Origin of the sequence: Nocardioides sp. NPDC058538 (genome assembly GCF_042719275.1) — a bacterium.
Classification (GTDB): domain Bacteria; phylum Actinomycetota; class Actinomycetes; order Propionibacteriales; family Nocardioidaceae; genus Nocardioides.
The window spans coordinates 69,154-183,557 of record NZ_JBHXNY010000003.1; the positions used below are offsets into that span (position 1 = coordinate 69,154).

107 protein-coding genes are annotated in these 114,404 nt (G+C 69.7%); 22 read left to right on the forward strand and 85 right to left on the reverse strand.

The window, feature by feature from the left end:
- Nucleotides 1–134: 134 nt before the first annotated feature.
- From ACFWQC_RS03760 to rimP, 17 genes are all read right to left on the reverse strand, one after another.
- Complete coding sequence (locus ACFWQC_RS03760; RefSeq protein WP_378673273.1) at nt 135–1,496, reverse strand: M16 family metallopeptidase; 1,362 nt, start codon at nt 1,494–1,496, stop codon at nt 135–137.
- Nucleotides 1,497–1,501: 5 nt separating this feature from the next.
- On the reverse strand, nt 1,502–3,763 hold the full coding sequence (locus tag ACFWQC_RS03765) for a polyribonucleotide nucleotidyltransferase (RefSeq protein ID WP_378673275.1): 2,262 nt from the start codon (nt 3,761–3,763) through the stop codon (nt 1,502–1,504).
- 266 nt (nt 3,764–4,029) lie between these two features.
- Nucleotides 4,030–5,214, reverse strand: coding sequence for a sulfite oxidase (locus tag ACFWQC_RS03770; RefSeq protein WP_378673277.1), 1,185 nt, complete (start codon nt 5,212–5,214; stop codon nt 4,030–4,032).
- 23 nt (nt 5,215–5,237) lie between these two features.
- Nucleotides 5,238–7,325, reverse strand: coding sequence for an MMPL family transporter (locus ACFWQC_RS03775; RefSeq protein ID WP_378673279.1), 2,088 nt, complete (start codon nt 7,323–7,325; stop codon nt 5,238–5,240).
- Between the two features lie 134 nt (nt 7,326–7,459).
- On the reverse strand, nt 7,460–7,735 hold the full coding sequence (gene rpsO, locus ACFWQC_RS03780) for a 30S ribosomal protein S15 (RefSeq protein WP_008363208.1): 276 nt from the start codon (nt 7,733–7,735) through the stop codon (nt 7,460–7,462).
- Between the two features lie 300 nt (nt 7,736–8,035).
- Nucleotides 8,036–9,199 (reverse strand): HAAS signaling domain-containing protein, encoded by a 1,164-nt coding sequence (locus ACFWQC_RS03785; protein ID WP_378673282.1) that lies wholly within the window; start codon nt 9,197–9,199, stop codon nt 8,036–8,038.
- 79 nt (nt 9,200–9,278) lie between these two features.
- Nucleotides 9,279–9,605 carry a PadR family transcriptional regulator gene (locus tag ACFWQC_RS03790; RefSeq protein ID WP_045548854.1) on the reverse strand — a complete coding sequence of 109 codons (327 nt, stop codon included), beginning with the start codon at nt 9,603–9,605 and terminating at the stop codon, nt 9,279–9,281.
- Between the two features lie 89 nt (nt 9,606–9,694).
- Nucleotides 9,695–10,582 carry a hypothetical protein gene (locus ACFWQC_RS03795; RefSeq protein WP_378673286.1) on the reverse strand — a complete coding sequence of 296 codons (888 nt, stop codon included), beginning with the start codon at nt 10,580–10,582 and terminating at the stop codon, nt 9,695–9,697.
- 48 nt (nt 10,583–10,630) lie between these two features.
- Nucleotides 10,631–11,578 carry a bifunctional riboflavin kinase/FAD synthetase gene (locus ACFWQC_RS03800; protein WP_378673289.1) on the reverse strand — a complete coding sequence of 316 codons (948 nt, stop codon included), beginning with the start codon at nt 11,576–11,578 and terminating at the stop codon, nt 10,631–10,633.
- Nucleotides 11,579–11,601: 23 nt separating this feature from the next.
- A complete protein-coding gene (locus ACFWQC_RS03805) occupies nt 11,602–12,630 on the reverse strand; it encodes a hypothetical protein (RefSeq protein WP_378673291.1) in 1,029 nt (342 codons plus the stop codon).
- Nucleotides 12,631–12,652: 22 nt separating this feature from the next.
- The gene (gene truB / locus ACFWQC_RS03810; RefSeq protein ID WP_378673294.1) at nt 12,653–13,558 is read right to left on the reverse strand and encodes a tRNA pseudouridine(55) synthase TruB; all 906 of its coding nucleotides are present in this window, start codon (nt 13,556–13,558) and stop codon (nt 12,653–12,655) included.
- Complete coding sequence (gene rbfA / locus ACFWQC_RS03815) at nt 13,555–14,025, reverse strand: 30S ribosome-binding factor RbfA (protein ID WP_378673297.1); 471 nt, start codon at nt 14,023–14,025, stop codon at nt 13,555–13,557. The genes truB and rbfA overlap by 4 nt, the downstream gene beginning before the upstream one ends.
- Before the next feature lie 129 nt (nt 14,026–14,154).
- Nucleotides 14,155–17,091: a translation initiation factor IF-2 gene (gene infB / locus ACFWQC_RS03820; RefSeq protein ID WP_378673300.1), complete on the reverse strand. Its 2,937-nt coding sequence runs from the start codon at nt 17,089–17,091 to the stop codon at nt 14,155–14,157.
- Nucleotides 17,092–17,183: 92 nt separating this feature from the next.
- On the reverse strand, nt 17,184–17,546 hold the full coding sequence (locus ACFWQC_RS03825; RefSeq protein WP_378673303.1) for a YlxR family protein: 363 nt from the start codon (nt 17,544–17,546) through the stop codon (nt 17,184–17,186).
- Between the two features lie 94 nt (nt 17,547–17,640).
- Complete coding sequence (locus tag ACFWQC_RS03830) at nt 17,641–18,480, reverse strand: alpha/beta fold hydrolase (protein WP_378673306.1); 840 nt, start codon at nt 18,478–18,480, stop codon at nt 17,641–17,643.
- 2 nt (nt 18,481–18,482) lie between these two features.
- Complete coding sequence (nusA, locus tag ACFWQC_RS03835; protein ID WP_378673309.1) at nt 18,483–19,460, reverse strand: transcription termination factor NusA; 978 nt, start codon at nt 19,458–19,460, stop codon at nt 18,483–18,485.
- A 3-nt stretch (nt 19,461–19,463) separates the two neighbouring features.
- Complete coding sequence (rimP, locus tag ACFWQC_RS03840) at nt 19,464–19,946, reverse strand: ribosome maturation factor RimP (RefSeq protein ID WP_378673312.1); 483 nt, start codon at nt 19,944–19,946, stop codon at nt 19,464–19,466.
- Nucleotides 19,947–20,125: 179 nt separating this feature from the next.
- Here rimP and ACFWQC_RS03845 point away from each other — a divergent pair, with 179 nt between their 5' ends.
- Entirely contained in the window at nt 20,126–20,548 is a 423-nt protein-coding gene (locus ACFWQC_RS03845) for a hypothetical protein (protein WP_378673315.1), read from the forward strand.
- 76 nt (nt 20,549–20,624) lie between these two features.
- Nucleotides 20,625–21,056 (forward strand): DUF4439 domain-containing protein, encoded by a 432-nt coding sequence (locus ACFWQC_RS03850; RefSeq protein ID WP_378673318.1) that lies wholly within the window; start codon nt 20,625–20,627, stop codon nt 21,054–21,056.
- Nucleotides 21,057–21,271: 215 nt separating this feature from the next.
- Here ACFWQC_RS03850 and ACFWQC_RS03855 read toward each other — a convergent pair whose 3' ends face one another.
- From ACFWQC_RS03855 to ACFWQC_RS03870, 4 genes are all read right to left on the reverse strand, one after another.
- Nucleotides 21,272–21,976: an HAD family hydrolase gene (locus ACFWQC_RS03855; RefSeq protein ID WP_378673321.1), complete on the reverse strand. Its 705-nt coding sequence runs from the start codon at nt 21,974–21,976 to the stop codon at nt 21,272–21,274.
- A gap of 26 nt (nt 21,977–22,002) precedes the next feature.
- Nucleotides 22,003–23,514, reverse strand: coding sequence for an acetyl-CoA hydrolase/transferase family protein (locus tag ACFWQC_RS03860; RefSeq protein ID WP_378673324.1), 1,512 nt, complete (start codon nt 23,512–23,514; stop codon nt 22,003–22,005).
- Between the two features lie 97 nt (nt 23,515–23,611).
- A complete protein-coding gene (locus tag ACFWQC_RS03865) occupies nt 23,612–23,794 on the reverse strand; it encodes a hypothetical protein (RefSeq protein WP_378673327.1) in 183 nt (60 codons plus the stop codon).
- A gap of 89 nt (nt 23,795–23,883) precedes the next feature.
- Complete coding sequence (locus ACFWQC_RS03870) at nt 23,884–25,644, reverse strand: proline--tRNA ligase (protein WP_378673330.1); 1,761 nt, start codon at nt 25,642–25,644, stop codon at nt 23,884–23,886.
- Nucleotides 25,645–25,735: 91 nt separating this feature from the next.
- Between ACFWQC_RS03870 and ACFWQC_RS03875 the strand changes: the two genes are divergently transcribed.
- Together ACFWQC_RS03875 and ACFWQC_RS03880 are read left to right on the forward strand one after the other, a co-directional pair.
- Entirely contained in the window at nt 25,736–26,722 is a 987-nt protein-coding gene (locus ACFWQC_RS03875; RefSeq protein WP_378673333.1) for a hypothetical protein, read from the forward strand.
- Nucleotides 26,719–27,708 carry a hypothetical protein gene (locus tag ACFWQC_RS03880; RefSeq protein WP_378673336.1) on the forward strand — a complete coding sequence of 330 codons (990 nt, stop codon included), beginning with the start codon at nt 26,719–26,721 and terminating at the stop codon, nt 27,706–27,708. Before ACFWQC_RS03875 ends, ACFWQC_RS03880 begins: the two co-directional genes overlap by 4 nt.
- A 13-nt stretch (nt 27,709–27,721) precedes the next feature.
- Here ACFWQC_RS03880 and ACFWQC_RS03885 read toward each other — a convergent pair whose 3' ends face one another.
- From ACFWQC_RS03885 to ACFWQC_RS03900, 4 genes are all read right to left on the reverse strand, one after another.
- On the reverse strand, nt 27,722–28,567 hold the full coding sequence (locus ACFWQC_RS03885; RefSeq protein ID WP_378673339.1) for a GNAT family N-acetyltransferase: 846 nt from the start codon (nt 28,565–28,567) through the stop codon (nt 27,722–27,724).
- Between the two features lie 56 nt (nt 28,568–28,623).
- Nucleotides 28,624–29,283, reverse strand: coding sequence for a hypothetical protein (locus ACFWQC_RS03890; RefSeq protein ID WP_378673342.1), 660 nt, complete (start codon nt 29,281–29,283; stop codon nt 28,624–28,626).
- A 117-nt stretch (nt 29,284–29,400) separates the two neighbouring features.
- Nucleotides 29,401–30,180 carry an SDR family NAD(P)-dependent oxidoreductase gene (locus ACFWQC_RS03895; RefSeq protein WP_378673345.1) on the reverse strand — a complete coding sequence of 260 codons (780 nt, stop codon included), beginning with the start codon at nt 30,178–30,180 and terminating at the stop codon, nt 29,401–29,403.
- Nucleotides 30,164–32,104, reverse strand: a complete 1,941-nt coding sequence (locus ACFWQC_RS03900; protein WP_378673348.1) for a hypothetical protein — start codon at nt 32,102–32,104, stop codon at nt 30,164–30,166. The genes ACFWQC_RS03895 and ACFWQC_RS03900 overlap by 17 nt, the downstream gene beginning before the upstream one ends.
- A gap of 284 nt (nt 32,105–32,388) precedes the next feature.
- Between ACFWQC_RS03900 and ACFWQC_RS03905 the strand changes: the two genes are divergently transcribed.
- The 4 genes from ACFWQC_RS03905 to ACFWQC_RS03920 all read left to right on the forward strand — a co-directional run bounded on the left by ACFWQC_RS03905 (nt 32,389) and on the right by ACFWQC_RS03920 (nt 35,350).
- A complete protein-coding gene (locus ACFWQC_RS03905) occupies nt 32,389–32,544 on the forward strand; it encodes a hypothetical protein (RefSeq protein ID WP_160024439.1) in 156 nt (51 codons plus the stop codon).
- A complete protein-coding gene (locus ACFWQC_RS03910) occupies nt 32,541–32,954 on the forward strand; it encodes a hypothetical protein (protein WP_378673351.1) in 414 nt (137 codons plus the stop codon). Before ACFWQC_RS03905 ends, ACFWQC_RS03910 begins: the two co-directional genes overlap by 4 nt.
- A 224-nt stretch (nt 32,955–33,178) precedes the next feature.
- On the forward strand, nt 33,179–34,180 hold the full coding sequence (locus ACFWQC_RS03915) for a hypothetical protein (RefSeq protein WP_378673354.1): 1,002 nt from the start codon (nt 33,179–33,181) through the stop codon (nt 34,178–34,180).
- Nucleotides 34,181–34,312: 132 nt separating this feature from the next.
- On the forward strand, nt 34,313–35,350 hold the full coding sequence (locus tag ACFWQC_RS03920; RefSeq protein WP_378673357.1) for a viperin family antiviral radical SAM protein: 1,038 nt from the start codon (nt 34,313–34,315) through the stop codon (nt 35,348–35,350).
- 129 nt (nt 35,351–35,479) lie between these two features.
- On the opposite strand, the gene ispG is transcribed toward ACFWQC_RS03920, so the two are convergent.
- The 5 genes from ispG to ACFWQC_RS03945 all read right to left on the reverse strand — a co-directional run bounded on the left by ispG (nt 35,480) and on the right by ACFWQC_RS03945 (nt 43,003).
- Nucleotides 35,480–36,646, reverse strand: a complete 1,167-nt coding sequence (ispG, locus tag ACFWQC_RS03925) for a flavodoxin-dependent (E)-4-hydroxy-3-methylbut-2-enyl-diphosphate synthase (protein WP_378673360.1) — start codon at nt 36,644–36,646, stop codon at nt 35,480–35,482.
- A gap of 22 nt (nt 36,647–36,668) precedes the next feature.
- On the reverse strand, nt 36,669–38,027 hold the full coding sequence (locus tag ACFWQC_RS03930; protein ID WP_378673363.1) for a M50 family metallopeptidase: 1,359 nt from the start codon (nt 38,025–38,027) through the stop codon (nt 36,669–36,671).
- Nucleotides 38,024–39,163 (reverse strand): 1-deoxy-D-xylulose-5-phosphate reductoisomerase, encoded by a 1,140-nt coding sequence (gene dxr / locus ACFWQC_RS03935; protein ID WP_378673366.1) that lies wholly within the window; start codon nt 39,161–39,163, stop codon nt 38,024–38,026. The genes ACFWQC_RS03930 and dxr overlap by 4 nt, the downstream gene beginning before the upstream one ends.
- Nucleotides 39,164–39,367: 204 nt before the next feature.
- Nucleotides 39,368–41,419 (reverse strand): acyltransferase family protein, encoded by a 2,052-nt coding sequence (locus tag ACFWQC_RS03940; protein ID WP_378673369.1) that lies wholly within the window; start codon nt 41,417–41,419, stop codon nt 39,368–39,370.
- A gap of 141 nt (nt 41,420–41,560) precedes the next feature.
- Nucleotides 41,561–43,003, reverse strand: a complete 1,443-nt coding sequence (locus ACFWQC_RS03945; protein WP_378673372.1) for a gamma-aminobutyraldehyde dehydrogenase — start codon at nt 43,001–43,003, stop codon at nt 41,561–41,563.
- A gap of 117 nt (nt 43,004–43,120) precedes the next feature.
- Between ACFWQC_RS03945 and ACFWQC_RS03950 the strand changes: the two genes are divergently transcribed.
- Nucleotides 43,121–44,509, forward strand: a complete 1,389-nt coding sequence (locus tag ACFWQC_RS03950; protein WP_378673375.1) for an aspartate aminotransferase family protein — start codon at nt 43,121–43,123, stop codon at nt 44,507–44,509.
- A 6-nt stretch (nt 44,510–44,515) separates the two neighbouring features.
- Here the strand turns inward: ACFWQC_RS03950 and ACFWQC_RS03955 are convergent, their stop codons facing one another.
- Entirely contained in the window at nt 44,516–45,925 is a 1,410-nt protein-coding gene (locus tag ACFWQC_RS03955) for an amidase (protein ID WP_378673378.1), read from the reverse strand.
- An 82-nt stretch (nt 45,926–46,007) separates the two neighbouring features.
- On the opposite strand from ACFWQC_RS03955, the gene ACFWQC_RS03960 reads away from it, so the two are divergent.
- Nucleotides 46,008–46,652 (forward strand): TetR/AcrR family transcriptional regulator, encoded by a 645-nt coding sequence (locus ACFWQC_RS03960; RefSeq protein ID WP_378673380.1) that lies wholly within the window; start codon nt 46,008–46,010, stop codon nt 46,650–46,652.
- On the opposite strand, the gene ACFWQC_RS03965 is transcribed toward ACFWQC_RS03960, so the two are convergent.
- On the reverse strand, nt 46,623–47,237 hold the full coding sequence (locus ACFWQC_RS03965; RefSeq protein ID WP_091049772.1) for a hypothetical protein: 615 nt from the start codon (nt 47,235–47,237) through the stop codon (nt 46,623–46,625). The genes ACFWQC_RS03960 and ACFWQC_RS03965 overlap by 30 nt on opposite strands.
- Nucleotides 47,238–47,254: 17 nt before the next feature.
- Here ACFWQC_RS03965 and ACFWQC_RS03970 point away from each other — a divergent pair, with 17 nt between their 5' ends.
- Entirely contained in the window at nt 47,255–47,428 is a 174-nt protein-coding gene (locus ACFWQC_RS03970; protein ID WP_355018038.1) for a hypothetical protein, read from the forward strand.
- A gap of 18 nt (nt 47,429–47,446) precedes the next feature.
- Here the strand turns inward: ACFWQC_RS03970 and ACFWQC_RS03975 are convergent, their stop codons facing one another.
- Nucleotides 47,447–48,835, reverse strand: coding sequence for an NAD(P)/FAD-dependent oxidoreductase (locus ACFWQC_RS03975; protein WP_378673384.1), 1,389 nt, complete (start codon nt 48,833–48,835; stop codon nt 47,447–47,449).
- A 124-nt stretch (nt 48,836–48,959) separates the two neighbouring features.
- On the opposite strand from ACFWQC_RS03975, the gene ACFWQC_RS03980 reads away from it, so the two are divergent.
- From ACFWQC_RS03980 to ACFWQC_RS03990, 3 genes are all read left to right on the forward strand, one after another.
- Complete coding sequence (locus ACFWQC_RS03980) at nt 48,960–49,433, forward strand: Lrp/AsnC family transcriptional regulator (protein ID WP_008363265.1); 474 nt, start codon at nt 48,960–48,962, stop codon at nt 49,431–49,433.
- Nucleotides 49,430–50,812, forward strand: coding sequence for an NAD(P)/FAD-dependent oxidoreductase (locus tag ACFWQC_RS03985; RefSeq protein ID WP_378673387.1), 1,383 nt, complete (start codon nt 49,430–49,432; stop codon nt 50,810–50,812). The genes ACFWQC_RS03980 and ACFWQC_RS03985 overlap by 4 nt, the downstream gene beginning before the upstream one ends.
- 165 nt (nt 50,813–50,977) lie before the next feature.
- The gene (locus ACFWQC_RS03990; protein ID WP_378673390.1) at nt 50,978–51,850 is read left to right on the forward strand and encodes a serine protein kinase RIO; all 873 of its coding nucleotides are present in this window, start codon (nt 50,978–50,980) and stop codon (nt 51,848–51,850) included.
- Nucleotides 51,851–51,853: 3 nt separating this feature from the next.
- Here the strand turns inward: ACFWQC_RS03990 and ACFWQC_RS03995 are convergent, their stop codons facing one another.
- Entirely contained in the window at nt 51,854–52,447 is a 594-nt protein-coding gene (locus tag ACFWQC_RS03995; protein WP_378673393.1) for a TetR/AcrR family transcriptional regulator, read from the reverse strand.
- Nucleotides 52,448–52,519: 72 nt separating this feature from the next.
- Here ACFWQC_RS03995 and ACFWQC_RS04000 point away from each other — a divergent pair, with 72 nt between their 5' ends.
- Entirely contained in the window at nt 52,520–53,398 is an 879-nt protein-coding gene (locus tag ACFWQC_RS04000; protein WP_378673396.1) for an oxidoreductase, read from the forward strand.
- Between the two features lie 18 nt (nt 53,399–53,416).
- Nucleotides 53,417–54,529 carry an LOG family protein gene (locus tag ACFWQC_RS04005; RefSeq protein WP_378673399.1) on the forward strand — a complete coding sequence of 371 codons (1,113 nt, stop codon included), beginning with the start codon at nt 53,417–53,419 and terminating at the stop codon, nt 54,527–54,529.
- Here the strand turns inward: ACFWQC_RS04005 and ACFWQC_RS04010 are convergent.
- Nucleotides 54,504–55,664, reverse strand: a complete 1,161-nt coding sequence (locus tag ACFWQC_RS04010; protein WP_378673402.1) for a glycosyltransferase family 4 protein — start codon at nt 55,662–55,664, stop codon at nt 54,504–54,506. The two genes, ACFWQC_RS04005 and ACFWQC_RS04010, sit on opposite strands and share 26 nt — an antisense overlap.
- Before the next feature lie 187 nt (nt 55,665–55,851).
- On the opposite strand from ACFWQC_RS04010, the gene ACFWQC_RS04015 reads away from it, so the two are divergent.
- Complete coding sequence (locus ACFWQC_RS04015; protein ID WP_378673405.1) at nt 55,852–56,286, forward strand: hypothetical protein; 435 nt, start codon at nt 55,852–55,854, stop codon at nt 56,284–56,286.
- Between the two features lie 25 nt (nt 56,287–56,311).
- On the opposite strand, the gene rlmN is transcribed toward ACFWQC_RS04015, so the two are convergent.
- The 8 genes from rlmN to rpsB all read right to left on the reverse strand — a co-directional run bounded on the left by rlmN (nt 56,312) and on the right by rpsB (nt 62,942).
- Nucleotides 56,312–57,436, reverse strand: coding sequence for a 23S rRNA (adenine(2503)-C(2))-methyltransferase RlmN (gene rlmN, locus ACFWQC_RS04020; protein ID WP_378673764.1), 1,125 nt, complete (start codon nt 57,434–57,436; stop codon nt 56,312–56,314).
- Nucleotides 57,437–57,557: 121 nt separating this feature from the next.
- Nucleotides 57,558–57,956, reverse strand: coding sequence for a hypothetical protein (locus tag ACFWQC_RS04025; protein WP_378673408.1), 399 nt, complete (start codon nt 57,954–57,956; stop codon nt 57,558–57,560).
- Between the two features lie 80 nt (nt 57,957–58,036).
- Nucleotides 58,037–58,540, reverse strand: a complete 504-nt coding sequence (locus ACFWQC_RS04030; protein ID WP_378673410.1) for a histidine phosphatase family protein — start codon at nt 58,538–58,540, stop codon at nt 58,037–58,039.
- Nucleotides 58,540–59,448: a phosphatidate cytidylyltransferase gene (locus ACFWQC_RS04035; RefSeq protein WP_355018074.1), complete on the reverse strand. Its 909-nt coding sequence runs from the start codon at nt 59,446–59,448 to the stop codon at nt 58,540–58,542. The genes ACFWQC_RS04030 and ACFWQC_RS04035 overlap by 1 nt, the downstream gene beginning before the upstream one ends.
- 159 nt (nt 59,449–59,607) lie before the next feature.
- Nucleotides 59,608–60,162: a ribosome recycling factor gene (gene frr, locus ACFWQC_RS04040; protein ID WP_378673767.1), complete on the reverse strand. Its 555-nt coding sequence runs from the start codon at nt 60,160–60,162 to the stop codon at nt 59,608–59,610.
- Nucleotides 60,163–60,224: 62 nt separating this feature from the next.
- The gene (gene pyrH, locus ACFWQC_RS04045) at nt 60,225–60,938 is read right to left on the reverse strand and encodes a UMP kinase (protein ID WP_378673414.1); all 714 of its coding nucleotides are present in this window, start codon (nt 60,936–60,938) and stop codon (nt 60,225–60,227) included.
- A gap of 168 nt (nt 60,939–61,106) precedes the next feature.
- Complete coding sequence (gene tsf / locus ACFWQC_RS04050) at nt 61,107–61,916, reverse strand: translation elongation factor Ts (protein ID WP_378673417.1); 810 nt, start codon at nt 61,914–61,916, stop codon at nt 61,107–61,109.
- A gap of 48 nt (nt 61,917–61,964) precedes the next feature.
- On the reverse strand, nt 61,965–62,942 hold the full coding sequence (gene rpsB, locus ACFWQC_RS04055) for a 30S ribosomal protein S2 (protein ID WP_378673421.1): 978 nt from the start codon (nt 62,940–62,942) through the stop codon (nt 61,965–61,967).
- Nucleotides 62,943–63,364: 422 nt separating this feature from the next.
- On the opposite strand from rpsB, the gene ACFWQC_RS04060 reads away from it, so the two are divergent.
- Entirely contained in the window at nt 63,365–63,988 is a 624-nt protein-coding gene (locus ACFWQC_RS04060) for a murein hydrolase activator EnvC family protein (protein WP_378673424.1), read from the forward strand.
- 109 nt (nt 63,989–64,097) lie between these two features.
- Here ACFWQC_RS04060 and ACFWQC_RS04065 read toward each other — a convergent pair whose 3' ends face one another.
- From ACFWQC_RS04065 to rplS, 8 genes are all read right to left on the reverse strand, one after another.
- Nucleotides 64,098–65,060, reverse strand: coding sequence for a tyrosine recombinase XerC (locus tag ACFWQC_RS04065; protein WP_355018079.1), 963 nt, complete (start codon nt 65,058–65,060; stop codon nt 64,098–64,100).
- Nucleotides 65,061–65,124: 64 nt separating this feature from the next.
- A complete protein-coding gene (gene dprA / locus ACFWQC_RS04070; protein WP_378673429.1) occupies nt 65,125–66,297 on the reverse strand; it encodes a DNA-processing protein DprA in 1,173 nt (390 codons plus the stop codon).
- The gene (locus ACFWQC_RS04075; protein ID WP_378673432.1) at nt 66,294–67,877 is read right to left on the reverse strand and encodes a YifB family Mg chelatase-like AAA ATPase; all 1,584 of its coding nucleotides are present in this window, start codon (nt 67,875–67,877) and stop codon (nt 66,294–66,296) included. The genes dprA and ACFWQC_RS04075 overlap by 4 nt, the downstream gene beginning before the upstream one ends.
- Nucleotides 67,877–68,242, reverse strand: a complete 366-nt coding sequence (locus ACFWQC_RS04080; RefSeq protein ID WP_378673434.1) for a YraN family protein — start codon at nt 68,240–68,242, stop codon at nt 67,877–67,879. The genes ACFWQC_RS04075 and ACFWQC_RS04080 overlap by 1 nt, the downstream gene beginning before the upstream one ends.
- 139 nt (nt 68,243–68,381) lie before the next feature.
- Entirely contained in the window at nt 68,382–68,690 is a 309-nt protein-coding gene (locus tag ACFWQC_RS04085) for a DUF2469 domain-containing protein (RefSeq protein ID WP_045550889.1), read from the reverse strand.
- A gap of 3 nt (nt 68,691–68,693) precedes the next feature.
- Nucleotides 68,694–69,386: a ribonuclease HII gene (locus tag ACFWQC_RS04090; protein WP_378673438.1), complete on the reverse strand. Its 693-nt coding sequence runs from the start codon at nt 69,384–69,386 to the stop codon at nt 68,694–68,696.
- Nucleotides 69,383–70,285: a signal peptidase I gene (lepB, locus tag ACFWQC_RS04095; protein ID WP_378673441.1), complete on the reverse strand. Its 903-nt coding sequence runs from the start codon at nt 70,283–70,285 to the stop codon at nt 69,383–69,385. The genes ACFWQC_RS04090 and lepB overlap by 4 nt, the downstream gene beginning before the upstream one ends.
- A 74-nt stretch (nt 70,286–70,359) precedes the next feature.
- Complete coding sequence (gene rplS / locus ACFWQC_RS04100) at nt 70,360–70,710, reverse strand: 50S ribosomal protein L19 (protein WP_350661736.1); 351 nt, start codon at nt 70,708–70,710, stop codon at nt 70,360–70,362.
- A gap of 250 nt (nt 70,711–70,960) precedes the next feature.
- On the opposite strand from rplS, the gene ACFWQC_RS04105 reads away from it, so the two are divergent.
- Nucleotides 70,961–72,172 carry a Fic family protein gene (locus ACFWQC_RS04105; protein WP_378673445.1) on the forward strand — a complete coding sequence of 404 codons (1,212 nt, stop codon included), beginning with the start codon at nt 70,961–70,963 and terminating at the stop codon, nt 72,170–72,172.
- Between the two features lie 71 nt (nt 72,173–72,243).
- Here ACFWQC_RS04105 and ACFWQC_RS04110 read toward each other — a convergent pair whose 3' ends face one another.
- The 13 genes from ACFWQC_RS04110 to ACFWQC_RS04170 all read right to left on the reverse strand — a co-directional run bounded on the left by ACFWQC_RS04110 (nt 72,244) and on the right by ACFWQC_RS04170 (nt 86,644).
- Entirely contained in the window at nt 72,244–73,500 is a 1,257-nt protein-coding gene (locus ACFWQC_RS04110) for an ammonium transporter (RefSeq protein WP_378673448.1), read from the reverse strand.
- A 156-nt stretch (nt 73,501–73,656) separates the two neighbouring features.
- Complete coding sequence (trmD, locus tag ACFWQC_RS04115) at nt 73,657–74,814, reverse strand: tRNA (guanosine(37)-N1)-methyltransferase TrmD (protein WP_378673451.1); 1,158 nt, start codon at nt 74,812–74,814, stop codon at nt 73,657–73,659.
- Nucleotides 74,811–75,377: a ribosome maturation factor RimM gene (gene rimM / locus ACFWQC_RS04120; RefSeq protein WP_378673454.1), complete on the reverse strand. Its 567-nt coding sequence runs from the start codon at nt 75,375–75,377 to the stop codon at nt 74,811–74,813. The genes trmD and rimM overlap by 4 nt, the downstream gene beginning before the upstream one ends.
- A 211-nt stretch (nt 75,378–75,588) precedes the next feature.
- The gene (locus ACFWQC_RS04125; RefSeq protein WP_008363327.1) at nt 75,589–75,831 is read right to left on the reverse strand and encodes an RNA-binding protein; all 243 of its coding nucleotides are present in this window, start codon (nt 75,829–75,831) and stop codon (nt 75,589–75,591) included.
- Between the two features lie 5 nt (nt 75,832–75,836).
- Complete coding sequence (gene rpsP / locus ACFWQC_RS04130) at nt 75,837–76,304, reverse strand: 30S ribosomal protein S16 (RefSeq protein WP_378673457.1); 468 nt, start codon at nt 76,302–76,304, stop codon at nt 75,837–75,839.
- Nucleotides 76,305–76,468: 164 nt separating this feature from the next.
- Complete coding sequence (locus tag ACFWQC_RS04135) at nt 76,469–77,542, reverse strand: amidohydrolase family protein (RefSeq protein ID WP_378673460.1); 1,074 nt, start codon at nt 77,540–77,542, stop codon at nt 76,469–76,471.
- A gap of 14 nt (nt 77,543–77,556) precedes the next feature.
- Complete coding sequence (locus ACFWQC_RS04140) at nt 77,557–79,269, reverse strand: FHA domain-containing protein (RefSeq protein WP_378673462.1); 1,713 nt, start codon at nt 79,267–79,269, stop codon at nt 77,557–77,559.
- 183 nt (nt 79,270–79,452) lie between these two features.
- Nucleotides 79,453–81,465 (reverse strand): glycoside hydrolase family 3 protein, encoded by a 2,013-nt coding sequence (locus ACFWQC_RS04145; protein WP_378673465.1) that lies wholly within the window; start codon nt 81,463–81,465, stop codon nt 79,453–79,455.
- 140 nt (nt 81,466–81,605) lie between these two features.
- On the reverse strand, nt 81,606–81,971 hold the full coding sequence (locus tag ACFWQC_RS04150; RefSeq protein ID WP_378673468.1) for a hypothetical protein: 366 nt from the start codon (nt 81,969–81,971) through the stop codon (nt 81,606–81,608).
- Between the two features lie 12 nt (nt 81,972–81,983).
- Nucleotides 81,984–83,546 carry a signal recognition particle protein gene (ffh, locus tag ACFWQC_RS04155; RefSeq protein ID WP_378673471.1) on the reverse strand — a complete coding sequence of 521 codons (1,563 nt, stop codon included), beginning with the start codon at nt 83,544–83,546 and terminating at the stop codon, nt 81,984–81,986.
- Nucleotides 83,547–83,680: 134 nt separating this feature from the next.
- Nucleotides 83,681–85,894 carry a [protein-PII] uridylyltransferase gene (locus tag ACFWQC_RS04160; protein ID WP_378673474.1) on the reverse strand — a complete coding sequence of 738 codons (2,214 nt, stop codon included), beginning with the start codon at nt 85,892–85,894 and terminating at the stop codon, nt 83,681–83,683.
- Between the two features lie 23 nt (nt 85,895–85,917).
- Nucleotides 85,918–86,256, reverse strand: coding sequence for a P-II family nitrogen regulator (locus tag ACFWQC_RS04165; RefSeq protein ID WP_008363338.1), 339 nt, complete (start codon nt 86,254–86,256; stop codon nt 85,918–85,920).
- A gap of 49 nt (nt 86,257–86,305) precedes the next feature.
- Nucleotides 86,306–86,644: a P-II family nitrogen regulator gene (locus ACFWQC_RS04170; protein ID WP_141803747.1), complete on the reverse strand. Its 339-nt coding sequence runs from the start codon at nt 86,642–86,644 to the stop codon at nt 86,306–86,308.
- Between the two features lie 196 nt (nt 86,645–86,840).
- Here ACFWQC_RS04170 and ACFWQC_RS04175 point away from each other — a divergent pair, with 196 nt between their 5' ends.
- Nucleotides 86,841–87,887, forward strand: a complete 1,047-nt coding sequence (locus ACFWQC_RS04175) for a class I SAM-dependent methyltransferase (protein WP_378673479.1) — start codon at nt 86,841–86,843, stop codon at nt 87,885–87,887.
- A 24-nt stretch (nt 87,888–87,911) separates the two neighbouring features.
- On the opposite strand, the gene ACFWQC_RS04180 is transcribed toward ACFWQC_RS04175, so the two are convergent.
- The 20 genes from ACFWQC_RS04180 to ACFWQC_RS04275 form a co-directional block, all read right to left on the reverse strand.
- Entirely contained in the window at nt 87,912–89,480 is a 1,569-nt protein-coding gene (locus tag ACFWQC_RS04180) for a glycosyltransferase (protein ID WP_378673482.1), read from the reverse strand.
- Between the two features lie 176 nt (nt 89,481–89,656).
- The gene (locus ACFWQC_RS04185) at nt 89,657–90,619 is read right to left on the reverse strand and encodes a sugar phosphate isomerase/epimerase family protein (RefSeq protein WP_378673484.1); all 963 of its coding nucleotides are present in this window, start codon (nt 90,617–90,619) and stop codon (nt 89,657–89,659) included.
- Nucleotides 90,620–90,650: 31 nt separating this feature from the next.
- A complete protein-coding gene (locus tag ACFWQC_RS04190) occupies nt 90,651–91,658 on the reverse strand; it encodes a sugar phosphate isomerase/epimerase family protein (RefSeq protein ID WP_378673487.1) in 1,008 nt (335 codons plus the stop codon).
- Nucleotides 91,659–91,685: 27 nt separating this feature from the next.
- Entirely contained in the window at nt 91,686–93,071 is a 1,386-nt protein-coding gene (locus ACFWQC_RS04195; RefSeq protein WP_378673490.1) for an alkaline phosphatase family protein, read from the reverse strand.
- Nucleotides 93,068–94,252 carry a metabolite traffic protein EboE gene (eboE, locus tag ACFWQC_RS04200; RefSeq protein WP_378673492.1) on the reverse strand — a complete coding sequence of 395 codons (1,185 nt, stop codon included), beginning with the start codon at nt 94,250–94,252 and terminating at the stop codon, nt 93,068–93,070. Before eboE ends, ACFWQC_RS04195 begins: the two co-directional genes overlap by 4 nt.
- Nucleotides 94,249–95,103 (reverse strand): TatD family hydrolase, encoded by an 855-nt coding sequence (locus ACFWQC_RS04205; RefSeq protein WP_378673495.1) that lies wholly within the window; start codon nt 95,101–95,103, stop codon nt 94,249–94,251. The genes eboE and ACFWQC_RS04205 overlap by 4 nt, the downstream gene beginning before the upstream one ends.
- Entirely contained in the window at nt 95,103–95,711 is a 609-nt protein-coding gene (locus tag ACFWQC_RS04210) for an EboA domain-containing protein (RefSeq protein WP_378673498.1), read from the reverse strand. Before ACFWQC_RS04210 ends, ACFWQC_RS04205 begins: the two co-directional genes overlap by 1 nt.
- Entirely contained in the window at nt 95,708–96,583 is an 876-nt protein-coding gene (locus ACFWQC_RS04215; protein ID WP_378673500.1) for a sugar phosphate isomerase/epimerase family protein, read from the reverse strand. The genes ACFWQC_RS04210 and ACFWQC_RS04215 overlap by 4 nt, the downstream gene beginning before the upstream one ends.
- The gene (locus ACFWQC_RS04220) at nt 96,580–97,428 is read right to left on the reverse strand and encodes an SCO3242 family prenyltransferase (protein WP_378673503.1); all 849 of its coding nucleotides are present in this window, start codon (nt 97,426–97,428) and stop codon (nt 96,580–96,582) included. The genes ACFWQC_RS04215 and ACFWQC_RS04220 overlap by 4 nt, the downstream gene beginning before the upstream one ends.
- Nucleotides 97,425–98,579 carry an inositol-3-phosphate synthase gene (locus tag ACFWQC_RS04225; RefSeq protein ID WP_378673506.1) on the reverse strand — a complete coding sequence of 385 codons (1,155 nt, stop codon included), beginning with the start codon at nt 98,577–98,579 and terminating at the stop codon, nt 97,425–97,427. The genes ACFWQC_RS04220 and ACFWQC_RS04225 overlap by 4 nt, the downstream gene beginning before the upstream one ends.
- Entirely contained in the window at nt 98,576–99,397 is an 822-nt protein-coding gene (locus ACFWQC_RS04230) for a ThuA domain-containing protein (protein ID WP_378673509.1), read from the reverse strand. The genes ACFWQC_RS04225 and ACFWQC_RS04230 overlap by 4 nt, the downstream gene beginning before the upstream one ends.
- Nucleotides 99,398–99,462: 65 nt before the next feature.
- Entirely contained in the window at nt 99,463–100,638 is a 1,176-nt protein-coding gene (locus ACFWQC_RS04235; RefSeq protein ID WP_378673512.1) for a Gfo/Idh/MocA family protein, read from the reverse strand.
- Nucleotides 100,639–100,720: 82 nt separating this feature from the next.
- Entirely contained in the window at nt 100,721–101,758 is a 1,038-nt protein-coding gene (locus ACFWQC_RS04240; protein WP_355020077.1) for a substrate-binding domain-containing protein, read from the reverse strand.
- Between the two features lie 80 nt (nt 101,759–101,838).
- Nucleotides 101,839–102,888: an ABC transporter permease gene (locus ACFWQC_RS04245; protein WP_378673516.1), complete on the reverse strand. Its 1,050-nt coding sequence runs from the start codon at nt 102,886–102,888 to the stop codon at nt 101,839–101,841.
- Nucleotides 102,889–102,964: 76 nt separating this feature from the next.
- Nucleotides 102,965–104,524 (reverse strand): sugar ABC transporter ATP-binding protein, encoded by a 1,560-nt coding sequence (locus tag ACFWQC_RS04250; protein WP_378673519.1) that lies wholly within the window; start codon nt 104,522–104,524, stop codon nt 102,965–102,967.
- The gene (locus tag ACFWQC_RS04255; protein ID WP_378673522.1) at nt 104,521–105,783 is read right to left on the reverse strand and encodes an ROK family protein; all 1,263 of its coding nucleotides are present in this window, start codon (nt 105,781–105,783) and stop codon (nt 104,521–104,523) included. Before ACFWQC_RS04255 ends, ACFWQC_RS04250 begins: the two co-directional genes overlap by 4 nt.
- Before the next feature lie 229 nt (nt 105,784–106,012).
- Nucleotides 106,013–108,142: a PQQ-dependent sugar dehydrogenase gene (locus ACFWQC_RS04260; RefSeq protein ID WP_378673524.1), complete on the reverse strand. Its 2,130-nt coding sequence runs from the start codon at nt 108,140–108,142 to the stop codon at nt 106,013–106,015.
- Between the two features lie 156 nt (nt 108,143–108,298).
- A complete protein-coding gene (locus ACFWQC_RS04265; protein WP_378673527.1) occupies nt 108,299–109,504 on the reverse strand; it encodes an ROK family transcriptional regulator in 1,206 nt (401 codons plus the stop codon).
- A 30-nt stretch (nt 109,505–109,534) separates the two neighbouring features.
- Nucleotides 109,535–110,683, reverse strand: coding sequence for a signal recognition particle-docking protein FtsY (gene ftsY, locus ACFWQC_RS04270; protein WP_378673768.1), 1,149 nt, complete (start codon nt 110,681–110,683; stop codon nt 109,535–109,537).
- A gap of 18 nt (nt 110,684–110,701) precedes the next feature.
- Nucleotides 110,702–110,956 (reverse strand): hypothetical protein, encoded by a 255-nt coding sequence (locus ACFWQC_RS04275; protein ID WP_378673529.1) that lies wholly within the window; start codon nt 110,954–110,956, stop codon nt 110,702–110,704.
- Between the two features lie 133 nt (nt 110,957–111,089).
- Between ACFWQC_RS04275 and ACFWQC_RS04280 the strand changes: the two genes are divergently transcribed.
- Together ACFWQC_RS04280 and ACFWQC_RS04285 are read left to right on the forward strand one after the other, a co-directional pair.
- Nucleotides 111,090–112,082: a glycosyltransferase family 2 protein gene (locus ACFWQC_RS04280; protein WP_378673531.1), complete on the forward strand. Its 993-nt coding sequence runs from the start codon at nt 111,090–111,092 to the stop codon at nt 112,080–112,082.
- 25 nt (nt 112,083–112,107) lie between these two features.
- Nucleotides 112,108–113,154 (forward strand): methyltransferase domain-containing protein, encoded by a 1,047-nt coding sequence (locus ACFWQC_RS04285; RefSeq protein ID WP_378673534.1) that lies wholly within the window; start codon nt 112,108–112,110, stop codon nt 113,152–113,154.
- A 155-nt stretch (nt 113,155–113,309) separates the two neighbouring features.
- Here ACFWQC_RS04285 and ACFWQC_RS04290 read toward each other — a convergent pair whose 3' ends face one another.
- The gene (locus ACFWQC_RS04290) at nt 113,310–114,287 is read right to left on the reverse strand and encodes an FUSC family protein (RefSeq protein WP_378673537.1); all 978 of its coding nucleotides are present in this window, start codon (nt 114,285–114,287) and stop codon (nt 113,310–113,312) included.
- Nucleotides 114,288–114,404 lie beyond the last annotated feature (117 nt).

Below are 114,404 nucleotides of genomic sequence, written 5' to 3' on the forward strand. Positions count from 1 at the left end.
GCCACCCCCTCCCCCACACCCCCCCCACCCTCCTGTTTCTCAGGCCTCCGCGCCTTTTTCGTTTGCCGTATGCTCACTCCGCAAACCTAACCCCACGTCTCGGGCTCGAAAATCGACGTCTCGGCGGGTGTGGGTCAGGCGGGACCCACGACTGCCAGGATCTCTGGTCGAGCGAGGATCTCGGCGGCCACCTCTCGACACTCCTCCAGGGTGACCCCGTCGATGCGGGCCAGCACCTCGTCGATCGAGTAGAGCTCGCGGTGAACCAGCTCGGCACGGCCGATGCGGGACATCCGGGAGGCAGAGTCCTCCAGGCCCAGCACGAGGCCGCCACGCAGCTGGCCCTTGCCGAGCTCGAGCTCCTCGGCGGTGATGCCGTCGCGGGCGACGGCGGCCAGCTCGGAGCGTACGACCTCGAGGACCTCGTCGAGCTTGGCCGGCAGGCAGCCGACCTGGACCCCGAAGAGACCCGTCTCGGCGTGGCTGTAGGCGTAGGAGAAGACCGAATAGGCCAAGCCCCGGTGCTCGCGGACCTCCTGGAAGAGCCGTGAGGAGGTGGCGCCGCCGACGGCGGTGTTGACCACCTCGAAGGCGAAGCGGCGGTCGTCGCCACGCTGCAGACCCTCACGGGCCAGGATGACGTTGACCTGCTCCAGCGGCCGCTGGGCGCTGATCTCGCCGGGTGCGACCTCGAGCGGCGACCCCTCACGCGGGGGCACCGGCGCGGCCGATCCCCGCAGGAAGCCCGAGCCGGAGAACGCCTTCTCCACCATCGCCACGACCTCGTCGTGCTCGAGGTTGCCCGCGACCGAGACGACCATCCTGGGCGCCACGTAGTGGGCCCGGTAGAAGTCGTCGATCTCCTCGCGGGTCAGCGCGGCGATCGAGGCCTCCGTGCCGGCGATGCCCCGCCCGAGCGGGGTCTCGGCACCCCAAGCCTGCGCGGAGACGAGGTTGTGGATCACGTCGTCGGGGTCGTCGTCGTGCATCGCGATCTCGTCGAGGATCACGTCACGCTCGGCCTCCACGTCCTCCCCCGTGATCAGCGAGGAAGTCAGCATGTCGCCCACGACGTCGATCGCCAGCGGCAGGTCGACGTCGAGCACCCGCGCGTGGAAGCACGTGTACTCCTTGGCGGTGTAGGCGTTGAACTCCCCGCCGACGCGGTCCATCGAGGAGGAGATCTCCAAGGCCGTACGCGACGGGGTGCCCTTGAACAGCAGGTGCTCGAGGAAGTGGGAGCAGCCGTGCTGACGCGCGGTCTCGTCGCGGGACCCGACGCCGATGAAGACGCCGATGGCGGCCGAACGGACCCCGGCCATCTGCTCGGTCACGATCCGCAGGCCCGAGGGATGGACCGTGCGGCGTACGAGCGACGTCACCGCGCCGTTGACCTCGGTCTGCTCGAGCGTGACGGTGGTCCCGGGCTCCTGGTTATAGCCGGAGGACCGGCCGACACCTGCGTGTCGACCGGTCCCCCGGGTGGTGCGTGACACCAAGGTCACTCCTCGTCTGCGGCCTCGGTGGCGGTCTCCGCAGGAGCTTCCTCGGAAGGAGCCTCCTCCTCGAGCACCGGGGCCAGCGAGAGCTTGCCGCGGTCGTCGATCTCGGCGATCTCGACCTGGATCTTCTGGCCGACCTCGACGACGTCCTCCACCGACTCGACCCGCTTGCCGCCGTTGAGGGCGCGCAGCTTGGTGATGTGGAGCAGGCCGTCCTTGCCCGGGAGCAGGGCGACGAACGCGCCGAAGTTGGTCGTCTTCACGACCGTGCCGAGGTAGCGCTCGCCGACCTCGGGCATGGTCGGGTTGGCGATCGCGTTGACCGCCGCACGGGCGGCCTCGGCGGCGTCGCCGTCGGTCGCGCCGATGAGCACCGTGCCGTCGTCCTCGATGGAGATCTGGGCGCCGGTGTCGTCCTGGATCTGGTTGATGACCTTGCCCTTGGGCCCGATCAGCTCGCCGATCTTGTCGACGGGGACCTTCACGGTGATGATCCGCGGAGCGGTCGGAGCCATCTCCTCGACACCGCCGATGGCCTCGTGCATGACGTCCAGGATGGTCGTACGCGCGTCCTTGGCCTGGTTGAGGGCCTGGGCGAGGACCTCGGCCGGGATGCCGTCGAGCTTGGTGTCGAGCTGCAGCGCGGTCACGAACTCCGCGGTGCCGGCGACCTTGAAGTCCATGTCGCCGAAGGCGTCCTCGGCACCGAGGATGTCGGTCAGAGCGACGTACTTCGTCTCGCCGTCGATCTCACCGGAGATCAGGCCCATCGCGATGCCGGCGACCGGAGCCTTGAGCGGGACACCGGCGTTGAGCAGCGACATCGTCGAGGCGCAGACCGAGCCCATCGAGGTGGAGCCGTTGGAGCCCATCGCCTCGGAGAGCTGACGGATCGCGTAGGGGAACTCCTCGCGGCTCGGGAGCACCGGCAGGAGCGCGCGACGAGCGAGCGCACCGTGGCCGACCTCGCGGCGCTTGGGCGAGCCCACGCGACCGGTCTCGCCGGTGGAGAACGGCGGGAAGACGTACTTGTGCATGTAGCGACGGTGCTTCTCCGGGGAGAGCGTGTCGAGCTGCTGCTCCATCTTGAGCATGTCGAGGGTGGTCACACCCAGGATCTGGGTCTCGCCGCGCTCGAAGAGCGCAGAGCCGTGGACCCGCGGGATCACGCCGACCTCGGAGTGCAGCGGACGGATGTCGGCCAGTCCACGACCGTCGATGCGGACCTTGTCGCGCAGGACCTGGGTGCGGATGGCCTGCTTGGTGATGGCCTTGAACGCCGCACCGATCTCGCCCTCGCGGCCCTCGAACTGGTCGCCGAGCTTCTCCAGCAGGGCGGACTTGATCTTGTCGCCCTCTTCGTCGCGCTCCTGCTTGGTCAGGACGCGCTCGCGCGAGCCCTTGACGCTGTAGAGGTCGGTGACGTCGGCGCCGACGATGGCCTCGACGGCCTCGTAGACGTCGTCCTGGAAGTCCAGGAAGACCGGGTAGTCCTGGACCGGCTTGGCGGCCTGCTTGGCCAGCTCGGCCTGGGCCTCGACCAGCTGCTTGATGAACGGCTTGGCGGCGTCGATACCACCGGCCACGATGGCCTCGTTCGGGGCCTGGGTGCCGGACTGGACGAGCTCCCAGGCGGCCTCGGTGGCCTCGGCCTCGACCATCATGATGGCGACGTCCCCGGTGTCGGTGACGCGGCCGGCGACGACCATGTCGAAGACGGCGTTCTCGAGCTGGCTGTGGGTCGGGAAAGCGACCCACTGGCCCTCGATCAGAGCGACGCGCACGCCGCCGACCGGGCCGGAGAACGGCAGGCCGGAGAGCTGGGTCGACATCGACGCGGCGTTGATCGCGAGCACGTCGTAGGGCTGGTCGGGGTCGAGCGCCATGACGGTGATGACGACCTGGACCTCGTTGCGCAGACCCTTCTTGAAGGTCGGGCGCAGCGGGCGGTCGATCAGGCGGCAGGTGAGGATCGCGTCCTCGCCCGGGCGACCCTCGGAACGGAAGAACGAGCCGGGGATCTTGCCCGCGGCGTACATCCGCTCCTCGACGTCGATGGTGAGCGGGAAGAAGTCGAAGTGGTCCTTCGGCTGCTTGGAGGCGGTGGTCGCCGAGAGCAGCATCGTCTCGTCGTCGAGGTAGGCGGTCACGGAACCCGCGGCCTGCCGGGCGAGCAGCCCGGTCTCGAACTTGACGGTGCGGGTGCCGAACTTGCCGTTGTCGATGGTCGTCTCGACGGCGGTGATGACTGGTTCAGTCAAGGATTCGTCCTTGTCTAGGTCTCGGAGCGCCCCCGCGCCGGGCGTGTGCACTCGTTGTGCACGGGGCCGGTCTTCGATCGAGACCCTCAGGTCCGCGACGGACCTGGGAATCACTACCGAGGACCGAGCCGGACGGGCGGGCCGCTCCTGGTGATGTGTTCCATTTTCCGAGTGCCTGCGCGGCTGGCGCTAGCACTCATCGCTCAGCCTATCCGTCCCCTGCCCGAAATGCGGAACGGAGGCACGCGCGTGCCTCCGCGAGGACATCACACGACGGTGACGGGGTGGCGTACGACGGCGTCGAAGAGGTAGCCGCCGGGGTTGTGGGCGGCGACGTCGGGCTGGGTGCGGCCGGCCCGGTCGGTGGCCCGGACGAGGATCTCGTACGCCCCCGGCTCGGGGTTGCGCCAGGTGTGGTCCCACTGCGCCCAACCGAGGCCGTGGCCGCCGGTCGGGCGGCCCGGCGCGTGCGGAACCGCCCGCGCCCAGGTCTCTCCCCCGTCGGTGCTGATCTCGACGCGCGCGATCGGCGCGGCGCCGGACCAGGAGCGACCGCTCAGCACGATCCGCTCGCCGGCCGGGATCTCGGCGTTCCACTCGAGCTCGAGGGCCGAGCGGACCGGGTTGACGGTGAGCGGGCCGTCGACGTTGTACCACTTCGTGTCCCACGGCGAGGTCAGCACGCTCGTGGACACCTCCAGCGAGCCGAGCCACTTGATGCTCGCGATACCGATCCAGCCGGGCAGCAGCAGCCGTAGCGGGAAGCCGTGATCGGGCAGCAGGTCCTCACCGTTGGCGCCCCAGACGAGCAGGGCGTCGTCGACGGCCTTCTCGATCGGGAACGGGCGCCGCACCCGGCCGTAGTCGACACCCTTGTCCACATAGCCGGCGTCGAGCCCGCTCGCCTGCACCGAGACCGCGTCCTGACGGATGCCGGCGGCGGCCAGGACGTCCGCCAGGCGTACGCCCTTCCAGCGGACCGCACCCACCGCGCCGAGCGTCCACCTGGTGCCGCTGACCTCCTGGCCCTGCTGGGTGGTGAAGAAGCTGCGGCCGTTGCCGGTGCACTCGTGCACCGAGGTCGTCTCGACGTGCCGGAAGGCCTTGAGATCGTCGAGGGTGAGCTTGAGACCGGCGGGCCCGCGCAGCCCGTCGCCGAAGATCTCCAGCTCGTACGTCTCCGGGTCGATCTGCGGGGTCGCGGTGTGATTGCGCACGAACAGGTCGGCCTGCGGGGTCAGGTAGCGGCGCGGGTCGACCGAGTCCCAGCGGGTCTCGGCGTTGGTGCCGTAGTCGATGAACCGCTCGACGGGCAGCGGTTTGAGGATCGCGGGAGCCCCCGCGGCGGCGCCGGCCGTCACCGAGTCAGTGACCTGCGCGGTGCCCACCGCTGCCGCCCCGAGTGCCGCGGTGGTGAGGAAGGTGCGTCGGTTCAGACCTGGGGACGTCATGTCTAAACATTAACATGATTCACTTACTCTTGTTTGGGTTTCGCCAGTCGGCTCGGCCACCAGATCCGGTCGCCGGCATCGAGGTTGATGGCGGTGACCAGGATCGACCGGACGATCATCGTGTCGAGCATGACCCCCAGCGCGACGGTCACCCCGATCTCGGCCAGGAAGACCATCGGCAGCGAGCCGAGCACCAGGAACGTCGCCGCGAGCACGACGCCCGCCGAGGTGATCACGCCACCGGTCGAGGTCAGGCCGACGAGCGACCCCGCCCGGGTGCCGAGGACCTCCGCCTCCTCACGCACCCTGGTCATCAGGAAGATGTTGTAGTCGATGCCCAGCGCGACCAGGAACACGAAGGCGAACAGCGGGAACCCCGGGTCCGTGCCCGCGAAGCCGAAGACGAACTCGAAGAGCAGCACCGAGATGCCGAGTGCCGCCCCGAACGACAGGATCACCGTGCCGAGCAGGATCAGCGGGGCGAGCAGCGCCCGCAGGAGCACCATCAACACCAGCAGCACGACCAGCAGGACGATCGGGATGATCACCAGGTTGTCGCGCTGACTGGCGTCGAGGGTGTCGAGCATCATCGCCGAGGTTCCGGTGACCAGCGCGCCCGAGCCGTCCACCTCCTGCACCGCCGAGCGTGCGGCGGCCACGATGTCGTACGCCTCGGGCGAGGTCACGTCCGCATCGACCACCGCCGCGATCGCGACGACGCCGTCCTGCGGCGGGCCGAGCGGGAAGCTCACCATCTCCCCCGCCGGGGTCTCGGTGGGCACCAGCCCGTCGACGCCGTCGAGCGCCTGCTGCACCTGCGCTTGCGCCGCCTCGTCGGCGACCACGAGCAGCTGGTTGGACTGGTCGGCCATCTCGTGGTCGACCAGCACCTGCTGGCCGGTGATCGAGTCGAACTCCTTGGTGTAGGTCTCGTCCGATGCCAGTCCGTTGGCGTCGAGCCGGAACAGGCCGAGGCAGGCGAGGAGCAGAAGGCCGGTCGTCACCACCCAGACCCGGCGCGGCCGGACCGAGACCATCCGGCCGACTCTCGCCCACAGTCCGGTCTCGGTCGGGTCCTCCGACCCGAACGCCGGACGCTTCGGCCAGAAGACCCAGCGGCCGCAGATGACCAGCAGGGCAGGCAGCAGGGTGACCATCGCCAGATAGGTCACCCCGATACCGACGGCCACGACCGGCCCCATCCCGGAGGTCGAGTTCATCTCCGCGAAGGTCAGGCAGAGCATGGCCAGGGCGACCGTCACGGCGCTGGCGAGGATCGCCGGGGCGGCACGATGCAGGGCATGCGCCATCGCGTCGTGACGGTCCTCGAAGTTGCGCAGCTCCTCGCGGTAGCGGGAGACCAGCAGCAGGGCGTAGTCGGTGCCGGCACCGATCGCCAGGATGCTCAAGATGGCCTGGCTCTGGCCGTTGACGGTCAGACCTGCCTCCTTCGCCAGGAAGTAGACCAGGCCCATCGTCACGCCCAGGCCGACCACCACCGAGACGATCGGGAAGATCCAGAGCACCGGGCTGCGATAGACGAACAGCAAGATGACCACGACCACCGCGAGCGCGGCCAGCAGGAGCGTCGTGTCGATACCGCCGAACGCCTCCGCCGCATCGGCCGCGGAGCCACCCTGGCCGGTGACATGGAGTCGTACGCCGTCGTGGTCGGCGATCCCGCGCACCTCGTCGACGAGGTCGGGCATCTTGTTCCAGCCGTCGGAGCCGAGGTCGAAGGTCACCGTGAGCTGGGCGACCTCGCCGTCCTCGGACAACCGCGGCGGCTCGATCTCGCCCTCGACCCCGTCGAGACCGCCGAGCTCGGCGATGTCACCCGAGGCGACCGCAGCGAGGTCGGCTCCGGTGGTGGTGGTCGAGGTGTAGACGAGCGTGGTCGGGATCGCGTTGGGGTTCTGGAAAGGGCTCATCTTGTCGAACCCGCGGGTCGACTCCGCCGACTCCGGCAGCCAGGAGCTGGCCTCGTTGTTCTGCACCTCGGTCAGCTTCCCGGCGAACCCGCCGAGGGCGACCACGGCGAGCAGCCAGAACACGACCACGACGTACTTGGTCCTCGGCCCGGTCAGCTTGCCCGCAATCTGTCGATGCACGGTCTCCACACTGCGCCTGATTCACCCGAGAACGGGCAGGAATGCCCCCTCAGGCCCAACCTTCCCTAAAACAGGCGAACGGGCCGCCCCCGATGTGGGGAGCGGCCCGCCGCTGCGAAGCGAAGATCAGGAGATCAACGACGAAGGCCGAGCTTCTCGATGATCGAGCGGTAGCGCTCGATGTCCTTCTTCTGAAGGTAGTTGAGAAGGCGGCGGCGCTGGCCGACGAGCAGCAGCAGACCACGACGGCTGTGGTGGTCGTGCTTGTGCTCCTTGAGGTGGTCGGTCAGGTGGGAGATGCGGTGCGACAGCAGCGCGATCTGCACCTCCGGCGAGCCGGTGTCACCCTCGGTCGTGGCGTACTCGGCGATGATCTTCTTCTTGGTCTCCGCGTCAGTTCCAACTGCCATGCGAAGGCTCCCTTCCGGCCCGTGGGCCTACTCGTTGCGCGGCGCGCCCGGGCCTGTTCACCGGGGCACTCTTGGTCCGCGGCCGATTTCACGGCTTGAGCCGCCGACCCCCATGGGTCGACAACCCGAGAAGATTAACAGCGAGCCGGCGTACGCCCCGAATCGCCGCCGGATCACGCCACGATCACGAGACGCGCCACCATCCGGCGCAACCTCCACCAGAACCTCATCGCTCTCCCCCTCGTCTCTCCCGCCACTGTGTTCGACGCTGTGGAGCCGGGTTCGGTTGCATCGGTCAGCTCATGGTTTCCCAGCGGCGCTCGGCGAGGCGCTGGGCGAGGCGCTCGGCGAGCTCGTCGTGACCCCGGGAAGCGAGGCCTTCGGTACGGTCGCCAGCGGCGGCTCCTGGATCGCCGGTGCGTCCTTGCTCCCCTCAGCGAACGGGTTCGGGTCGAGCGCGGTGCCCGGCTGGACCCGGCTGGGCAGCGGGAAGACGTTGTAGAGCTGCGCGGCACCGTTGGACCACGGGTAGTAGATCCGTGGCTGCAGCGGCTCACCGGTCATCTCGTCGGTGCAGACGACCTCGGCCATGTCGAGCTCGTCGCCGGTGACCGGCGGGAGCGGAGCGGCGCTCGTCGAGGTGCAATCGGGCTGGGTGACGACGTCGATCGGCTTCCCCTCCTGGTCGAAGAGCTGGACGCCGGTCAGCGGCTTGCCCGAGGCGTCGTACGGGTAGATGTTGCTGACCCAATTCCCGTTGGAGTAGATCCCGGCCTGCTCGTCCATCGGCGCGGCGTACCCGCCGCCGGCGCCGGCCTCGTTGAAGCCGTCGCTCCAGCCACGGTCGTAGTCGGTGCTGCCGCCGCCCCCGCTCGCCCAGGTCATGAAGAGCACGAACGCGGCGAACGTGTTCAGGCCCAGGAGCACGACCCTTGCGGCAGTCCCCCGCTCACCGCCGGGCCACACACGGCCGGCGCCGATGAACATGCTGACCGCCACCGCGACGATGAGCAGCAGCACGGCCGGGGCGCTCGACATGCTCCACCCGAACATCGCCGAGACCAGCCAGGCCGCGGCCCAGGCACGCACGATCCACCACAGCGGCCGCAGCCAGGCGACCACGGGCCCCAGGTCCGTACGCAGCAGCTCACCGCCCTTGGCGACCGCCGCGTCGAAGCGGTCGTGGCCGGCGTCCAGGAGCCCGTCGACCCGCTCCGCGAACCCCCGAGGCGCCTTCACACCCACGGGGATGCCAGCAGCGGCCCGCAGCTCCTTGGCGTACTCGACCGGGTCCCCGAGCGCGTCGGGACCGCGCTCCTCGACCAGCTCGGCGAAGTCGGCCTCGAGCCCGTCGGTGATGTCGCTGAGCACCTCCGGGTCGAGGTCGTCGAGCTCGCGGCGTACGCGAGCCAGGAAGAGCCGCACCTCCGGCGCGACGTTCGGCTCGGCATCTGTGGTCGTCATGCCGCCACCTCCGTAGCGCAAGCGCCAGAATACGGACGCGACGGCATGATGTTCTTGTTGTTCGCTCGCTGACGCTCGCTCATGCGCTTGCCCCTCGGAGGATCTCGGTGACGGTGGTGGAGAAGTGGGACCAGTCCTCGCTCTGCTGCTTGAGCTGGCCTTGCCCGGCAGGTGTGATGCCGTAGTACTTGCGGTGCGGACCGGACTCCGACGGGACGACGTAGGAGGTCAGGGCGCCGGCGGCGTAGAGCCGCCGCAGGGTGCCGTAGACCGATGCGTCGCCGACGTCCGTGAGCCCGCTGTCGCGGAGCTTGCGGACGATGTCATAGCCGTACGCGTCCTCGCCGTCGACGACGGCCAGGACGGTCAGGTCGAGCACCCCTTTGAGCAGCTGGGTGGTATCCATGCTTGGCACACTACTACGCAGTGCGCACTACTTGCCAGAGCATTGCACCGCGCGCCGCCGAGGAGCTCAGCGGCGTCGAGGGCCTGACCCTAGGACCGGCCGCGTACGTCGCGTACGAAGTCCTTCCAGGCGGCCGTGTCGCCGGCCGGCCCGGAGGCGCGGGTGGGGCCGGTGAAGGTGCGCACCTGGACAGGCTGAACGGGCCGCCCCGACGGCGAGGCGGGCGCGAGGCGGGTCTGGGCGGTCGGCACCGCGACGCTGGCGCGCAGCTGCTGGCCGTAGCCACCCGGCGCTCCCCCAGGGCCGGCGGGACCGCCGGGACCCCCGGGACCGCCGGGGCCGCCAAGGCCGCCGGATCCGCCGGAGATGAGCGAGGACATCGGCGTGTACTCCTCCACCTCGTCGATCTTGCCCGGCACCGCGAGCCAGATCAGCGCGATCAGGAACCCGGTCGCCCACCCGTAGGTCAGTCCGTACGCAGCACCCGACTCGAGCGCTTCGCCGAGCGTGGCCACGAACGACGCGGAGCTGCCGGCGAGGTAGGAGTAGAGGCTCCCGGCGACCTGTCCGGCGGCGGTGGCGACGATCGCGGCGAACCAGCAGCCGAGGAAGACCGGCCAGAATGCCCGCGGCCAGATGCCGATGGTGCCGAGCCAGGTCAGCAGCCAGGTGAGCACGAAGACGGTGCCGGTGAGGACGGCGGAGTTCACCAGGTCGTCGCCGGAGAGGAGACCGCTGAACGAGCCGTCGCCGAAGTAGGTGAGCCGGTCGCCGAGCAGCGCGGCCACCCAGCCGGCCGAGTCGGTGCCGTTCTCCTCCATCCAGGTCGAGAACGGCGCGGAGCCGGAGAGGAACTGCAGGACCCAGAGGCCACCGGTGACCAGGACCGCGTTGAGGAAGGCCGGGATGCCGCCGCGGGGGCGCTCGGCCTCGACCTCGGTCTCGTAGGCGGACGTTGGGGTGGAGTGGGGATCCATAGCCAACAATTCAACCGCACCTGGACCCCGCTGAACAGGCCGAGGGGTCTACGGCTCGGTAAGACCCTGCTGAAGGATGGGTCGCGCCCGCACCACGTCGGCGCGCATCTGCTCGACGAGCGCGTCGATCCCCTCGAAGGCGACCATGCCGCGCAGCCGCTCCACGAAGGCGACCTCGACCTCGACGCCGTAGAGCTCCAGGTCGTCGCGGTCGAGCACATAGGACTCGACCCGGCGCCCGACCACACCCTCGAATGTGGGGTTCGTCCCGACCGAGATGGCGGCCGGGAACCGCTCGCCGGTGTCACGCCTGGTCAGCCAGCCCGCGTAGATGCCGTCGGGCGGCACCGCGGTCAGCGAGTCGGTGGGCACGTTGGCCGTCGGGAACCCGAGCTCGCGGCCACGCTGGTCGCCCTTCACGACGACGCCGCGCACCGAGTAGGGACGGCCGAGCGCCTCGGCGGCGCCGGAGACGTCACCGGTCGCCAGGCACGTACGGATGTAGGTCGATGACCACACCTGGGGCCCGCCGTCGAGCGGGATCCCCTCGGCTGAGAAGTCGTGGATCTTGCCGTAGGCGACCAGGTCGGCCACGTCGCCGGCGGCCTTGCAGCCATAGCGGAAGTTGGCGCCGACCACGCACGCCTCGGCGTGCAGCGCGTCGACGAGCACGCGCTGGGCGAAGTCGTCGGGTGACCAGTTGGCCATCTCCATGTCGAACGGCAGCGCGAGCACCGCATCGGCACCGGCCGCGAGCAGCAGCTCGGCGCGCTCCTCCATCGTGGTGAGCACACCGGGGGCGTGCTCGGGCCGCAGCACCGCCATCGGGTGCGGGTCGAAGGTCACCGCCACCAGGGTCAGCTCCTTGGCGTCCGCCACCTCCCGCCCTCGACTGATCACGTGCTGGTGTCCGAGGTGGACGCCATCGAAGTTGCCGACGACGACGCACGTACGCCCCAGGCCGGCCGGCACCTCACTCAGACTTCGCCACAACACGGCCACAGAATATCGGGGAGTGCTCACTGGGGCGTGATCTGGGCCGTCTGTCGGGCACGGAGCGTGAGATAGACCGCGCGCATCCCGATGGCTCGCTCGATCTCGCGGAGCACCGTACCGAAGAACTGCTCGCGGTAGGTCTCGTCCGTGACGGTCGAGACGGTGAGGTAGAGCGAGGAGAACCCGGCGAGGAACAGCGCGACCTTGACCAGCTCGCCCGACACGTTCGGCAGCCAGGACAGGTTGTGCAGCGACGGCTGACCGGTCCATCCCATCTGCACTCCGTCGGTCATCACGATCGCGCCGAAGAGGAGGAAGAACGCGAAGACGGCGACCGCGATCAGCACGACCTGGGTGGCCTGGATGACGAGCAGTGCCAGCACCAGGTTCCAGCGCTCGAAACCCGTCACCTGGGCGAGCTCGGCGGGATCGGTGCCGTGGCCCTCCCGGGCGTCCTCGAGGAGCTCCGCGCAGGCGGCTTCCAGAGGCGTGCCCCGGCACGTACGCATCAGGAAGGCGGCGTCCACGTCGTCGTCGATCCGATCCACCTCCTCGAGCAGCCGGACCAGCAAGAACGCCGCCGCCGACCCAGCGAACAGCAGCGTGACCAGCCACAACGCACCCAGGTCGAGGTTGGCCGACATCTCCCAGACCTCGGCGTTGATGAACAGGAAGGTCATGAAGAGCAGCAGCAGCGGCAGGGCCCGCAGGGCCATCGGCAGCAGTCTGGTCAGCGACCCGAACGTACGCGCCAGCGCCCACACCAGGATCGGCCGGAACCGCATCGCGGTCAGCGCATACCACCCCGCGGCGGCCCCGCCCAGGGTCAGCAGCAGCGCCGGCGCCGCCCCGAGGTCGCCTGTGGTCCAGGCCAGCGCCACCCCAGCCGCCACCGCGACGACCACGACCACCAAGCCCACCCGGACCGTACGCCGCGGCCGCATCGCCGCTCTCACCGCGACGCGCTCCTCGGGAACGAAGTAGGTCAGGCCGTTGTGACGGAACCAGGAGTCAGCGAGCCGAAGCGTCTCGGCAGGTCCGTTCTGCTTCACAAGGCGGTCTCCTCTGTCTCAGTCACCCGACGAAGACAGCGCTCGCCTTCGCGGTCGTGGCGCTGACAGGCTCGTAGAGAGCCAGGAACTCCCCGTCCGGGGCGAACACGGCGGTGAGACCCTCTAGCGCCAGCTTCAGCTTGCGGCCGAAGCGTACGTCCTGGGCCTGTTCCTCGGAGAGGTCGACCGAGGGGAAGGCCGCTCTGGCGGCGTCGGCCAGCGGCAGCACCGCGAACTCCTCACCGAGCTCGTCGAGCGTCCTCGCCACGTCGAGACCGTACGGCCCGACCGCGGTGCGGCGCAGCATCGTCAGGTGGCCACCGACCCCGAGCCCCTCGCCGACGTCACGGGCGATCGCGCGGATGTAGGTGCCCGAGGAGCAGCGGACGGAGATGTCGACGTCGACCATGTCGCGCTCGCTCCGGAGCTCGCCGACGGTGAGCTCGTGCACCGTGACCGGCCGCGCCTTCAGCTCGACCTGCTCCCCGTCACGTACGCGCTGGTAGGCGCGCTTCCCGTCGACCTTGATCGCCGAGACCGCGGTCGGCACCTGGAGGATGTCGCCGACCTGGGTGGCGAAGGCGCTGCGTACGCGCTCCTCGTCGATGCCCGCGGCCGAGCGCTTCTCCACGATCTCGCCCTCGGCGTCATCGGTGGTCGTCGAGACGCCCAGCCGGACCGTCGCCGAGTAGGACTTCTCGGTCAGCATCAGGTGGCCGAGGAGCCGGGTGGCGCGCTCCACACCCAGAACGAGTACGCCGGTGGCCATCGGATCCAGGGTGCCGGCATGCCCGACCTTGCGGGTGCCGGCCAAGCGCCTCACTCGCGCGACGACGTCGTGAGAGGTGACCCCGGCGGGCTTGTCGACGATGACGAGCCCACCAGCCGAAGCGGAGCCCGAGGCAACTCGCGCAGCGGGAGAGCTCACTCCTCGTCGTCCTCTTCCCACTCGGCCTCGTCCTCGCGCGGCTTCTTGTAGGGGTCGGCCTCGCCTGCGTAGGTCTCCCCACGCGCAGCGGCGACCGCGTCGTCCTGTGCCTTGGCGCGCGCGAGCACGTCGTCGAGGTGGCGGGCGGTCTCCGGCAGCGCGTCGTGGACGAACTCCAGCGTCGGCGCGGTGCGGGTGCCGAGCTGCTTGGCGACCTCGGAGCGGATAAGCCCCTTGGCCGACTCCAGCGCGGCGGCCGTGCCGGCGAGCGACGCCTCCCCCCCATCGTCGGAATCAGTGGCGCCCAGCACCGTGTAGAAGATCGTGGCCTGCTGACTGTCGCCGGTCACACGTACGTCGGTGACGGTGACGAACCCGATCCTCGGATCCTTGATCCGTCGCTCCAGCATCTGCGCCACGATGACCTTGATCCGGTCAGCGATCCGGCGAACCCGTGGGCTACTCATGTTCACACTCTCTCAAATAATCGAAGTAAATCGAGACGTTGGCCGGGCCGCCACCGCAACACCCGTCCCTAGAGACGGCGAACCGCCGGGCCGGGCGCGAAGCGCCCTGGGCCCGGCGGAACAACCAACTCAGCCTCGGGGAATCTCCACCATCTCGAAGGCTTCGATGAAGTCGCCTTCCTTGATGTCCTGGAAGTTCTTCAGGACCAGACCGCACTCGAAGCCCTCGCGGACCTCGGAGGCGTCGTCCTTCTCGCGGCGCAGCGAGGCGAGGTCGAGGTTGTCGGCCACCACGGCGCCGTCGCGCAGGACGCGAACCTTGGCGTTGCGGCGGATGAGGCCCTCGGTGACCATACAACCGGCGATGTTTCCGGCCTTCGACGAGCGGAAGATCGCGCGGATCTCCGCCTTGCCGAGGCTCTTCTCCTCGTACTCCGGCTTGAGCATGCCCTTGAGGGCCGCCTCGATCTCCTCGATCGCCTGGTAGATGACCGAGTAGTAGCGGATCTCGACACCCTCGCGGTCGGCCAGATCCGACGCCTTGCCCTGCGGGCGGACGTTGAAGCCGATGATGATCGCGTCGGAGGCAGCAGCCAGGTCGACGTTGGTCTCGGTGATCGCACCGACACCGCGGTCGATGACCCGGATGGCGACCTCGTCGCCACCCACGTCGATCTTGGCCAGTGCGTCCTCGAGCGCCTCGACCGAACCGGACACGTCGCCCTTGAGGATGAGGTTGAGCTCTTGGCTCTCGCCCTTCTCCATGGAGGCCATGAAGTCCTCCAGCGTGCGGCGTACGCGGCGCTTGGCCTGCTGCGCGGCACGCTCGCGTGCCTCGCGCTTCTCGGCGATCTGGCGAGCCATCCGGTCGTCCTCGACGACCAGGAAGCTCTGGCCCGCACCCGGCACCGCTGAGAGACCCAGGACCATCGCCGGACGCGACGGAGTCGCCTCGGTGATCTCGTGGCCGTACTCGTCGATCATCGCGCGGACACGGCCATGGGCCGGACCGGCGACGATGGACTCACCCACACGCAGCGTGCCGCGCTGGACCAGGATGGTCGCGACGGGGCCGCGGCCACGGTCGAGGTGAGCCTCGATGACGATGCCCTGAGCGTCCTGGCTGGCGTTGGCCTGCAGGTCGAGCGAGGCGTCGGCGGTCAGCACGACCGCCTCGAGGAGGCCCTCGATGTTGATCCGCGACTTCGCCGAGATCTCGACGAACATGGTGTCGCCGCCGTACTCCTCGGGGATGACGCCGTATTCGGTCAACTGGCCACGGATCTTGGTCGGGTCCGCCTCCGGCTTGTCGATCTTGTTGATCGCGACCACGATCGGGACGCCGGCCGCCTTGGCGTGGTTGAGCGCCTCGATCGTCTGCGGCATCACGCCGTCATCGGCCGCAACCACGAGGACCGCGAGGTCCGAGGACTGCGAACCACGAGCACGCATGGCGGTGAACGCCTCGTGGCCCGGGGTGTCGATGAAGGTGATCTTTCGCTCCTGGCCGTCGACCTCGGTCGATACCTGGTAGGCACCGATGTGCTGGGTGATGCCACCGGCCTCGCCCTCGATGACGTTGGCGTCACGGATGGCGTCGAGCAGCTTGGTCTTACCGTGGTCGACGTGACCCATGACGGTCACGACCGGCGGACGGACCGTCCAGTCGGACTCGTCGCCCTCGTCGCCGAGCTCGATGTCGAAGGACTCCAGCAGCTCGCGGTCCTCGTCCTCGGGGGAGACGACCGAGACGATGTAGTTGAGCTCCTCACCGAGCAGCTCGAGGGTCTCGTCGTTGACGGACTCGGTCGCGGTGACCATCTCCCCGAGGCCGAACAGCATCTGCACCAGCTGGGCCGGGTCGACGCCGATCTTCTCGGCGAAGTCGGTCAGCGAGGAACCACGGGCGAGACGCACGGTCTCGCCGTTGCCCTTGCGGACGCGGATGCCACCGATCGTCGGGGCCTCCATGGCCTCGAACTCCTGACGACGCGCCCGCTTCGACTTCCGGCCACGACGCGAGGGACCACCCGGGCGACCGAAGGCACCCTGGGTCGTTCCGCGACCACCGGGACGACCGGCACCCGGACGACCGCCGAAGCCGCCGCCACCGGGACGACCCGGAGCACCGCCGCCGCCACCGGGACGACCGCCGGCACCCGGACGGCCACCGCCGCCGGGACGACCCGGAGCACCGGCACGGCCGCCGCCGCCGCCGGGACCGCCACCAGGACGGGCACCGAACGCGGCCGGGGACTTCGGCATCATCGCCGGGTTGGGACGCGGCATACCGGGACGGCCACCACCCTGGCCACCCTCACGGGCAGCAGCAGGACGCGGGGGACGCTGGTCGCCGCCGGCCGGGGCACCGCCCTGGCCACCCTGACCCTGGCCTCCACCCTGGCCTCCGGGACGCGGACGCCCCATGCCCTGGTTGGAGGAGAACGGGTTGTTGCCCGGGCGCGGAGCGCCGGGCTTGCCGACCGGACGCGGTCCGGGACGACCGGCACCGCCGGTGCCACCCGCGCCACCGCGAGCCGCGGGGGTCTGCGGACGGGCGCCGGGCTTCGGGGCACCAGGCCGGGGCGCACCCGGCTTGGGAGCGGCCGAGCGGCGGTCCCCGGACGGCGCAGCGTTCGGGGTGGGCGTGGGAGCGGCCGGAGCAGCGGACGCCGCGGGGGCGACCGGCGGAGCCTCGGCCTTCTTGGCCGGGGGCTTCGGGCCGGGCTTGGGCGCAGCCGGCTTGGATGCCGCGGGGGCCTCAGCAGGCTTCTCGGGCGCCGTGTCTGCAGCCTTCTTGGGGGCCGCGGGCCTGGGCTCTGCCGGCTTGGGGCCAGGCTTGGGGCCAGGCTTGGGGGCGGCCTTCTCGTCCGAGGACGCGGAACCACCCTTGCCGCCGGCCTTCAGGCCGGGGCCGATCTCCTTGCGGAAACGCATCTCCGCGGGGAGCTCGACGGTCGAGCTCGCCGACTTGACGAACTCACCCATCTCCTTGAACTTCTCGAGAACGAACTTGCTCTCGACTCCGAACTCTTTGGCGAGTTCGTGGACTCGGGTCTTAGCCACGTTTCTCCTTCTGGCCACAGACCCGAATCCGGGTAAACCTGTGACCACTAATGGTTGTAGAACACGCTCATCGCGAAGTACTCATCGAGTGCTCATGAGCTTTTGCTCCAGTTCCTGGTCAGTTGACCGTCGGCGACGGTCGTGGATGTCGGGCGCGTGTCGAGGTAGTCCTCCACCGGTGCGCTGGAAAGCCCGCCCTCGGCCCCCCTGCCTTTCGGGAACAGGGCCCGGGTGAACGCCTTCCGGCGCACCGCGAGTTCGTAACACTCACGCGTGGGGTGCACATGCGCCCCACGCCCGGGTGCGGTGGCTGTCGGATCGGGCACCACGGCCGGCTGGCCGTTGCGGTCCGAGCCGGCGGTCACCCGCAACAACTCGCGCTTGGCGGCTCGCTTCCGGCAACCCACGCACGTACGGACGGGTCCGTGCTGCGTAGTTTCTTCGAGGCGTGCCACCGATCCTTAACACTACCGCTTCGGGGGTTCGGTAGACGAAACCGGGGCACAGGTCGTTCTTATTCCGTGACCCGTCCTCACCAGATGGCGGCGGTCACAAGATGGCGGCGATCTCCGGCCAGGCCAGCCGGCCGAGCTCGCGGTCGGCATCCTCCGAGCCGCCCCACGCGAGCCGCTCGCTGAGCGGGAGCACCGGCTCCCCGGGCAGCACGACCCGGTGACCGGCATCGGGATGGGTGACCACGATCGTCTCCAGGTCGTGGACCGTACGCCGCCGCAGGACCGCCTCCGCGGCGAGGACCGAGGGCCACAGCGCGTCTCCTCCCCCGGCGACCAGGACGACATCACCGGCGATGCGCTCGACCGGGATGGTCGCGGCGGGCACACGGTCGGCGTACTTCTCCAGGGCCGAGAGATAGGCCTCGCAGAACGACGGGAGCTCCCCGTGCGCGCTTCGCGCGCTTGCTCCCTTCACCGCCTCCTCGATCGCCTCGTCGTCGAACGGCACGAACGGCACCTGCTCGCCGCGTAGCGTCCACGAGGACCGCTGCGGTCGCTCCTCACCGAGGCCGGCCCAGGAGACGTACGTCGGGGAGATCCCGACCACCGCGTCGATCTCGGGGTGCACGGTGCCGAGCAGCAGCGCGGCCTGGGCACCCCAGGACGTCCCGAGCACCACCAGCCGCTGGTAGCGGGAGTGGAGCTCGGCGAGGACGTCGTCGAACGCCTCGAGCGGCACCAGCCGGGCCTCACCCGGCTGTCCGGGACCGCCGAAGTAGCGGATCGACGCCGCAGCCACCCCGTGAGAGGCGAGCATCCGGCACCGGTCGGTCTCGATCCGCCCCGATGACCCCGAGAGCACGAGTACGCCGGTGGTGGCGCCCTCGGGCTCCAGCAGGACGCCCTCGGAGTCGGTCAGGGTGGCCTCACGCACGATCAGGCGACCGGGGTCTCCTCGTCGGAGCGGATGTCGATGCGCCAGCCGGTCAGGCGGGCGGCCAGGCGGGCGTTCTGCCCCTCCTTGCCGATGGCCAGGGAGAGCTGGTAGTCGGGCACCACGACACGGGCCGACTTGGTCGCCTCGTCGATGATCTGCACCGAGGAGACCCGGGCCGGCGAGAGCGCGGACGCGACGAGCACCTTCGGGTCCTCGGACCAGTCGACGATGTCGATCTTCTCGCCCTGCAGCTCGGACATGACCTGGCGGACCCGCTGGCCCATGGGGCCGATGCAGGCGCCCTTGGCGTTGACGCCGGGGACGGTCGACTTGACCGCGATCTTGGTGCGGTGGCCGGCCTCGCGGGCGATCGCGGAGATCTCCACGGTGCCGTCGGCGATCTCGGGAACCTCGAAGGAGAAGAGCTTCTTGACCAGGTTGGGGTGGGAGCGCGAGAGCGTGATCTGCGGTCCGCGCATGCCCTTGCGCACGCTGACCACGAGAGCCTTGATCCGGGTGCCGTGGCTGTAGTCCTCGCCCGGCACGCGCTCGGAGAGCGGGATGACGCCCTCGAGCCGGCCCAGGTCGACGAGCACGTCGTCGGGGTTGCGGCCCTGCTGGATGACGCCGGAGAGGATGTCGCCCTCCTTGCCGGAGAACTCACCGAACTTCACGTCGTCCTCGGCGTCGCGCAGCCGCTGCAGCACGATCTGCTTGGCGGTGGTGGCGGCGATCCGGCCGAAGCCCTCCGGTGTGTCGTCGTACTCCCCGACGACGTTGCCCTCGTCGTCGACCTCGGCGGCCAGCACGCGTACGTGCCCGGTCTTGCGGTCCAGGTCGACCCGCGCCTTCGTCTGGGAGTCGCCGGTCTTGTGGTAGGCGGTCAACAACCCCTGCTCGATCGCCTCGACGAGCACATCGAGCGAGATCTCCCGCTCCCGCTCCAGCATCCGCAGGATGCTCATATCGATGTCCATGGCCTACTCCCCCTCGTCGATCCGCTTGAACTCGATCTGCACAAGCGCCTTCTTCACGTCCGCGTACGCCACATCGCGGCGCTTGCCGCTCACCTCGAGAGTTACCCGTGCCTCGTCGGACTCCTTGACCCGTCCGGTGAACGCGGAGCCGTCGGCGGTGGTGACCTTGACCAGGCGACCCTTGTTGCGGCGCCAGTGGCGCGGCAGGGTCAGCGGCCGGTCGACCCCGGGAGAGGTCACCTCGAGTGTGTACGGCTGCTCGCCCATGACGTCGGACTCGTCGAGGACCCGGTTGACCTCACGGGTTGCCTCGGTGACTTCCTCATGGGTGATCCCACCGTCCTTGTCGACGGCGATCCGCAGGATCCGGCGCTTGCCGGCCGGCGTGATCTCCACGGCCTCGATGTCGAAGCCCAGCGCCTGAAGCGGGTCTGCGAGGGCCTTCTCGATGGCACTCGCGATCGCGTCCTTCCGCTCAGCACTCAACGCGATCTCCCCTGCATCCTGTTGTCCGGTCCTGTTGGCTGGTCCAATTGTTTGGGCCTCCGAGCACACCGCCCCGCTGATGAAACCATACCTGTACGCCTCGGGCGTCTCGAACCGCGCGCGGCTGTGTTGGAAAGCCGCTGAGGCGACTCTCGCCGGGTGTGGTTAGGGTTCCTCACGTGTTCCGGATGCTCTCGCGCCGCACCTCTGTGGCCGTCGCCGTGGTTGCCCCGCTGGCCGCCTCGGCGTGTTCGGCCTCGGAGATGCTGGATCCTGTCAAAGCCCCTCCACCGAGCACTCCCCCGCCCCCCGCCAACCCCGACCAGAGTGTGATCGACGCCACGGTCGCGAAGATCCTCGGCGCCGACGAAGGCGCCCCGTCCGCGTTCGTGCAGCTCCATCGCGTGCACATCGAGGCGCTGGCGCCGACCAAGGGCGTGGCCGCGGCACCGGCGACCGGACGCTGGCAGGAGCGTCAGCTCGCCCTGGTCACGACGCTCACCGCGGCCGCCGGACGCGCTGCGGACCCGCAGCTGATCACGCTGCTCGCCTCGGCCGCCGCCGGCCAGCAGCAGCTCCTGCACGGACGAGGTCTCGCATGAGCGAGCGCCAGCGAGCGACATCAGAGGTCGGGCCGCCGAGTCCGGTTGCTCTCCCTTCCTCGATGGAGGCGGCGGCATGACGACGGCGACCTCGGGATCGACCGAAACACTCCAGGCGGCGCTCGCGGTCGAGCACTCCGCGATCTACGTCCTGGGCGCCCTGGGCGGGCGCACCTCGGCGACCTCCTCCCCGGCTCTGGCGCGCGCGCTCACGGACGCGTACGACGACCATGTGAACGCCCGAGAGGCGCTGGCCGCGCGCGTGGTGGCCGCCGGGATCGAGCCGGTCGCGCCCTCCGCGGTCTACGACCTGCCCGGCCGGATCGGGTCGGAGGCCGGCATCGGCGCCGCGGCCCTGCGGCTGGAGCAGGACAACACCGCGACCTACCTCTCGCTGGCGCCCAAGGCGACCGGCGCCGACCGGGCGCTGCTCATCCAGCTGCTCTGCCGGGCGGCCGCACGGCAGCTCGACCTGGGCGCGAAACCGCGGGCGTTCCCGGGGACCTGATCGGCGAAAACAGACGTGGCCCGCGAACCGTCCGGCGCGGGAGACTCCCGAGATGTCTCCCGAGACCGGGCGGCTCGCGGGCCAGGTTTTGGCCTGGACACGAGGCCTGAGAAGTCGCCTGGGGCTGAACCTCTCTTGCAGAAGTATGCAATCCCCGCTCAGAATGGCCCAGACCCGCAAAAGCGCATTGCAAGAACTTGCAACTTTTCCCGGCATCATTCCCAGGAGCGAACGATCTGGTGTATGTCACCCAGTCGTTGTGCGACAGCTTCCGGAGAGCCCTCACTGTGGCCGATCTGGCTGCTCGGGATGTTGCTGTGCGGGATGTGGATCGCCCGCAGACCAGCCTTCTGAGCACCGTACACATCGTCGAAGAGCCTGTCGCCCACATAGACGCATCGAGACGGATCCGAGACCTCCACGGCCTCCATCGCCGCGTGGAACGCCTCCGCGGCAGGCTTCGTCCAGGGAACCTCGGAGGTGTAGACATCTCCGTCGAGCAGGTCCAGCACTCCGTCGCGCTCGAAGAACCCACGGTGCCACGCGCGGGGCCAGATCGTGTTGGACAGCACCCCGACACGTACGCCGTCGGCGCGGAGCGCCTCCCACAGCGGCCCGACCTCAGGGTCGGTCAGAGTGTGCGGCGCCCAGAACTCGTAGTAGGCGTCGAGCAGGTCCGGGTCGTGCTCGAGGCCGGCCTCGTCGAAGAGGTCGCCGATCGTCGAGCTCTGCTGCTGGTCGCGGCTGCGGGCCCAGATCGTCTCGCCCGCCTGGTGGAGCCTGGTCGCGTTGACCGGCTGGTCGTCGTCGCAGGCACCGCTCACCGCCTGCGCGAGCGCCAGCGACTCCGTGTGGAAGTCGATGTCGTGCCACTTCGTCAGCGTGCCGCCCCAGTCGAAGATCACCGCGTCGATCGCCATGGCCCCGACCCTACCGACGCCGCGACTCACATGTGTCCGGTCTCCACATAGGAGCGGTGCCAGGAGAGCGCCTCACCGAGCAGATGCGGTGTGTGCATCGCGCCGGAACGCTCTCGCTGGGCCCGCTCGAAGTAGTCGGCGAGCCGATCGCGGTAGTCGGGATGGGCACAGTTGTCGATGATCTTCCGTGCCCGCGCCCGCGGAGAGATACCGCGCAGGTCCGCCAGCCCCTGCTCGGTGATCACGACCTGCACGTCGTGCTCGGTGTGGTCGACATGGCTCACGAACGGCACGATCGAGGAGATCGCGCCGTTCTTGGCGGTCGAGGGAGACACGAAGAAGTTGAGGTAGGCGTTGCGGGCGAAGTCGCCTGAGCCGCCGATGCCGTTGACGATCGAGGAGCCGGCGACATGGGTGGAGTTCACGTTGCCGTAGATGTCGGCCTCGACCATCCCGTTGATCGCGATCAGCCCCAGCCGCCGGACCACCTCGGGATGGTTGGAGATCTCCTGCGGTCGCAGCAGGATCCGGCCCTTGTAGTGGTGGATGTCGTCGTTGAACCGCTGCGCGCCCTCCTCGGAGAGCCCGAAGGAGGTCGACGAGACGCCGATCAGCTTGCCCGAGTCGAGCAGGTCGAGGAGGCCGTCCTGGATCGTCTCGGTATAGGCGGTGAGGTGCTCGAACTCGGCGTCCTGGAGGCCGGCGAGGACCGCGTTGGCGACATTGCCGACGCCGGCCTGGAGTGGGAGCAGGCTGTGGTGCAGCCGGTCGTTGCGTACCTCGTGGCGGAGGAAGTCCACGAGGAGGTCCGCCATCGCGCGGCTGTCCTCGTCGATCGGGCGCAGGGGCGAGTTGCGGTCGGGCTGGTCGGTCTCGACGACGGCGACGACCTTCTCGGGGTCGACCCGCAGGTACGGATCGCCGATCCGCTGCATCGGCGTGGTCAGCTGGATCGGCGCTCTCTGCGGCGGCAGCCGGGTGCCGTAGTAGATGTCGTGGAACCCCTCGAACCCGCGCGGCTGCCAGTGGTTGACCTCGAGGATCACCCGGTCGGCGTTCTCCAGCCAGGTCTTGTTGTTACCGACGCTGCTCGTGGGGACGAGCAGGCCGTTGGGCAGGACCGCGGCCACCTCGACCACCGCGACGTCGAGGTCGCCGTAGAAGCCGAACCAGCTGTGCTGTGCGACGTGGGACAGATGTACGTCGACGTACTCGACCTCACCTGAGTTGATCTGCTGCCGCAGCAACGGGTCGCCGTTATAGGGCAGCCGCTTGGAGACGCCGTGGGCGCCGGCCAGCACGCCATCGAGGTCGGGCGCCGTCGAGGCTCCGGTCCACGCCTGGACCCGGAACTCCTCGCCCCGCTCGTGGGCCGCTCGCATCCGCTCCGCCAGCGCCGCCGGCACCGCCTTCGGGTGGCCGGCTCCGGTGAACCCCGAGAAACCCACGGTCTCCCCCGGCGCGATCTGCTCGGCCGCCTCCGCGGCACTCACCACCCGGCCCGCGAGCGTACGATCAAGAATCCTGTCCCCCGTCATGCCGCTGATTCTGCATCATGCGGGCGGGACCGAAACCCCTTCAACGCGAGTCCGACAAGTTCGGCACATGTGTGGGGATGTGGCAGGGAATCTTGTGTCAGGGCGCGCCAGGGCTCCAGTACGTCGGGCGCCACCAGTAGAGGGCTGCCTCATCGGAGGGCCAGTCCCGCAGGCTCTCGCCGCGAGGCTCGAAGTGGTCAACATCTGGGTTGATGGGGCGCCACCCCGGCTCCCGCGCGTCGTCATCGCTCGGCGGACGTACGAACCGCAGCAGGGACACGGGTATGAGTCGACCTGTGTCATTGCCCGTCACTTCGTCGAGACAGATTCCCACCATGGCGGGAACCTGCGCGCCCCCTCGAGCGACCATCAGCCGGTGACGACCTCGGTGAGGTGAGCGACGGCGTCGGCGAGGGCGACCTCGGTCTTCTCGCCGCTCTTGCGGTCCTTGACCTCGACCTTGCCCTCGACCAGGCCCTTGCCGACGGTGACGATGGTGGGGACCCCGATCAGCTCGGCGTCCTTGAACTTCACGCCCGGCGAGACCTTGGGGCGGTCGTCGTAGAGCACGTCGATGCCTGCGGCCTCGAGCTCACCGGCCAGCTTCGCCGCGGCCTCGAAGACGGCGGCGTCCTTTCCGGTCGCGACGAGGTGGATGTCGTACGGAGCGACGTTGCGGGGCCAGGCGAGGCCGATGTCGTCGAGGGTGCCCTCGGCGACGGCGGCCACGGCGCGGGTGACGCCGATGCCGTAGGAGCCCATGGTGACGGTGACGAGCTTGCCGTTCTCGTCGAGGACCTGCAGCCCCAGCGCGTCGGCGTACTTGCGACCGAGCTGGAAGACGTGGCCCATCTCGATGCCACGGGCAAGCGTCAGCGGGCCGGAGCCGTCGGGGGCCGGGTCGCCCTCACGGACCTCGGCGGCCTCGATGGTGCCGTCGGGGGTGAAGTCCCGGCCGGCGACCAGATCGATGACGTGCTTGCCCTCGACGTTGGCTCCGGTCACCCAGCGGGTGCCGGTGACCACGCGCGGGTCCACGAGATACCGGATCCCCGATGCGGACGACTCCCCCAGCACCTCGGGACCGATGTATCCCTTGATCAGCTCGGGGTGCTTCTTCAGCTCGACGTCGTCCATGGGCTCGACCTCGATCGGCTCCAGCTGGCCCTCGAGGCGCTTGATGTCGACATCGCGGTCACCGGGCAGGCCGATGGCGAGCGGCTCGACGGTGCCGTCGGGGTGACGCAGCGTCAGCAGCACGTTCTTCAGCGTGTCGCCGGCCTCCCAGGGACGGTCCTCGCGCGGGAACGCCTCGTTGAGGTGGTCGACGAGCGTCTGGATCGTCGGGGTGTCGGGCGTGTCCTCGGCGTGGGCGGCCGGCACGTCCTCGTAGGAGAGCGGCTCGGGGGCCAGCGTCGTGACCGCCTCGACGTTGGCGGCGTACCCGCCGGGCGAGCGTACGAACGTGTCCTCGCCCGCCTCGGAGACGGCCAGGAACTCCTCGGAGGCCGAGCCGCCCATCGCGCCGGAGGTGGCCTTGACGATGACGTACTCGAACCCGAGGCGGTCGAAGACCTTGACGTACGCCGCGCGGTGGGCGTCGTAGGCCGCCGACAGCCCTTCGTCGGTGTAGTCGAAGGAGTAGGAGTCCTTCATGATGAACTCGCGGCCGCGCAGCAGCCCCGCGCGGGGACGCGCCTCGTCGCGGTACTTCGTCTGGATCTGGTAGATCGCCAGCGGCAGGTCCTTGTAGGAGCCGTAGAGGTCCTTGACCAGGAGCGTGAACATCTCCTCGTGCGTGGGACCGAGCAGGTAGTCGGCGTCCTTGCGGTCCTTGAGCCGGAAGATGCCGTCGCCGTACTCCGTCCAGCGGCCGGTCGCCTCGTAGGGCTCGCGCGGCAGCAGCGCCGGGAAGTGCACCTCCTGGGCGCCGATCACGGCCATCTCCTCGCGGATGATCCCCTCGACCTTGCCGAGCACGCGCAGGCCCAACGGCAGCCACGAGTAGATCCCCGGAGCGGCGCGGCGGATGTAGCCGGCACGGACAAGCAGCTTGTGGCTCGCGACCTCGGCGTCGGCGGGATCCTCACGCAGGGTCCGCACGAACAGGGTCGACATACGGGCGATCATGCGGGTTAGCGTACGGCTCGCAGGACCGCTGTCGCGAACCGGTTGGAATTGGCGTTGCAACCCCGATGGCGCCCCGCGCATCTTTACTTTCATGAGAGGTATCCGAATACCGGCACTGGCCACGGCCATCCTTGCTGCTCTCATGCTCCCGGTGACGCTCCTGTCACCGGCTTCTGCCGCCACATCCGTCAGCGTCCGTCCGCTCCCGCTGCCCCTGGGAGAGCCACCGACGGTCCCCTACATCGCCGGCTCGGTGGGCGACTACGACGTCGTAGACGGGGGCACGAGGCTCTCGATCCCGATGCCCGACGCCGGCCACGCCAGCCTCCTGGGCGCCTCGGGCAACGGCTATCTGGTGCGCGTCTTCCCGGAGCACCGCATCGTGCGTGTGGAGCCGGGGAAGGCTCCGAAGCAGCTCGTCGACCTGGGCCTGGCCGAGGACGCGAGGCTCTCGTCCGACGGCCGCTACCTGCTGCTGCTCACCTATCCGGACGACAACGCCGTCGCGCGGGTCCTGGACGCCACGACGGGACAGCAGGTCGCTCGCCGCACGTTCCGGGTCCGTTCTCGCGTGATCCCGCTCGACGTACGCGGCACGACGGTGCTGATCGGCGCCCATGCGCCGGCCCGAACCCTCACCTGGAACTGGAGCACCGGAGCCGTCGTCACGATCGCGAACCGGACGGCGTACGTGGCCTCCTACGCCACCGACCGGCTGGCGACCTATGACGCCTTCTCGGGACAACCCGAATGCACGTACGTCTCGAAGATCTCCACGCCCGGCAAGACGACCTGGCGCACGTGCTCCGAGAAGGTCGTCTCCTTCTCCCCGGACGGCACCCGGATCGCCACCGCGCAGAACGACGGCGGCGCCGAGCACGTCATGCGCCGCAGCATCAACGGCACCCTGCTGACCCGCTACACCAACATGAACGGAGTCTGGGTAGGACCTTGGGAGACCAACTCCCGGATCCTGCTGCAGTCCTACCCCAACGACCGTACGACCTCCTGGCTGGTCCGCTGCGAGGCGTCGGCCTGCGAGCGCGCCGCCAAGGGACACATCGAGGGGCTCCGATGAAGACGACACTCACCCGCGTACTGGCCGGGATGGCCCTGGCCGCCACAGCGCTGTCATTCCCGATCTCACCTGCATCCGCCGCTACCGAGGTCGACGTACGACCCGGATCGCTGGCGAAAGGCAGTCCACCCGCGATCCCTCACCTGCACCACCCCTCCGGCGATGACTGGTCGGTGGTGGACCCGAAGACGGGCATGAAGACCCCGTTCACCATCGGCGAGGCCGATTCGGCCACGCTGCTGGGCAGATCGGGCAGCGGGTTCCTGCTGCGGATCGGCTACCGCACCGACTGGATCATCCGCGCCGAGCTGGACAAGCCGCAGCGCACGATCATCGACGGGATCCACTACCAGTCGTTGAGCAAGATGTCGGCCGACAGCCGCCATCTGCTCACCACGACCTACGTCTCCAACGGCACGCAGGTCCGGGTCCGCGACGCGGTCACCGGCGCGATCATCGCCCGGCACACCTTCCGGAACACGACCGAGCCGAACCCCATCGACGTCAGCGGCACTCGCGTGCTCATCGGCGGGTTCTCTCCGGCGCGGACGATGGTCTGGAACTGGAGCACCGGCACGATCCGGACGATCGCATCCCGGGCGGCCTACACCGGCGCCTTCGGCACCGACCGGCTGGCGACCTACACCGACAAGCCGTTCGACTCCGACGCCTGCACCGTCGTGTCGACCGTCTCCCGGCCGGGGACGACGCTGTGGCGCTCGTGCTCGGAGGCTGTGGGGGCCTTCTCCCCCGACGGCGCCCGGATCGCCACGAACGCGATCGGGTGGCGGGACGACTTCTCGGTCGTGCAGCGCCGCAGCGTCCGCGGCTCCCTGCTGGCGACCTACCGCAACCCCAACGGCGTCAGGGTGCACGGTTGGGAGACCAGTACGCGTGTCCTGCTCGAGTCGTCGCCGCACGCGGGCGTCGACTGGCTGGTCCGCTGCGAGGGCGCGGAGTGTGAGCGCGCCTGGCAGGCGTACTGATCAGGGTGCTGATTCAGAACATGATGGTGGAGAAGCGGGCCGTCTCGAGGAAGCCGGCCCGCTCGTAGGCGCGGCGCGCGGGGGCGTTCCACTCGTTGACGTAGAGCGAGACGCGCGGAGCGATCTCGCTGCGGACGATGTCGCAGACCGCGGCCATCCCGCGGGCGGCTAGGCCCTCGCCGCGGCGGTGCTCGGGCACCCAGACCCCCTGGATCTGGGCGGCCTCCGGGGTCGCGCAGGCGACCTCGGCCTTGAAGACGACCTCACCGTCCTCGATCCGGGCGAAGGACCACCCTCGCGAGATCAGCTGGAGCACCCGGGCACGGTAGAGGTCGCGGCCGCCACCGGTCTCCGGCGAGATCCCGACCTCCTCGGTGTACATCGCCACGCAGGCCGGATAGAGGGCATCCATGTCGGCGCGGACGGTGCGGCGTACGAACGGGTCCGGCTCGACGAGACTCTGCAGCTGCTGCTCGAGATGAGGCTGCTCCCAGCGCTGGTCGCGCGGCGTGCCCCAGGAATCGCCGATCGATCCCCACAGCGCCCGCACCGCGGCCTGCCGCCCGACGACCGTCGAGACCGTGCGGACCCGGCTGCGGGCCTGCTCACCGAAGGCGTACGCATCCTCCTCGGTGGCCTGGATGGGGACCAGGTTGGCGCCGACGTGACAGGCAGCGACCAGGTCGCCGCCGTCCCACCGGCCCCAGATCTCACCGCCGAGCCAGCGCGGCTCGAGGTTGGTGGTGCGCGCCCGGTACTCCGCGAACACGTTGACCACCGGATCCTGCGCGGTCAGGTCGAGGAACGCGCTGAGATCACCCGCATGCAGCGGGCGGATCCCCTGGCGCGTCGTCAGCATGTCACCGAGCCTAGGGCCAATCCGGTTGTACGTCGCCCTGCGGCTCGCGGACCGAGTCAGCCAAAGACGCGTTCGATCGTGTGCATTCGCTCGCGGATGGTCTTGAGACGTACGTCCTGGCCGGCCTCGCCGGTGTCTCCCCAGACCGCCCGGCCCACCATCACGCCGCCGGCGCCGAGCGCTTTGACCCGCGGCAGACGCTCGCTGAAGTCGTCCCAGTCCATCCCGTCGGACCGCGCGACCCAGGAGGCTCGTCCGAGGTCGGCACGCTCGATGCTCTCCAGGCCATCGTCGTTGACCTTGAGCTTGAGCACGATGCCGCCGCACCGTGACCGCGTGGCGAGGGCGGCCAGATCCTCGAGGCAGCCCGGCGTCGTGCAGTACGGCTCGAGGAAGACCCGGTCATAGCCGGGGAGACTCTCCAGGATGTCGAGGGCCATCCGCGCGCACTCGGTCTGGTGGTCGTCGAACCCGACCTTCACCGCGTCCGTCGATCTCGGCGGGACGACGAGCTCATCGAGCTTCTCGATGTCCGGGAGCCCGGCGCAGGCGAGCTCGCGGCGTACGTCGCCGTGGCCCTGCGTGGGACGCACGACGATGCCCCAACCGGGGGTGTCGGCCACCAGATCGAGGAGGTCGGGCCGGATGTCGGAGGAGTCCGGGGTGCGGAACAGCGCATCGTCTGCGTGATCGATGGCAAGCCAGAAATTGGTCAACGTTGTCGCCAGTCTGAAGAGGGAAACAAAGACGTGTGGAGGCGCTAGGCGAAGCCTAGACAGCCCGGCGGCGCATCAGTTGCATCTCGGGTAAATTGCAGATTGCGCGCCGCGGGGTCAGTACTCGCCGCCGTCTGCGACGAGACACTGACCGTTGATGGCGCCGGCCATGTCGGAGGCGAGGAAGACGCAGACCTTCGCGACAGCGTCGGCGGTGACGAACCGGTGTCCGGGGATGCGCGCGGCGCGGTAGGAGATGTACTGGTCGACGGTCACCCCCTCCTTGCGGGCGTGCTTGACGAAGACCTGCCGCGACGACTCGCTCCACATCGGGCCGGGCGCGACGACGTTGGCCCGGACGATGCCCTCCTCCTCCTGCGCGATCGCCTGGGCGAGGCCCGTCAGCGCGTGCTTGGAGACGCCGTAGGCGGCCCGTCGTGACGGCGTACGGATCCCGAAGACGGAGCTGACCAGGACGACCGCCCCGGACCTGGCCGCCCGAAGCTTCGGCAGCGCGAGCGAGGCCGTGCGCCACACCGAGGTCAGGTTGAGATCGAGGGTGTGCTGCCACTCGGACCGGTCGATCTCGGCGACCGTGTCGGGGCTGGGGTTGATGCCGGAGCAGTTGATGAGCCCCGACAGGGTCTCGAACCCGGCGAGCGTCTCGGCCAGGGCGTCCACGCCGTCGTCGGTGGTCAGGTCACCCTCCACCCGCGCGACCGCACCGGTCTCGTCGGCGAGGTAAGCGAGCTCGGTGGTGCGGCTGTAGCCGTGCACGATCACAGGGGTGCCCTCCGCGCTGAGCCGGCGCGCGACCGCGCTGCCGAGGTCGCCGGTCGCGCCGAGGACGAGCACGGGAGCTCGCGGCGGGGTGCCTGACTCAGACGCTGTGCTCATGGCGCTCCTTGATCCGGTGGATCGCCGACCTCACCACGTCCTGATGGGCGGGCGGCAGACCAGTGAGACCTTCGAGATGGCTCACGCAAGTGATATCACCCATTTGCCCGAGCCGGTACGCGGTAATCGGAATCGCCGGGGCGAGGGTCGGATGGTGCAGCCGATGGACCAGGGCGTCGGTGATGTCGGTGCCCCAGCCGAGCACGTCGCGCTCGCGGGCGACCGCACCTGGATCCTCCTCGCGGTCCAGGATCTGGAGGTAGCCGTCGACCGGCACCCGGCCGCGCAGGACCAGCTGGAACATCGCCGCCTTCCGCAGGAACAGCGACCGGAACGCCTCCAGCACGAACTCCAGCTCGTCCCAGTAGCGCTCCGGTGCCTGGCCGAGCAGGTCGCCGTAGTCCTCGCGCTCCTCGGTCAGGTAGAGGCAGATCAGCCGGTCCATCCAGGACAGGCTCTCGCGTACGCTCAGCCGGGCCACCGCGTCGAGGTCACCGGGCTGGAACCCGGCCTTGAGGAACGTCATCACCAGCGGCCCCATGTGCATGTCCGCGAAGCGGGCGCCGTCGAGCGCCATCCCGTGCCCGTCGCGCAGCCGGTCGCGGATGCCCTCGGCGACGAAGTACTGGTAGAAGGTCTCGTGGGCGAACTCCGCCGACTCCACCGAGTCCTTGGTCCGACCGGTCACGCCGAAGACCTCGGAGTGGTCGAGCAGGTCCGCGATCCATTCGTACGTCAGGAAGTCCCGCTGCCGGGTGATGTCGAGGTCGCGCTGCAGGTTGGCGAAGAGCCACTCCGAGACGCGCGGGACCGGGATCAGGTCCTGCTCCTGCGAGGTCGGCTCGTCCATCCCGGTGAACAGGTCCCAGGCGATGTCGCGGTAGGTCTGGAACCGCACCCGGCTGGGGATGCGTGAGCTCTTCCGGTCCCAGGGCTGCCCGCAGACGTGCTTGAGATGGACGGTGTAGCCGTCCCACTGGGTCCGGGGCGCCGGAGCGCCCTCCTCGAGGGAGGCGTAGAGCTGCTTGAGCACCATCGGCGTCGCGGGGAAGAACCCGCCCCCACGCTCCATCTCCGCGGCCAGGTTGCGCAGCCTGTCGTCGCCGCCGCGCTCCTCGCCGAGCGCGCGCACCTCGACCGGGGAGATCGGCTCAACGCGTACGACCATCGCCGACTCGACCCCGAGGTCCTCCAGCCGGGCAGGACTGCGCAGCTGTTCGGCGAGCTCGTCACGCTCGGTCTGCAGGTTGCGCTTGCTGATCACCACGAACCGACCGCCGCGGCCGAAGGCCGAGCGCAGCTCGCTCAGGTCGGGGCGGGTGACACCGTGCTCCTCGGCGCTGGAGGAGATCAGGTCGAAGTCGTCGATGACGGTCGGCGCGCGGTCCTCGTCGACCAGGGCGCCGTAGTCGACCGCGCCGTCGCGCAGGCTGATGTAGCGCACCTGCTCCTTGGAGGCGGTCCACTCCCGGGTCTCGACCGTCTTTCCCGAGCCCGAAGGGCCGGTGAGGAAGAAGAGGTTGGACTCGGGGTTCTCCAGCCATCGGCCGAGCGCCTCGAAGAGCGGGATCGTGGGCTGCTCCGTCGTCAGCCCGCTCAGCGCCGCCACCCGTGCCCGGGGGAAGGTCAGCCGCGAGCTGGTGGCGGGCACCGGTGCCGCAGGTGTGACGGGGTCCAGCACGGGCCCGGGCACCACGGTGTCCTCGCCACGCCAGGCGTACGCCTTCCACCACTTCGCCTGCCAGATGCCGGTGTTCTTCCGGATCCACTCGCCGCGATGGGCCGGGTCGAGGGTGCGTGGCACCGCCCCGCCGACCACGCGGATGAGCTCGTCGAGCGGCATCAGCTTCGAGCCGGACGTACGCCGGTAGAAGGTGCTCCGGGCCATCGCCACACCGGCACCACCGTCAGCTTTTCCGGTCACCTGCCGGACCCAGGCGCGCAATTCGCCGTTGAACTGCTCTGGTGAGAGAGATTCGTCGATCATAGCCCCTCGCCGAGTCGCCCGCGTTCGCGGTTGAGAGTATCTCGCAGGCGTCCCAATTCTGTCCCAGAAACGTCCCAACTGACCTGGGACTGTCTTTACTTCGTCCCCACTCCCACCCGCCCTCTGGTGGGACGGATGTGGCCTCCGCCACCGTGGAGATGTCCCCACCGGGACAGCGCCGGCCCCACCTACGGGCCCCACCGCTGAAGGAGATGATGACCATGAGGAACCACAAGTTCAGCATCGCCACCTTCGCCGTCACGCTTCTTGTCGTGTTCGGCTTCAACCAGCTGCTCAGCGCCGAGCCGCCCACGTGCCAGGCAGCCGCCGGCACCTCGTCCGTGTCCGTCGTCCTCACGGAAGGAGTGCTGTCATGATCAGCAACTTCATGCGCCCCGGCGAAACCGTCCGGGCCCGCGGCGGCACCCGCTCCGGAAAGCGCGGTGTCGTCGTCGCCACCGCCGCAGGCCGCACCAAGGTCCGCTTCAACGGCACCAGCGGCGCCCGCTGGGTGCGCACCGGCAACCTGACCTCCACCGGCAGCGGCTCGCTGTCCTGGATCCTGCCGGTCAAGGCCGCACTCGTACTGTTCCTGGTCGTGCCGGGCGTCCGGTTCGTCGTCGTCCACCTCTGGACCCACGGCGGCCTGGACGGGTTCGCCACCGCCCTCGGCAACCAGATGGGCCAGGCCGCCGTCGCCTGGGGCCACCTGATCACCACGGACCCTCTCGGAGCACTCCTCCACCTCGGGTTCCTCGGCGTGGTCTCCAGGCTGATGCACTGGTGAGTCCACAAGATCTTCGAGACGTACGCAGGGGGACGTCTCGGAGCAGAAGAAAGAAGCCCGGTCCGACTGAGGACCGGGCTTCCTGCGTACGTAGAACCGACGACTTCTCTAGAAACGGGCGCTCGATCAAGAGCGCGGCGATACATTTTACTGGACTCCGGCGGGACTGGATCGGGACTCATCCAGGACGCGAACGTGAAGAGGCGACTTCAGGGGAGGACGCGTTGGCCCTCGAACCTGACGACAGTCCAGCCGCCCTCAACCGAGACCTCCGTGCGTGGGTCAAGAACTGGACCGGCAAAGGCATCGGGCAGGTCGCGCTCGGCGCGAACATCAGCAACAGCCGAGCGTACGCAGCCACCGCCAACACCAACCTTGTCCCCCGTGATCTCCTGCTGGCGATCGTGCGCGCCGCGGTGCCTCCCACCTATGACATCGAGGAGCGCACACGGTGGATCCTTCGGTGGTCTCGTGAGTGGGAGCGGCGCTGGGAGATCGCCGAGGCCACCAGTCGCGGCGTACGCCTGAAGCCGCCGCCCCCGCCCGAGCCCGCTCTGGAGCGTTCGTCGCAACCCCCGCTACAGCCCAATGCCGTGGTGAGACTCGACCCTGAGGTCGTCCTTCCGGTACTCGAGCGAATCACCGACAAGGCTGTCCGTCGAATCACCTCGAAGCATGTCTATGTCGCCAAGCAACCGCTCCCGGTCGGCTATCACAACCGCGACCCCATCACCGTCTACATCGATCTGCATTCCGCGTCCTGCTCCCCTCGCTACCGAGAGGATCTCGCCCAGTTCCTCGCCGGCCGGGTACGCCGCGCCCTGGGCGGTCTCGACCCTGCTCGGACCGTCATCGCAACCGCCCGCGAAGGAAACATCCTGGTAGGCAGCCGGGTCGCCGAACTCTGCGGCGTCCCGTTCCTCATGGTTCGCACCACCGCGCGCCCGCCCCGCTTCGGCTACCCCATCGAGCGCAACGTCGGCGACGAGGTCGAGGCAGTCATCGTCGATGACGTCGTGATGAGCACCCTCGTCCCGAGGATGGCCGAGCTCCTGCGTATCCACGAAGGCATCACGACCACCCGCTGCTTCAGCATCTTCGACCGTGCCGACATCGGCACCGCGCGACGTTGGGAGGGACTCGACATCACGCTCGACTCCGCGTTCTCAATCGACGCCGAGCTGGTGTCGGCTCTGAAAGACCTCGCCGATCAACACGGCGCCTAACTTTTCCTGAAGGAGACCGTTAATCTCCAGCGAACCAGTCTTCCGCGAGGCTATCTTCCGTGCAGGAAAATGCCACGTCTCCCATCGATTCGGCTGGCCTTATCCGACCTGTCCCGAGCCAGAAAGCCGCCGATGACCGAAGTCGAGATGGTGGTCAATCTCCATGTGACCGAACGGTGCAACTATCGGTGCACCTACTGCTTTGGACAATGGGGCCTGCTCGCGGAGTCGAAGGCGGAGACGAGCATATGGGCCGACACCACCGAGGCCTGTCGCATCATGCGGGACCTGGCGGACACATTCCGGAAGCAGCGCGGCGGCGAGAGCTCGATCCGGTTCAACTTCGTGGGCGGCGAGCCCGCTCTGCTCCCGAACATCGCTGACCTCGTCGGCCACGCCCGGACGACGTTGAAAACACGAGTCTCGTACGTCACCAACGGACTCATGCTGAGAAGCTTCGACGCAGAGTGGACTGCGGAGAACGTCGACATCGTCGGGATCAGCGTCGACTCCTCGATCCGCGACACCAACCGTCAGATAGGTCGGGTGACACGGAGCGGCAAGGTCTTCGATCTCGCCGAGGTCGGCACTCGGGTTCACGCCGTTCGCGAAGCGGCCAGTCGTCTGGGAATCAGGCAACCCGAGATCAAGGTGAACACCGTCGTCAGCGACCTGAACCACCGCGAGAACTTCAACGCCGTCCTTGCCGCGGTCAGACCGGACCGGTGGAAGCTGCTCAAGATGCTCCCGGTCTACTCCTCGAAGACCGCGATCAGCGACGAGGAATTCCGTGGTTTCGCAAAGCGACACAGAAAGTACGTGCGCAAACGCGCCGGCTTCAAGGGCGTGGTCATCACGACCGAGGACAACGACGAGATGACCGGCTCCTACGCAATGGTCGATCCTCTTGCCCGCTTCTTCTGGTACGACGAGCTACCGGAGAGTGGATATCGGTACTCCCAACCGATGACGGTTGTGTCTGCGGACAAGGCCTGGGCAGTCGCGGGAGTCCACTGGGACGAACAGAAGTACGGCGCTCGCTATACCGAACTCATGGGCAGCATGGACCTGGGGGAGACTGAGCACAGCCAAGCACTCGTGGCACCGCCCGTCCCGCGACCTCGACCCGTTGCGAAGTCATCGAGGTCCCAGACGCCGGTCACCATCTAAGAGTGTCGGGCGTGGACGTGCGCCACACCCGTGATGCTCACGAGGTAACTCGGCGAGTGCGCACTGCCCTCGTGGAACTCCACGAAAGAAGCGACCGTTCACCGAGTTACCTCGGTGAACATCCACGCCTCAGCCGCTGACGGAAACCTGAGCGCCGCCGCCTTCGACGGGCTCCATGCCCTCGGCGATCTTCATCGCCTCCTCGATCAGGGTCTCGACGATGGCGGCCTCGGGGACGGTCTTGATGACCTCGCCCTTGACGAAGATCTGGCCCTTGCCGTTGCCGGAGGCGACACCGAGGTCGGCCTCGCGGGCCTCACCGGGGCCGTTGACGACGCAGCCCATGACCGCGACGCGCAGCGGGACCTCGAGGCCGTCGAGGCCGGCGGTCACCTGCTCGGCCAGGGTGTAGACGTCGACCTGGGCGCGGCCGCACGACGGGCAGGAGACGATCTCGAGGCGGCGCGGCTTCAGGTTGAGCGACTCCAGGATCTGGATGCCGACCTTGACCTCCTCGACCGGCGGCGCGGAGAGCGAGACCCGGATCGTGTCGCCGATGCCCTTGGACAGCAGCGAGCCGAAGGCGACCGACGACTTGATCGTGCCCTGGAAGGCCGGACCGGCCTCGGTGACGCCGAGGTGGAGCGGCCAGTCACCGGACTCGGCGAGCAGCTCGTAGGCGCGGACCATCACGACCGGGTCGTTGTGCTTGACCGAGATCTTGAAGTCGTTGAAGCCGTGTTCCTCGAAGAGCGAGGCCTCCCACATCGCCGACTCGACCAGCGCCTCGGGGGTGGCCTTGCCGTACTTCTCCAGCAGCCGCTTGTCGAGCGAGCCCGCGTTGACGCCGATCCGGATCGAGGTGCCGTGGTCCTTGGCGGCCGCGGCGATCTCCTTGACCTGGTCGTCGAACTTGCGGATGTTGCCCGGGTTGACCCGGACCGCCGCACAGCCGGCCTCGATGGCAGCGAAGACGTACTTCGGCTGGAAGTGGATGTCGGCGATCACCGGGATCTGCGACTTCTTCGCGATCGCGGGCAGCGCGTCGGCGTCGTCCTGGCTCGGGCAGGCCACCCGGACGATGTCGCAACCCGACGCGGTGAGCTCGGCGATCTGCTGCAGCGTGGAGTTGACGTCGGAGGTCAGCGTGGTCGTCATCGACTGAACCGAGATGGGGCTCTCGCTGCCGACGCCCACCGACCCGACCTTGATCTGGCGGGTCTTGCGGCGAGGGGCGAGCACCGGGGCGGGTGCCTCCGGCATACCGAGGCTTGTCGGCGTGGGGATCGACGTCATGTCTACCAATTCTACGTGCGGGTCAGGCCTGGAGATGAAGTGGGACGACGAGGTCGGCGACGATCAGGACAACACCCATCACCAGGAGCGCGGAGGCCACGACGTACGCCACCGGCAGCAGCTTCGCCGGGTCGGCATGTCCCGGGTCGGGCCGCCTGAAGACCTTGGCGAACGCGCGGCGGATGCCCTCCCACAGCGCGGTCGCGATGTGACCGCCGTCGAGGGGCAGGAGCGGGACGAAGTTGAAGATGCCGATGAACAGGTTGAACCCACCGACCAGGAACGCGAAGCTGGCGACCTTCTCGCCGACGTCGAGGCCCTCGTGGGCCGCGATCTCGCCGGCGATGCGGCCGCCGCCGACGATGCTGACCGGGCTGTCGGCCGAGCGCTCCTCGACACCGACGATCGCGAGCGCGACGTGCCAGACCTTGACCGGCAGCCTCAGCAGCGAGTGGACGGCGTTCTCCGCCATCACACCCATCTCCTTCAGCGCATAGACCGGCCCCTCCTTGGTGGTGACCACGTGCGACTCGGGAGACATCCCGAAGAAGCCGACCTTCGCGGTCTCCGGGTCGGCGCTGGTGTCGTCGACGTCCTTGACCCGCTCCTGCACGACGGTCTGGGTGTGCAGCGTCATCGGCTCACCGTCGCGCTCGATGACGATGGTGGCCTCGCCGTCCATGTTGTCGCGGATCAGCTCCTGGGCGACCGCCCACGAGGTCAGCTCGGTGCCGTTGAACGAGACCAGCTCGTCGCCGGGCTTGAGTCCGGCGTCGGCGGCCGGGGTCGGCTTGTCGCTCGCGCGGCACTCGCGGCCCTGGTCCTCCCAGGTCAGCAGGCATTCCTGCAGGCTCGAGACGACCGGGTGCCCCTTGTCGACGACGTTCTCGTGGACGCCGTAGATCCCGAAGACGCCCCAGAGCACGAAGAACGCGATGGCGATGTTCACCGTGGGCCCGCCGGCCATCACGATGACCTTCTTCCACCACGACATCTTGTAGAAGAGCCGCGGCTCGTCCTCGGGACGGATCAGCTCCCACTCGGCCGAGCGCGCGTCGCTGATCAGCTGGGTGAACATGCCGGTGTTGGACTTGCGCACCTTGAGCGCACCGTCCTCGGTGCGCTCCCCCAGCTGATCGGCGCCGGGGGGCAGCATCCCGACGATCTTCACGTAGCCACCGAGCGGGATCGCCTTGAGGCCGTACTCGGTCTCACCGACCTGCTTGGACCACACCGTCGGCCCGAAGCCGATGAAGTACTGGGTCACCTTCCCGCCGAACGCCTTCGCCGGGATCATGTGGCCGAGCTCGTGGAGCCCGATCGAGATCAGGATCGCGAGAATGAAGCCGATCACGGCCAGCGTGTAGAGCAAATAGCTCATGGACGGGTCTCCAGGATCCGAGTGGTCTCCTCGCGCGCCCAGGCGTCGGCGGCGAGCACATCCTCGATCGAGAGGGTGCCTTCAGAGCGTACGCCGTCGCTGCTGAAGCGGAGCCCGAAGCGATCCGAATGCCGCGCCATCACCTCCGCAATCGTGTCGACGATGCCGGGGAACGGGATCCGGCCGTCGTGGAAGGCGTCCACACAGACCTCGTTGGCCGCGTTGTAGACCGCGGGATGGGTGCCGGCCCGGGTGCCGGCCTCGCGGGCGAGGCGCACCGCAGGAAAAGCAGAGTCGTCGAGCGGCTCGAAGCGCCAGTCGGCGGCCTTGGTCCAGTCGATCGGCGTCTCGGCGTTCGGCACCCGATCGGGCCAGGCCATCCCCATCGAGATCGGCACCAGCATCGTCGGCAGCCCGAGCTGGGCCACCACTGCACCATCGGTGAACTCGACCATCGAGTGGATGTACTGCTGCGGGTGGACGACGACCTCGATCCGGTCGAAGGGTACGTCGAAGAGCAGATGCGCCTCGATGACCTCGAGACCCTTGTTGACCAGGGTGGCGGAGTTGGTCGTGATCACCCGCCCCATCGCGAAGTTGGGGTGCTTGAGCGCCTGTGCCGGGGTGACCTGGGCGAGCTCGTCGCGGGTGCGGCCGCGGAACGGGCCGCCGGACGCGGTCAGCACCAGCTTGCGTACCTCCTCGGCGCGGCCGGCGCGCAGGCTCTGGGCGATCGCGGAGTGCTCGGAGTCGACGGGGACGATCTGCCCCTCCCCTGCGACCCGCTTGACCAGCGGGCCGCCGATGATCAGCGACTCCTTGTTGGCCAGGGCGAGCGTGTTGCCCGCCTCCAGCGCGGCCAAAGTCGGGCGGAGACCGACGGCGCCGGTGATCCCGTTGAGCACCACGTCGGCGGCCTGGGCGGCGGCCTCCACCGAGGCTTCCTCCCCCAGCCCGGAGAGCTTGGGCGCGAACTCGGCCACCTGCGCCTCGAACAGCTCCTTGTTGGCCCCGCCCGCGGTCAACGCCACGACCCGGAACCGGTCCGGGTTGGCCCGCACCAGGTCGAGGGCCTGGGTGCCGATGGACCCGGTCGAGCCGAGGATCACCACGTCTCGTGGTCGCTGCTCATTCACCCACCCATCTTCCCAGCAGAGGCTGAGAAGGCACCAAGTGGCGGCCGACGAAGGTCGGGAACTTCACGGGAAATAGCAACAGCCCCGGACTCCCCCACGGGTCCAGGGCTGCGCATGAAACGTTTTGCAACGTCTGCCCACAATTAAGCCACAAAGATGCACGTAAAGGCAAATCCCAAAATGTGCGTCCCAGTTAAATCTGCGTCAGATCAGTGGCGCCAGGATGACGCCGAGCCGCGGCGTGACATGGCGGACCCAGGACTCGGTCAGGTGCGAGTTGTCGTAGTAGGTGACCTTCTCCCCCACCACCAGCGGGCAACGGTCCTCGGCGCACACGAATCGCTGGGTGTCGACGTACGCCGCCTCGGTGCCTTTCAGGGCCGCCTCGGTGAGCTCGTTGCTGCTGGTCTCGCGCGAGTCCGGGTCGCTGAGGCAGGAGCTCTGGTCGGCCTCGGGGGCACTGATGCAGTCGGCGGGGTTGTGATCGACAGCGGGTACGTCGCCGAGGACGACGACCTTGCGGGAGATCTCTCGATAGGCCTTCACCGTGCTGCGCACCGCCCGCGACCACTGCTCGTCACGGTCCATCCCGTCGTACTTCTTCGGCATGAAGAGCTGGCCACGAGCCGTCGAGACGATCGTGTCGGGCTCGAGGCGCTCGAGCCGGTCCGCGGACCAGTCGCGGAAGTCGTCGCACTCGGCCTGGGTCATCTTCTTGCCGCGGTGCTGGACCGGGTAGGGGGCGCAGCCGACCTTCACGACCGGCACGACCCGGAAGCCGTTCTCCTTGCCGAGGTCGTCGAAGGCGGTCAGCCACATCCCTGCGTGGGAGTCGCCGACGACGGCGACCGTCTTCTTCGCGTCGGTGTCGCCGAGGGCGCAGTCGGCACCGCGGGTGTCTCCGTAGTTGGCGTAGCAGTCGCCGTACGTCTTCTGCCACCGGTCCTCGATGATCTCCTCGCCGAGCACGGCCGGCGGGATCGGGCCGCCGCGGTCGGCGATGTGGAGGGCGGCGCGGAGCTCGCGCTGCACCTGCGGCGGGCCGCCGGTCTCGGCGGCGGTGTCGGGGACCTCGTTGGCCGCGAACCACGCCTGCGCCTCGGCGACCCGCTCCTTCTCCGCGTACGCGGCATAGCCGGTCGTCAGCCAGCCGCTGCCGACCGCCAGCACGAGCGCTGCCGGCCACAGGGCCAGCGAGCGCAGCCCGTGGGAGAGCACGGGCACCTGCTTGCGCTGGAACGGGAGCTCGATGAAGCGGTGGCTCAACGCGGAGAGGAGAAGCGCGGCGGCGACCGCGACCGTCATCTCGAGGGCGGTGTTGCCGAGATGCAGGCTCCCCAGATTCAGGTGGGCAGGCGCGAGCACGATCAGCGGCCAGTGCCACAGGTAGAGGGAGTAGGAGATGTCGCCGACGTAGCGCAGCGGGCGGATCGCGAGCAGCCTCGCGGTCGGGGCGTTGGCGCCGGAGGCGAGCAGCGCGACCGTGCCGAGGGTGGGCACCAGCGCCTGCCAGCCGGGGAACGGGGTGGCCTCGCTGAACGCGACCGTGGAGACGAGGATCGCCGCGGCTCCGCCGAGTCCGGCGGCGACGCTGGCGGCTCCCTTGAGCCGGCCGCCCCAGCACGCCAGCAGCGCGCCGGCGGCGAGCTCGTAGGCGCGGGCCGGGGTGGAGAAGTAGGCGGCGGTCGGGTTCTCGCCGGTGGCATGGACAGACCAGGCCAGGCTCGCGAGCGCGATCACCGCGGCGACGATCGTGAAGCCCTTGCGCCCGAGCTTGGGGATGAGCAGGAGCGCCAGCACCGGCCAGACGAGGTAGAACTGCTCCTCCACCGAGAGCGACCAGTAGTGCTGGAAGGGCGACGGCTCGCTGGGCTGGAAGTACTGCACCCCCTCGGCCGCGAAGTGAACGTTGGCCAGGAAGAACGCCGCCCAGGTGCCGTCAGCGGCCGCGTCGGTGAGCCGGGTGGTGGGCAGCTGCCAGGCGGCGTACGCCAGGACGACCAGGATCACGAGCGTGGCTGCCGGCAGGATCCGGCGGGCGCGGCGCGCGTAGAACTGCGGGATGCTGACCGTGCCTGATGTGTCGGCCTCGCGCAGCAGCAGGGTGGTGATCAGGAAGCCGGAGAGGACGAAGAAGACGTCGACGCCGACGAACCCGCCCTCGGTGTGCGGTACGCCCGCGTGGGCAGCGACGACCAGGCCTACGGCAACGGCCCGGAGACCTTGGACATCTGTCCGCCATTGCTTGGCTGACATGTGGGGTGCACCTCGTGTGGGGGTTCGGCTGCTTCCATTGCTGGGTCCGTGTCGCGGAGGTGCGCGAAACGGCCCTCGATGCTTTCACGGACATGGTGTGTTCGCATATCGAGGGTCGCCGGTCGACCTGTTCTTTTGGTGTCAGCCTCCGAAGTAGGACATCACGTGCTTGATCCGGGTGTAGTCCTCGAACCCGTAGACGGAGAGGTCCTTGCCGTAGCCGGAGTGCTTGAAGCCGCCGTGGGGCATCTCGGAGATGTAGGGGATGTGGGTGTTGATCCACACCACGCCGAAGTCGAGGCGCTTGCTGACCCGCAAGGCGGTGGCGTGGTCCTTGGTCCACACGCTCGACCCGAGGCCGTAGTCGACATCGTTGGCACATCTGAGCGCCTCGGCCTCGTCGGCGAACCGCTGCACGGTGATCACCGGGCCGAAGATCTCGTGCTGGATCTGCTCGTCGTCCTGGCGCAGGCCGGCCAGGACCGTGGGCTGATAGAAGTAGCCGTTCTCGCCGCCAACGACTCGTGCCGGCGCGCCACCGGCCGCGATCGTGGCGTGGCCCGGGAGGCGGTCGACCATGCCCGCGACCCGGGCGAGCTGGCCGGGGTTGTTGAGCGCGCCGACATCTGTGTTGTCGGCGGGGAGGCCGACAGTGGTGTTGCGGGCCGCCTCGGCGAGCGCCGCGACGAACTCGTCGTGGATGCCCTCCTGCACCAGCACCCGGGTCGCGGCCGTGCAGTCCTGGCCGGCGTTGAAGTAGCCCGCCGCGGCGATACCGGCCACCGCCGTGTCGATGTCGGCGTCGTCGAAGACGATGACCGGCGCCTTGCCGCCGAGCTCGAGGTGGACGCGCTTGACGTCCTGCGCCGCGGTCGCGGCGACCTCCATGCCGGCGCGCACCGAACCGGTGATGGCGACCATCTGGGGCGTCTTGTGCCGGATCAGCGCCCGGCCGGTGTCGCGGTCGCCGGTGACGAGGTTGAGCACGCCCGGCGGCAGGAACTCCTGGGCGATCTCGGCCAGCAGCGCGGAGCTGGCCGGGGTGGTGTCGGAGGGCTTGAGGACGACCGTGTTGCCGGCGGCCAGGGCCGGGGCGATCTTCCAGGACATCATCGCGAGCGGGTAGTTCCATGGCGTGACCTGCCCGATCACGCCGATCGGCTCACGACGGATCCAGGAGGTGTGGTCCGGTAGATATTCGCCTGCGCTCTTCCCCTCCAGGGTCCGGGCGGCGCCCGCGAAGAAGCGGAAGTGGTCGATCGTCGGCGGCAGCTCCTCCTCCAGGGTCAGCTGAAACGGCTTGCCGGTGTCCTTGACCTCCACTGCGGTCAGCTCCTCGGCCCGGGCCTCCATCGCGTCGGCGATCCGGAGCAGAGCCAGGCTGCGCTCCTGGGGCGTGGTCTCGCCCCAGGTCTCGAAGGCCGCTGCGGCCGCGGCGTACGCCTGGTCGACGTCGGCCTCCCCCGACATCGCGGCCTGCGCGTAGATCTCGCCGGTGGCGGGGTCGACGACGTCGTACGTCGCGGCGTCAGCGGCCTCGCGCAGCTCGCCGCCGATCACGTTCCTGAAGGTCTGGTCAGCCATGCGGTAGAGACTAACTCCTTCCCGTAACAGGGATGTCACAACTGAATCCGAAGTGAAAATTGCGCTTTGAAACGGATTCGCTTGCGAAAGCGAGATGCGTTGGGTGACCATTGAGTCATGACCGGCAACTACGAGCAGCTGCAGCGCGACGCCAAGGACCATCTCTGGATGCACTTCACGCGGCATTCGAGCTACGCAGAGGCCGACGTGCCGATCATCGCCAGGGGTGAGGGCGCCTACATCTACGACATCGAGGGCAACCGCTACCTCGACGGTCTCGCGGGGCTCTTCGTCTCCCAGGTCGGCCACGGGCGCGCGGAGCTCGCCGACGCGGGCGCGGAGCAGGCCAAGCAGCTGGCCTTCCATCCGCTGTGGTCCTACGCGCACGAGCCGGCGATCGAGCTCGCCGCCCGGCTGGCCTCGCTCGCCCCCGGCGACCTGAACCGGGTCTTCTTCACCAACTCCGGCTCCGAGGCCGTCGAGACCGCGTGGAAACTCGCCAAGAACTACTTCAAGCTCAAGGGAAAGCCTGGCAAGCACAAGGTGATCGGGCGCAACATCGCCTACCACGGCACCACGCACGGGGCGCTGTCGATCACCGGTCTGGCCGACATCAAGGCGCCGTTCGAGCCGCTGGTCCCCTCGACCTTCCGGGTGCCGAACACCAACATCTACCGGGCCTCCGAGATCACCGGCGGGCTGATGGACGGGAGCGATCCAGAGGCGTTCGGCCGCTGGTGCGCCGACCAGATCGAGTTCGTGATCCAGGCCGAGGGCCCGGACACGGTTGCCGCGGTCTTCCTGGAGCCGGTGCAGAACTCGGGCGGCTGCTTTCCGCCTCCCCCGGGCTACTTCCAGCGGGTGCGGGAGATCTGCGACGAGCACGACGTGCTCCTCGTCTCCGACGAGGTCATCTGCGCCTACGGGCGGCTGGGCACGATGTTCGGCTGCGAGCGGTTCGGCTACGTCCCCGACATGATCACCTCCGCCAAGGGACTGACCTCGGGCTACGCGCCACTGGGCGCCACGATCATCTCCGACCGGCTGATGGAGCCGTTCCTGACCGGTGAGGAGACCTTCTACCACGGCTACACCTTCGGCGGTCACCCCGTCTCCACCGCGGTGGCGATGGCCAATCTCGACCTCTTCGAGGCTGAGGATCTGCTCGGCAACGTACGCCGCAACGAGGACGCCTTCCTGGCCACGCTGTCGAAGCTGAAGGACCTGCCGGTCGTCGGCGACGTACGCGGTACCGGCTACTTCTACGGCATCGAGCTGGTCAAGGACCGGGCGACCAAGGAGACCTTCACCGAGGAGGAGTGTGAGCGGATCCTCTACGGGTACGTCTCCAAGGCGCTGTGGTCCGAGGGCCTCTACTGCCGCGCCGACGACCGCGGCGAGCCGGTCATCCAGCTCTCCCCGCCGCTCACCGTGGGCCAGGCCGAGTTCGACGAGATGGAGCAGATCCTGCGCCGGGTGCTGGAGAAGGCCTCGACGATGCTCTGAGGCCGGTCAGTGCTGGATCCGGGGCCACGGCGACTGCTCCTCGAGGGCATAGGCGAGCTCGAGGAGCGTCCGCTCGTCGCCGTATGCCGCCGAGAGCTGGACCCCGATCGGCAGCCCCTCCTCGCTGAGCCCCATCGGCAGCGAGATCGCCGGCGCACCGGTGATGTTCTGCAACGGCGTGAACGCGACGTGGCGGAGGAGCCGGTCGACGAGGTCCTCGAACGGCACGTTCGGGGAGAGATGACCCAGCGGCGGGGTGACGCCGGCGACGACCGGGCACAGGACCACGTCGTGGTGGTCGAAGACGGAGGCGTACGCCGCTGCGGCCCGCCGCAGGCGGAGCAGCGCCGCGGGTGTCTGGCGCCAGCCTCCGGCGGTGAAGGCGCGACGCAGGCCGTCGGTGAGGCCGTCGAGGCGGCCGGTGTCGAGCGTACGGTCGATGGTCAGGCGGCCCAGGTTGCCGGCGAGGAAGGCGAGCAGGCCCCAGTAGCTGAGAAAGTCGTCGCCGAAGCGCGCGTCGACGGGGATCGGGACCGGCTCGACGCTGTGGCCCTGCTCCTCCAGCAGGGTCGCGGTGCGTTCCACGGCCGCCTTGGTCGGTGTGTCCACGACGGCGTCGGTCACCGACTCCATGATCAACGCGACCCGGAGCCGGCGCCGCGCGGGGCCCTCGACGAGTCCTAGGGGCGGCAGCGCCGGATTGCGCCAGTGCCGCTCGAGCGCGGCGTGGAAGGTCGCGGTGTCGCGGACCGTACGTGTCACCACCCCTTCGCTGACCATGTTGATCGGGAGGGTACGGGCCATCTCGCCGTCGATGTGCCGGCCGCGGCTGGGCTTGAGGCCGACCAGTCCGGCGGCCGCGGCCGGGATACGGATGGATCCGCCGCCGTCGTTGGCGTGCGCGATCGGCACGGCTCCGGCGGCGACCAGCGCCGCTGCCCCGCCGGAGGATGCCCCGACGGAGTGGCGCGTGTTCCAGGGGTTGGGAGTCGGCGGCCCGCTTCGGAACTCGGTGGTCGCGTTCAGTCCGAACTCGGGCATCCGGCTCTTGCCCAGCACCGTCACCCCGGCGCTGAGGAATTGGGTCGTGTAGCGCCCGTCGTGTGCGGCCGGACGCGCCCGGAACGCCTCCGACCCGTGGTTCGTCGGCATCCCGAGCAGGTCGGTGTTGTCCTTGAGCAGGGTCGGCACACCATGGAGCAGACCGGTGTCGGCCCCCGCGCGACGGGGCGCGTCGTAGGCCTCGTACGCCAGCGCGTGCAGCCCCGGGGTCACCTGTCGCAGCCTGCTGACCGCCGCCGCCTCGACCTCTTCTGCGCTCAGCTCGCCGGCGCGGACGAGACGGGCGAGCTCGACGGCGTCATGGTCGGCGAGGACGTCGTCGGTGAAGGCGTGGACGCGGGTGGGTGCGGTCATGTCGGACAGCGTGCTGGATCGGCTCCTAAAAGTCTAGAAGATCTTCCACACTTCTCGCCGGCTCGCGTGAAACACTCTGCCCATGAAGCGACGGCACGGTGACAGCGCCAGGCAGCGACGCGACGCCCTCGTCCGCGCCACGATCGAGGTGGCCGCCGAGAAGGGCATGGCCGGGGTCTCCCATCGGGCCGTGACCGAGCGCGCCGGGCTGCCGCTGGCCACCGTCGGCTACTTCTTCGACTCGATCACGGACCTGGCGGCCGAAGCGATGCGCACGGGCGTGGCCGAGGACGTCGCCCGGCTGCGTACGCTCGCCGACGAGCTCGCCGCGACGGAGTCCGGCACCGACGCGATGGCCGAGGCGTTCGCCGCGGCGCTGATGTCCCCGCCGGCCGACTCGCTCGCCTTCCTCGAGGGGTTGCTCCACGCCGCCCGCGAGCCGCAGTTCCGCCCGGTGGTGGCCGAGGCGCTCACCGCCGGCCGTGCCGTCGCGGACCGCGCGGCGACCGTGGCGGGCGCGACCCGGACCGACCCCGACTCCCTGCTCGCCCTCGTGCACGGCTACCTGCTGCACGCCCTCGCGGCGCCCGACCTCGTCGACGCCGACGCCCTGCTCCGTGGGCTCCGTGCGCTCGTCATCGGCACCCTGGTCGAGAGCGGCGAGGTCTCCCTCGCCCTCCGCCTCGCCGGCCGCGGCTCAGCCGACGACGCGTACCTCGCTACCTAGGACCGCCCCGTCCTGCAGGGTCAGGTGGTCGCCGGACCAGAAGCGACCCGGGTCGTAGTAGTTGGTCGGACGCTCGTCGTCGAGCAGGCCCATCTCCTGGTAGGTGGCAGCCACGACCTCGGCACAGAAGACCTGCTCGAGACCGGCCTTCGAACGCACCCTCCCCCGCGCCCAGCGTCCGGCCAGGGCAGCGGTCGAGGGGAACGGGGTGCCGTCGAGCCGGGCGATCGTCCGCAGCAGCGCGTCCTCGCGCGGGCGGTCGATGTCGGCGGTCAGCTGGCGCAGCCAGACCTGCTGCTCGTAGCGCCCTGCCCACTGCTCGACCGCGGCACGCAGATCGTGGAGCTGTACGCCACGGTGGTGGGTGCCGGTGTAGAGATCGAGCAGCCCCTTGCCGAGCTCGGCGTGCCACATCAGCGGCGGCAGGTCATCGAGCACCACCGCCATCCCGACATGGTTGACCGGGGCGTTGCTGAGCATCCGGATCGCACGGTCGGCGACCGAACGCCCGCGGAAGAGCCACAGATCACCGGTCCGGGTCTGGTCCACGGCGTCGGCAAGGGAGATAGTGGTGTCATCAGACATCGTTTGCAGGGGGTCCTATGAGTTTCGGCAGTGCACGCGTGTGGAAGATCGTGGGAATGGCCGGCCTGGCCGGGGTCACCGCGACAGGCGTCATCATCGCGCGCAACCATCGCCAGCGTACGCAGCGCACGCCGGAGGAGATCCATGCGAAGCTCCGCGAGCGGGTCGCGGCCGCGCAGGACGCTGCCTGAGCCGGATCAGGGGCCGGGTCAGGAGTCGAAGCCGAGCCCGAGGCGGTCCATCGCCCGCAGGAACAGGTCGCGGCGACCGCCGTTGGCGTCGGCCTTGCCGAGCGAGCGGACCATCATCGAGATGCCGGCGTACCGGGCAGGCTCGGGAGGGAACGGCAGCGGCTTGGAGCGCACCATCTCCAGCGACGTACGTTCCGTCTGCTCGCCGCTGAGGTGGTCGAGCATCACCTGGGCGCCGAAGCGGGTGGCTCCGACGCCGAGACCGGTATAGCCGAGAGCGTAGGCCACGCGGCCGGCGTACGCCTTGCCGAAGAATGCCGAGAAGCGGGTGCAGGTGTCGATGATGCCGGCCCAGCGGTGGGTGAAGCGGAGGCCCTCGAGCTGCGGGAAGGTCTCGAAGAAATGGCCGGCGAGCTTGTCGTGGGTGGCGCCGGTCTCCAGCTCCGGTGAGATCTTCGATCCGAAGTGGTAGATCGCGTCGTAGCCGCCCCACAGGATCCGGTTGTCCCTGGTCAGGCGGTAGTAGTGGAAGTGGTTGGCGGAGTCGCTGACACCCTGCCGGTTCGCCCAGCCGATGGCGTCCATCTGCGCAGTGGAGAGCGGCTCGGTCATGAGTACGTAGTCGTAGACCGGCACGGTCATCATCCGCAGCCGCCGCAGCAGCGGCGGGAAGGCGTTGGTGGCCAGCGCCACCCTCCCGGCCCGGACCGACCCCGCGATCGTCGTGACCCGCATCCCCGAACCGTCACGCTCGAGACCTGTGACCGCGGAGCCCTCGTGGATCACCACCCCGGCGTCCACACAGGCCTGCCGCAATCCCCAGGCCAGCCGCGCCGGCTCGATCGTGGCCGTGTCGCCGACCACCTCCAAGCCACCGAGGTAGGTCGGCGAGCGGAGCTCGTCCCGCACGCCGGTCTTGTCCAGCAGGCGGTGCTTGATGCCGTGCTCGGTCAGCGCGGTCGACCACTCGCCGAGGTCGTCGACCTCGTGCGGGCGGGTGGCGACGTTCAGCGCACCGGTGAGCTGCCAGTCGCAGTCGATGCCGCGCTCCTGGACAGTCGCCGCCATCTCGTCGAGATTCTGCTGGCCGAGCCGGTCCAGTGTCGCGAGCTCGTCGGGCCAGCGCTCCAGACCGTTCCAGAAGCCATGGGTCAACGACGCCTCGGCGAAGCCGCCGTTGCGGCCCGATGCCTGGTCCCCGCACTGGCCGGCCTCCAGCAGCACCACCGACCACGACGGAAACCGCTCGCGGGCGAGCAGTGCCGTCCACAGCCCCGAGTAGCCGCCTCCGACGACCACCAGATCCGCCGACTCCACCCCGAGCAGAGGCGGCAGCGGCGCTGGCTTCGCAGGGTCGTCCAGCCAGTAGACGGCGGGCTTCGCATCGGTCAGCGAGACATGGTTCACGACGCCCACTATGACAACTTCAGAGCCCTTCAGCCACACACAATGTACGGAATCATGGAAATTGTTCGTTACACACGACGGATTTCGTTGCATCTGGTCACGGCAAACAGGTTGACTGGGCGCCATGACCACTCGCAAGCGCAACGGGGGCGCTCACCTCGACGAGGTCAACAAGCTGATCATCGAGCAGCTCCAGCAGGACGGGCGGCGCAGCTATGCCGCGATCGGCAAGGAGGTCGGCCTGAGCGAGGCCGCGGTGCGACAGCGCGTGCAGCGCCTGGTCGACAGCGGCGTCATGCAGGTCGTCGCCGTCACCGACCCGCTCGAGCTCGGCTTCGCGCGGCAGGCCATGATCGGCGTACGCACCTCCGGACCGATCGAGGGGATCGCCGACGAGCTCGGCAAGCTCGACGAGGTCGACTACATCGTCATCACCGCCGGCTCCTACGACCTGCTCGTGGAGGTCGTCGCCGAGAGCGACGAGGCCCTTCTCAACCTCGTCTCCAGCAAGATCCGCGCCATCGAGGGCGTGGTGAGCACCGAGACGTTCATGTACCTCCACCTGCACAAGCAGACGTACGCCTGGGGCGTCAGGTGAGCGGCGGTTACCCCGAGATCAGCCTGTGGCACGAGACCGCCGGCGGCTCCTGGGAGCCGCGCCCGGCGCTGATGGGCGATGTCGAGGTCGATGTCGCGATCGTGGGTGCGGGCTACACCGGCCTGTGGACGGCCTACTACCTGGCCGAGGCGAGGCCCGACCTGAAGATCGCTGTCCTCGAGGCCGAGGTCGCCGGGTTCGGGGCCTCGGGCCGCAACGGCGGCTGGTGCTCGGCGCTCTTCCCCGCCTCGCTCGACAAGGTGTCCGCGGGCTCGAGCCGGGAGGCCGCTCTCGCCCAGGACCGGGCGATGCGGGCGACCGTCGACGAGGTCATCCGGGTCGCCGAGGCCGAGAACATCGAGGCCGACATCGCCAAGGGCGGCACCGTCGTCGTGGCCCGTACGCCCGCCCAGCTCGAGCGCGCCCGCGAGGAGGTCGAGCACGCCCGCTCCTGGGGTCTCGGTGACGCCGAGATCTCCCTGCTGGGCCAGGCCGCCGCCGAGAAGCGGCTCGCCGCGACCAACACCCTCGGGGCGACCTACACCCCCGACTGCGCCGCGCTTCATCCCGCCAAGCTCGTCCGCGGCCTGGCCCGCGCCGTCGAGGCCCGCGGCGTCACGATCTACGAGCAGACCCGGGTCACGTCGATCGGTGCGCACCAGGTGCGCACGGAGAGCGACGTGGTCACCGCCGACGTCGTCGTACGCGCCACCGAGGGCTACACCCCGACGCTGGCCGGCCTCGAGCGCGAGGTCATCCCGGTGCGCTCCCTGATCATCGCCACCGAACCGCTCTCGGACCTGGTCTGGTCGAACATCGGCCTGGCGGAGCGCGAGACGTTCTCCGACGGCCGCCACCTGCTGATCTACGGGCAGCGCACCGCGGACGACCGGCTCGTCTTCGGCGGACGCGGCGCTCCGTACTCCTTCGGGTCGAAGATCAGCCACGGAGATGCCTCCGACCTGCGCACCCACCGCCGCCTGCAGGAGACCCTTATCGAGATGTTCCCGGCCGTACGCGGCCACAAGGTCACCCACCGATGGGGCGGCGTGCTCGGCATCCCGCGCGACTGGCACGCCTCGGTCGGCTACGACCCCGCGAGCGGCCTCGCGCACGCCGGCGGGTATGTCGGCGACGGCGTCGCGACCACCAACCTGGCCGGACGTACGCTGCGCGACCTGGTCCTCGGCACCGAGTCCGATCTCACCGCCCTCCCCTGGGTCGGTCACGTCTCACCGCGCTGGGAGCCGGAGCCGCTGCGCTGGCTCGGCGTCAACGCCGGCCTGCGCGCGATGACCATGGCCGACGCCGAGGAGACCGCCACCGGCAAGGGCTCGCTGGTCGCCCGGGCCGTCGCTCCGCTAGTCGGCGGCCACTGACCCGACCCGAATAAACCTGTTGCGTACGCCGGTCGCGGTCCTCCACCATGGACCCGACCGGCGTTCTCGTCCACGAGGCGCACCTGAGCGAGAGGAGCAGACCCATGACTGTGTCCGTCCTGTGCCTGCCCACAGACCACACCTCTCGTATCAGGAGCACCCGAAGTGACTCAGGAGAACCTCTCCGCTGATCCTCTCCAGAGGATCGACCCGAATTTCGTCTTCGACTTCCAGGCGTACGACGACCTGGACGACGGACAACGCTGGTCCACCTGGCTCTCCGTGGAGCCGCTCTCCCGTGGACCGGAGCCGCGCCCGGACTGGGTGGTGACCTCTCAGGGCGCCATCGACACCGAGCTCGGCATCCTCAAGACCGGCAAGGAGGCCGACGCCTTCCTGGTCGTACGGGCCGACCCGCTCTTCCCGGAGCAGGAGGCCCTGATGGTCGCCAAGCGCTACCGCGACAGCGACCACCGCACCTTCCATCGGGCCGCGAGCTATACCGAGGGCCGCTCGGTCAAGCGCTCCCGTGACGAGCGCGCACTGAAGAAGGGCTCGACCTTCGGCCGCGAAGTCGCCAAGGCCGAGTGGGCCAACGCCGAGTGGAACGCGCTCGTACGCTGCTGGAATCTCGGCCTCCCGGTCCCCTATCCGGTGCAGATCGACGGGACCGAGATCCTGATGGAGTGGATCGCGGTCGACGACGGCAGCGGGGAGCTCGAGACGGCGCCGCGGCTCGCCCAGACCCGGCCGGAGCGTCATGTGCTGGAGATGTGGTGGGACGGGCTCGTCGACGCGCTGGCCACGATGGTGCAGGCGGGCCTGGTCCACGGCGACCTCTCGCCCTACAACATCCTGGCCCAGCAGGACCGGCTCGTGATCATCGATCTCCCTCAGATCATCGACCTGGTCGGCAACCCGCTGGGCTTCGACTTCCTGCTCCGCGACATCACCAACGTCGCGAAGTGGTTCCAGGCCCGAGGCCTGGAGGTCGACGAGCAGGAGGTCTACGCCGACCTGATGGCGCACGCCTTCTGAGCTCTAGCGGGCCAGGCCGCGCAGCAGGGTGGCGACGACGTCCTCCAGCATCTGCTGGGACTGCTCGGGCGTCACGAAACCGGAGCCGACGAAGGTGGCCAGGCCCTGAATGGCGGCCAGAACGGTGACCCCGATGACCTCGGGGTCACCGTCGACGACCTCACCACGGGCCTGGCCGTCGGTGAGTAGGGCGGTGGGGTGGGCGAAGGCGGCGGCGACGGCCTCGGCGATCTCGGCGCCGGAGGTCTCGCTGTGCTTGCGCGCGAACATCACCGAGAGCAGCGCCGGGTTGTCGGTGGCGAAGTCGAGGTAGGCCGAGGCGAAGGCCACCAGGTCGTCGGTCAGCGAGCCGCGGGTGGCCAACGCGGCGTCCATCACCTCGCCCAGCCGCCGGAATCCGGCGACCGCGAGCGCGTCGAAGAGCGCGTTCTTGTCACGGAAGTGGGCGCTCGGCGCGGCGTGGCTCACGCCCAGATCGCGGGCGATGCCGCGCAGCGAGAGCGCGTCGGTGCCCGACTCGCGCAGCACCTCCTCCGCACGGCGGAGCACCGCGGCACGCAGGTCGCCGTGGTGGTAGCGGGTCATCGTCTCGGTCATCAGGCACACCTTATCGAGATTTCACCGATTTAGACATTGTCAAGATTCTTGGCAGCGCCTAGATTGGGGGTCATGACCGAACAGAAGTGGACTTCCGAACGGCTGCCGTCCTTCGAGGGCCGCACCGTGATCGTCACCGGCGCGACGAGCGGCCTGGGCCGCGTCGTCGCCACGCAGCTGGGCGCGAAGGGCGCCCGCGTCGTCCTGGCCGTACGCAACGTCGCCGCCGGCGAGAAGGTGGCCGCCACGATCGGTGGCAGCGCCGAGGTGCGGGCGCTCGACCTGGCCGACCTCGGCTCGGTACGGCACTTCGCCGAGGAGTGGAAGGGCGGGATCGACGTACTCATCAACAACGCCGGGATCATGATGGTGCCCAAGCGCCTCACGACCGACGGCTACGAGAGCCAGTTCGCCACCAACCACCTGGGGCACTTCGCGCTCACCAACCTGCTGCTCCCCCACATCACCGACCGCGTCGTGACGGTCGCCTCCTCGGCCCACCGCTGGGGTGGCTTCGACCTCGACGACCTCAACTGGGAGCGGCGCGAATACCGCACGGAGAGGGCCTACGGGCAGTCGAAGATCTCCAACCTGCTCTTCACCCTCGAGCTCCAGCGGCGTCTGGAGGGCACCGGTCTCCGGGCGTACGCCGCCCACCCGGGCTACGCCGCGACCAACCTGCAGGGCAACACCGGCAACGCGCTCAAGCACGCCCTCATGGCCATCGGCAACCGAGTCGTCGCGCAGTCCGCGGAGGCGGGCGCCCTCCCGACCCTGTACGCGGCCAGCCAGGACCTGCCATCGGGAAGCTACGTCGGGCCGGACGGGCTCGGCGAGTACCGCGGCAGCCCGACGCTCGTCGGCCGCACCGCGGTCGCCTCCGACCCCGAGCTCGCCCGCAAGCTGTGGACAGAGTCCGAGAGCCTGACCGGAGTCTCCTGGCCACTGTGAGTCGGTAGGTTTCTCCGCATGAAGCATCACCGCGGACGGCATGTCGACATCGAGTCGGTCGACGAGCTCGACGGGCATCTGGCGGCAGGGGCGGGGAGCCTCAAGGGATGGCGGCTGCGGTCGCTGGACCTGAGCTCGCGTTCGGAGACCCTGCGAGAGACCGAGCTGGCCGGCGCCACCTTCCTCGGGTGCACCTTCGCACCCGGGGACGGCGACTACGCCGAGGACGAGGGCGCGCTGGTGATGCCGGTGATCCCCGAGACACCCGTCGACGTCTACCGCTCCCGGCTCTACACCGCCGAGGAGCTCTACGACGACCCGGTCTATGCGCGGAGCCTGGATGCGCGGGCGTACGCCTGGCTGCAGCAGCCGCTCGATGCCGACGACGAGCTCGCGATCACCCTCCACGACCACGCGATCGACGCCGCGCTCGAGACATGGGTGCGCGCGCGACGCGACGAGGGCACTCGGATCGTCGGGATGATGGGCGGGCACGCGCTGCGGCGCGGCGAGGAGGACTACGCGACCGCCGCCCGCCTCGCCCAGCACCTGGCGCGTCGCCATGTGGTCGCCACCGGTGGCGGCCCGGGAGCGATGGAGGCCGCCAACCTGGGCGCCTTCCTCGCCGGAGCACCGAAGACGGTGCTGGACGATGCGCTCGCGGCGCTGGCCGCGGTGCCGTCGTTCCGGCCCTCGATCCGGTCCTGGGCGCAGGTCGCTCTCGACGTACGAAACCAGGTCGACGGCAAGCCCGGAAGGTCGCTGGGGATCCCGACCTGGCACTACGGGCACGAGCCGCCCAACGTGTTCGCCGGGGCGATCGCGAAGTACTTCCGCAACGCCACCCGCGAAGCGGTGCTGCTGGAGGTCTGCGACGGCGGGATCGTCTTCCTACCCGGCGCCGGCGGGACCGTCCAGGAGGTCTTCCAGGACGCCTGCGAGAACTACTACGCCGACACGAGCGCCGTCGCGCCGATGGTGCTGGTCGGGCGCTCCTACTGGACCGAGGAGCTGCCGGTCTGGCCGCTCCTGCAGGCCCTGGCCCGGGGCCGCGCGATGGAGGGCCACGTCCACCTCGTCGACACCGCCGAGGAGGTCCTCGACGTCATCGCAGCCGGCGCGCCCGGATGACGTCGCGGTAGTGGTCGACCAGGGCGGCGTTCACCGCGCCCCAGGACTTGTGCGCGACGCTCTTGCGGGCCGCACGCCCCATCCGCAGCCGCAGCTGCGGGTCGTTGTGGAGCAGCGCGACGTGGGAGCCGAGGTCGTCGCGGCTGCCGGGCTCGTAGAAGAACCCGGTGACGCCGTCGGCGACTAGGTCCAGCGGCCCACCCGAGCGTGGCGCGACGACCGGGACCCCGGAGGCGAGCGCCTCCTGGACCGCCTGGCAGAACGTCTCGTGGGAGCCGGTGTGCGCGAACACGTCGAGGGAGGCGTACGCTGCCCCGAGCTCCTCCCCCTGCAGCACGCCGATGAAGGTCGCGTTCGGGAGCAGGTGCCGCAGCTCGCGCTCCTGTGGGCCGCCACCGACGAGCACGACCTTGTACGCCGGGTTGCGCGCCAGCGGAGCCAGCAGGTGCAGCTCCTTCTCCTGGGCGAGACGGCCGACGTACCCGACGATGGTCTCCCCGTTCGGCGCGAGCTGGGCGCGTAGGTCGTGGTCGATGCGGCTCGGGTGGAACAGCTCGACGTCGACGCCTCGTGGCCACAGCCCGGTGCGCTGGACGCCGAGACCCTCGAGCTGGGTCAGGGCCGACGAGCTCGGTGCCAGGGTGCGGTCGGCGGCCGAGTGCGCCTGACGGGTGAGCATCGCCGCGGCCTGCGGGCCGCCGACCGCCTTGTACTTGTCCCAGAAGCCGACCAGGTCGGTCTGGTAGATCGCCACGCTCGGGATGCCGAGCTCCTTGGCCACCAGCACCGCCTGCCGCCCGAGCAGCGCGGGTGAGGCGACGTGGATGACGTCGGGGCTGAACCGGCGCATCACCGCGCGTAGCTTGCGCCGCGTCTCCAAGCCGACGCGGAAGTCCTTGTAGACCCAGAACGTCGCGCCCCGGGTCCGGGTGACCGGGAACCCGGCGTACTCGGTGGGCCCGGTGGGGGCCACGACCTCGACGGTGTGGCCGTCGATCGCGAGATGCTCCAGCACGCGGCGTACGGAGTTCGTCACGCCGTTGACCTGGGGCAGGAACGACTCCGTGACGATGAGGACACGGAGCGGCTCTGAGTTGGCGGCGACCAGCGGGACCCGATCGAGGCTGATGCTCATGTTCCTGATCGTGAGCGCCGTCCGGCAACGTGACCCCCGACTTGGTTGACGGGTCGGTGAACCTCCCGTGGCCAGAACTCCGTGCCGGGCGAGAGATGGTCCGGGCGGTGTCATCAGCGGAAACACCGCGTGACTCTCAGAGATCTGGGGCTTGCCGCCCGCCCGCTCACTTTGCCACGATCGCGGCATGACCACCGATGAGGAGCACATCCGGCCCGAAGGCGTCGACGACCTCACCGTCGAGGCGCTCGGCTCCATCAGCGAGGCACTCGAAGCGATCGAGATCGCCCGCGGTCATCTGTACGCAATGCATCGCATCACCGGCACGGCCGACCTCACCCTCGGCAAGGGTGTCCAGCAGCTGCGCGAGGCCGGCCACACCGAGCTGGCGGACAGGTTCGAGCGCGAGGTCGTCGGACGCAACGTGCTCTACGGCAGATGGACGTTTCAGATCGTCGAGGAGTACGACGACGGCTACTACGCCACTTTCAAGCGGCTGGAGAAGGAGGCTCGCGACACACTCGTCGAGGGCAAGCGGCACCTCTACGAGTCGGAGATGAAGGAAGTACGCCGCACCCAAGGCCGACACGGCCACGAGCACCGGCCCGCGCCAGAGGCTTGAGCCGGCCGACCATACAGCCGTCGCGCTAGGACACCGACTGAGCGGCGAGCTGGCCGCAGGCTCCGTCGATCTCGCGGCCGCGGGTGTCGCGAACGGTGGTGGAGATGCCCTTGGCCTCCAGGCGGCGTACGAACTCGCGCTCGTCGGCCGGGTCGGAGGCGGTCCACTTCGAGCCAGGGGTGGGGTTCAAAGGGATCAGGTTGACGTGGACCCAGCCCCAGTCGCCGTAGGAGTTGAGGACGTCGGCGAGCATGTCGGCGCGCCAGCCCTGGTCGTTGATGCCGCGCATCATCGCGTACTCGATGGAGACCCGGCGCTTCGTCACGCGGGCGTAGTTCCAGGCGGCGTCGACGGTCTCGGCGACCGAGAAGCGGGTGTTGATCGGGACGAGCTCGTTGCGCAGCTCGTCGTCGGGTGCGTGCAGCGAGAGGGCGAGGGTGACCGGGATGCCCTCCTCGGTGAGCTGCTTGATCCTCGGGACCAGACCCACGGTGGAGACGGTCACGTGGCGCGCCGAGAGACCCAGGCCCTCGGGCGCCGGCGAGGTGAGCCTTCTGACGGCACCCATCAGAGCCTTGTAGTTGGCCATCGGCTCCCCCATGCCCATGAAGACCACGTTGGAGAGTCGGCCGGGGCCGCCGGGGATCTCGCCGCTGGCCATCTGCCGGGCCGCGACGACGACCTGATGGACGATCTCGGCGGTCGACATGTTGCGCTCGAGGCCGCCCTGGCCGGTGGCACAGAACGGGCAGGCCATGCCACAGCCCGCCTGGGAGGAGATGCAGACCGTGGCGCGATCGGTGTAGCGCATCAGCACCGACTCGACGAGTGCGCCGTCGAAGAGCTTCCACAGCGTCTTGCGGGTGGTGCCCTTGTCGGCCTCCTGCTGACTGATCGGCGTCATCAGGTCGGGCAGGAAGGTGTCGACCAGCTCTTGGCGCTGGCCGGCGGGAAGGTCGGTCATCTTCTCGGGGTCGTCGACCAACCGCTCGAAGTAGTGCACCGAGAGCTGCTTGGCCCGGAACCCCGGAAGCCCGGCCTCCTTCGCCGCGTCCTGACGGCCGGCCAGGTCGAGGTCGGCCAGGTGGCGCGGCGGCTTCCCGCGGCCCTTGGGCGGCGCCATCACCAGGGGCAGGCGGCGCCCCTCCATCGCGGCGGCCTCGGCCTCAGGGCTGTGCGGGGCCGGTACGTTCGCAGGGTCGGGCTCGGTCACGTCTCCATTGTCCCACCGGGGTGCGGCGTACGGCTAAACCTGGATCCGGCCCGCTCGGTCAGCCAGTCTTCAGCAGGATCCAGAAGACCAGCGAGCCGACACCGACCACCACCAGCACGGTGAGGATGATCCCCAGCCAGACGAACTCGGCCAGGCGGCGGGTCTTGCGTGGGATGAGCAGGGTCAGTGGCACCAGCAGGGTCAACGCCACCCACGGGAACAGCTCCTCGGCGCGCTCCTGCCCGACGACCCACGTCAGCAGCGCACCCCAGGTGCCGGGCACGAGGATCGCGTACCCCAGGCCGATGTAGAAACCGACCAGGGCAGCGACAGTCGGGTGCGAGTCGTGCAGCCACGCCGACAGGCCAAGTGACCCCGAGGACTCCTCCTCCGGGCCGTGATCTGCCTCGACGTCTGGATCGGGGTCCACGTCGAGGTCCGCGGGACGCTGGGTCACTCTTCAACCGTAGCGCCGAACGGCGTCATCCTTTGGTAAAGAATCGCTGCCCCGACGAACTCGGGGTGGTTGCGCGCCGATCAGGCGTCGACGGTGATCAGGTCCGGGAAGGCGAGCTCTCGCCACCGGACGAGATCCGGCGGTGTGCCGGTCAGCTCGCTGACCAGGACGGTCCAGGCGGTGCCGTGGCCGACGAGTACGACGTCTTCGCCCGCGTGGGCTGAGAGGATCCCGGCGACCGCCTTCGTCACGCGGGCGCGGCACTCCTCGAGCGGCTCCCAGCCGTCGTACGCAGGCACCGTCGGCTCCGCGAACGCTTGCTCGACCGTGGCGTGGAAGTCCTCGACCCACGCCTCGCCGCGGCGGTGCTCACGGAGGGCATCGACCACGCCGACGTCGCCGTCGGTGAGGAGCTGGGCGGTCTGCTGCGCCTTCGGCTCGGGCGAGGAGTACCACGCGGCGCCGACCGGGAGCCGATCACGCAACGCCCAGACGTCGTCGAAGCCTTGGGGGTCGAGCTCCCAGTGCTCCGCGGCGACGCCGCGCACCTGGGTGGGTTGGCCGTGGCGTACGAGGAAGAGCATCAGAAGACGGCGTAGTGGAGGATCAGCCAGACTGGGGCGACGGTCGCCAGGAGCGAGTCGAGGCGATCCATGAGGCCACCGTGGCCGGGGATGATCTGGCTCATGTCCTTGATGCCGAGGTCGCGCTTGATGACCGACTCGACCAGGTCACCGAGGACGGCCATCACGCAGGCGACCACGCCGAGCGCGACACCGACCCACCAGGCTCCGTCGAGCAGCCATACGACCAGCCCGACGCCGGTGGCGACAGTGAAGACCACCGAGCCGGCGAAGCCCTCCCACGACTTCTTCGGGGAGATCACCGGCGCCATCGGGTGCTTGCCGAAGAGGACCCCGGCCACGTAGCCGCCGATGTCGGACATGATCGTGAGCAGGACCCAGACGATGATGCCGCGTACGCCGTCGTCCGAAAGACCACCGGAGGTCCAGCCGCCGCCCTCGCGGAGCATGAGCGCGACGAACGAGCCCAGGAACGGCAGATAGAACAGAGTGAGGACGGAGGCTGCCGAGGTGCGTACGTAGCCATCGACCCCACGCCGCAGCACCCACAGCATGATCACCAGAGCGGTCACCGCGGTGGCCGTCACCAGGGCGTCGGAGCCCAGGAAGTAGGCGACCAGGACCATCACCGTGCCGCCGATCATCAGCGGCTGCTCGGGGACGTCCATGTCCTTGGCCATCAGGCCCCGGTGGAGCTCCCAGACCGCGGCGACGACACAGCCGACGACGATCAGCATGAACGCGGTCTTCACGAACATCAGGCTCAGCGCGATGGCGACCAGGAGGACGACGGCCGAGCCGATCGCTGCGGGGAGGTTGCGACCGGCGCGGCCGTAGTCCTTCTTCGGCGGCTCGGAAGCTGACGGAGAAGGAGACGGCGGCGTCTGGCTCACAAGTGATTCCTTCATGCTCAGGTCTTTCCTCTGGATCCCGGCCGCGCGGCGCTTGTGGCGGCTCTGCGTCGCTGGCTGGATCTCGACACGCGGTCGCCGCTTCGCAAGCTCAGCGGCGCGCTCGCTCGATCTCTTCGCGTTGTGACCCTGCTCGTTCCTCGCAGGGTCACAGGCTCAGACCTCTAGCAGCTCGGCTTCCTTGGACTTGAGCAGCTCGTCGATCGTGTCGGTGTGCTTCTTGGTGAGGCTGTCGAGGCGCTTCTCGGCACCGGTGACGTCGTCCTTGCTGGCCTCGCCGTCCTTCTCGAGCTTCTCCAGATTCTGCTTGGCCTTCTGGCGCACCTGGCGCACCGAGACGCGGCCCTGCTCGGCCTTCTCCTTGGCGAGCTTGATGTATTCCTTGCGGCGCTCCTCGGTGAGCTCGGGGAAGACCGCGCGCAGGATCTTGCCGTCGTTGGACGGGTTGACACCGAGGTCGGAGTCGCGGATCGCCTTCTCGACGTTGGCCATCGCGCCGATGTCGAAGGGGGCGATGTTGATGATCCGCGGCTCGGGGCTGGTGAACGAGGCGAGCTGCTGGATCGGCGTCGGAGTGCCGTAGTAGTCGACCAGGATCTTGCTGAACATCTGCGGAGTCGCCCGGCCAGCACGGATGGTGGAGAAGTCCTCACGCGTGGAGTCCACCGACTTCACCATCTTGCTGTCGGCCTCGTTGAGGATGTCGTTGATCACCGGATGCTCCTGTGCGCTCGTAAGTGTTGTGTTGTGGGTGGCGTGCGGGCTCGTGCCGCTCAGTCAGCGGTGACGAGCGTACCGATCTTCTCACCCTGGACGATCCGGTAGACCGCCCCCTCGTCCTCCGCGCCGTAGACCACGATGGGCATCTTGTTCTCCATGCAGAGGGCGAACGCGGTGGCGTCGGCGATCTTGAGCTGCTTCTGCAGCGCCTCGCCGAAAGTGATCTCATCGTACTTCGTCGCCGTCGGGTCCTTCTTCGGGTCGGCGGTGTAGATCCCGTCGACGCCGTTCTTGGCCATCAGCACGACCTCGGCGTGGACCTCGAGGGCCCGCTGGGCGGCGACGGTGTCGGTGGAGAAGTAGGGCATGCCGGAGCCGGCGCCGAAGATCACGACACGGCCCTTCTCGAGGTGACGCATGGCCTTGCGCGGAATGTAGGGCTCGGCGACCTGGCCCATCGTGATCGCGGTCTGCACCCGGGTGTCGACACCCTCCTTCTCGAGGAAGTCCTGCAGCGCGAGGCAGTTCATGACGGTGCCGAGCATGCCCATGTAGTCGGCGCGGGACCGGTCCATGCCGGCAAGCTGGAGCTCTGCGCCGCGGAAGAAGTTGCCACCGCCGACGACGATCGCGATCTGCACGCCAGAGGCTGCGACGGCGGAGATCTCCTTGGCGATCGAGGCGACCACGATGGGGTCGACGCCGACCTCGCCACCGCCGAAGTTCTCTCCGGACAGCTTGATCAGGATGCGCTGGTAGCGGGTCATGCCGTGGCCTTTCCTGGGGCGACGTCTTGCGGGGTGGTGCATGTGGGGATGGCGTACGAAAGGGCCGGTCCGATGATCACCATTCGGTTCATCGGACCGGCCCCTTTCGTCGTACGTCGTTGCTCAACCTAACCGATCACGCGCTGTTCGCGCGGAATCAGGCTCGGTTCAGGCGCCGACGTCGAAGCGGGCGAACTGCTTCACCTGCGTGTTGGCGGCGTCGAGGACCTGCTTGACGGACTTCTTCGACTCGAAGACCGACTCCTGGTCGAGCAGGACGATCTCCTTGAAGAACGCCTTGATCCGACCCTCGACGATCTTGGCGACGGCAGCCTCGGGCTTGCCCTCCTCGAGCGTCTTCTTGGTGAGGACGTCCTTCTCGGCGTCGACCACGTCGGCCGGCACCTCGTCGGAGGTGAGGTACTGCGCCTTGAGCGCGGCAGCCTGCTGAGCGGCCTGCTTCGCGGCCGCCTCGTCACCCTCGTAGGCGACCATGACGCCGAGGCTCGGCGGCAGGTCGGAGGCCTTCTTGTGCAGGTAGACCGTGGTCTCGCCCTCGAAGTAGGCCACCTGGCCGAGCTCGATCTTCTCGCCGATGGTGCGGGCGAGCTCCTCGACGGTCTCGCCGACGGTCTTGTCGCCGAGCGAGATGGCCTTGAGGGCCTCGAGGTCGTTGGCCTTGTTGGCGTCGGCAGCCTCGGCGATCTGCTGGGCAGCAGCGACGAAGCCCTCGTTCTTGGCGACGAAGTCGGTCTCCGAGAGGAGGCTGACCAGAGCGTTGCCGGAGGCGGCGACGAGGCCGGCCGAGGTGGTGCGCTCCGCGGCGCGGGCGGCGGCCTTGGCCGTGCCCTTGACGCGAAGGATCTCGACAGCCTTGTCGAAGTTGCCGTCAGCCTCGTCGAGCGCCTTCTTGCAGTCCATCATGCCGGCCTGGGTCAGCTCGCGGAGCTTCTTGACGTCGGCAGCGGTGTAAGCCATGTGTGTCTTCCTCTGACTGTTAAGTGGCTCTTGGGTGGACGATGAGGCTCAGGCCTCGGCCGGGGCCTCGGTGGTCTCCTCAGCCGGGGTCTCCTCGGCTGCGGGGGTCTCCTCGGTCGCCTCAGCAGCCGGGGTCTCCTCGGTCGCCTCAGCAGCCGGGGTCTCCTCGGCGGCCTCAGCGGCCGGGGTCTCCTCAGCAGCCAGGGTCTCCTCGGCGGCCGGGGTCTCCTCCGCCTTGGTCTCCTCGGCGGCCGGGGTCGCCAGCAGCTCGCGCTCCCACTCGGCCAGGGGCTCGTCGGCGGTGGCGGCACCCTCGGCGCCATCGGTCTTGCCACCGGAGCGGGCGATGAGGCCCTCGGCGACGGCGTCGGCAACCACGCGGGTCAGCAGTCCGACGGCGCGGATGGCGTCGTCGTTGCCGGGGATCGGGAAGTCGACCAGGTCGGGGTCGCAGTTGGAGTCCAGGATGGCGACGATCGGGATCCGCAGCTTGCGGGCCTCCTCGACCGCCAGGTGCTCCTTGTTGGTGTCGACGATCCACACGGCGGACGGCGTACGGCCCATCTCACGGATGCCACCGAGGGTCTTGTCGAGCTTGTCGCGCTCCCGCTTCATCTGCAGGAGCTCCTTCTTCGTGCGGCCCGAGCCGGCGACGTCGTCGAAGTTGACCTCGTCGAGCTCCTTGAGGCGGTTGATCCGCTGGTGCACGGTCTGGAAGTTGGTGAGCATGCCGCCCAGCCAGCGCTGGTTGACGTAGGGCATCCCGACGCGCGTCGCCTGCTCGGCGATGGCCTCCTGGGCCTGCTTCTTGGTGCCCACGAACATGATCGTGCCGCCCTTGGCCACGGTCTCCTTGACGAAGGCGAAGCTGCGGTCGATGTAGGCCAGCGACTGCTGCAGGTCGATGATGTAGATGCCGTTGCGGTCGGTGAGGATGAACCGCTTCATCTTCGGGTTCCAGCGACGGGTCTGGTGTCCGAAGTGGACGCCGCTCTCGAGGAGCTGGCGCATGGTCACGACTGCCATGATGTTTTTTCTCCTAGGTGGTGGCCCGCGTGTGCACCGCTGGTGGCTCGACCTTGCGTTTCTCGAGGTCGGGCGGGTGTTGGCGCGAGCCGGTCGGTTTTCAGTTTCGCGCCCATCAGTGCTGATGGGCCCTGACGCCTGCACGCGGTCCGACCTGAGCGTTCTGCTCGGGACTGAGGGCCGCGCCCGCGGGCGACCGGCGTCTCGGAGCGAGGCACCGTCGCGGTCTGCTGGCGTGCGAAGTCAGCCCACAAGGGGCTGCCGGTCCAAGACTAGCCGCCGACCCGGGTCTCGGGCCAATCCTCCGTGACCGGCTCCGGCGCGGGCCGATCAGTGTCCACAGGGGTGTCTCGGGACGGGGTTGTCCACAGGACGTACGCCGCTCGTTGTGCGGGCCCTCGATCCGGGGTTGTCTGCTCGTCATGACCTCGTACCGCCTCTCCGACCGGGCCCGTGCCCTCGTCGCGGCCCTGTTCCTCGTCGTCCTCATCGCCCCGGCAAGCCCAGCCCTCGGAACGCCACGTGCCGAGGTGGCGCCGTCCGGCGCCTCGCTGGGTGGGGCAGTGGGTCACGACGAGGGTCCGAGCCCGGTCGGAGAAAGCGACGAGGTCCCCCAGGGCGAATGGCCGCTGACGCCCCAGCCGGCGGTCGTGCGCCGCTTCGACCCGCCAGATGCTCCGTGGGGTGCGGGTCACCGCGGCGTGGACCTGGCCGGGCCACCGGGCGCGGTCGTCCGCGCCGCAATGGCCGGGACGGTCGCGTTCGTCGGAGTGATCGCCGGCAAGGCGGTGGTGAGCGTCGACCACGGAGCGACGCGGACCACCTATGAGCCGGTCGCGGCCACCGTGGCCGTCGGTGATCCGGTAACGGCCGGAGCCCCGCTGGGCCGGCTCGGCATCGCCGGCTCCCACTGCTTCCCCGCCTCCTGCCTGCACTGGGGCTGGATCCGCAACACGGGCGACGTCTACCTAGACCCGCTGCTGCTCGTCGACGCCCCGCAGCCGGTCCGGCTCCTCCCCCTCTGGCGCGGCGACCCGGTCCGGTAGGCCGAATCCGCAGTTGTGGCGGGCCGAAAACTGTAGCTGTGGGCGACGAAGCTCGACTTTCGTCAGCCACAACTGCACACTCGGCCGACGCGGGTGACGTCTCGGCGGGTCAGGCGCGGGGGTGGGCCTGACGGTAGGCCTTGCGGAGCCGGTCGCTGCTGACGTGGGTGTAGATCTGGGTGGTGGCCAGGCTGGCGTGCCCGAGGAGCTCTTGGACCGAACGCAGGTCGGCGCCACCCTCGAGGAGGTGGGTGGCAGTGCTGTGGCGCAGGCCGTGGGGGCCGAGGTCGGGGGCACCGGGGACGTCGGCGAGGCGGCGGTGGACGAGGGTGCGTACGGCACGCTGGTCGAGCCGGCCGCCGCGAGCCCCGAGAAACAGGGCCGGCCCGGAGGAGTCGGTGACCAGCTGCGGACGGCCACGGACGACCCAACGGTCGAGCGCCCGGACCGCGGGGCCACCGAAGGGCACCATTCGCTCCTTACGTCCCTTGCCGAGGACCCGGATGACGCGGCGTTCGTAATCGACATCGTCCAGGTCGAGGCCGACGAGCTCACCGACGCGGGCACCGGTCGCATAGAGCATCTCCAGCACGGCGATGTCGCGCATCCCGACCGGCGTGCCGTCCTCGGCCGCAGTGATGGCGGCGGCGATGAGGGACTCGACCTCGTCGGGACGCAGTACGGGCGGAAGCGTCCGGTGGGCCTTGGGCGAGCCGAGCGCGGCACCGGCATCGACCTGCGCTCGCCCGGTCCGGACCAGCCACCCGCAGAAGACCCGGGCCGCGGTGGCCCTCCGGGCCAGGGTCGTACGTGAGTGGCCGGTCGTCTGCTGCTTGGCGAGCCAGCTGCGCAGCGTGCGCAGGTCGATCGCCTCGGGCTCGGTGCGGCCCATGCGGCCGGCGTGGTCGAGCAGGCTGCGGATGTCGCCCAGGTAGGCCCGGACCGTGTGGTCGGAGAGCCCGCGTTCGGCGCTGAGATGTCGCTCGTAGTCCCCGAGCAGCGCGGCGTAGACCTCGGGGAGCTCCGCTTCCGCGGCCTCGCCTTCCGGGTCCCCCTCGGGTTCAGCGCTCACCCGAGCCAGGATAGGTGATGGGCGGCGGTCGGCCGGCGCATCCGAGTTGCTAGACACGCCCTGATCAGGTGCGAGCCGCGCCCGGGGCGAGCTGCCACCCGTCGGGGAACCGCTCGGCGAGACCGAGCGCCTCGAGTCGCGACAGCGCGGTGCCAGCCGTCTTCGGGTGCAGGCATGCCGACCTCGCGATGGCGAGCTGTGACGCGGGGCTGCTCACCGGGACCGCATCGAGGACCTGCTTCTCGACGGAGGTGAGCGAGTCGCGGCGGCGTACGGGACCACGGGGTTCCTCGGGGACCGCCTCCCCCATGTCGCCGACGAGCTCGCGTACGTCGAGACCGTCGGTCACCAGGACGCCTTTGCCGCTGCGTACGAGCTCGTGGGTGCCGACCGAGGTCATCGCGCCCACCTGACCGGGCACCGCCATCACGGGCGTGTTGATGCTGTAGGCCCAGTGGGAGGTGTTGAGGGAGCCGCTGCGCGCTGCCGCCTCGACGACCACGGTGCCCCGGGCGAGGGCGGCGATGATCCGGTTGCGGGAGAGGAACCGATAGCGGGTGACCGGGAACCCGGGCGCGATCTCCGAGATCACCGCTCCGCTCTCGGCGATCGCGTCGATCAGGCGCCGGTTGCGCAGCGGGTAGGGAACGTCGACGCCACCCGCGAGAACGGCGACGGTGCTCCCCGGCGGGCCGGTCAGGGCGCCTCGGTGTGCGGCCGCATCGATGCCGACCGCAGCCCCGGAGACCGTCACGAAGTCGTTGACCGCGAGGTCGGCCGCGATCCGCGCCGCGGCGTCGGCACCGTAGGCCGTCGCGTCCCGCGATCCGACGATCGCAACCGACCGGTCGAGATCGCTGAGCAGGAGCGGTCCCCGCACCCACAGGCCGAGTGGGGTGCCGGTGCGGTATTGAAGATGCTCCTGACCGGCGAGCCGCTCGACCTGGGTGGGCCACTCCTCGTCGCCGGGGATGACGTAGCGGAACCCGGCGTTGGCTGCCCGCTCCAGGTCGCGGTCGGGGTGGATCTGGGCGAGCCGCAGCCTGGCTTCGAGGCCGTCGTCGCCGAGGTCGGGATCTTCCTCCGCGAAGCGTCGGTAGACCTCGGTCGCGGTGGATCCCACCATGCAGGTGTCGAGCAGCGGGGTGCCTGGCTCGATCAGCTGGGTCAGCGCGATCCGGGCCAGGCGGTCGCGCTCGAGGTCGGTGAAGGTCGGTGCGACGGGCGCCGCGGTCATGCCGACCTCCCCTCGAACGCCGACACCGTGAGCGAGCCGCCGTTGCGCAGCGCGAGCGCCGTCTCGGTCTCGGTGACGCCCGGCCAGTCGACCCCGGCGAGGTCGGCAACCGTCCACGCGAGGCGATGCACGCGCACCGCGCCACGACGGGTCAGGGCGCCGGAGAAGATGCGTGAGTCGATGAGTGCCTCGGCCGATGGCGGCAGCGGCCAGTTGTCGCGCAGCGCGATCCCGCTGGCCTGGCCGTTGAGCCGCCACCCGAAGTCGGCGTAGCGCTCGCGTTGGCGGCGCCTGGCCGCCGTGACCCGTTCGCGGATGTCGGCGCTGGTCTCCGATCCCCACGGGTCGTGGTTCTGCTCGGACATCGGCCGCAGCGTGCGGATGATGTCGATGCGGTCGGTGATCGGTCCGGAGACCTTCCGCTCGTAGGACTGGCGCTCGTTGGACCGGCAGATACAGCCGTCCTTGGTGATCGAGGCGTCGAAGTTGCCGCAGGGACACGGATTGGCGGCGAGCACGACGAGGGCGCGCGCCGGGAGAGTCACCGACTCTTCGCCTCGCGACACCGTGATGTCGCCGCTCTCCAGCGGCTCGCGCAGGCACTCGATGACGTCGCTCTTGAACAACGGGAACTCGTCGAGGAAGAGCACCCCGGCATGCGACAGCGAGACCTGACCCGGGCGGACCCGGCCGGTGCCGCCGCCGACGATGCCGGGTTTGGAGGCGTCGTGGTGGGGAGCCGCGAACGGCGGCCGGGTGAGGAGCCCTCGGTCGACGTCGAGCACGCCGGCCAGCGACTGCACCGCCATCACCTCCAGCGACTCCTCACGGGAGAGATCGGGCAGGATCGTCGGGATCCGCTCGGCGATCGATGTCTTGCCGCAGCCCTTCGGTCCCTTGAGCAGCAGGTGGTGTCCACCGGCGGCCGCGACCTCGACCGCGAAGCGGGTCTCGGGCATGCCGCGAAGATCGGACATGTCCATGTCGTCGAGCCTGCGGTCACCCCGCCACCCGAGCAGGCTGCCGCCCGTGCCGGTCGCAACCGGCGGCGCGTCGGGCACCGGCTCGCCACGCAGCTCTGCGACCACCTGGCCCAGCGACCGAAACCCCAGGACCTCCATCCCTGGCACCATCCGCGCCTCGGCCACCTGCGGCTCCGGCACGACCACCCGAGCGATCCCGGCGTGGGAGGCGGCGAGCACCATCGGAAGCACACCGGAGGTCGGCCGCAGCCCGCCGTCGAGCGCCAGCTCTCCGATGAAGACCGTGCGGTCCAGCCCGATCGTCTCGAGCTCGCCACCGGCCGCGAGGATCGCCAACGCCATCGAGAGGTCGTAGTGCGAACCGCTCTTCGGCAGGTCGGCAGGTGAGAGCAGCACCGTGATCCGCTTGGTCGCGGGCCACTCAAGATCCGAGTTGATGATCGCCATCCGGACCCGATCGCGCCCCTCGGCCAGCACGCTGTCGGCACGACCGACCAGCGTGACCCCGACCAGGCCGGGTGAGACATCGGCCTGCACGTCGACCAGATGGCCGACAGCGCCCCGAAGGGCGACGCCATGAGCTCGCGCGTATCCCATCACAGGCCCCTGACGTGCTCGACCAGCGCCGAGCCACGGGGCGCGTGCATCACCGCGACCAGATCGATCCGGATCCCCGGAGCTCGCACGTCGTGCTGCTCGAGCCAGGCGACCGCCAACCGCTTCAGCCGGTCGAGCTTGGTCTTGTCGACCGCCTCGTGCGGCGTGCCGCACCCGTCGTGGCTGCGAGTCTTCACCTCGCAGACGACGAGGGTGTCGCCCTCGCGCAGGACCAGGTCGATCTCCCCGTCAGCGCATCTCCAATTGCGGTCGAGCACGGTCATGCCCGCCTCGACCAGATGCCTCTCGGCGACCGATTCGCCGTAGTTTCCCAGCGCGATCCGCGCCGGCGCCGTTGAACTCATCATGGACCTCCTGCCCTTCGGCTTCGAGGTCCAGACTCATCGCGAGCACCGACAATCCGGGCCGGTTCCAGGGCGCCTGGGGATAACCCCGGATCGAGATCGCCCTGTGGACGGTAACTGGCCCGAGGTCAGCCGTACGTCAGTCCAGCGGCTGGTCGATGTCGGTCGGATTGAGCGTCTCGACGTTGACGTCCTTGAAGGTGAGCACCTTGACCGCCTTCGCGAACCGGGCCGGCCGATACATGTCCCACACCCAGACGTCGTTCATCGACACCTCGAAGTAGACATCCCCCGAGTCCGTGCGTGCTCGCACGTCGACCTGGTTGCACAGGTAGAAGCGGCGGTCGGTCTCGACGACGTACTTGAAGATGCCGACCACGTCGCGATACTCGCGGTAGAGGGTCAGCTCCATCTCGGTCTCGTACTTCTCGAGATCCTCCGCGCTCATGCTTTAAGACTCTAGAGCCAAGACCGGCGAAGAGCCGGGAAGACTCCACGAGCGGCGGTGATATGCCGACGGTCCCAGGCGCTCCAGCGCCGCGATGTGGGCGGGCGCGGAGTAGCCCTTGTTGTCGGCCCAGGCGTAGTCGGGATATTCGTCGTGGAGCGCGACCATCAGCGCGTCGCGCGAAGTCTTCGCCAGGATCGAGGCGGCGGCGACGGCGGCGCACTTCATGTCGGCCTTGATCATCGTCGTCACCGGCGGCACCTCGACCTCCTCCACCATCTGGGAGACCTCACCGAAGAGGCCCTCCTGCACCGGCGGGGTTAGATAGTTGTGGTTGCCGTCGAGGAGCAGCGCGTCGGGACGTACGTCCAGGGCACTCAACGCCCGCTGACCGGCCAGCCGCATCGCGGCCATGATCCCGACCTCGTCGATCTCGGAGGCCAGGGCGTGCCCGACAGCCGAGTCGACGGCCCAGCGGCGCACCTTCGGCGCGAGCATCTCGCGAGCCTCGGGAGTGAGCAGCTTGGAGTCGCGTACGCCCTGTGGTGCCGTCCGGGTGGAAGCGGTGATCACCACGATCCCGATCGAGACCGGTCCGCAGAGCGCGCCGCGCCCCACCTCGTCGACGGCACCGAGATGGGTGACGCCCTCGCGCAGCAAGGACCGCTCGACTCGCAGGGTTGGCGCACTGCTCACTGTGCCGGCACGTCCTCGAAGCTCTCGGGCCGGTGGATCCACTTCGCCCGGTCCAGCGGCCAGCCCAGCGCGACGACCTTGCCGACCACGTTGTCCTCGGGCACCCAGGGCACCAGCGCGCAGTCGGTCTCGTTGGCCGTGCACATGTGGACGGTCGAGTCGGCCGAGTTGGCCCGGTTGTCGCCCATCACGAACAGCGACCCCTCGGGCACCGGCCCAGCCTCCCAGTGGCGGTTGCCGGGCATCGGCCCGAAGCACTCGCCGTCCTTGTTCGGACGGCCGCACTTGGTCTGGGAGGGCCGAGCGTAAGGCTCGTCGATCGGGACGCCGTTGACGATCAGCCGCCCCTGCTTGTCGCAGCACTCGATGACGTCGCCGGGGACACCGATGACACGCTTCACCAGGTGGCCGCCCTCGGGGTAGAGACCGATGACTGCGAGCGCCTTGCCGAAGAGATTGCTGGGGCCGGCCGACTCGTCGACACCGAGCCAGGAGCCCGGGTCGGAGAAGACCACGACATCGCCGCGCTGCGGCGTGCCCGCGAGCCAGTAGGACGGCTTCTCGACCAGCACCCGGTCGTCGGTCGCCACCGACGGGCCGCCCTGCAGGCCGGGCTCCATGGACTCCGAGGGGATGTAGAAGGCCTGCACGAACAGGGCCTTCACGACGATTGCGACCAGCACGGCCAGCACGACCAGGACGATGCCCTCCTGCCAGGCCGACAGTCGGGGCTTGTGCTCCTCCTCGCGGCGCGGGCCGTTGGCCGGGCGCGGCTGCTCAGAGGCCCAGCGCGGGGCTTGAGGAGAAGACGAGAACGACCGCGATCCCCCCATCTCGGGCCCGTCCCAGCGGGCCTGGGGCCCTACGCCGACGGAAGGATCACGGTCGTTCGAAGTCACGCGGTGAGTCTAGAGACTCCCTCCACAACGAGCCTCATCGACTCGCTACGGCTCAGGGGTCTCTCAGGCTCCGCTCACGCCTCGCGGCGCTCCTTGATCTTCGCCTTCTTGCCGCGCAGGTTGCGCAGGTAGTAGAGCTTCGCGCGACGGACGTCACCGCGGGTGACGACCTCGATCTGCTCGAAGATCGGGGAGTGCAGCGGGAAGGTGCGCTCGACACCCACGCCGAAGGAGACCTTGCGGACGGTGAAGGTGCGGCCGATGCCGGAACCGTGGACGCGGATCACGACGCCCTGGAAGACCTGGACGCGGGACCGGTTGCCCTCGACGACCTTGACGTGCACCTTGACGGTGTCACCGGCGCGGAACTCCGGCAGGTCGTCGCGCTTGGCGACGTTGCCGACCTCAGCGAGTACGTTGCTCATCATTTTCTCCTCACGCTCGCCACAGGCCGATCGCGGTCATCCATGCCCTGGTCAGGGCGATCTTTGGCGGTGGTCCAGCCACGCTGGCCGGCGGCGTACGGTTCCCCCTGTGGCAGGAGCCCGTCGCGACACCTCCGGGTGTCATCTTCGGAGCGTGCTTCGGCCGACTGGACCGGCCCACAAGTCTGCCACAGCGGCGTGGAACGTCGGGAATCGAGACGTACGCGGCGGCCCCTGCAAGGATTCCCCCGTGACCGACACCGACTGGCCACCGCACACCTACGTGACGCGCCCCTACAAGCAGCGGATCCCGCGCGGTCCGCGCGTCGACCGGCTGCTCCGCGAGGTCACGGTGGCACTGCCGCCGCACATCGCCGACCTCGACCTGGCGCTGGAGCGGCCGGTGGCGGCGATGACGACCGCCAGTGCGGGCGCGCTGCGCCATCTCGACCTGGTCCACGGCCGGACGATGGACGGGCTCAACCACCTGCAGCTGCGCACCGAGGCGATCGACTCCTCCAAGATCGAGCACGTCGAGGCCAGCCTGGCCGACTACGGTCGGGCCCTGCTCGGCATCGGTGCCAACTCCTCGGCGACCTCGATGGCATCCGCGACCCAGGCGATGCAGCGGCTGATCAGCGAGGCCGACACGACCCGGAAGATCACCTCCGACGCGATCCTGCGCGCCCACCGGGACCTGTTCGTACGCCATCCCGACGAGGCGGCCAACGCCGGCAGGTTCCGCGTCGTGCAGAACTGGGTCGGCGGCTCCGACTACGCGCCCCGCGACACCCTCCACGTACCACCGCCGCCGGAGACGGTCATCGACTACATCGAGGACCTCGTCGCCTTCGCCAACCGCGACGACCTCTCCCCCATCGCCCAGGCCGCGATCGTGCACGCCCAGTTCGAGTCGATCCACCCGTTCATCGACGGCAACGGCCGTATCGGGCGGGCCCTCATCCACGCCGTGCTCCGACGCCGCCGCGCCTCACGCCACCTGGCCGTCCCGATCGCCTCGGCGCTCGTCACCCACCGCGACCGCTACTTCGCCGCTCTCAACGACTACCGGGCCGGCACCGCGTCCACGATCATCGCCATGCTCGCCGCCTCGACGACGATCGCGACGACCGAGTCGTGGAAGACGGCCGAGACGCTGGAGCGCATCCGGCGCGGCTGGGGCGAGGCGGCCGGTGACCCACGGCCCGGGTCTGCTGCGTACCGTCTTCTCGACCTGCTCACCGAGGAGCCCATCCTCAACGCCGAACTGGTCACCCGGAGCATCGGGCTCGAGGACCCCGAGCGGACGATCGACGGCCTCGAGCAGGCCGGCGTCCTCACCCGCACCAAGCGCACCCGCCGCTCCCCTGTGTGGGTAGCACCGGCGGTGCTGGACGAGGTCGAGGACCTCAGCGCCCGCATCCAGTACCAAGCGAGACAGCTTCCGTACGGGCCTCGTTGAGGGCTGTTCCTTCGTACGCCGCGAGGCCCGCCCCGCGAACCGGGACGGGCCTCGTGGAAGATGCGATCAGATCAGCCGAGCTCGGAGTAGCCCGGCTCGTGGAGAACGGTGTCGATACCAGCGACCTCGTCCTCCTCCTTGGCGCGGAAGCCGATGGTCTTCTCGATCGCGAAGCCGATGATGAAGGCCACCACGAAGGAGAAGGCGATCACGGTGAGCGAGGAGAGGATCTGGGCACCGAGCAGCTTGAAGTTGCCGCCGAAGACGAGGCTGCCGCCGGTGAGCGACTCCATGCCGAAGATGCCGACCCACACGCAGCCGATGAAACCGGCGACGAGGTGGATGCCGACGACGTCGAGCGTGTCGTCGAAGCCGAGCTTGAACTTGAGCTCGACGGCCAGGGCGCAGATGGCACCGGCGACGAGGCCGAGGACGAGGGCCCAGACCGGGCTCACGAACGCACAGGCGGGCGTGATGGCGACGAGGCCGGTGACGATGCCGGACGCGGCGCCGACGGCCGTGGGCTTGCCGTCCTTGAACTGCTCGACGACGATCCAGCCGATCAGAGCGGCGGCCGGGGCGATGATCGTGTTGATGAAGATCAGCGAGGTCTGACCCTCGTCGGCACCGAAGACACCGGTGTTGAAGCCGAACCAGCCGAACCACAGGATCGCGGCACCGATCAGCACGAGCGGTACGTTGTGAGCGACCGTCTCCTCCTTGGAGAAGCCGACCTTGCGCCGACCGAGCACGAGCGCCAGGGCGAGCGCCGCGGCGCCGGCCGACTGGTGGATCACGGTGCCGCCGGCCCAGTCGAGGGCACCGCCGAGGCCGTAGACGTTGTTGGCGAGCCAGCCGTAGAAGTTGCCCTCGGAGTCCACGCCCCAGATCCAGCGGAAGGTCGGGAAGACCACGAAGGTGGCGAAGAAGACCGCGAAGATCATCCACGGCCAGAAGCGCGCACGGTCGGCGACGGCCCCCGAGACCAGGGCGACGGTGATGATGCAGAAGGCGACCAGGAAGGCGTGCCCGCCGAAGAGGTTGCCGGCGTCGCCGCTGCCCGCGGAGGTGACGAGGTCGGTCATACCGAAGTCCTCGAAGGGGTTACCGAAGAGCTTGCTGCCACCGCTGGTGCCGTTGCCAGCGATGCCGGTGCCGCCGTAGAGGACGTAGAGGATGGTGACGACGGCGATCGAGCCGAAGCTCAGCATCATCATCGAGACGACGGACTTGGCCTTCACCAGACCGCCGTAGAAGAACGCGAGGCCGGGGGTCATGAACATGACCAGGGCCGCGCACAGGAGTTGCCATGCAAGTTCGACAGACATTCAGTGCCTCATTGATTGAGTCTCGGGATGTGGCTGTGACGTCACGCGAGCCACGTCGCTCGTCGTACGTATTGCCCGGCATCGTTGCGACGCAACGTTTCAGAGACAGATGCCTTGTGTTACAGAAAAGTAACAGAGTCTTGGGTTGCTGATCCGTTACCGACGAGACGCATGTGTCTTCGTCATGATGACTGCGCCTGGCGGAGCCTCGAGGTCGCGGCGCAGCCGGAAGCCGGCCTTCTTGTAGATCCTCTGGTTCCGCTCGCTCTTGGCTCCGGTGAAGAGCGAGTACGTCATGGCGGTCGCCGGGGCCATGGCCTGGATGTGGTCCAGCAGCTGACGCCCGAGGCCTCGCCCCTGGAGGTCCGGGGCGGTCATCAGCCGTCCGATCTCCCATACGTCGCCTTCGAGCCGGGCACGGACCGAGCCGACCAGCCGTCCGGCCGTCCGGACCACATAGACGTCGTACGTCTCCAGCGCGCGCACGGTGTCCTCGAGCGACTCGTGCAGCGGCGGGATCTCGACGCCGGGGTTGTCGTGCATCTCCTGCACCCAGCAGGCGAGCTGCAGCGTGTGCAGCTCGGGGACATCAGCGCGTACGGCGGGCACGATCTCCCACTCCGTGGCTGCTTGGGATGCGTGGAGCAGGTCGGGGCGGCGTACGGAGGTCCGGGCCACCGCCTGGTCGTGGCGCCACTGCGCGATGCGCTTGTGGTCGCCGCTGAGCAGCACCTTCGGGACCTCGAGGTCACGCCAGGAGGCGGGCTTGGTGTAGACCGGGTACTCCAGCAGGCCGTCCTCGTGGGACTCCTCCACGAGCGACTCGGCGTTGCCCATGAACCCGGGGAGCAGCCGTACGACGGCCTCGGTGATCGCCATGGCCGCCACCTCTCCCCCGTTGAGGACGTAGTCGCCCAAGGAGATCTCGCGGACCTCGGCGCGCGTGGCGGCATGGTCGAGCACGCGCTGGTCGATGCCCTCGTAGCGGCCGAGCAGGAAGACCAGCCTCTCCCGGGCCGACAGATCGCGAGCCAGGGCCTGGGTGAACGGCTCACCGCTCGGCGTCGTCACGATCACGGTCGCGCCGTCGATCGCCAGCTCGTCGAAGGCCTCACCGAACGGCTCCGGCTTCATCACCATCCCGGCGCCACCGCCATAAGGGGTGTCGTCGACGGTCCGGTGGCGGTCGCGGGTCCAGTCGCGTACGTCGTGGACGTACATCTCCAGCAGCCCCGACTCGATCGCCTTGCCCGGCAGGCTCAGCCGGAGCGGCGCGAGGTAGTCGGGAAAGATGGTGAGGTAGTCGAGCCTCACTTCGTGTCGTCCTCGTCCTCGTCTTCAGCGAAAGGCGTGACCAGGCCGGGGCGGTCGGCGATGACGACCTTCTTCTCGGCGAGGTCGACGACCGGAACCAGCGCCTTCACGAACGGCACCAGCGCGTCGCGCCGGTCCGGGGTACGGATCGTCAGCAGGTCCTGGGCTCCCCCGTGGACCAGCGCCTTCACCGTGCCCAGCTCGCGGCCCTCCTCGTCGAAGGCGGTCAGGCCGACGAGCTGGTGGTCGTAGTACTCGTCGGGGTCCTCGGGAGTCTCCTCGGCCGGGACGTCGGCGAAGAGCAGCGTGCCACGAGCGGCCTCGGCCTCGTTGCGGTCGGTGATCTCCTCGAAGGCGACCTGGAGCACCTGCCCGTGCCAACGGGCGCCCTCCACGGTCAGCTGCTTGGCGGCGTACGTCGATCCCTTCGGCGGCTGCGCCCGCAGCACCGTGCCCTCGGCGAACCGCCGGTCGGGCTCGTCGGTGCGCACCTCGACCGTCACGAACCCCCGGATGCCATGCGGCTTGCCGATCCGTCCGACCAGCACCTCGATCAACTCCACGAGGTGAGCCTAGAGGGTGGCGTACGTCGGGCCGAACTCCTCAGCGCGGGTGACCGAACGCGTGTAACACGCTGTTCGTAGGTCTATCCGGTCGTTCAGATAGGGCGAGTAGTCCTACGAACGACGTGTTACACGGGATCGGGACGCGGAAATACGCAACGGGCGCCACCCCCGAAGGAGTGGCGCCCGTGGTGCGTTGATGCAGCCGTGCTCAGCGACCGCCGTCGACGTCGACGAAGTCGATCCGCGCGCCGCCCTTGCCGGCCAGCGCTGAGATGACCGTACGGAACGCGGTGGCGGTGCGGCCGCCGCGGCCGATCACCTTGCCGAGGTCGTCGGGGTGGACCCGGACCTCGAGGACGGAGCCGCGACGAAGCTGCTTGTCGCGCACGCTCACCTCGTCCGGGTTGTCGACGACTCCTCGGACGAGGTGCTCGAGAGCTTCGGCGAGCATGCTGCTCAGGCCTCGGCCTCGGCGGCCTTGGGCTCCTCGGCCTTGGGCTCCTCAGCCTTGGGCTCCTCAGCCTTCGGCTCCTCGGCCTTCTTGGCGGACTTCTTCGTCACGGCCTCGGCGCCGGCGGAGGCGTGGGCCTCGGCGAGAGCCTTGTTGAAGAGCTCCAGCTTGTCGGGCTTCGGGGCGGCGTGACGCAGGGTGCCCTCGGCGCCCGGGAGGCCCTTGAACTTCTGCCAGTCGCCGGTCACCTTGAGGATCGCCTCGAGAGCCGGGGTCGGCTGGGCGCCGACGCCGAGCCAGTACTGGGCGCGCTCGGAGTCGACCTGGATGAAGCTCGGCTCCTCCTTGGGACGGTAGAGACCGATCTCCTCGATGACAGCGCCATCGCGCTTCTTGCGCGAGTCGACGATGACGATGCGGTACTGCGGAACCCGGATCTTGCCCAGGCGCTTCAAGCGGATCTTGACAGCCACTGTTGGTGGTATTCCTTTGGAATCGAATATGGGTGAAGAGGCCCGTGTCGGTGTGGGGACACCCGTCAGGCAACTTCGGCGGGCACTGTTGCGCTGGGTGAGAGGGTCCCTGCGCACAGGACACACAGCTCAGTTTGCCAGAGGTGGCCGGGAGCGGCGAAATCTCAGGCGTAGATCTTCCCCCGGAGCACGACGGCGGCCGGCCGGGCGAGGACGGTGAGGTCATCGAGGGGGTTGGTGTCGTAGACGACGAAGTCGGCGGGGTCACCCTCGGCGAGGCCGGGGTTGTGGCCGAGCCACTCCCGGGCGCGCCAGGAGGCGGCGCCGAGGACGACGTCGGCCGGAAGGCCGAGCCGGTGCATGGCGAGGACCTCGATCGGGAGCACGCCGTGCAGCTGGTCCCCCGCGCCGTCGGAGCCTGCGTAGAGGGCGACCCCCGCCTCGTACGCGCTCATGATCGTCTCGCGACGGCGGGCGTAGAGGTCCTCCATGGTGGCGGCGTACGTCGGGAACTTGGGCGCCGCCGCGGCGGCCAGGTCGGGGAAGATCTCCAGCTGGGCGACGGTGGGGACCAGCGCGGTCCCCTGCTCGGCCATGGCCTCGACGAGGTCCGGGGTCAGGCCGGTGCCGTGCTCGATGCAGTCGATCCCGGCCTCGATCAGGCCGGGCAGGACCTCGTGGCCGAAGCAGTGCGCCGTGACCCGCGCGTCGTTGTCGTGGGCGACCTTGATCGCCTCGGCGAACGACTCCGCCGGGAAGGACGGCTTCAGGTCCCCCTCGGCACGGTCGATCCAGTCGCCGACGAGCTTGACCCAGCCGTCACCGGAGCGCGCCTGCCGCTCGACGGCCTCGGCCAGGCCGTCGGGCTCGACCTCGTCGGCATAGTTGCGCATGTAGCGCTTCGTACGTCCGATGTGGCGGCCCGCGCGGATCAACCGGGGCAGGTCCTCGCGGGACTGCACCCAGCGGGTGTCGGCTGCGGAGCCGGCGTCGCGCAGGAGCAGCGCGCCGGCATCACGGTCGGCGATCGCCTGAGCCTCGGCGGTCTCCTGGTCGACGGCGCCGTCGGGCCCGAGCCCGATGTGGCAGTGGGCGTCGACGAGACCGGGCACGATCCAGCCGGACGCGCCGCCCTCCGCCCCCGACGGCCGCTCATAGGTGATGCGGCCGTCGAGGACGTAGAGGTCCCGCACCTCTCCATCGGGAAGAACCGGGCCGGAGAAGCGCAGAGCAGTCATGTGACGCAGGTTACCTACTTGCCGGACGGCACCTTCACGCCGGCGGCCTCGAGGATCGGGAAGTGCTGGGCGAGCGGGATGACCTGACCGGTGACGACGTTGTTGTCGTCCCACCCGATGGAGGTCGGTACGCCGACGAGCTCACCGTCGTCGTTGACCGCGGCGCCACCGGAGTTGCCGCTGGAGATCCGGGCGGTGACGTCGAAGACGGCCCGATCCTCCCCCTCGAAGGAGAGGATCGTCGCCACGTTGCCCTCGGCGACGGTCGGCGGCTGGAAGAGCACGCCCTCCTTGTCCGCGAAGCTCTCCTTCGGCAGCATCGGGAAGCCGATGGTGGCGATGAAGTCGCCGCGGTCGACCGCGTTGGAGTCGCCGAGCGAGATCGTCGGCAGGTCCAGCGAGGACGGGTTCACCGGGTTGCCGTTGCCGTCGGCGACGATCTGCACGACCGCACTGTCGACCTCGCCGTCGGACTCGATGACCTTGGCGATGTAGTCGGGCTCGCCGACCTTGTAGCCCTCGGCCGGGTCGGTCAGGTGGATGTTGACGACCTCGGGCGAGACCTCGCCCTTGGCGGCGTACTCCGGGATCTTCGCCGGGTCGGCGACGTGGGCGTTGGTGAGGATCTTGCCGTCCTCCGTGACGATCGACCCGGACCCCATCGCGATGGTGTCCTCGGTCGGCGCGTACGTGATCCAGACGGCGGCCCGCTGCGCGCTGTTGAGCTCGTCCTTGGTCAGGCCGGTGTCCTGGGCGGCAGGGTCACCGCCGGGCACCACGAACATCGCGACCACCAGCCCGATCACCACGACCGCGGCCGCGGCACCGATCCCGCCCCACAGCAGCAGCTTGTTGCGGCGCTTGGCTGCGGCACGGGCGACCTCGACCTCGGCAGCGTAGATCGGGATGACCTTGAGGATCTCGCCCGCGACCGGGTGACCGAGGCGGATCTCGGTCTCCTCGTCGATCTCCTGCCTGACCAGCGGCTTCCCCTTGAGGAACGAACCGGTCTGGGACCCGTTCTCGAAGGTCCAGCCGCCGGGCGTGGCCACCAGCCGGGCGTGCTGGCGCGAGACGCCCTGGTCCTCCAGCACGACCGAGTTGTCGGCGGCGCGGCCGATGGTCACCGTGACCGGGTGACGGAAGCGGTGCTCCTTGCCCTCGGCGACCAGCAGCAGGTCGGGTCCGGTGGGCTGGGCCGGCGGCTGCCCGGGAGCTGACGGGCGCGCCATCCCGGGCGCGATCGTCATCTCGGAGATGTCGTCGGGCCCCGAGGGCGGCGGGGGTGCGGGCGGCTGATGGCTGAACGCCGCGGGAGCCGCTGCCGGGACCCCCGGGGGCGGGGCCGCGGTGGCACCTGACCCGGCAAACCCCGCCGGCGGAGGCGGCGGAGCCGGCGCCTGGGCGCGTGGAGCGCCCGCCGCCACCGGCGCGTCGTCGAGGGTGACGGTGATTGTCGAGCCCGGTCCCGCCGGGCCGAGCTGGATCTCGGTCGCCCCGGTCAACGGCACCTCGGTGACGCGGCTGCCGGAGACGTACGTCCCTCCGGCGGAGCCGACGTCGACCAGCTTCCACCCGGACGGGTCCGGGCGCAGCTCCGCATGAGCGCGGGAGACGGACGATGACGAGAGCACCACGTCGGCATCAATCGAACGTCCTATTCGGACGATCTTGTCGGGCGGGAAGCTGAGCGCTCGTCCCGATACGTCTACGCGAAGCGTCTGCATGCACGAATCATGCACCGAAATGGCCCGATCCAAGCGTCGCGAATCGAAGATTCGCACAACTCGGACCGGGCCATTTCGAGAGATCGCGCGGACGGGGGCGCCGTCGCGAGCGTCGAGAGGCGACAACGCAGCCAGCGCGCCCGTCTCGCGGCGCGTAGCAGGCGGCCACGGCCGCGCGATCTCTTATCGATGAGTCTTCAGACCGTGTCCGTACGCAAACAGCGGGTCATAGTCCGAATCGCCGATGTTGATCGGCTCCTGGTCGACCGTGCGAGGCCAGGTCACCGGGAGCTTCCCGGTGAACGGGCGCTTACCGAAGAGCACGTCGGCGACGCCCTTGCCCTCGCTGCCCGGCAACCAGGAGGCCACCAGAGCGTCGATCTGCCCGAGCAGCTCGGGCGGGATGATCATCGGGCGCCCGGAGACGACGAGCACCGTGCAGGTCGCCGCGGCGGCGCAGACAGTCTCGATCGCCGCGGTGTCGGCGTCGCTGAGGTGCATCGTCAGTGCCGGCCGTTGCACGCCGTTCTCGCCCGGGTCGTAGCCCCAGCGCGGGCCGCCGACGTCACCGAAGCCTTCGGCGTACGGGTGCTCGCCGACGACCACCACACCGTGTGCCCCGGCCGGGACCGGCGCGGAGGCGTCGGGCGAGTGGGTCACCTCGCCACGGGCCGCGGACTCGATGCCGTCGAGGATCGTGTCGCCGGGGATCTGGTGGGTCGAGTTGCCCTGCCAGGTGATCGTCCAGCCGCCGGCCTGGTCACCGATGCTGTCGGCCTTGCTGCCCGCGACGTAGACGTCGTCACGGCCGGAGAGCGGCAGCGTGTGCCTGTTCCGGAGCAGGACCTGGGACTTCGCCACCGCCTCGCGCGCGACGCGACGGTGGGCGGCGCTGCCGATCTCGTCGATGTTGCGCCGGTCGGTGAACGGCTTCTCGAAGAGTCCGAGGTCGAACTTCGCGGTCAGGATCCGGGAGACCGCGTCGTCGATGCGGGCCATCGGGACGGCACCGTCCTCGACCGCGGCGGTCAGCGTCTCGATGAACTGCGGGTAGCCGACGGTGTCACCGGAGAACGGCTCCATGAACATGTCGACGCCGGCGTTGACCGAGATGGCGACCTGCTCGGCGTACGTCCCCGGGATCTGGTGGATCGCCCGCCAGTCGGAGATGACCAGGCCGTCGAAGCCCTGCTTCTCCTTGAGCCAGCCCGTGACGAGCTCCTCATGGGCGTGCATCTTGAGCGGGTTGCCGAGACCGTCCTCGGTCCAGTCGACGCTGGAGAAGGACGGCATCACCGAGCCGACGTCGTGCTTCTTGATGGCGGTGACGTACGGCGAGAGCGCCAGCTTCTTGAACTCGGCGCGCGAGGCCTGGGTGATGCCCTGGTCGATGGTGTAGTCGCCCTCGCCGGTGCCGAAGGTCGTGAAACCGTCGCCGGCGAAGTGCTTCGCGGTGGCCAGAACGCGGTCGGGATCGTCGAGCTCACCCTTGTCGCCCTGGAGCCCCTCGATCATCTGCGCCATCTGGGCAGCGAGCTTCGGGCTCTCCCCGAAGGACTCGTACGTCCTCCCCCACCGGTCGTCGCGGGCGACGCAGATGCACGGGGCGAAGTTCCACTGCGGCCCGGAGGCGCGGGTCTCCTCCGCGGTGATGTGCCCGATCCGCTCGGCGAGCTTCGGGTCGCGGGTCGCACCGAGGCCGATGTTGTGCGGGAACACGGTCGCGCCGTTGAGGTTGCCGTGACCGTGGACCGCGTCGACGCCGTAGAGCAGCGGGATCCCCAGCCGCGTCGAGAGCGCCTGCTCCTGGAAGGCGTCGACCGTGTCGGCCCAGGCCTCCGGCGTGTTCTCGGCGGGGGTCGAGCCGCCGCCGGAGAGTACGCTGCCGAGCCCGAGCTCGGCGATCTGGCCGGGGTTCGAAGCGACGTCCGCGCGCTCGGCCTGGGCCATCTGACCGACCTTCTCGGCCAGCGTCATCCGGGCGAGCAGGTCGGCCACGCGGGTCTTGGTGGCGAGGCGTGGGTTCTTGTAGGGCAGCGCGTGGCCCGAGCGCGTGAGCGCATCGTTGGCGGACGCTGTGGTGGATGCGCTGGTGGGCGCCGCGTTGGACGCTGGGGCTACGAGGAGCGTGGCGCAGAGCAGGCCGGCGAGAGCCGAGGCTCCGCCGATCGCGCCGCGCTGTCTGTGTGATCGCACGGGACAGGCCTCCTGAGAGTGATCTGTCGGCACCTCGGCGTTGGGGTGCCGCGGCTCGTGAGAGCGCTCCCAGCGTGACGGCGATCACAATCTCGGTCAATGGCTACGCGTGCGTAACCCCGCGATTTCCTCAGATCTGGTCAAGAGATCTGGTCAAGCAACCAGGACGGTCCCAGAGCTGTAGCGCCGCCACAGCGGGCCTGGAGCAGCCGGTCGGCGGTCACCAGCGTCACCCGGTCGCCCTTCTCCAGCGCCTCACGGACGACCCCGACGATCGCGGCGTCGCCGTCCTTGGGCGCGTGGACCGTGTGCACGTGGGCGTCCCGGCCGGGACGTACGCCGCCCTTGGCCTGTCCCTCCAGGACCAGGACGATCCGGTCCTGCGGGAGATCGGCGACCAGCAGCGACTCGTGAAGCCGGCGCGCGGCGCCGGCCCGGTCCTTCCACCAGCCGTCCGGGCGGGCGCCGACGACGTTGGCGCCGTCGACGACGAGCACCGTGCTCATCTGGAAGGACTCCTACTTGAGGAACTTGGAGAAGTCCGAGGGCAGGTTGAGATCGGCGGCGGCCTTCTCGTAGTCGATCTCCTCGCCACCCGGCATCCCGAACGGGTTGGCGGCAGCCGGCTTCTTCTCGGCGTCCGCCTTCGCCTGCTGAGCGGCCTTGGCCGGGTTGCCGGACTTGCGCGCCCCCTTGCCCTTCTTCTTCTGGGCCACCTGCTTGGCGCCGGCACGCTTGCCGAAGCTCGCACCGGGCGCGCCGGGCATCCCGGGCATGCCGCCACCGGAGGCGAGCTGCTTCATCATCTTCGACGCCTCGGTGAAGCGCTGGATGAGCTGGTTGACGTCGGAGACCTGGCGGCCCGAGCCCTTCGCGATGCGGGCGCGGCGGGAGCCGTCGAGGATCTTCGGGTTGGCGCGCTCCGCCGGCGTCATCGACTGGATGATCGCCTGGATCCGGTCGATCTCGCGCTCGTCGAAGTTGTCGAGCTGCTCGCGGAACTGGCCCATCCCCGGCAGCATGCCCATCAGCTTCGACATCGAGCCGAGCTTGCGCAGCTGCTGCATCTGCTTGAGGAAGTCCTCGAGCGTGAACTCGCCGGTCGCGATCTTGGCCGCGTCCTTCTCGGCCTGCCCCTGGTCGAAGGTCTTCTCGGCCTGCTCGATCAGGGTGAGCATGTCGCCCATGTCGAGGATGCGGCCGGCCATCCGGTCGGGGTGGAACAGGTCGAAGTCGGTCATCTTCTCGCCGTTGGAGGCGAACATGACCGGCTTGCCGGTGATCTGGACGATGGAGAGCGCCGCACCACCGCGGGCGTCACCGTCGAGCTTGGTGAGCACCACGCCGTCGTAGCCGACGCCGTCGAGGAAGGCCTGCGCGGTGTTGACCGCGTCCTGACCGATCATCGCGTCGACGACGAAGAGGACCTCGTCGGGGTTGACCGCCGCCTTGATGTCGGCGGCCTGCTTCATCAGCTCCTCGTCGATGCCGAGGCGGCCGGCGGTGTCGACGATGACCACGTCGTGCAGCTTGCGCTTGGCCTCCTCGACCGCGTCACGAGCCACATCGACGGGGTTCCCGACACCGTTGCCGGGCTGGGGTGCGTAGACGGGAACGCCGACGCGCTCACCGTTGACCTGGAGCTGGTTGACCGCGTTGGGGCGCTGCAGGTCGGCGGCCACCAGCAGCGGCGCCTTGCCCTGCTCCTTCAGCCACAGCGCGAGCTTCGCGGCCAGGGTGGTCTTACCGGCGCCCTGCAGACCCGCGAGCATGATGACGGTCGGGCCGGTCTTGGCGTAGCGGAGCCGGCGGGTCTCGCCACCCAGGATCGTGACCAGCTCGTCGTTGACGATCTTGACGATCTGCTGGGCGGGGTTCAGCGCCTGGCTGACCTCCTCGCCGCGCGCCCGCTCCTTGACCCGGCCGACGAACTCGCGCACCACCGGCAGCGCGACGTCGGCCTCGAGCAGCGCGATGCGGATCTCGCGAGCGGTGGCGTCGATGTCGGCATCGGTGAGGCGGCCCTTGCCCCGAATGTTCTTGAACGTCGTGGCGAGCCGGTCGGAGAGCGTGGCGAACAAAGCGGTCCTTCAGCAGAGTGGTTGTCCTGCCAAGACTAACGAACTGTTGTGTGTGGGGTGCTATTCGGCAGGCGTCATTCGGGGGCCCGACGCTCACCGAGCTACCCTTCGACAAGCTCAGGACATCGCCTCGGTCAGCACTCGAGGGCCGCGCGGACCGCATGGGCCGCCTCGGCCGCGCGATGCTCTGCGAGGACTCCGGCCGAGGCCTCCTGGAGGTAGAAGACGTCGACGGCCTGCGGACCGAGGGTGGAGATGTGGGCGGAACGGACCGCGATCTCCATCCGCGCCAGCGCGACGGCGACGGTGTAGACGACCCCGGGACGGTCGACGGTGCGCACCTCGAGGACGGTGGCCTTGCTGGATGCCTCGGGACGTACGACGACCGAGGGCTCGCTCCCCCGCGCAGCCGCACTCGGGGCCAGCCGGGTCGCCGGGTCGAGGCGGCCCTCGGTGATGGCGGCGAAACGGGTGCGCAGCACCGCGGCGTCGACATAGGAGTCGTCGAGGTCCCACACGCTGACCCCGAAACCGCCCTGCTGCCAGGCACGACACGCTCTGACCGGCAGCCGCGCGACCGCGAAGGTCGCGGCCAGGTCGGCGAGGAGGCCGAGCCGGTCGGGCGTGATCACCCAGACCCGGGCGCCGTCGGCGAGCGGCTCGGCACGGAAGGAGGTCGAGCCCGACCGTACGCTCTCTGGGAGCTCCACCGCAGCCTGCGGCCGCTCCCCCGCGGCGACGCCGGTGTCGAGGACCCTCGCGGCCCGGCGGGCGAGGTCGAGGATGAGCCGGGCCCGCCAGGTGCTCCAGGCCTGCGTGCTGGTCGCCCGGGCGTCGGCCTCGGTGAGCGCGGTGAGCAGCGCGAGCGCCTCGGCCTCGCCCATCTTGTCCACCACCAGGTCGACGGTCGCCGGGTCGTCGGGGTCACGGGTGGTCGCGGTCGTGGAGAGCAGCAGGTGCCAGCGCACCAGCTGCGAGATCAGGTCGACCTCCTCCTCCGGGAACCCCATCCGGGAGGCGATCCGGCGGGCGATCGGCTCCCCCGCCACACTGTGCTCGGTCAGCGACCCCTTGCCGATGTCGTGGAGCAGCGCCGCGACCAGCAGCACATCCGGGCGGGCCACCCGCGGCAGCAGCGCGACCGCCTCGATGCAGGTCTCGATGGTGTGCCGGTCGACGGTGAAGCGGTGGATGATCGAGGCGTGCGGAAGCAGCCGGATCCGCTCCCACTCGGGCAGGATCCGGGAGACCGCGCCGGTCTCTTCGAGGGTCTCCCAGACCGCGAGCAGCCCGCGCCCGGCACCCAGGAGGCGTACGAAGAGATGCCGCGCCTCCTCCGGCCACGGCTCGGCCAGCGCCGGGGTGTCCCGGGCCAGTCGCGCAGCGGTCGGCGGCGCCAGCGCGACCCCGTGCTCGGCGGCGAGCGCCGAGGCCCGCAGCAGCATCAGCGGATCCCGCGACGGGCGGGCGCCCGGCACCAGCACCACCTCGCCCGAGGCGAGCGCCAGACCGTTGCCCAGAGGCGCGAGCCTCGGGCGGCGCGGCGCTCCGGGGCGCGAGCGTTCCAGGACACCGTCCACCCGTCGCCACGCCAGGCGGGAGAGATGGGTGAGGCGGCGGCCGATGGTGCGTACGTGGGCCTGTGCCGTGCGGGCGTCGGCGAGCTCGAGCCGCTCGGCGAGCTGGTCCCACATCTCCGGCACGACCCGGTCGCTGGCCCGGCCGCCGATCTCCTGCACGAGATCGCGTACGTCGAGCAGGGCGCGGCGCGACTTCTCCAGGTCGACCGCGGGGACGTCGACCAGCCAGGTCGCCACGATCGCCTTGATCACGACCGCGTCCCGCAGCCCGCCGTACATCTCCTTCAGATCCGGCACCGAGGCGTGCGCGAGCTCACCGGCACGCCGGTGTCGTTCCACGCTCATCGTCCTCAGCTCGGGCAGCAGGGCCCGGGCGTGCTTGCGCCAGTGCGCCAGCATCGTCGTACGCAGCCGCAGCACGAGCCCGCGGTCGCCGGCCAGGTGCCGGATGTCGAGCAGCCCCAGGGCGACCCGGAGGTCACCGGTCGAGGACGAGAGCATCTCGGAGAAGGACCGCACCGAGTGGTCGACCTTGGGCGCGGTGTCCCAGAGCGGATACCAGACCTGCTCGGCCACCGAACCCGGCGAGACGGCGTCGTCGTGCACCAGGACCACGTCCCAGTCGGAGAACGGCGCGAGCTCCCCGCGCCCGTATCCCCCGACCGCGACGAGGGCGACCCCGACCTCGGGACCGCCCGCGGCGGCGTACGCCTTGGCGCACTGCTCGTCTGCCTCGGCTGTGCGCTCCGCCCGACCCTCAGCGGTCACACCGCCCCCTCGCTAACGCAGAATCAGATCGCGGCGTCGTCGCGGTCGCCGGTGCGGACCCGCACGATGGTCTCCAGCGGGGAGACCCAGACCTTGCCGTCACCGATGCGCTCGGTCTTCGCCGAGGTCTCGATGGCGCTCACCACGGACTCGACCTCCTCGTCGGGCACGGCGATCTCGATGCGGATCTTCGGCACCAGGGCGACGTCGTACTCAGCGCCGCGGTAGACCTCGGTGTGACCCTTCTGCCGTCCGTAGCCGGAGACCTCGGAGACGGTCATGCCGGTGACACCGACAGCTTCGAGGGCGACGCGGACGTCCTCCCACTTGTGGGGTTTGATCACTGCGGTGACGAGCTTCATTTCTCTCCTCCGGTGGGATTCGATGGACCGGCACTCGGACGAAGCCTAGTCAGAGCGCCTCGGCATCACGTGCACCGGTCCGAACACGGACGACGGACTCGATCGGGCTGAGCCAGACCTTCCCGTCGCCGATCCGCCCGGTCTGTGCGGTCTTCACGACGATGCCGACGACGTCCGCGGCATCCTCGTCCTCCACGACGATCTCGATGCGGATCTTCGGCACCAGGGCGATGTCGTACTCAGCGCCGCGGTAGACCTCGGTGTGACCCTTCTGCCGTCCGTAGCCGGAGACTTCGGAGACGGTCATGCCGGTCACGCCGAAGGCTTCGAGGGCCTCGCGCACGTCCTCCCACTTGTGGGGCTTGATCACTGCGGTCACGAGCTTCACGAGAGGGCGCCTCCAGAGGTCCTTGATCCTGTCATCTTCGCCGCCACCTTGACCCGGGGACGTTTCGACACCCCGAAGCGTCTGTTTCCACTGTGTAACAGACCATTTCACCGTACGTCGCCGAAGCGTCGAAACAGCCCGCAAATCACCCGTGCCGGACCCGCGCGGCGCCACCAAAGGTCGCTACCCTCGTCGCATGTCGCACTACGCCGTCGAGATCGACCTCGATCACCGCAACACCAGCCATGTGCAGGTCATCGACCTGGCTGAGTCCGCCGTCGCGGCGGGCAGTGGGAAGCGGGTCCTCGACGTCGGCTGCTGGACCGGCGAGATCGGCCGGATCCTCACCGAGCGCGGCTGCACCGTCACCGGGATCGAGATCGACCCGGAGGCGGCGAGCCTGGCCGACAAGGTCCTGGACAAGGTGGTCGTCGCCGACCTGGATGTGACCCCGCTGACCGAGATCGTCGAGCCCGGCTCCTTCGATGTGGTGATCTTCGCCGACGTCCTCGAGCACCTCGTCGACCCGCGGGCGGCACTCGAGCAGGCCCGTGACCTGCTCGCCCCTGGCGGCCAGGTGGTCATCTCGATCCCCAACGTCACCCACGGCTCGGTCCGCCTCGCCCTGCTCCAGGGCCGCTGGCAGACCACCGACACCGGTCTCCTGGACCGCACCCACATCAAGTTCTACTCACGCGAGGGGCTGCTGCAGCTCTTCACCGAGGCGGGCTACGCGGTCGAGGACCTGCGCGGCACCACCGCCGACCCGCTCAACGTCGAGGTCTCGGTCGACCCCGGCCTGCTTCCCGAGGTGGCCGTGGAGTGGGTACGCCAGCAGCCCGACGCGCTGGTCTACCAGTTCCAGCTGGCCGCCCGGCCGCTCGCCGACGGCGAGGTCGCGCCGGCCGCTCCCGAGCTCGCCCAGGCCGCCCCGGCCGACGAGGTCCGGCTCCGCGACGTACACACCCGGAGGTTCGAGGAGGCCACCCGCTCCCGGCTGGCCACCCGCGACCACATCCTCGGCATCCAGGCCTCCGCCAACTCCGCCCAGGCCCGGGTCGGCACGCTTTCCAAGCAGCTGCGCGAGGCCCGCGAGGTCAACCGGCGCCGCCGCGAGCGCATCGAGCGGCTGCGCGGCAAGGTCGCCGGCCTCGAGGCCGACCTGACCTACGCCAGCCGCCACCCGGTGCGGAACTTCGGCCGACGGGTCGTACGCCGCCTCCGCCGCGCAGCCCAAGGCTGACCCACCCCGCCGATTGCACGTGGGTCAGCGGACTCCGTTGGAGTAGGCCTCGCGTACGTCCTTGTAGTTGCCCCAACGGTTGTTGATGAAGTCCTTCTCCCAGTCGTGGACCGCGTTGTCGCGGCTGACGGACTCGAAGTGGAAGAGGGCGACGTCGTGGAGCCAGACCAGGCGTAGGCCGAGTGAGCGACGTACCTTGAGGCACAGGTCGACGTCGTTGTAGTTGATCGGCAGGCGTTCGCTGAAGCCACCGGCGTCGAAGAAGACCTCACGCCGCATCGCGACGCAGGCGCCGGTCAGCGCGGAGGTCTCCCGGTTGATGTGCAGCTCGCCGTGGTTGCCCCGCTCCTCGGGGCGCGCGCGGTAGTAGGCGTGGGTGATGGTGCCGCTGCCGTAGACCAGGCCGGCGTGCTGGATGCGGTAGTCCTCGAAGAGGAGCTTGGGGCCGGTCATGCCGACGTCCGGCTCGCGCAGCGGCGCGATCAGGTTCTCGATGACGCCCTCGGAGTAGGCCTCCATGTCGTCGTTGAGGAAGATCAGGATCTCACCGGTGGCGTGGGCGGCGCCGACGTTGCACTTGGCGCTGAAGCTGAACTTCTCCTTGAACTCGACGAGCTTGATGTCGGCACCCTCGATCGCCCGCAGCGCCTCCAGCACCGGGGCCGGGGTCGGGGTGTCGTAGACGATCACGAACTCGACGTTGCGGTGCTTGGTGGCGGCGACCACGGAGCGGACGGTCTCGACCACCATCGCGCGCTTCTCGCCCCACACGATCGCGCTGGTGCCGATGGTCGGGATGATCACGCTGACCGGAGTGTCCAGGTCGGGCTCGCGCTCGACGCGGTAGAGCCCTGGCGAGACGCCGCGCGAGGCCGTGGCCCGGATCCCGAGCCGGTCGAGGTGAGCCTGCACGGCACGTACGCCGGCGTCCCAGGCGTACGGCTTGGCCTGGTTGTCCGCCGCGGCGGAGCCCGGCACCTGCCGCCAGTGGTAGAGCACGCCGGGGACGTGGACGATGCGCCGCGCGCGCTCGCTGACCCTCAGCACGAGGTCGTGGTCCTGGGAGCCGTCGAAGCCCTCCTGGAAGCCGCCGACCTCCTCCACGACCGAGCGGCGGAACACCGAGAAGTGGGTGCAGTAGTTGTGGTGCCGCAGCCGCTCCGGGGACCAGTCGGGCTTGTAGTAGGCGTCGCGGAGCTCGCCCGCATCCGACATCAGGTCCTGGTCGCTGTAGGCGTAGTCGAGGTCCTCGAACCGGTCGTAGGCGCGGACCATCCTCTCCAGCGCGTTCGGCTCGAGTACGTCGTCGTGGTCGAGCAGGGCGATCAGCTCGCCGCTCGCCTCGGCCAGCGACGAGTTCGAGGCGGCCACGATGCCACCGTTCGCCGCACGTTCCACGATACGCACCCGCGGCTCCGTCGCGGCCAGCTCCCGCAGCCGCGGCAGCACCCAGGGCGCGGGCGAGCAGTCGTCGCTGAGGACCCACTCCCAGTCCTCGTGGGTCTGGCCGAGAACCGACGCGATCGTGTCCTCGAAGGCATCGGCGGGCGGGTTGTAGACAGCGGTGATCAGCGATACCCGGGGCGATGGCATGGTCTTCAGCCTATGACCCTCACCGAGGGTTCGCGGAACCCGACACGGGGCGCGCGACCGTTTGGGGGATGGTCGACACCTCAACTTCTCGGAGCGTTCACCGAGCCTCTGGAGGGAGACGGCAGCCGCCCCGGAGGGAGGGACGGGGGCGGCTGCCGAGTCAGGTGTGGCGTACGTCAGAAGCGCAGGCCACGCAGGTAGGAGTAGCCCACCTCCGCGGTCTGGATCGGGGTGACGTCGGGGCTGTCGTTCTCCACGATGTAGTCCTCGACCTGGTGGGCGCGGAAGATCTTGGCGAAGTCGATGAACCCCGTGCCGAGGTCGACGTGGTCGCCGGTGGCCTCGTTGCGGTCCTTGACGTGGTACTGGCGGACCTGGAGCGGAGACCGGTCGACGACGTCGATCGCGAAGTCGATGGCCTCGTCGCTGGACATGCCGAGGTTCACGCCGCCGGTGACTGCCCAGTAGAGGTCCACCTCGAGGTGGACGTAGGCCGGGTCGAGCTCTCGCATGAACACGTCCCAGGGCGTGACCCCGCCGCCGAGATCAGTGGTGAACTCGTGGGCGTGGTTGTGGTAGCCGTAGCGGAAGCCGCGCCGCTTCGCCGCCGCCGCCTCGTTGTTCATCTGGTCGGCCCAGGCCTGCCAGTCGGAGAGCGAGCTGGAGGCCAGGTAGGGCACGTTGAGGTAGCGGACCCCGAGCGTCTCGGAGTTGTCGAACTTCGTCTCGAGCGCGGCGAAGCTGCTGCTCAGACCGTCGTGGCTCGAGTTGGAGCGGATCCCGAGCCCGTCGAGGACGCCTCGGATGTCCTCGGCGGTGCGCCCGTAGAGACCGGCCAGCTCGACGCGGTCGTAGCCGATCTGCGCCAGCTTCGCCAGCGTCGCGTCGACGCCTGCTCCGGTCATGATCGACCGCAGCGTGTAGAGCTGGATGCTGATCTTGTCGGCCGGGACCCGGCGGCCGCCACCGTGGCCACGACCGGAACGTACGCCGTCAGCGGCTGCCGGTGCAGCCAGAGCACCGCTGACCCCGAGCGCGGCAGCACCCGCGGCGGCGCCGCGGATGAGGGAGCGCCGGCTGAGGCCGCGCTTTTCGAGTGAGCGCTGCAGCGCACCTTCACCGTCGAATCCAAAACACATCTCGTAACTCCTTCTTCTTGGGTGTAGCGGGTCAGTCGGCGGTCGAGAACGCCGCGTCGAAGGCCGCCTCGGGGGCGTCGAAGGCGAGCCGGCGGACGAACGCGAGCGCCTCGGGGGCACCGACGAGGCGGTCCATGCCGGCGTCCTCCCACTCGACCGAGATGGGGCCGTCGTAGCCGATGGAGTTGAGCATCCGGAAGCACTGCTCCCACGGCACGTCACCGTGGCCGGTGGAGACGAAGTCCCAGCCGCGGCGCGGGTCGGCCCAGGGAAGGTGGGAGCCGAGGCGGGCGTTGCGGCCGTTGCCGGTCTGCATCTTCGTGTCTTTGCAGTCCACGTGGTAGATCCGGTCGCGGAAGTCCCACAGGAACCCGACCGGGTCGACCTGTTGCCACACCATGTGGCTGGGGTCCCAGTTGAGCCCGAACGCCTCCCGGTGGCCGATCGCCTCCAGGGTCGCGACCGTCGACCAGTAGTCATAGGCGATCTCGGAGGGGTGGACCTCGTGGGCGAACCGCACCCCGCACTCGTCGAAGACGTCGAGGATCGGGTTCCACCGGTCGGCGAAGTCCTGGTAGCCGGCCTCGACCATCGCCTGGGAGACGGGCGGGAACATCGCGACGTACTTCCAGATCGAGGAGCCGGTGAAGCCGACGACCGTCTTGACCCCGAGGTTCTTCGCCGCCCGGGCGGTCATCTTCATCTCCTCGGCGGCGCGCTGACGTACGCCCTCGGGGTCGCCGTCACCCCAGATCTTGGCGGGCAGGATGTCCCGGTGGCGCTGGTCGATCGGGTCGTCGCAGACCGCCTGGCCCTTGAGATGGTTGGAGATCGCGAAGACCTTCAGGTTGTGCTTGGCCAGCAGGTCCAGCTTCGCCTGGACGTACGTCTCGTCCTCGGCGGCCTGCCAGGGGTCGAGGTGGTCGCCCCAGCAGGCGATCTCGAGGCCGTCGTAGCCCCACTCGGACGCGAGGCGGCAGACCTCCTCGAACGGCAGGTCGGCCCACTGGCCGGTGAAGAGCGTGATCGGTCGGGTCATGGTGTTTGTCCTTCCTCAGGGAGCAGTTCAGGGGAGCAGGGATGCAAGCAGGTCGCGGACCTCGGTGGCCTCGAACCGGTCGCGCTTGGCGGAGGCGTCGGAGCAGACGAGCACCGGGCCGTGCTCGGGGTCCTCCGGCAGCCGGCCGTGGCTGCCGGAGACGGGGGCGGGGTCGAGCGGCACCACGCTCATGGCGTAGCGCAGCCCGGCCGTCTTGCGGGCCAGCGTGGTGGCGGCACGCAGCTTGACCCAGCGGTCCTCGGGGTCGAGGAACAGCTCGGCGGGGTCGTAGCCGGGCTTCTTGTGGATCTCGACGCCGCGGGCGAAGTCGGGTGCGTTCGCGTCGTCGAGCCAGTAGTAGTAGGTGAACCAGGCATCCGGCTCGGCCACCACGACGAGCTCGCCGGCGCGCTCGTGGTCGAGTCCGTACGTCGCCTGGCCCGCGCGGTCGAGCACCTCGGCCACACCGTCGAGGCCTTGCAGCAGGTCGCGCACCCGGTCCAGGTCGGCGGGGTCCTTGATGTAGACGTGGGCGATCTGGTGGTCGGCGACCGCGAAGGCCCGCGACGTCCACGGGTCGAGCAGCTCGCCGGTGGCGTTGTGGTGGACGTGCAGGAGGCCCTCGCGGCGCAGCAGCCGGTTGACGTCGACCGGGCGGGTGGCGCGGGTGATGCCGTACTCGCTCAGCAGCACGACCCGGCAGCCCGCGGCCTCGGCGTCATCGAGCAGCGGCGCCAGGGTGGCGTCGACGTCGCGGGCGGCCTGGACGGCCTGCGGGCTGTCGGGGCCGAACCTCTGCAGGTCGTAGTCGAGATGCGGGACGTAGACAAGGGTGAGGTCGTGGTCGGGCATGACCTTGCGAGCGGCCGCGACGATCCACGCCGAGCTCTTGATCGAGGCGGTCGGACCCCAGTAGGTGAACAGCGGGAACGGGCCCAGCTCCGCGGCGAGCTCGTCGTGGAGCGACGGCGGCCAGGTCCAGCAGTCCGGCGACTTCTTGCCGTCGGCGTGGTAGACCGGGCGCGGGGTGACGGTGGTGTCGACATCGGCACCCATGGCGTACCACCAGCAGATGTTGGCGACCTTCGCGCCGGGTCGCCGGCGGCGTACGACGTCCCACAGCTTCTCGCCCTGGACCAGCGCGTTGTGCTGGCGCCACAGGAGCACCTCGCCGAGGTCGCGGAAGTACCAGCCGTTGCCGACGATCCCGTGGTCGCGCGGCAGCGCGCCGGTCAGGAAGGTCGACTGGACCGAGCAGGTGACCGCGGGCAGCACCGTGCCCAGCTCGGCGGTGAACCCCGACTCCCCCACCTGCCGCACCCGCGGCATGTGCTGGAGCAGTTCGGGGGTCATCCCGACGACGTCGATGACCAGCAGCTTCTCGTTCGTACGCTCGCTCATGTTGTCGCTCATGCCGAAGCCTCCTGCAGAAGTTCGAGACCGGAGTCGAGTAGCCGGTCGCGGGTCCAGGCCAGCTCGGACGCGATGCCCGCGACCAGGCCGGCATCCCCCTCGGGGCGGACCTGCTCGGGCAGTACGCCCCAGGTGTAGGTCTCGACCTCGAGGTGGTCGGTGTGCGCCACCGGGCCGCCGAGGAGCGCGTCGAGCGTGCCCGCGAGATGGTCACGGGTGCTGCGCAGCGGCGGTGCCGGGTCGGCGTGGAGAGGTACGTGGAAGTGCACTCGCCAGGGATGCTCGGCCGGCAGCGGGCGATGGCCGGCGAGAGCCTCGGGAAGGTCGTCGCGGCTGTCCACCCGGCCGCCGCGCGGCTCGCGGGTCTGGTGCAGGAAACGGTCCTCGGCGTAGGAGGCCAGGGCCTCCCGGGTCGCCGGGTCGCTCGGGTCGTCGGCGTGCAGGGCCGCGGAGACCTGGACCTTGACGACCGGCAGCCCGGCCACCTGCAGCCGGTCGAGCGCCTCCGTGGCGTCCTCGAACTGAGTGGCGAGGTGGCAGGTGTCCACGCAGATCCCGAGGTGGTCGGGCGCCAGCCCGGCGAGCCGGGTGACCGCGTCCCGGGTCGTCTCCACGACACAGCCGGGCTCCGGCTCGAACCCGACCCGGATCAGCCTGCCGTGCTCGGCCTCTATGCCGGCCAGGCCGTCGGCGAGCTCGCCGATCAGCTCGCGCGCAGCCCGGTCGCGGTCGGTGAACCACGGGGTGCGCCAGCCGAGCGGGAGGGTCGAGATGCTGCCGCGTACGGCATCGTCGGGCAGCAGCGCCGACAGCACCCGGGCGCAGTCGAGGGTGTAGTCGAGGCGGCGCCGGGTCGACCAGTCCGGGGAGTAGACGTCGCGCTTCACGACAGGGGCGTGGAACCCGGCGTACGGGAAGGCGTTGAGGGTGACGACCTCCAGGCCGTGGTGGTCCAGGCCGGTGCGCAACCGGTCGAGGGTGGCCGGGTCGCCGGCCAGCTCGTGCGCCGTCGCGGCGGGCAGCCACAGCCCGAGGCCGAGCCGCTGGACGCCGAGCCGGGAACGTACCTCGCCGGCGTAGCGGCGGAGCTGGTCGAGGATGCCGTCGACGTCCTCGGCGGGGTGCACGTTGCTGCAGTAGCCGAGGTGGACGACGGTGCCGTCGCGGTGCCGGAACCTCATCGCTCACCTCGCAGCAGCGAGTTGCCGGCGAAGGTCGCGCCCTGGTCGGCGGCAGGTACGTCGAGCAGCAGCCGCCCGCTCTGGCCGAAGAACTCCACCGGGTTGCGCCACAGCACCCGGTCGACGTCGTCCTCGGTGAAGCCGGCCGCCAGCATCGCCTCGCCGGTCGCCCTTGTCCGGAGCGGATCCGACCTGCCCCAGTCGGCGGCGGAGTTGACCAGCACCCGGTCGAGGCCGCGGCGCTGGAGGATGGCGACCATCCGGTCGGGGTCCATCTTGGTGTCGGGATAGATCGAGAAGCCCATCCAGGCGCCCGCCTGGTCGACGACGTCGACGGTCACCTCGTTGAGGTGGTCGACGACGACCATCCCGGGCTCCATCCCCGCCGCCTCGACGAGGTCGAGGGTGCGGCGGGTCCCGGCCAGCTTGTCGCGATGGGGCGTGTGCACCATGGCGGGGAGCGCGAACTCGCGGGCCAGCTCCAGCTGACGGCTGAACGCCTTCTCCTCTTCCTCCGTCATCGAGTCGAAGCCGATCTCGCCGACCGCGACGACCCCGTCCTTAGCGAGGTAGCGCGGCAGCAGGTCGAGGACCGGCGTGCAGCGCGGGTCGTTGGCCTCCTTCGGGTTCAGCGCGATCGTGCAGTGGTGGGCGATCCCGAACTGCGAGGCCCGGAACCGCTCCCAGCCGACCAGCGCGTCGAAGTAGTCGACGAACGAGTCGACGCTGGTCCGCGGCTGGCCGAGCCAGAACGCCGGTTCCACCAGGGCGCGGACGCCGGCGGCGTACATCGCCTCGTAGTCGTCGGTCGTACGCGAGCTCATGTGGATGTGCGGGTCGAAGATGCGCATCAGGACTCCCGAGTGGTCTGGGTGGGGGCGGGAAGGAAGGGCAGGGCGTCGGCGGGCACCTCGCGGCCGGCCGCGCGCCGCTCGGCGGCGTAGTCGGCGACCATCCGGCGCAGCTCGTCGTGGGCTGGATCGTCGGCTGGGTCGAGGCCGGCCACCAGCCGAAGGGGTACGCCGACGAAGAGGCACTTGAGGACGGCTTGGCGCCACGCGGCGGGATCGAGACGAGCGGCGTACGTCCCCAGGGCGGCCGCCACCAGGCGCGGGTCGTTGGTGCGCAGCGCGTCGTGGAGCAGGTCGACGGCGCGGTCGCCGATCGTCTCCTCGAGGTGGCCGAGGCCGAGCAGGACCGCCCGCCGCTCGTCGGCGTCCCCGAAGCGGTAGAGGTCGTGCACCTCGGTGCTCAACGTGTCGGCGTCACCCGCCAGACCACGACCGAGCGCCACCAGCAGCCGCACGCGTACGTCGTCCTCGACCCGCTCCGCGCCCGGCTCCGGCGAGGTGCCCGGCGTGCGGCCGATCTCCCTGGCCGCGGCCGGGAAGCGGGTCCTGATCCTGGTGGGGTCGGCCTCGATCTCGGCGCACCACTCGGCAAGGAGCTTCTCGTTCATGCGCCCACCTGCTCGGATCGGGGCAGGTCGTCGAGGGTCTCGCGCAGGAACGCGAGGGAGCGCTCGGCGACGACCGGGGCGGCATGGGACTGGCGGGGCAGCTCGAGCGCGGCGAGCCCGGTGTAGCCGATCTCGACGAGGGTGCCGAGCGCGTCGGCGAAGTCGACCTCGCCGGTGCCCAGCTCCAGATGCTCGTGGACGCCCTCGACCATGTCGTCGACCTGCACATTGGCCAGCAGCGGACCGGCGAGGCGGATGGTCTCGGCCATCCCCCGCGGCTCGTTGCACACCACATGGCCGAGGTCGAGGGTGACCCGCAGCAGCTCCGGGTCGTCGAGGCGCCGACGCAGCTCGAGCACGGAGTCGAGGGTGTCGACGAAGTGCCCGGGCTCGGGCTCGACGGCGCACACGACACCGCGGCGGGTGGCGACGTCGAGGACCCGCCACACCCCGTCGCACAGGCGTCCCCAGGCCCGCTCCTCGTCCACGCCGTCCGGCAGGGTGCCCGACCAGAACGAGACCGCCTCGGCGCCGAGGTCGGCGGCCACCTCGACCGCCCGGTGCAGATAGTCGACCCGACGACTCGCGTCCGGGCCCGCGTGCAGCAGGGTCGGGTAGTGCTTGCGGAGCGGATCGAGGATGTAGCGAGCGCCGGTCTCGATCACGACCGACAGGCCGAGCTCGTCGAGCCGTCGGCCGACCTGGGCGACCCGGCCCGCCAGGTTCGGCCGGAAGGGGTCGAGGTGAAGGTGGTCGAGAGTCAGCGCGACCCCGTCGTAGCCCAGCGCGGCAAGGAGGCTCAGCGCGTCCTCGAGCCGGTGGCTGTGCATGCCGTTGGTGCCGTAGCCGAACCGCAGCGTGCTCGTGCTCATGTCGGTGACACCACCTTCGAGGCGGCCTTGACGATCGGGCCGGCGGCCAGCAGCGCGACCGCGGCCAGCGGCGAGCGGCGGGCGACGAGCGCGGCCTGGAGCGGGATCATCCCGCGGATCCCGGCGCCGGTGGCCCGCCGGACGGTACCGGCATCCGGCGAGGAGACCGCGGCGAGCTGGGCGGAGCCGACACTGCGTGCGTACGTCGCGGCGAGGGCGACGGGGAGCGCCGCCCGCCCGTGGCCGGCCGCCGCGGCCGCGGTCAGGACCGTGACGCCGCCGGCGAGACTCGCGGTGGCGGGCCGGGTGCCGTGGACCTCGCCCCGGCTGAGCAGGGTGACTCCGGCGGTGTGGGCGGCGAGCAGGCCGGCCGGCACCAGCCCGGCCCGCGTACGCCCGCTCGCACTCGCCCCGAGGAGCACGTCGAGACCTCGCGCCGCGGCCATCGCGACCGGTCCGGCCGAGGTGTCCTTCAGGACGGTGTCGTAGGCCCACACCGTCCCGGCCAGGGCGGCCGCCGTCACCGCGGCCGGACGTCCGCCGGTGAGCCCGGCCAGCCCGACACCCGCCGCGGTTAGCCCGACGGCCACCCCCAGCGCCTGCCGTGGGCTGATCCGGCCCGACGGGATCGGCCGCTCGGGGCGCTCGACGGCGTCGAGGTCCCGGTCGGCCCAGTCGTTGAGCGCCATCCCGGCCCAGTAGAGCGCCACCGAGGCGGCCGGCATCGCGACCGCGCGGGCCCGCAGCGGACCGGCCGCGGCGGCCCCGGCCAGGGTGTCACCCGGCACGGTGAGGGCCGCCGGCAGCCGGACGAGCTCGGCGAAGGCTCGGGCGCGAGACGTCATCCGCCCACCCGAGCGCACCACGCGACCAGCTCTTCCCACTGGGTGCCGAGCCGGTGCTCGGTGGAGCCGGCCGGGTCCTTGAAGAAGAACCCGAACGGGAGCGGTCCGCTCTCCTCCGCCTCCTGGGCGCGCAGGACGAGCCGGGCCAGGTCGAGCACCAGGGGCGCGGCCAGCGCGGAGTCGCAGCCGCTCCAGGTGAACTGCAGCGACATCCGCACCCCGAGGAACCCCTCGAAGGAGACGTGGTCGATGGCTGTCTTCCAGTCGCCGTGGTCAGGGACGTAGTCGATGTGCATCGGCCCCTCGACCGGGTGACCGAGCATCGCCTCCAGCCCCTGGGCCTTGGTGACGAGCTTGCTCTGCGCGTTTGCCGGGTCGGCGAGCGTGGCGCCGTCACCGCCACCGAGCATGTTGTACGAGGCCCAGGCGTTGACCTGCAGCGCCCGCGTCGAGAACATCGGCGCCAGCGCCGACTTCAGCAGCGTCTCCCCGGTCTTCCCGTCCGAGCCCGCCCACGGGAGCCCCGCGCGCTCGGCGAGGGTGACGAGTACCGGCAGCCGCGGCCCGGGGCTGGGCGTGAACGAGACCACCGGGCAGCCGGCCCGATAGGCCGCCAGGACGTAGACCGAGCTGGCCGGCAGCGGGGACTCCCCCGCGGCCAGCGCCGCGGCGAGGGCGTCGGGGTCGGCGAGCGGTCCGCCGTCCACGACCTCGGCCGGCGGCTCGGTGCTCGCCACGTCGATCACGACCACCCGCTCGAGCCCGTGCTCGTCGCGGAAGGCCACCAGATCAGCGGTCAGCCGCTCGACCGCGACACCTTGCGGCTCGGCGCCTGCGGGGTCATAGCCCGTACGCAGCCGCCCCTCGACCTCCTCCAGCTCACCGGCGACCGCCGGCAGGATCCCGGCGGGAACGACCCCGCCCGCGGCGAGCCGCTCGGCCCGCTTCAGCAACGGGTCTGCCCGAAGGTCGTGCCCACCGATCACCAGGTCGTCCAAGGAGGGCAGCCCGGCGGCGGCGATCTCCGGCTGCTCGGCGACCAGCCCGACCCGTCCGACGAGCCCGGCCCGGACGGCCAGTGCGCCGACGGTCGTCGTCACACCCACCGAGCCACAGACCCCGACCAGCCAGAGCCCGACCCGCCCGCTCATCTGTCCGCCTCGCAACGGAACCGGGCGACGCCGGCGACCATCTCGATGCCGCCGAGCACGTGGGAGAGGAACGCCGGCTCGGTGAACGACTCCGAGGTGTGGCCCATGCCGGTGTAGAAGGCCCGGCCGCCGTCGTAGCGGTGGCACCAGGCGATCGGGTGCGGGTTGCCCATGGCGAACGGGCCCGGGTCGTAGCTGCGCTCGTCGAGGTCGGCGAGGACCCGGATCGAGTCGGCCGGACGGTCGCGGAAGCTGTACCACTCGTCCCAGCGCGTCCACCGCTTCGGCAGCGCCGCGGTCGCCGCGGTGTTGTGCCCGTGCACCTTCACCGTCGCGGTCTGCTGGGCGGGGTGGCCGGCGAAGTAGGCACCGACGAGGCCGCCGTACCAGGGCCAGTCGTACTCGGTGTCGGAGGCGGCGTGCACGCCCACATAGCCACCACCGTCCTGGATGTAGCGCTCGAACGCGGCCTGCTGGCCGGCGTCGAGCACGTCTCCGGTGGTGGAGAGCCACAGCACCGCCTCGTACGCCGCCAGATCGGTGTCGTTGAACACCGCCGCGTCCTCGGTGGCAGTCACCGTGAAGCCGTTCTCGGCCCCCAGCCTCTCGATCGCCGCGATGCCGTCGGGGATGGAGCCGTGCCGGAACCCGGCGGTCTTGGAGAACACCAGGACGTCGTACGTCCCGACTCCCTCGCTCCCGCCGGGGCGGTCGGCACTCGCTGCCGGCGCCGGTGACAGGCCCGGGGCGAAGGCGGCCACTGCCACCAGCCCGACTCCCGCGATCAGCGTCCGGAACCTTCTCGATCCGTGCTTCATGTGCGTATCCCTTCTGTGCTCAACGGTCTGAACAGGCTGGAATCGGCCGAGCGGCCCCGAGTGGATCAGGTGGGGATCTCCTGCCATGTCCTGGTGTCTGAGCTGGTCTCCACCGCGGCGAGCACGCGCTGCACCTGGAGTCCGTCGGCGAACGTCGGCGTCGGCTCGGTGCCCTCACCGAGCGCCCGGACGAGGTCGACGACCTGGTGGGTGAAGCCGTGCTCGTAGCCGAGGCCGTGGCCCGGGGGCCACCAGCCGGCCACCCACGGGTGCTCGGGCTCGGTGACGACGATCCGGCGGAAGCCGCCCTCGGCGGCCGGCAGGGTCGCGTCGTGGAAGTGCAGGACGTTCATGTCCTCGAAGTCGAAGGCCAGGCTGCCCTTCGACCCGTTGATCTCGATCCGGATCGCGTTCTTGCGGCCGGTGGCGAAGCGGGTGGCCTCGAAGGAGCCGACCGCTCCCCCGGCGAACCGCGCCAGGAACAGCGCGGCGTCGTCGACGGTGACCGGCCCACGTTCGGTGCCGGCGGTGGCGGAGAGACCGGACGAGGTCTCCGCCACCGGGCGCTCCTTGATGAACGTCTCGAGCATCCCGGAGACCTCCAGGATCCGGTCACCGGTGATGTGCTGGGTCAGGTCGATGACGTGGGCGCCGATGTCGCCGAGCGCACCCGAGCCGGCCTTGGTCTTGTCGAGGCGCCAGCTCAGCGGGGTCTCGGGGTCGGCCAGCCAGTCCTGGAGATACTGCGCACGCACGTGGTGCAGGTCCCCGAGACGACCGTCGGCGACCAGCTTCCGGGCCAGGGCGATGGCGGGCACCCGGCGGTAGGTGAATCCCACCATCGCCCGCACTCCACGCTCGGCGGCCACCGCGGCGGCCGCGGCCATCCGCTCGGCCTCGGCCACGCTGTTGGCCAGCGGCTTCTCGCAGAGCACGTGCTTGCCGGCCTCGAGCGCGGCGATCGCGATCTCCGCGTGGGTGTCACCCGGCGTGCACACGTCGACCAGGTCGACGTCGTCGCGGGCGATCACGTCGCGCCAGTCGGTGACGCTCTCCTCCCAGCCGAACCGGGTGGCGGCCTCCGCCACCCGAGTCGCGTCACGGCCGCAGAGGACCTGCATCCGCGGGGTCAGGGGAAGGTCGAAGAAGCGGTGGGCACTGCGCCAGGCGTGGGAGTGGACGGCGCCCATGAAGGCATAGCCGATCATCCCCACCCCGAGCGTGGCGTTCTGCTCGGTCATCGGAACTCGATCCTGTGTTTCGGTGGTGTCGCTCCGCGCCCGAGCGCGGAGCGATCTTGCGGTCTGGCTGGGTCGGGCTCGATCAGGACTCGAATGCCGTGTCGAGGAACTCGCCCACGTTCTCCTCGGTGACCACCGGCGCGTCCAGCTGGATGGTTCGCGGCACGGTCACCTCGACCAGGTCGGACATCGCCTTGTCCTGCACCAGGAGCCGGGCGAGCTTGATGCCGTCCGCGGCCTGCGTGGAGGGGTAGATGACCGTCGCCTTGAGGACGCTGTCACCGGACTCGATCTCGCGCATCGCGTTCGCCGAGCCGGCGCCGCCGACCATGGTGAACTCGTCGCGGCCGGCATTGTTGATCGCAGCGAGGACGCCGACGCCCTGGTCGTCGTCGTGGTTCCACAGGAAGTCGATCTTCGGGGCCGCCTGCAGCAGGTTGCCGGCGGCCTTCTCGCCACCCTCGACGGTGAAGTCGGCGGCGACCCGGTTGTCGACGTCGAGGCCGCACTCGCCCAGCGCGTCCTTGAAGCCTTGGCTCCGGTCCTGGGTCAGGGGCAGCGAGTCGATGCCGGCGATCTCGGCGACGATGGCGTTCTCGTTGCCGTCGGCCTGCTCGCAGACGTACGTCCCGGCCGAGACGCCCATGCCGTAGTTGTCGCCGAGCACGGTGACGCGAGCGGCGTTGGGGTCGTTGAACTCACGGTCGACGTTGATGACCGGGATGCCGGCCTCCATCGCCTTGAGCGCAACCGGCGTCATCGCGGCGCCGTCGAAGGGCAGCAGCACGATGGCGTCGACCTTGTCGTTGATGAAGGTCTCGACCTGGCTGATCTGCAGGCTGACGTCGTTGGTTCCCTCCGCCAGGCGAAGCTCGACGTCCTCGTAGGAATCGGCGGCTGCCTTGGCCTGCTCGCTGATCGCGCCCATCCAGCCGTGGTCGGCGGCGGGGGCCGAGAAGCCGATGACGACCTGGTCGCCCGCTTCGTCGTTGGAGCCAGCCTCGGCGTTGGACGTACCCCCGCCCTTGTCGGACTCCTCGGGGGTGTTGCTGATGCACGCCGAGAGGGCGAGCACCGAGAGGCCGGCGACGACGATTTTTGCTGTGGACTTCAGTTTCATGGAAGTGCTCCTAGATCGTGCGAGGTGGAGAAGGGATTGGTCCGAGACCCGAGGACGGCTGGCTGGACGGCGTAGGGCGGTCATGACCCGGGCTGTCGTGAGAACCGCTTCTGCAGCAGCACGGCGGCGATGATGATCAGGCCCTTGGTGAATGCCTGAGCCGAGATCGAGAGGTTGTTGATCACGAACACGTTGGTGAGGGTCATGAAGATCAGCACACCGAAGACGGTGCCGACGATGGTGCCGCGCCCGCCGGAGAGCAGGGTGCCGCCGATGACGACCGCGGCGATGGCGTCGAGCTCGTAGAGCTGGCCGTGGGTGGCGCTACCGGTCGTGGTGCGGCTGACCAGCATGACCGCCGCGATGCCGCAGCAGAGACCCACGAGCACGTAGAGGAGCACGGTGTGGCGGCGTACGTTGATGCCGGCCAGGCGCGAGGCCTCCGGGTTGCCACCGATGGCCAGGGTGCGCCGGCCGAAGGTGGTGCGGTTGAGCAGCACCCAGCCGATCACGGCCACGATGGCGAAGATCCAGATCAGCACCGAGACCCCGAGCACGTCGCGGGAGAGCGCATCGGTGAAACCCGGCACGCTGACGATCTGGGTCTTGCGTGCAGAGATGATCTCGGCCAGACCGCGGGCGCTGGCCATCATGGCCAGCGTCGCGATGAACGGCACCACCCCGCCGTACGCCACCAGCAGGCCGTTGATCAGACCGGCGCCCGCGCCGACCAGGAGCGCCGTGGTGACGATGAAGATCCAGTGGTAGTCGTTGGCCATCGCCTGCGTGGACAACGTCGTGCACCAGACCGAGGAGAGCGCGACGAGCGCGCCCACCGAGAGGTCGATGCCACCGCCGGTGATGACGAACGTCATCCCGATGCTGACCACGCCGATCACCGCCGCGAGGCGCAGGATCGTCATCACGTTGTCGACCGATGCGAACCGTTCGCCGCCCGTGATGACGCCGACCAGGGCCAGCAGCGCCAGCGCCAGGACCAGGCCCAGGTTGTGGCCCGCGCCGCTGCGCAGCAGCTGGCCGAGACCACCGGGCTCTGCCCGGCGGGCCGCTTCCTTCTCCACCCGGGCCGTGTCCGCCTGGGTCACAGCGTCTGTGGGTGTGTCGCTCATGCCGCCACCTCCGTAGGGCAAATCTGAGAATACGGACGCGGCGGCCTGAGGCTTGTTGCCGCTCGCTTACGCTCGCTCATGCGACCTCTCCTTCCATCACGAGGTCCAGGACCTTCGACTCATCGATCTCGGTGGCGGGTCCCTCGTGGACGACGGAGCCCTCGCTGATGACGAGGACCCGGTCGGCGAGACCGAGCACCTCCTCCACCTCGCTGGACACCACGACCACGGCGACACCTTCGTCGGCCAGGCGGCGGACGAGGTTGTAGATCTCGGTGCGCGCCCCGACGTCGACGCCCCGGGTGGGCTCGTCGAGGAGCAGCACCTTGCAGTCGCGCAGCAGCCAGCGGGCGAGCACGACCTTCTGCTGGTTGCCACCCGACAGGTTGCGGACCGGCCGGTCCACCCCGGTCGGACGTACGTCGAGCGAGCGGCTGAGCTCCTCGGCGGCACGGCGCTCGGCGCCGCTGTCGAGGAAGCTGGCCTTGGAGAACCGGTTCAGGGACGAGACGGTCACGTTGCGGTAGACCGCCTGGTCGAGCAGCAGCGCCTGGCTCTTGCGCTCTTCGGGAGCCAGGCCGATCCCGGCCGCCACCGCGGCGCGCACCGAGCCGCGGCGCAGCCGGCGGCCGTTCACGGTGACCGTGCCCGCACTGGAGCGGCGGGCGCCGTAGACTGTCTCGAGGATCTCCGAGCGGCCGGAGCCGACCAGGCCGGCCAGACCGACGATCTCGCCGGCGTGGACGCGCAGGTCGACGTCCTGGAAGCGGTCGCCGGAGAGACCGGTGGCCTCGAGCACCGGCGTGCCCTCCCGACCGGGTGCGATCGCGGGGCGCTCGGGGAAGACGTACTCGATCTGGCGGCCGGTCATCAGCGTGATCAGCTCGCGGGTCGGGGTCTCCTCGACCGGGAGCCCGGTGGCCACGGTGCGGCCGTCCTTGAGGACCGTGATCCGGTCGCCGATCTGGCGGATCTCCTCGAGGCGGTGGGAGATGTAGATGATCGCGACACCCTCCGCAGTCAGGCCGCGCATGACGCGGAAGAGGTTGTCCACCTCCTCCTGGTCGAGGACCGCCGACGGCTCGTCGAGGATGAGCAGGCGGGTGTCATGGGACAGCGCCCGGGCCATGCTGACGATCTGCTGTCCGGCCGGCGAGAGGTCGCCGACCAGCTTGTTCGGGTCGACCTCGCTGTGGCCGAGCCGGGCCAGGAGCGTACGCACCCGCTGGGTCGCCTCGCCGCGGCGGCTGAACCCGGCCGTGGCGAGCTCGTGGCCGAGGAAGATGTTCTCGGTCACGGTGAGCCCGGGCACCAGGTCGAGCTCCTGGTAGATCGTCGAGATGCCGCGCTTCATGGCGGCGACCGGCGTGGTCAACCGGACCGGCTCGCCCTCCCAGAGGATCTCCCCCTCGTCGGGCTGGTACGCCGCCGAGAGCACCTTGATGAGGGTCGACTTGCCTGCGCCGTTCTGACCGAGCAGGCAGTGCACCTCCCCCGCGCGGACGTCGAGGTCGACGCCGCCGAGGGCAAGCACACCGGGGAACCGCTTCACGATCCCGGTCATCTCGAGCAGTACGTCACCCCCGTCTGCGCTGGCGGCGGGGCCGTCCGGCGACGGCTTCGGGGTCTGGGTCATCGGGTTCCTCCGTGCAGTTCGGCGAGGGCGGTGGGGTCGGAGAGCACCGGCTCCAGGGAGACCAGTGCGCCGCCGCGGACCGCGGCGGTGGGGCCGAAGGCCGAGATCGCGACCCGGGTGCCGCCGGCACGCGGCGCGAGGACGTCGGCGGCGAGCCGTGCCTCGACGGCCGGGCGCAGCCACTCGCCGAGCACGGCGAAGTAGCCGCTGAGCACGACAGTCCCGGGGTTGAGCGTGTTGACGAGGATGGCGGCGCCGGTGCCGAGCCAGGTGCCGACCTCGTCCAGCGCGGCCAGGGTGCGGCCGTCGGCGAGGCGAGCCCGCTCGACCAGGGTGGCGAGCCGCTCCTCCAGGGTCAGCACCGGGTCGCGGACCGGGTCGTCGGGGTCGGTGGCCGCCTCGAGCAGCGCCCGCAGGCCGACCACGGTCTCCCAGCAGCCGGTGCGTCCGCAGCCACAGAGGCGACCACGGGGGTCGACCGGGAGATGGCCGATCTCGCCGGCCCACCCGTGCCGGCCCGGGGCAACTCGGCCGCCGCTGACGATCGCGCCGCCCAGGCCGACCTCGCCGTAGAGCACCACCATGTCGGCGCGGTCGGCGTCGGTGGGATCGAGCTCGGCGGTGGCGGCGAGGGTGGCCTCGTTGGCCACGCGCAACGGCGGCACCGGCGCGGCTGTGGCGGCCAGCCGGAGGCGTACCTCCTCGGCGGCGTCGATGTCGCGCCAGCCGAGGTTGGGTGCGAGGGTGACGCGCTGGGTGGCGGTGTCGACGAGGCCCGCGACGCCGACGGTGATGCCCGCGACGGTGGCGCCGGCGGTCCGTGCCTCGGCGAGGGCGTCGTCGACGAGGCCCGCGAGCTCGGCCAGCACGCCCTCGGGCGGAAGGCGCCGACCGTCGATGCCGCGGCGGAACTCGGCGATCACGGACCCGGCGAGGTCGACGGCGACGACGGCGAGGTGGTCGACGTTGATCTCCGCACCGACCCCGCACACCGAGCTGCCGATGAGCCGGACCTGGACACCGGGGCGGCCGGCGCCGCGGCGGTCGGCGTCCTCGTAGGAGACCAACCCGAGCCCGGCGAGCTCCTCGATCAGTCCGGTCGCGACCGTGCGGGTCAGCCCGGTCTCCTCGGCCAAGCGCGCGCGCGAGCGCGGGCCACGGTCGCGGAGCGACCGCAGGAGCAGCCCCATCCGCGCGGTCCGGACGGCGGCCGGGTCGGCGGTGGCGGAGACCCGCACGGTGATGTCTGCGTCGCGCACGGTTGCCTCCTGTCCGGGGTGGTCGCCCATCGCGGGCGCAGCCTGTGATGCCAGTCACAGAATTCGGTTACCGAGAGACAAACTAGTGACCCCGCTCACGTTGTACAACCCTTTCGTGGCGGTTTCTGCAAAGTTTCTGTCGAACTTTGAAAAGTGATTGGACAAAGTACCCAAAAAGGGGCACCCGACCGCGGCTGGCCGGATGCCCCTTTCAGGTCGATCGCGAGGGTCACTCGCTGGGTGCGATCACCACCTCGTCAGTGCCGGTGAGCGCCGGGATGTCGCCCTCGCCGGGGTCGGTGTACTCCGCCACGAAGACGGCGTTCAGGTCGTCCTGCCCGGGGTCATGGCCACCGGGGACGGTGGTCACGATCGAGCCGCTGCAGCCGTTCGCGGTGGTCTGCGGGTGTCCGTGCTCGTCGTGGCCCAGGACGTACGTCACCGAGACCCGGTCGCAGTCGACGGCCTGGTCGTCGGTCACCTCGACCTGGAACTGGACGGTGTCACCGAAGTGGAACGCCTCGCCAGGCGCCGGGCTGGTCGTCAGGGTCACCACCGGAACGTCGTTGCCGACGACGACGTCGACGTCCGCCGAGGCGTGCTTGCCGCGGCCCGCCTTGCCCTTGTCCGTGACGGTCAGAGTCGCCCGGTAGGCCCCCGGCTCCTGGTAGGTGTGGGTGGCGGTCTTCCCGGTGGCGTCGAACCTGCCGTCACCGTCGAAGTCCCACTGGTAGACGAGGCGGTCGCCGTCGGGATCGGTCGTCCCGGCGCTGTTGAAGGCGACGGTCAGCGGCGGCTGACCAGCGGTCTTGTCGGCACTGATGACCGGCTTCGGGCTGTGGTTGCCGGTGCGGGCGATGTAGTCGATCCGGGAGACCTGGGCCTCCTCGTTCTCGCTGAAGAACCCGTCGCCGTACTCGAGCATGTAGAGCGAGCCGTCCTTGCCGAACTCCAGGTCCATCACGTTGTCCGTGGCGAACGTGGAGAGCAGGGACTCGATACCGGTGAGCTCGCCGTCGGCGTCGAGCCGCATGCCCTTGATGTAGTCCCGGCCCCACTCCGCGAACAGCGGAACGCCGTCGTAGTACTCCGGCCAGGCGCCGGAGCGCGGGTCCTTGGTGGCCGACTTCCGGAAGTCGTACGCCGGGCCGGCCATCGGGGCGATGCCGCCCGTACCGAGCTCGGGGAACTCCTCGGACTGGCTGTAGGTGTACCAGACGGTCGGCTGGGTGACCGGCGGGAGCTCGGTCAGACCGGTGTTGTGCCGAGAGTCGTTGATCGGGGCGTCACAGTCGAACGCCGGCCCCGAGGTCCCGGTCGCGAAGTCGTAGTCACGGTAGGGCATCTCGGCAGTCGCACACAGCGGCCAGCCGTAGTTGGCCGGCTCGGTGACGACGGTCCACTTGCCCTGACCGGCGGGCCCGCGCTCCGGGTTCGCGGCGGAGGCGTCGGGCGAGTAGTCGGCCACGAAGACACGGTCGGTCTCCGGGTCGATCTCGATGCGGAACGGGTTGCGCAGGCCCATCGCGTAGATCTCCGGACGGGTCTTCGGCACGCCCTGCTTGAAGAGGTTGCCCTTCGGGACGGTGTAGCCGCCGGAACGTCCCGGCTTGATCCGGAGGAGCTTGCCGCGCAGGTCGTCGGTGTTGGCGGCCGTACGCCTCGCGTCGAAGGCCGGGCTACGGTTCTCGCGGTCGTCGAGCGGGGCATACCCGTCGGACTGGAACGGGTCGGTGTCATCGCCGGTGGCGAGGATCAGGTTGCCCGCGGAGTCGAAGACGATGTCGCCGCCGACGTGGCAGCAGCGCCCCCGGTCCACCGGTACGTCGATGATCTGCTGCTCGGTGGACAGGTCGATCTTGCCGCCGGCGTACTTGTAGCGCGAGAGCCGGATCGCGCCCTTGAAGGGCTCGAAGTCGGCGGGCGTGCCGTACTCGGGGGCATCGCCCTCGTTGACGTCCGGCGTGGCCGGGTCGTCGACGGGGGTGTTCATCGGCGGCGAGTAGTAGACGTAGACCCACTTGTTGGTGCGGCCGTTGTATCCGGGGTCCAGAGCGATGCTCTGCAGACCCTCCTCGTCGTGCTGGTAGACGTCGAACTCGGCTGCGACGCTGTTGACGCCGGTGTCGGAGTCGTTGAGCCACACCTTCCCGGCGCGGGTGGTGTGGAGGACATCCCCGTTGGGCAGGACCGCGAGGTCCATCGGCTCACCGGGGCGGTCGTTGAGGGTCACCTTCTCGAAGTCGGTGTCCGGCGGCTGGGCGGCCGTGGGGGCCGCGTCCGCGGACGTCGTGAGGGGCAGAACCAGGAGGCCGGAGACCACGGTGGTGGCGACGCTCCAGAGGGTGAATCTGCGCACGGTCCATCTCCTTCTCTCGCTGTCGTGGGAGGGGAGCGAGATCGTCCGCGAACGTATCGATGTGACGCCGGTCACGTCAAGTGACTTGCGTACTTTCGCAAGATGATTTCGAAAGGTGGGACGACAATGCGCCTATGAGGCCGTCGAGAATGGGGTCTACAGCTCGCCGCTGCTGGGCGCGTACACCGAGGCGCTGATCAGGTGGGCGGCCCCGATGACGCCGCCCTCGTCACCCAGCTCGCTGAGCACGATCGGGAGGTTGCCGGTCGCCAGCGGCAGCGAGCGGCGGTAGGTCACGCTGCGGATCTCGGCGAGCAGGCCGTGGCCCAGCTTGCTGACCCGGCCGCCGATGACGATCAGGCCGGGGTTGAAGAACGAGACCAGGCTGGCCAGGACCTGGCCGATGCGGTGTCCGCTCTCCCGGATGAGCTGGACCGCCTGGGCGTCGCCGCGGGCCACCGCGATGGCGATGTCCTCGGCGCTCAGCTCACCCTTCTCCGCGAGCAGCTCGGCCAGCACGGGCGAGCGTCCGGAACGGGCCGCGGCGAGCGCCTCGCGAGCGAGCGCCGCCCCTCCGGAGAACGCCTCGAGACAGCCGGTGTTGCCGCAGGCGCAGGTGGGCCCGAAGTCCTCGACGCGGATGTGGCCGATGTCGCCGGCGCAGCCGTCGACGCCGCGGTAGAGCTCCCCGTCGACGACGATCCCGCAGCCGATGCCGGTGCCGATCTTGACGTAGAGGAAATCACGAGCGGTCCGGGCGACACCGGCGTGCTGCTCCCCCGCCGCGAGGACGTTCACGTCGTTGTCGAGCACGACCGGACAGCCCAGCTCCCGGGCGACTGCGTCGCGCACCGGGTAGCCGTCCCAGCCCGGCATGATCGGCGGGGACACCGAGACGCCGCGGTGGAAGTCGACCGGCCCGGGTACGCCGATGCCCGCGCCCATCGGCTCGGTGACGTCGTGCTCGTCCAGGAGCGCGCGTACCTCGTCGAGCGCGGTCGCGAGCACCTTCTCCGGGCCGCTGCGGATGTCGCAGGCCCGGGTGCGGGTGGCGATCACCGACAGGCGCCCGTCGGTGAGGCCCACCGACATGCTGGTGGCGCCGATCGAGATGCCGACGAACCGGATGTCCGGGGCGAGGTCGACCAGGGTCGAGCGCCGGCCGCCCCGGGAGGCCGCCGGCCCGACCTCGTGGGCCATGCCCAGCTCGGTGAGGCGACCGACCTCCGCCGCGATCGTGGTGCGGGAGACGTTCAGCCGGTCAGCGAGCTGAACCCGCGACAGCGGGCCCTCGTCACGGAGCTGGGCGAGCAGTCGTGCCTGCATGGAGGTCTCGGCCCGGCCGGCGAGTGAATGGCGCATACCGGCGATCCTGCCATGTGGCACGCCTGACTAGCCCAGGAGCGCGTCGACGAAGGCCTCAGGGGTGAACGGAGCCAAGTCGTCGGGGCCCTCACCGAGGCCGACGAGCTTGACCGGAACACCGAGCTCGCGCTGCACGGCGACGACGATGCCACCCTTGGCGGAGCCGTCGAGCTTGGTGAGGACGATGCCGCTGACCGCGACGGCCTCGCTGAAGACTCGGGCCTGGATGAGGCCGTTCTGACCGGTGGTGGCGTCGAGCACGAGCAGCACCTCGGTGACCGGTGTCTGCTTCTCGATGACGCGCTTGACCTTGCCGAGCTCGTCCATCAGGCCGGCCTTGTTCTGCAGCCGGCCGGCGGTGTCGACGATGACGGTGTCGACGCCGGTGTCGAGGCCCTCCTTGACCGAGTCGAAGGCGACGCTGGCCGGGTCGGTGCCCTCGGGGCCGCGTACGACCTCGACGCCGACGCGCTCGCCCCAGGTGGTCAGCTGCTCGGCGGCAGCGGCACGGAAGGTGTCGGCGGCACCGAGGACGACCTTGCGGTCTTCGGAGACCAGGATGCGGGCGAGCTTGCCGGTGGTGGTGGTCTTGCCGGTGCCGTTGACGCCGACCATCAGCACCACACCGGGGGCTCCGTCGGTGCCGCTGACCTGGAGGCGACGGTCCATGCCCGGGTCGACCAGCTTGATCAGCTCATCACGCAGCGCCGCCTTGACGTCGACCTTGCCGCCCTCGACGCGCAGGCGGGTGCGCAGGCCCTCGACCAGCTCCTGGGTCGGGGTGACGCCGATGTCGGCGGTGAGCAGCAGATCCTCGATGGACTCCCAGGTGTCCTCGTCGAGCCGGTCGGACGAGAGCAGGTTGAGCAGGCCACGGCCCAGCGCGTTGGAGCCGGCCAGGCGCTGGCGCAGCCGCACCAGGCGGGAGGCGGTGCTCTCCGGCTTCTCGATGACCGGTGCGGCGGGCTCCGCCGGCACCGTCTCCGGCTCGGCCTCCCCGACCGTCGGCCCCTCTACGGTCGGCGCAGTTGGGCGGGTGATGACATCGGTCCCCGCCTCGGTCGGCAGCGAACGGTCCTTGCGGCGCCGGGTGCTGGCGACCAGACCGATGATGCCGCCGCCGATGATCGCGACAGCGGCGACCGCGATGATGACGATGAGGGTGACCATTTCCATGGGCCTCATCCAATCAAACTAGCCGTGATTCTTCGTAGTTCCTGGCTTGCCCTCACCGAGCAGCTCGGTGAGATGGCTCTCGCGGCGGGTCTGCAGGCGCGTGGCCGGGCTGAGCGTGGGGGCCGTGTCGACGGCACGCTCCATCGCCTTACCGAGCTTGGTGGCGTACGGCATCTTCTGTCCGCGGTGGGGGAAGACCGTGTAGACGATCACGAGTCCGGCCAGCGCGACGATGAGGAGCATCGCCACGAAGATGACAAGGATGGTCAGCACGGCGTCCACCCTCGCACACCCCGCGCCCGGAGCCCACAACGGCACGCGCGGGCACGCGCGCCCGCGCCCGGGGTGTCCCGTCGTACGGCGCGGGATCTCGACAACGTACACCGGGCCGGTAGTGTTTCACGGCATGAGGATCATCGGGACAATGATGGTCCGGGACGAGGTCGACATCGTCGCCGCGATGATCGAGCACCACCTGGACCAGGGTGTCGACACCTTGATCGTCACGGACAACGCGTCGGTCGACGGCACCACCGAGGTGCTCGAGCGCTACGCCGCCACGGGACGGGTCGAGCTCCACCACGACCCCGTCCACGAGAAGCAGCAGGGCAAGGTCGTCACCTCGATGGCCCGACGCGCCCGCACCCATTTCCGCGCCGACTGGGTCCTCAACCTCGACGCCGACGAGTTCCTGGTGCCCAAGGACAAGGGCCTGACCGTACGCCACGCGCTCGAGGCCACTCCCCTCTCGCTCAACGCGTTCACCGTCGAGGTCGAGAACCTCGTCGGTCCGCCCGCGTGGACCGGCGGCGGCATCAATCGGCTCCAGTGGCGCGACCGGCGCTCCGACGAGCGCCTCGAGGCGGTCGGGCTCCACGCGCATCCGACGCCCAACGCGATCCACCGCGGCGAGTCGGACATCAAGGTCGTCCAGGGCAACCACTTCGTCTCGCTGATGAGCAACGGCCAGCCGCCCGACGAGGTCGCACTCGAGGTGCTCCACCTCCCCTGGCGCTCCTGGGCCCAGCTCGAGCGCAAGGTGATCAACGCCGGAAAGGGCTACGAGGCCAACCCCGACCTGAAGCCGAGCCCGCGCCACCACGGGATGCGCGACTACCAGCGCTACCTGAGCGGCACCCTTCAGGACGCCTATCTCGCGCGCACGCCGACCCGGGCCGAGCTCGCCGCCGGCGCCTTCTCCGGGGACTACTCGTTCGACGACTGGCTGACCTACCACCTGCACATCGTGCTCGGGCGCGCGCTCGTCCTCGACCTCATGCGTGACGTGCTCGACCCCGAGAACGACAAGGCCGTGCCCGACGACGAGCACGCTCTTGGTGCCGAGCGCGGCCGGGCCGCACTGGCCGCCGAGCCCTACATCCCACCCCGCACCAGCTGAAACTCTCTTCTCAGGAGGACCTGTCTTGCCCACCTTCAGGGGCGCCGTACGCCGCGGCCTCGCCGCCGCAGGTCTGCAGACCGTCCGTGCCGCCGATGCCGAGGCCGCTCGCCTGCACGGTCGGATCGACGAGCTCAAGCAGCGCAACCAGAAGCTGCGTACGAAGGTGGAGGGGCTGCAGGGCGACCGGAACCGCACCACCGCGGTGCCGGCGATCCCGGGCCTGGACCGACTCGAGCTGCGTCGCGAACAGGTGCTCGCCGGGGTCAAGCCCGACGCCCTGATCCTGGAGATCGGCCCCGCGCACAACGCGATCCTGCCCAAGCGGGACGGCTATGACGTGCGCATCGTCGACTATCTCGACCGCGAGGGTCTGGTTCAGCGCTACGCCGGTTTCTCCCAGTACGACCCCGATGACATCGAGGAGGTCGACTACGTCTTCCGGCCGGGAACTCCCTGGTCAGACGTGATCCCGGAGCGCTTCGACCTCGTCGTCGCCTCCCACGTCATCGAGCACACCACCTCGATGATCGACTTCATCAACGAGTGCGAGAAGCTGCTCGACCCCGAAGGCGTGCTCGCCCTGGTCATCCCCGACCACCGCTACTGCTTCGACCGCTTCCGTGAGCGCGCCTCCCTCTCGCGGGTCATCGACGCCTCGCTCTACCCGTCCTCGGTGCACACCATGGGTGCGGTCATCGAGGAGCGGCTCAACGCCGCCAAGCACGGCGGCATCACCGCCTGGGGTCCGCGCCACAAGGGCGACTACACCTTCGCCCACGGCCTGGAGGCCGTGAAGGCAAGTGGCCAGGAAGCCCAGCGCGGGGAGCGCTACATCGACACCCACAACTGGGTCTGCACCCCCAACCACCTCCGCCTTCTGCTCCAGGACCTCGCCGACCTCGACCTCATCTCGATGCGGGAGACCTCCTTCCACGACACCGTCAAGCACGAGTTCTTCATCAACCTCTCCCCCTCCGGCGAAGGCACCGGCCTCACCCGCGAGGAGCTCGTCGTCCTGGCCGACGACGAGCGCCGCGTACTCGACCAGGCAGTCTTCGAGAAGATGTAGCCGAGTCGGCGCGAAATCCTCCACACCAGCGGGCGGTCACCCGAACCGTCACCCCGGTCGGCCGAGGCGTCACGTAGGTCGGCCGAAGCGTCGCTTAGGTCGGCCGACTTGGCACTGCCGTGACGTTTCGCCCGACGTACGTGACGCCTCGGCGGTCAGTGGCGGCGGAACTCGCGGAGGGCTAGGGCGGCGGCGAGGCCTATGACGACGCCGAGGAGGGTCTCGGCGAGGCGGGACCAGAGCAGGGCGTCGACGGGCTGCGGGTGGCCGAGCTGGACCATCAGCAGCGAGAGCGGGGTGATGGCGACGAGGGCGAGGCCGTAGTGACGCCCGACGAGCAGCTCGGTGATCGCCTGGAGCGCGGCGACGACCACCGCGATGACGAGGGCGGGGAGGGAGACGGAGAGCAGCACCGCTGCCAGGACCAGGCCGATCAGGGTGCCGACGACGCGCTGCAGCCCGCGGGTCGTCTGCGCCAGCAGCCCGGTGACGCCGAACGGCACGGCCGCGGCGACCATCGCCCAGTAGGTGTGGCTGAGCCCGAGCGCGGTCGAGACCGTACCGGCGACCACGACCGCGACGACGACCGCGGTCGCGTGGTCGAGGCGTACCTCACCCCGGCTCGCCTCGACCGAGGCTCCGCTGCCGACCAGCCGCTCCTCGAGCAGCCCGAGGAGCACGGCGACCAGGGCCGCGGCGGCGGCTACGCCGACAGCAACCGCGACTCCCGACAGCGTCACCGGGAGCGCGGCACACGTCGCCACCGCGAAGACCGGGAACATCGGCCCCGGCGGCCGCAGCACGAACCGGTCCGAGAGCATCGACCCGGCCGCGGCCCATACCGCGGCGACGGGAATGACGAGCCAGGCCCGGTGCGGGGAGGTCGCGACGAGCGCGCCGCACAGGACCGCGGCACACATCAGCGCCCCGGCGGCAGTCTGGGTCCGCCAGCGTCCTCGCAGCGGCTGGCGGCCGCCGTAGATCGAGGCAAAGGTGCCGAAGCAGGCGTACGCGGCCAGCTCGATGTGTCCGATCCCGGCCAGCGCCATCAGCCCGACGAGCAGCGTGACGCTCGCGCGCCAGGCGGGCGAGTGGCTTCCTGGCGCCGGTGAGACCCGGACGGACTCCTGCATCAACCGCTCGAGTCGGCTCCGGCCGCTGACTGACCGGTCTCGTCCTTGCCGTATCGCCCTCATCGCACCAGGTACCTTACGGCCACCCGGAACCACCAGATAGTCCAGGGAGTTTTC

Bases quoted from the DNA above. Each gene is read 5' to 3' on its own strand.
- ACFWQC_RS04180 (WP_378673482.1), bottom strand. From the start codon at position 89,480: ATGCCATCGCCCCGGGTATCGCTGATCACCGCTGTCTACAACCCGCCC.
- ACFWQC_RS04220 (WP_378673503.1), bottom strand. From the start codon at position 97,428: ATGACGTCTCGCGCCCGAGCCTTCGCCGAGCTCGTCCGGCTGCCGGCG.
- ACFWQC_RS03770 (WP_378673277.1), bottom strand. From the start codon at position 5,214: ATGACGTCCCCAGGTCTGAACCGACGCACCTTCCTCACCACCGCGGCA.
- tsf (WP_378673417.1), bottom strand. From the start codon at position 61,916: ATGGCTTACACCGCTGCCGACGTCAAGAAGCTCCGCGAGCTGACCCAG.
- ACFWQC_RS04205 (WP_378673495.1), bottom strand. From the start codon at position 95,103: ATGCGCATCTTCGACCCGCACATCCACATGAGCTCGCGTACGACCGAC.
- ACFWQC_RS03880 (WP_378673336.1), top strand. From the start codon at position 26,719: ATGAAGACGACACTCACCCGCGTACTGGCCGGGATGGCCCTGGCCGCC.
- ACFWQC_RS04110 (WP_378673448.1), bottom strand. From the start codon at position 73,500: ATGTCTGTCGAACTTGCATGGCAACTCCTGTGCGCGGCCCTGGTCATG.
- ACFWQC_RS04190 (WP_378673487.1), bottom strand. From the start codon at position 91,658: ATGACCCGACCGATCACGCTCTTCACCGGCCAGTGGGCCGACCTGCCG.
- ACFWQC_RS04235 (WP_378673512.1), bottom strand. From the start codon at position 100,638: ATGACCGAGCAGAACGCCACGCTCGGGGTGGGGATGATCGGCTATGCC.
- ACFWQC_RS03855 (WP_378673321.1), bottom strand. From the start codon at position 21,976: ATGGCGATCGACGCGGTGATCTTCGACTGGGGCGGCACGCTGACGAAG.
- ACFWQC_RS03850 (WP_378673318.1), top strand. From the start codon at position 20,625: ATGACGACGGCGACCTCGGGATCGACCGAAACACTCCAGGCGGCGCTC.
- ACFWQC_RS04245 (WP_378673516.1), bottom strand. From the start codon at position 102,888: ATGAGCGACACACCCACAGACGCTGTGACCCAGGCGGACACGGCCCGG.
- ACFWQC_RS04265 (WP_378673527.1), bottom strand. From the start codon at position 109,504: ATGCGCCATTCACTCGCCGGCCGGGCCGAGACCTCCATGCAGGCACGA.
- ACFWQC_RS03980 (WP_008363265.1), top strand. From the start codon at position 48,960: ATGACCACTCGCAAGCGCAACGGGGGCGCTCACCTCGACGAGGTCAAC.
- ACFWQC_RS04250 (WP_378673519.1), bottom strand. From the start codon at position 104,524: ATGACCCAGACCCCGAAGCCGTCGCCGGACGGCCCCGCCGCCAGCGCA.
- ACFWQC_RS03905 (WP_160024439.1), top strand. From the start codon at position 32,389: ATGAGGAACCACAAGTTCAGCATCGCCACCTTCGCCGTCACGCTTCTT.
- eboE (WP_378673492.1), bottom strand. From the start codon at position 94,252: ATGAGGTTCCGGCACCGCGACGGCACCGTCGTCCACCTCGGCTACTGC.
- ACFWQC_RS04140 (WP_378673462.1), bottom strand. From the start codon at position 79,269: ATGCAGACGCTTCGCGTAGACGTATCGGGACGAGCGCTCAGCTTCCCG.
- ACFWQC_RS04005 (WP_378673399.1), top strand. From the start codon at position 53,417: ATGAAGCATCACCGCGGACGGCATGTCGACATCGAGTCGGTCGACGAG.
- ACFWQC_RS04080 (WP_378673434.1), bottom strand. From the start codon at position 68,242: ATGAGTTCAACGGCGCCGGCGCGGATCGCGCTGGGAAACTACGGCGAA.
- ACFWQC_RS03960 (WP_378673380.1), top strand. From the start codon at position 46,008: ATGAAGCGACGGCACGGTGACAGCGCCAGGCAGCGACGCGACGCCCTC.
- ACFWQC_RS04230 (WP_378673509.1), bottom strand. From the start codon at position 99,397: ATGAAGCACGGATCGAGAAGGTTCCGGACGCTGATCGCGGGAGTCGGG.
- ACFWQC_RS03955 (WP_378673378.1), bottom strand. From the start codon at position 45,925: ATGACCGCACCCACCCGCGTCCACGCCTTCACCGACGACGTCCTCGCC.
- ACFWQC_RS04225 (WP_378673506.1), bottom strand. From the start codon at position 98,579: ATGAGCGGGCGGGTCGGGCTCTGGCTGGTCGGGGTCTGTGGCTCGGTG.
- ACFWQC_RS03790 (WP_045548854.1), bottom strand. From the start codon at position 9,605: ATGGATACCACCCAGCTGCTCAAAGGGGTGCTCGACCTGACCGTCCTG.
- ACFWQC_RS03965 (WP_091049772.1), bottom strand. From the start codon at position 47,237: ATGTCTGATGACACCACTATCTCCCTTGCCGACGCCGTGGACCAGACC.
- ACFWQC_RS03860 (WP_378673324.1), bottom strand. From the start codon at position 23,514: ATGACGGGGGACAGGATTCTTGATCGTACGCTCGCGGGCCGGGTGGTG.
- ftsY (WP_378673768.1), bottom strand. From the start codon at position 110,683: ATGGAAATGGTCACCCTCATCGTCATCATCGCGGTCGCCGCTGTCGCG.
- ACFWQC_RS04015 (WP_378673405.1), top strand. From the start codon at position 55,852: ATGACCACCGATGAGGAGCACATCCGGCCCGAAGGCGTCGACGACCTC.
- ACFWQC_RS03950 (WP_378673375.1), top strand. From the start codon at position 43,121: ATGACCGGCAACTACGAGCAGCTGCAGCGCGACGCCAAGGACCATCTC.
- ACFWQC_RS04195 (WP_378673490.1), bottom strand. From the start codon at position 93,071: ATGAGCGACAACATGAGCGAGCGTACGAACGAGAAGCTGCTGGTCATC.
- rpsO (WP_008363208.1), bottom strand. From the start codon at position 7,735: ATGGCAGTTGGAACTGACGCGGAGACCAAGAAGAAGATCATCGCCGAG.
- ACFWQC_RS04075 (WP_378673432.1), bottom strand. From the start codon at position 67,877: ATGGGATACGCGCGAGCTCATGGCGTCGCCCTTCGGGGCGCTGTCGGC.
- ACFWQC_RS04290 (WP_378673537.1), bottom strand. From the start codon at position 114,287: ATGCAGGAGTCCGTCCGGGTCTCACCGGCGCCAGGAAGCCACTCGCCC.
- ACFWQC_RS04165 (WP_008363338.1), bottom strand. From the start codon at position 86,256: ATGAAGCTCGTCACCGCAGTGATCAAACCCCACAAGTGGGAGGACGTC.
- ACFWQC_RS03785 (WP_378673282.1), bottom strand. From the start codon at position 9,199: ATGACGACCACAGATGCCGAGCCGAACGTCGCGCCGGAGGTGCGGCTC.
- ACFWQC_RS04125 (WP_008363327.1), bottom strand. From the start codon at position 75,831: ATGCTCGCCGAAGCTCTCGAGCACCTCGTCCGAGGAGTCGTCGACAAC.
- ACFWQC_RS03995 (WP_378673393.1), bottom strand. From the start codon at position 52,447: ATGACCGAGACGATGACCCGCTACCACCACGGCGACCTGCGTGCCGCG.
- rpsB (WP_378673421.1), bottom strand. From the start codon at position 62,942: ATGGCAGTCGTGACCATGCGCCAGCTCCTCGAGAGCGGCGTCCACTTC.
- ACFWQC_RS03895 (WP_378673345.1), bottom strand. From the start codon at position 30,180: ATGAGCACAGCGTCTGAGTCAGGCACCCCGCCGCGAGCTCCCGTGCTC.
- ACFWQC_RS04240 (WP_355020077.1), bottom strand. From the start codon at position 101,758: ATGAAACTGAAGTCCACAGCAAAAATCGTCGTCGCCGGCCTCTCGGTG.
- ACFWQC_RS04060 (WP_378673424.1), top strand. From the start codon at position 63,365: ATGACCTCGTACCGCCTCTCCGACCGGGCCCGTGCCCTCGTCGCGGCC.
- ACFWQC_RS04210 (WP_378673498.1), bottom strand. From the start codon at position 95,711: ATGAACGAGAAGCTCCTTGCCGAGTGGTGCGCCGAGATCGAGGCCGAC.
- ACFWQC_RS03795 (WP_378673286.1), bottom strand. From the start codon at position 10,582: ATGGATCCCCACTCCACCCCAACGTCCGCCTACGAGACCGAGGTCGAG.
- ACFWQC_RS03930 (WP_378673363.1), bottom strand. From the start codon at position 38,027: ATGAGCTATTTGCTCTACACGCTGGCCGTGATCGGCTTCATTCTCGCG.
- nusA (WP_378673309.1), bottom strand. From the start codon at position 19,460: ATGGACATCGATATGAGCATCCTGCGGATGCTGGAGCGGGAGCGGGAG.
- ACFWQC_RS03920 (WP_378673357.1), top strand. From the start codon at position 34,313: ATGACCGAAGTCGAGATGGTGGTCAATCTCCATGTGACCGAACGGTGC.
- ACFWQC_RS04000 (WP_378673396.1), top strand. From the start codon at position 52,520: ATGACCGAACAGAAGTGGACTTCCGAACGGCTGCCGTCCTTCGAGGGC.
- ACFWQC_RS04150 (WP_378673468.1), bottom strand. From the start codon at position 81,971: ATGAGCACGGTGCTCGTCGTCGACGGCGCCAACGTCGTCGGCGCCCGC.
- ACFWQC_RS04030 (WP_378673410.1), bottom strand. From the start codon at position 58,540: ATGCTCTTCCTCGTACGCCACGGCCAACCCACCCAGGTGCGCGGCGTC.
- ACFWQC_RS04215 (WP_378673500.1), bottom strand. From the start codon at position 96,583: ATGAGCACGAGCACGCTGCGGTTCGGCTACGGCACCAACGGCATGCAC.
- ACFWQC_RS03870 (WP_378673330.1), bottom strand. From the start codon at position 25,644: ATGATCGCCCGTATGTCGACCCTGTTCGTGCGGACCCTGCGTGAGGAT.
- ACFWQC_RS03885 (WP_378673339.1), bottom strand. From the start codon at position 28,567: ATGCTGACGACGCGCCAGGGGATCCGCCCGCTGCATGCGGGTGATCTC.
- rlmN (WP_378673764.1), bottom strand. From the start codon at position 57,436: ATGGAGGGGCGCCGCCTGCCCCTGGTGATGGCGCCGCCCAAGGGCCGC.
- ACFWQC_RS04280 (WP_378673531.1), top strand. From the start codon at position 111,090: ATGAGGATCATCGGGACAATGATGGTCCGGGACGAGGTCGACATCGTC.
- dprA (WP_378673429.1), bottom strand. From the start codon at position 66,297: ATGACCGCGGCGCCCGTCGCACCGACCTTCACCGACCTCGAGCGCGAC.
- ACFWQC_RS04085 (WP_045550889.1), bottom strand. From the start codon at position 68,690: ATGAGCGCGGAGGATCTCGAGAAGTACGAGACCGAGATGGAGCTGACC.
- ACFWQC_RS03970 (WP_355018038.1), top strand. From the start codon at position 47,255: ATGAGTTTCGGCAGTGCACGCGTGTGGAAGATCGTGGGAATGGCCGGC.
- ACFWQC_RS04135 (WP_378673460.1), bottom strand. From the start codon at position 77,542: ATGACTGCTCTGCGCTTCTCCGGCCCGGTTCTTCCCGATGGAGAGGTG.
- rplS (WP_350661736.1), bottom strand. From the start codon at position 70,710: ATGAGCAACGTACTCGCTGAGGTCGGCAACGTCGCCAAGCGCGACGAC.
- ACFWQC_RS04185 (WP_378673484.1), bottom strand. From the start codon at position 90,619: ATGTGTTTTGGATTCGACGGTGAAGGTGCGCTGCAGCGCTCACTCGAA.
- ispG (WP_378673360.1), bottom strand. From the start codon at position 36,646: ATGACGTCGATCCCCACGCCGACAAGCCTCGGTATGCCGGAGGCACCC.
- pyrH (WP_378673414.1), bottom strand. From the start codon at position 60,938: ATGACCCGCTACCAGCGCATCCTGATCAAGCTGTCCGGAGAGAACTTC.
- ACFWQC_RS03945 (WP_378673372.1), bottom strand. From the start codon at position 43,003: ATGGCTGACCAGACCTTCAGGAACGTGATCGGCGGCGAGCTGCGCGAG.
- ACFWQC_RS04035 (WP_355018074.1), bottom strand. From the start codon at position 59,448: ATGAAGGAATCACTTGTGAGCCAGACGCCGCCGTCTCCTTCTCCGTCA.
- ACFWQC_RS04175 (WP_378673479.1), top strand. From the start codon at position 86,841: ATGTCGCACTACGCCGTCGAGATCGACCTCGATCACCGCAACACCAGC.
- ACFWQC_RS04010 (WP_378673402.1), bottom strand. From the start codon at position 55,664: ATGAGCATCAGCCTCGATCGGGTCCCGCTGGTCGCCGCCAACTCAGAG.
- ACFWQC_RS03875 (WP_378673333.1), top strand. From the start codon at position 25,736: ATGAGAGGTATCCGAATACCGGCACTGGCCACGGCCATCCTTGCTGCT.
- ACFWQC_RS03940 (WP_378673369.1), bottom strand. From the start codon at position 41,419: ATGTCAGCCAAGCAATGGCGGACAGATGTCCAAGGTCTCCGGGCCGTT.
- ACFWQC_RS03910 (WP_378673351.1), top strand. From the start codon at position 32,541: ATGATCAGCAACTTCATGCGCCCCGGCGAAACCGTCCGGGCCCGCGGC.
- rbfA (WP_378673297.1), bottom strand. From the start codon at position 14,025: ATGAGTAGCCCACGGGTTCGCCGGATCGCTGACCGGATCAAGGTCATC.